Annotated in this window: 77 protein-coding genes and 10 tRNA genes (1 of these 87 running past the window's edge); 58 read left to right on the forward strand and 29 right to left on the reverse strand. The window is 40.7% G+C overall.

What is annotated here, in order from left to right; translation table 11 throughout:
- The 3 genes from GZH31_RS06210 to GZH31_RS06220 form a co-directional block, all read left to right on the forward strand.
- Nucleotides 1–926: the final stretch of a DNA polymerase II gene (locus GZH31_RS06210; protein WP_075594134.1), read on the forward strand. Its footprint begins 1,423 nt before the window's first position; only the last 926 of its 2,349 coding nucleotides appear in the window; its start codon lies beyond the left edge, outside the window; the stop codon is at nt 924–926.
- 231 nt (nt 927–1,157) lie between these two features.
- Nucleotides 1,158–3,755 carry a TonB-dependent siderophore receptor gene (locus GZH31_RS06215; protein ID WP_036969455.1) on the forward strand — a complete coding sequence of 866 codons (2,598 nt, stop codon included), beginning with the start codon at nt 1,158–1,160 and terminating at the stop codon, nt 3,753–3,755.
- Between the two features lie 180 nt (nt 3,756–3,935).
- The gene (locus GZH31_RS06220; protein WP_075594133.1) at nt 3,936–4,853 is read left to right on the forward strand and encodes a class I SAM-dependent methyltransferase; all 918 of its coding nucleotides are present in this window, start codon (nt 3,936–3,938) and stop codon (nt 4,851–4,853) included.
- A 332-nt stretch (nt 4,854–5,185) separates the two neighbouring features.
- Here GZH31_RS06220 and GZH31_RS06225 read toward each other — a convergent pair whose 3' ends face one another.
- Nucleotides 5,186–7,099: a S9 family peptidase gene (locus GZH31_RS06225; RefSeq protein WP_065978828.1), complete on the reverse strand. Its 1,914-nt coding sequence runs from the start codon at nt 7,097–7,099 to the stop codon at nt 5,186–5,188.
- A gap of 1,100 nt (nt 7,100–8,199) precedes the next feature.
- Between GZH31_RS06225 and GZH31_RS06230 the strand changes: the two genes are divergently transcribed.
- From GZH31_RS06230 to GZH31_RS06245, 4 genes are all read left to right on the forward strand, one after another.
- A complete protein-coding gene (locus GZH31_RS06230) occupies nt 8,200–10,776 on the forward strand; it encodes a TonB-dependent receptor domain-containing protein (protein ID WP_180311480.1) in 2,577 nt (858 codons plus the stop codon).
- A gap of 787 nt (nt 10,777–11,563) precedes the next feature.
- Nucleotides 11,564–15,604 (forward strand): ATP-binding protein, encoded by a 4,041-nt coding sequence (locus tag GZH31_RS06235; RefSeq protein WP_374027197.1) that lies wholly within the window; start codon nt 11,564–11,566, stop codon nt 15,602–15,604.
- Between the two features lie 91 nt (nt 15,605–15,695).
- Nucleotides 15,696–16,001 carry an H-NS family nucleoid-associated regulatory protein gene (locus GZH31_RS06240; RefSeq protein ID WP_036969446.1) on the forward strand — a complete coding sequence of 102 codons (306 nt, stop codon included), beginning with the start codon at nt 15,696–15,698 and terminating at the stop codon, nt 15,999–16,001.
- Between the two features lie 67 nt (nt 16,002–16,068).
- A complete protein-coding gene (locus tag GZH31_RS06245) occupies nt 16,069–17,817 on the forward strand; it encodes a DEAD/DEAH box helicase (protein ID WP_036969443.1) in 1,749 nt (582 codons plus the stop codon).
- A gap of 36 nt (nt 17,818–17,853) precedes the next feature.
- Here GZH31_RS06245 and GZH31_RS06250 read toward each other — a convergent pair whose 3' ends face one another.
- Nucleotides 17,854–18,183: a ribonuclease E inhibitor RraB gene (locus tag GZH31_RS06250; RefSeq protein ID WP_036969441.1), complete on the reverse strand. Its 330-nt coding sequence runs from the start codon at nt 18,181–18,183 to the stop codon at nt 17,854–17,856.
- Nucleotides 18,184–18,353: 170 nt separating this feature from the next.
- Here GZH31_RS06250 and GZH31_RS06255 point away from each other — a divergent pair, with 170 nt between their 5' ends.
- From GZH31_RS06255 to GZH31_RS06280, 6 genes are all read left to right on the forward strand, one after another.
- Nucleotides 18,354–20,081: an autotransporter assembly complex family protein gene (locus GZH31_RS06255; protein ID WP_374027192.1), complete on the forward strand. Its 1,728-nt coding sequence runs from the start codon at nt 18,354–18,356 to the stop codon at nt 20,079–20,081.
- The gene (locus GZH31_RS06260) at nt 20,081–23,782 is read left to right on the forward strand and encodes a translocation/assembly module TamB domain-containing protein (RefSeq protein WP_180311482.1); all 3,702 of its coding nucleotides are present in this window, start codon (nt 20,081–20,083) and stop codon (nt 23,780–23,782) included. Before GZH31_RS06255 ends, GZH31_RS06260 begins: the two co-directional genes overlap by 1 nt.
- Nucleotides 23,783–24,078: 296 nt before the next feature.
- Nucleotides 24,079–24,969: a peptidylprolyl isomerase gene (locus tag GZH31_RS06265; RefSeq protein ID WP_180311483.1), complete on the forward strand. Its 891-nt coding sequence runs from the start codon at nt 24,079–24,081 to the stop codon at nt 24,967–24,969.
- 260 nt (nt 24,970–25,229) lie between these two features.
- Entirely contained in the window at nt 25,230–29,120 is a 3,891-nt protein-coding gene (gene hrpA / locus GZH31_RS06270) for an ATP-dependent RNA helicase HrpA (protein WP_074989736.1), read from the forward strand.
- Between the two features lie 179 nt (nt 29,121–29,299).
- Nucleotides 29,300–29,611, forward strand: coding sequence for a response regulator transcription factor (locus tag GZH31_RS06275; RefSeq protein WP_230236506.1), 312 nt, complete (start codon nt 29,300–29,302; stop codon nt 29,609–29,611).
- Nucleotides 29,612–29,620: 9 nt separating this feature from the next.
- Nucleotides 29,621–29,920, forward strand: a complete 300-nt coding sequence (locus tag GZH31_RS06280) for a PilZ domain-containing protein (protein ID WP_036969429.1) — start codon at nt 29,621–29,623, stop codon at nt 29,918–29,920.
- A gap of 12 nt (nt 29,921–29,932) precedes the next feature.
- On the opposite strand, the gene GZH31_RS06285 is transcribed toward GZH31_RS06280, so the two are convergent.
- Nucleotides 29,933–31,123, reverse strand: a complete 1,191-nt coding sequence (locus tag GZH31_RS06285; RefSeq protein WP_036969427.1) for a class I SAM-dependent methyltransferase — start codon at nt 31,121–31,123, stop codon at nt 29,933–29,935.
- 135 nt (nt 31,124–31,258) lie between these two features.
- Here GZH31_RS06285 and GZH31_RS06290 point away from each other — a divergent pair, with 135 nt between their 5' ends.
- Both GZH31_RS06290 and GZH31_RS06295 read left to right on the forward strand, forming a co-directional pair.
- A complete protein-coding gene (locus GZH31_RS06290) occupies nt 31,259–31,906 on the forward strand; it encodes an HD domain-containing protein (protein ID WP_180311484.1) in 648 nt (215 codons plus the stop codon).
- Between the two features lie 2 nt (nt 31,907–31,908).
- A complete protein-coding gene (locus GZH31_RS06295) occupies nt 31,909–32,301 on the forward strand; it encodes a VOC family protein (protein WP_036969421.1) in 393 nt (130 codons plus the stop codon).
- A gap of 22 nt (nt 32,302–32,323) precedes the next feature.
- Here the strand turns inward: GZH31_RS06295 and GZH31_RS06300 are convergent, their stop codons facing one another.
- Together GZH31_RS06300 and GZH31_RS06305 are read right to left on the reverse strand one after the other, a co-directional pair.
- Nucleotides 32,324–33,313 (reverse strand): two-component system response regulator, encoded by a 990-nt coding sequence (locus tag GZH31_RS06300; RefSeq protein ID WP_036969419.1) that lies wholly within the window; start codon nt 33,311–33,313, stop codon nt 32,324–32,326.
- A 9-nt stretch (nt 33,314–33,322) separates the two neighbouring features.
- Complete coding sequence (locus GZH31_RS06305; RefSeq protein WP_180311485.1) at nt 33,323–36,640, reverse strand: PAS domain S-box protein; 3,318 nt, start codon at nt 36,638–36,640, stop codon at nt 33,323–33,325.
- Nucleotides 36,641–36,778: 138 nt separating this feature from the next.
- Between GZH31_RS06305 and GZH31_RS06310 the strand changes: the two genes are divergently transcribed.
- On the forward strand, nt 36,779–37,849 hold the full coding sequence (locus GZH31_RS06310; RefSeq protein WP_036969415.1) for a GGDEF domain-containing protein: 1,071 nt from the start codon (nt 36,779–36,781) through the stop codon (nt 37,847–37,849).
- Here GZH31_RS06310 and GZH31_RS06315 read toward each other — a convergent pair.
- On the reverse strand, nt 37,846–38,826 hold the full coding sequence (locus tag GZH31_RS06315; RefSeq protein WP_180311486.1) for an ion channel: 981 nt from the start codon (nt 38,824–38,826) through the stop codon (nt 37,846–37,848). The two genes, GZH31_RS06310 and GZH31_RS06315, sit on opposite strands and share 4 nt — an antisense overlap.
- Nucleotides 38,827–38,924: 98 nt before the next feature.
- Between GZH31_RS06315 and GZH31_RS06320 the strand changes: the two genes are divergently transcribed.
- Nucleotides 38,925–39,614 (forward strand): M48 family metallopeptidase, encoded by a 690-nt coding sequence (locus GZH31_RS06320; RefSeq protein WP_036969409.1) that lies wholly within the window; start codon nt 38,925–38,927, stop codon nt 39,612–39,614.
- Between the two features lie 328 nt (nt 39,615–39,942).
- Here the strand turns inward: GZH31_RS06320 and GZH31_RS06325 are convergent.
- A tRNA-Tyr gene (locus tag GZH31_RS06325) sits at nt 39,943–40,027 on the reverse strand.
- 48 nt (nt 40,028–40,075) lie between these two features.
- Nucleotides 40,076–40,160, reverse strand: a tRNA-Tyr gene (locus GZH31_RS06330).
- Nucleotides 40,161–40,272: 112 nt separating this feature from the next.
- Between GZH31_RS06330 and GZH31_RS06335 the strand changes: the two genes are divergently transcribed.
- Nucleotides 40,273–40,788: a VC2046/SO_2500 family protein gene (locus GZH31_RS06335; RefSeq protein WP_180311487.1), complete on the forward strand. Its 516-nt coding sequence runs from the start codon at nt 40,273–40,275 to the stop codon at nt 40,786–40,788.
- 158 nt (nt 40,789–40,946) lie between these two features.
- On the forward strand, nt 40,947–41,246 hold the full coding sequence (locus GZH31_RS06340) for a DUF6172 family protein (RefSeq protein ID WP_036969405.1): 300 nt from the start codon (nt 40,947–40,949) through the stop codon (nt 41,244–41,246).
- A 171-nt stretch (nt 41,247–41,417) separates the two neighbouring features.
- Here the strand turns inward: GZH31_RS06340 and GZH31_RS06345 are convergent, their stop codons facing one another.
- The 3 genes from GZH31_RS06345 to GZH31_RS06355 all read right to left on the reverse strand — a co-directional run bounded on the left by GZH31_RS06345 (nt 41,418) and on the right by GZH31_RS06355 (nt 44,602).
- Nucleotides 41,418–41,897, reverse strand: a complete 480-nt coding sequence (locus GZH31_RS06345) for a YchJ family protein (protein WP_065979362.1) — start codon at nt 41,895–41,897, stop codon at nt 41,418–41,420.
- A 40-nt stretch (nt 41,898–41,937) separates the two neighbouring features.
- Nucleotides 41,938–42,375 carry a SulA-like leucine-rich domain-containing protein gene (locus GZH31_RS06350; protein ID WP_036969400.1) on the reverse strand — a complete coding sequence of 146 codons (438 nt, stop codon included), beginning with the start codon at nt 42,373–42,375 and terminating at the stop codon, nt 41,938–41,940.
- A gap of 301 nt (nt 42,376–42,676) precedes the next feature.
- Nucleotides 42,677–44,602 carry a S9 family peptidase gene (locus GZH31_RS06355; RefSeq protein ID WP_180311488.1) on the reverse strand — a complete coding sequence of 642 codons (1,926 nt, stop codon included), beginning with the start codon at nt 44,600–44,602 and terminating at the stop codon, nt 42,677–42,679.
- 147 nt (nt 44,603–44,749) lie between these two features.
- Here GZH31_RS06355 and GZH31_RS06360 point away from each other — a divergent pair, with 147 nt between their 5' ends.
- The 3 genes from GZH31_RS06360 to GZH31_RS06365 are packed head-to-tail and all read left to right on the forward strand — an operon-like array spanning nt 44,750 to nt 46,433.
- Nucleotides 44,750–45,148, forward strand: a complete 399-nt coding sequence (locus tag GZH31_RS06360; protein ID WP_257473683.1) for an ATP-binding cassette domain-containing protein — start codon at nt 44,750–44,752, stop codon at nt 45,146–45,148.
- A gap of 8 nt (nt 45,149–45,156) precedes the next feature.
- The gene (locus tag GZH31_RS19990) at nt 45,157–45,339 is read left to right on the forward strand and encodes an AAA family ATPase (RefSeq protein ID WP_257473684.1); all 183 of its coding nucleotides are present in this window, start codon (nt 45,157–45,159) and stop codon (nt 45,337–45,339) included.
- An 8-nt stretch (nt 45,340–45,347) separates the two neighbouring features.
- On the forward strand, nt 45,348–46,433 hold the full coding sequence (locus GZH31_RS06365) for a DUF6136 family protein (RefSeq protein WP_257473685.1): 1,086 nt from the start codon (nt 45,348–45,350) through the stop codon (nt 46,431–46,433).
- Here GZH31_RS06365 and fadE read toward each other — a convergent pair.
- Nucleotides 46,430–48,886, reverse strand: a complete 2,457-nt coding sequence (gene fadE, locus GZH31_RS06370) for an acyl-CoA dehydrogenase FadE (protein WP_036969391.1) — start codon at nt 48,884–48,886, stop codon at nt 46,430–46,432. The genes GZH31_RS06365 and fadE overlap by 4 nt on opposite strands.
- Before the next feature lie 336 nt (nt 48,887–49,222).
- On the opposite strand from fadE, the gene GZH31_RS06375 reads away from it, so the two are divergent.
- Nucleotides 49,223–49,987 (forward strand): class II glutamine amidotransferase, encoded by a 765-nt coding sequence (locus GZH31_RS06375; RefSeq protein ID WP_036969389.1) that lies wholly within the window; start codon nt 49,223–49,225, stop codon nt 49,985–49,987.
- Nucleotides 49,988–50,006: 19 nt separating this feature from the next.
- Here the strand turns inward: GZH31_RS06375 and GZH31_RS06380 are convergent, their stop codons facing one another.
- From GZH31_RS06380 to cmoA, 5 genes are all read right to left on the reverse strand, one after another.
- A complete protein-coding gene (locus GZH31_RS06380) occupies nt 50,007–50,819 on the reverse strand; it encodes a DUF3108 domain-containing protein (RefSeq protein WP_180311490.1) in 813 nt (270 codons plus the stop codon).
- Nucleotides 50,764–51,411, reverse strand: coding sequence for a phosphoribosylglycinamide formyltransferase (gene purN / locus GZH31_RS06385; RefSeq protein ID WP_180311491.1), 648 nt, complete (start codon nt 51,409–51,411; stop codon nt 50,764–50,766). The genes GZH31_RS06380 and purN overlap by 56 nt, the downstream gene beginning before the upstream one ends.
- Nucleotides 51,411–52,463 (reverse strand): phosphoribosylformylglycinamidine cyclo-ligase, encoded by a 1,053-nt coding sequence (purM, locus tag GZH31_RS06390; RefSeq protein WP_036969381.1) that lies wholly within the window; start codon nt 52,461–52,463, stop codon nt 51,411–51,413. Before purM ends, purN begins: the two co-directional genes overlap by 1 nt.
- 193 nt (nt 52,464–52,656) lie before the next feature.
- Nucleotides 52,657–53,625, reverse strand: a complete 969-nt coding sequence (gene cmoB, locus GZH31_RS06395) for a tRNA 5-methoxyuridine(34)/uridine 5-oxyacetic acid(34) synthase CmoB (RefSeq protein ID WP_036969378.1) — start codon at nt 53,623–53,625, stop codon at nt 52,657–52,659.
- Between the two features lie 26 nt (nt 53,626–53,651).
- Nucleotides 53,652–54,377 carry a carboxy-S-adenosyl-L-methionine synthase CmoA gene (gene cmoA / locus GZH31_RS06400; protein WP_036971611.1) on the reverse strand — a complete coding sequence of 242 codons (726 nt, stop codon included), beginning with the start codon at nt 54,375–54,377 and terminating at the stop codon, nt 53,652–53,654.
- Between the two features lie 118 nt (nt 54,378–54,495).
- On the opposite strand from cmoA, the gene GZH31_RS06405 reads away from it, so the two are divergent.
- Nucleotides 54,496–55,176, forward strand: coding sequence for a DUF3334 family protein (locus tag GZH31_RS06405; protein WP_036969376.1), 681 nt, complete (start codon nt 54,496–54,498; stop codon nt 55,174–55,176).
- A gap of 229 nt (nt 55,177–55,405) precedes the next feature.
- Here the strand turns inward: GZH31_RS06405 and GZH31_RS06410 are convergent, their stop codons facing one another.
- The 4 genes from GZH31_RS06410 to GZH31_RS06425 form a co-directional block, all read right to left on the reverse strand.
- Nucleotides 55,406–55,948, reverse strand: coding sequence for a hypothetical protein (locus tag GZH31_RS06410; protein ID WP_180311492.1), 543 nt, complete (start codon nt 55,946–55,948; stop codon nt 55,406–55,408).
- 1 nt (nt 55,949) lies between these two features.
- Nucleotides 55,950–56,267, reverse strand: coding sequence for a hypothetical protein (locus tag GZH31_RS06415; RefSeq protein WP_180311493.1), 318 nt, complete (start codon nt 56,265–56,267; stop codon nt 55,950–55,952).
- A gap of 407 nt (nt 56,268–56,674) precedes the next feature.
- Complete coding sequence (locus GZH31_RS06420; RefSeq protein WP_074989719.1) at nt 56,675–57,169, reverse strand: M48 family metallopeptidase; 495 nt, start codon at nt 57,167–57,169, stop codon at nt 56,675–56,677.
- 13 nt (nt 57,170–57,182) lie between these two features.
- Nucleotides 57,183–58,031: a DUF72 domain-containing protein gene (locus GZH31_RS06425; protein WP_118844191.1), complete on the reverse strand. Its 849-nt coding sequence runs from the start codon at nt 58,029–58,031 to the stop codon at nt 57,183–57,185.
- A 227-nt stretch (nt 58,032–58,258) separates the two neighbouring features.
- Here GZH31_RS06425 and aspS point away from each other — a divergent pair, with 227 nt between their 5' ends.
- From aspS to GZH31_RS06450, 5 genes are all read left to right on the forward strand, one after another.
- Nucleotides 58,259–60,028: an aspartate--tRNA ligase gene (gene aspS, locus GZH31_RS06430; protein ID WP_180311494.1), complete on the forward strand. Its 1,770-nt coding sequence runs from the start codon at nt 58,259–58,261 to the stop codon at nt 60,026–60,028.
- A gap of 107 nt (nt 60,029–60,135) precedes the next feature.
- On the forward strand, nt 60,136–60,342 hold the full coding sequence (locus GZH31_RS06435) for a hypothetical protein (RefSeq protein WP_036969362.1): 207 nt from the start codon (nt 60,136–60,138) through the stop codon (nt 60,340–60,342).
- Nucleotides 60,339–60,929, forward strand: coding sequence for a pentapeptide repeat-containing protein (locus GZH31_RS06440; RefSeq protein WP_231387321.1), 591 nt, complete (start codon nt 60,339–60,341; stop codon nt 60,927–60,929). The genes GZH31_RS06435 and GZH31_RS06440 overlap by 4 nt, the downstream gene beginning before the upstream one ends.
- Before the next feature lie 30 nt (nt 60,930–60,959).
- Nucleotides 60,960–61,544 (forward strand): GNAT family N-acetyltransferase, encoded by a 585-nt coding sequence (locus tag GZH31_RS06445; RefSeq protein ID WP_036969359.1) that lies wholly within the window; start codon nt 60,960–60,962, stop codon nt 61,542–61,544.
- 3 nt (nt 61,545–61,547) lie between these two features.
- Nucleotides 61,548–62,279, forward strand: coding sequence for an alpha/beta hydrolase (locus GZH31_RS06450; RefSeq protein ID WP_036969357.1), 732 nt, complete (start codon nt 61,548–61,550; stop codon nt 62,277–62,279).
- Nucleotides 62,280–62,296: 17 nt separating this feature from the next.
- On the opposite strand, the gene GZH31_RS06455 is transcribed toward GZH31_RS06450, so the two are convergent.
- Entirely contained in the window at nt 62,297–63,184 is an 888-nt protein-coding gene (locus GZH31_RS06455; protein ID WP_196857692.1) for an MBL fold metallo-hydrolase, read from the reverse strand.
- A gap of 236 nt (nt 63,185–63,420) precedes the next feature.
- Here GZH31_RS06455 and GZH31_RS06460 point away from each other — a divergent pair, with 236 nt between their 5' ends.
- Together GZH31_RS06460 and GZH31_RS06465 are read left to right on the forward strand one after the other, a co-directional pair.
- Entirely contained in the window at nt 63,421–64,263 is an 843-nt protein-coding gene (locus tag GZH31_RS06460; RefSeq protein ID WP_036969353.1) for an isopenicillin N synthase family oxygenase, read from the forward strand.
- Between the two features lie 161 nt (nt 64,264–64,424).
- Complete coding sequence (locus tag GZH31_RS06465; protein WP_036969351.1) at nt 64,425–65,831, forward strand: DEAD/DEAH box helicase; 1,407 nt, start codon at nt 64,425–64,427, stop codon at nt 65,829–65,831.
- 62 nt (nt 65,832–65,893) lie between these two features.
- Here the strand turns inward: GZH31_RS06465 and GZH31_RS06470 are convergent, their stop codons facing one another.
- Together GZH31_RS06470 and GZH31_RS06475 are read right to left on the reverse strand one after the other, a co-directional pair.
- On the reverse strand, nt 65,894–66,640 hold the full coding sequence (locus tag GZH31_RS06470) for a DUF3307 domain-containing protein (protein WP_180311495.1): 747 nt from the start codon (nt 66,638–66,640) through the stop codon (nt 65,894–65,896).
- Nucleotides 66,637–67,254, reverse strand: coding sequence for a hypothetical protein (locus GZH31_RS06475; protein ID WP_180311496.1), 618 nt, complete (start codon nt 67,252–67,254; stop codon nt 66,637–66,639). Before GZH31_RS06475 ends, GZH31_RS06470 begins: the two co-directional genes overlap by 4 nt.
- A gap of 156 nt (nt 67,255–67,410) precedes the next feature.
- On the opposite strand from GZH31_RS06475, the gene GZH31_RS06480 reads away from it, so the two are divergent.
- The 11 genes from GZH31_RS06480 to GZH31_RS06530 all read left to right on the forward strand — a co-directional run bounded on the left by GZH31_RS06480 (nt 67,411) and on the right by GZH31_RS06530 (nt 78,013).
- Entirely contained in the window at nt 67,411–67,905 is a 495-nt protein-coding gene (locus GZH31_RS06480; RefSeq protein WP_081759726.1) for an NYN domain-containing protein, read from the forward strand.
- 373 nt (nt 67,906–68,278) lie between these two features.
- The gene (gene nagK / locus GZH31_RS06485; protein ID WP_036969344.1) at nt 68,279–69,193 is read left to right on the forward strand and encodes an N-acetylglucosamine kinase; all 915 of its coding nucleotides are present in this window, start codon (nt 68,279–68,281) and stop codon (nt 69,191–69,193) included.
- A complete protein-coding gene (gene nagA / locus GZH31_RS06490; RefSeq protein ID WP_036969341.1) occupies nt 69,193–70,305 on the forward strand; it encodes an N-acetylglucosamine-6-phosphate deacetylase in 1,113 nt (370 codons plus the stop codon). Before nagK ends, nagA begins: the two co-directional genes overlap by 1 nt.
- Nucleotides 70,306–70,369: 64 nt before the next feature.
- On the forward strand, nt 70,370–71,500 hold the full coding sequence (nagX, locus tag GZH31_RS06495; RefSeq protein ID WP_180311497.1) for a transmembrane glucosamine N-acetyltransferase NagX: 1,131 nt from the start codon (nt 70,370–70,372) through the stop codon (nt 71,498–71,500).
- Nucleotides 71,501–71,714: 214 nt separating this feature from the next.
- The gene (nagB, locus tag GZH31_RS06500; protein ID WP_180311498.1) at nt 71,715–72,509 is read left to right on the forward strand and encodes a glucosamine-6-phosphate deaminase; all 795 of its coding nucleotides are present in this window, start codon (nt 71,715–71,717) and stop codon (nt 72,507–72,509) included.
- A 168-nt stretch (nt 72,510–72,677) separates the two neighbouring features.
- Entirely contained in the window at nt 72,678–73,595 is a 918-nt protein-coding gene (nudC, locus tag GZH31_RS06505; protein ID WP_036969334.1) for an NAD(+) diphosphatase, read from the forward strand.
- A gap of 17 nt (nt 73,596–73,612) precedes the next feature.
- A complete protein-coding gene (locus tag GZH31_RS06510) occupies nt 73,613–74,791 on the forward strand; it encodes a cystathionine beta-lyase (RefSeq protein ID WP_180311499.1) in 1,179 nt (392 codons plus the stop codon).
- A gap of 112 nt (nt 74,792–74,903) precedes the next feature.
- Nucleotides 74,904–75,722 (forward strand): ABC transporter permease, encoded by an 819-nt coding sequence (locus GZH31_RS06515; protein WP_036969330.1) that lies wholly within the window; start codon nt 74,904–74,906, stop codon nt 75,720–75,722.
- Nucleotides 75,719–76,627: an ABC transporter ATP-binding protein gene (locus tag GZH31_RS06520; protein WP_065979344.1), complete on the forward strand. Its 909-nt coding sequence runs from the start codon at nt 75,719–75,721 to the stop codon at nt 76,625–76,627. The genes GZH31_RS06515 and GZH31_RS06520 overlap by 4 nt, the downstream gene beginning before the upstream one ends.
- A gap of 2 nt (nt 76,628–76,629) precedes the next feature.
- Nucleotides 76,630–77,004: a PH domain-containing protein gene (locus GZH31_RS06525; protein WP_036969326.1), complete on the forward strand. Its 375-nt coding sequence runs from the start codon at nt 76,630–76,632 to the stop codon at nt 77,002–77,004.
- Nucleotides 77,005–77,224: 220 nt separating this feature from the next.
- Nucleotides 77,225–78,013, forward strand: a complete 789-nt coding sequence (locus tag GZH31_RS06530) for a putative porin (RefSeq protein WP_036969325.1) — start codon at nt 77,225–77,227, stop codon at nt 78,011–78,013.
- Between the two features lie 57 nt (nt 78,014–78,070).
- Here GZH31_RS06530 and GZH31_RS06535 read toward each other — a convergent pair whose 3' ends face one another.
- Nucleotides 78,071–79,915, reverse strand: coding sequence for a M2 family metallopeptidase (locus GZH31_RS06535; RefSeq protein WP_180311500.1), 1,845 nt, complete (start codon nt 79,913–79,915; stop codon nt 78,071–78,073).
- A 208-nt stretch (nt 79,916–80,123) separates the two neighbouring features.
- Here GZH31_RS06535 and GZH31_RS06540 point away from each other — a divergent pair, with 208 nt between their 5' ends.
- Together GZH31_RS06540 and GZH31_RS06545 are read left to right on the forward strand one after the other, a co-directional pair.
- A complete protein-coding gene (locus tag GZH31_RS06540; protein WP_180311501.1) occupies nt 80,124–82,403 on the forward strand; it encodes an acyl-CoA dehydrogenase in 2,280 nt (759 codons plus the stop codon).
- 91 nt (nt 82,404–82,494) lie between these two features.
- Nucleotides 82,495–83,735 (forward strand): IS3 family transposase gene (locus tag GZH31_RS06545; RefSeq protein WP_374027183.1). Its coding sequence is split into 2 segments (ribosomal slippage): nt 82,495–82,852 and nt 82,852–83,735, totalling 1,242 coding nucleotides; the frame shifts between segments, so codons are not numbered across the junction.
- A 29-nt stretch (nt 83,736–83,764) separates the two neighbouring features.
- Here GZH31_RS06545 and GZH31_RS06550 read toward each other — a convergent pair.
- The 3 genes from GZH31_RS06550 to GZH31_RS06560 form a co-directional block, all read right to left on the reverse strand.
- Nucleotides 83,765–84,205: a hypothetical protein gene (locus GZH31_RS06550; protein WP_036969320.1), complete on the reverse strand. Its 441-nt coding sequence runs from the start codon at nt 84,203–84,205 to the stop codon at nt 83,765–83,767.
- A 150-nt stretch (nt 84,206–84,355) separates the two neighbouring features.
- Nucleotides 84,356–85,324, reverse strand: coding sequence for a cysteine synthase A (gene cysK, locus GZH31_RS06555; RefSeq protein WP_036969317.1), 969 nt, complete (start codon nt 85,322–85,324; stop codon nt 84,356–84,358).
- A 201-nt stretch (nt 85,325–85,525) separates the two neighbouring features.
- The gene (locus GZH31_RS06560) at nt 85,526–87,859 is read right to left on the reverse strand and encodes a carbohydrate binding family 9 domain-containing protein (RefSeq protein WP_180311502.1); all 2,334 of its coding nucleotides are present in this window, start codon (nt 87,857–87,859) and stop codon (nt 85,526–85,528) included.
- A gap of 216 nt (nt 87,860–88,075) precedes the next feature.
- On the opposite strand from GZH31_RS06560, the gene GZH31_RS06565 reads away from it, so the two are divergent.
- The 14 genes from GZH31_RS06565 (at nt 88,076) to GZH31_RS06630 (ending at nt 95,185) form a co-directional block, all read left to right on the forward strand.
- Nucleotides 88,076–89,227, forward strand: a complete 1,152-nt coding sequence (locus GZH31_RS06565; RefSeq protein ID WP_036971603.1) for a dicarboxylate/amino acid:cation symporter — start codon at nt 88,076–88,078, stop codon at nt 89,225–89,227.
- Nucleotides 89,228–89,335: 108 nt separating this feature from the next.
- The gene (gene uvrY, locus GZH31_RS06570) at nt 89,336–89,986 is read left to right on the forward strand and encodes a UvrY/SirA/GacA family response regulator transcription factor (protein ID WP_036971600.1); all 651 of its coding nucleotides are present in this window, start codon (nt 89,336–89,338) and stop codon (nt 89,984–89,986) included.
- Between the two features lie 8 nt (nt 89,987–89,994).
- Nucleotides 89,995–91,818, forward strand: coding sequence for an excinuclease ABC subunit UvrC (uvrC, locus tag GZH31_RS06575; RefSeq protein WP_074989866.1), 1,824 nt, complete (start codon nt 89,995–89,997; stop codon nt 91,816–91,818).
- 41 nt (nt 91,819–91,859) lie between these two features.
- A complete protein-coding gene (gene pgsA / locus GZH31_RS06580) occupies nt 91,860–92,405 on the forward strand; it encodes a CDP-diacylglycerol--glycerol-3-phosphate 3-phosphatidyltransferase (protein ID WP_036969313.1) in 546 nt (181 codons plus the stop codon).
- 140 nt (nt 92,406–92,545) lie between these two features.
- A tRNA-Gly gene (locus GZH31_RS06585) sits at nt 92,546–92,621 on the forward strand.
- Between the two features lie 12 nt (nt 92,622–92,633).
- Nucleotides 92,634–92,707 (forward strand) — tRNA-Cys (locus GZH31_RS06590).
- Nucleotides 92,708–92,741: 34 nt separating this feature from the next.
- A tRNA-Leu gene (locus GZH31_RS06595) sits at nt 92,742–92,828 on the forward strand.
- 63 nt (nt 92,829–92,891) lie between these two features.
- A tRNA-Gly gene (locus tag GZH31_RS06600) sits at nt 92,892–92,967 on the forward strand.
- Between the two features lie 39 nt (nt 92,968–93,006).
- A tRNA-Leu gene (locus tag GZH31_RS06605) sits at nt 93,007–93,093 on the forward strand.
- A gap of 46 nt (nt 93,094–93,139) precedes the next feature.
- Nucleotides 93,140–93,215, forward strand: a tRNA-Gly gene (locus tag GZH31_RS06610).
- An 18-nt stretch (nt 93,216–93,233) separates the two neighbouring features.
- Nucleotides 93,234–93,307, forward strand: a tRNA-Cys gene (locus GZH31_RS06615).
- 34 nt (nt 93,308–93,341) lie between these two features.
- A tRNA-Leu gene (locus GZH31_RS06620) sits at nt 93,342–93,428 on the forward strand.
- 229 nt (nt 93,429–93,657) lie between these two features.
- A protein-coding gene (locus tag GZH31_RS06625; RefSeq protein WP_374027195.1) for an IS630 family transposase occupies nt 93,658–94,678 on the forward strand; the annotation gives its coding sequence in 2 pieces (ribosomal slippage) (nt 93,658–94,110 and nt 94,112–94,678; 1,020 coding nt in all).
- Nucleotides 94,679–94,723: 45 nt separating this feature from the next.
- The gene (locus tag GZH31_RS06630) at nt 94,724–95,185 is read left to right on the forward strand and encodes a hypothetical protein (RefSeq protein ID WP_180311503.1); all 462 of its coding nucleotides are present in this window, start codon (nt 94,724–94,726) and stop codon (nt 95,183–95,185) included.
- A gap of 17 nt (nt 95,186–95,202) precedes the next feature.
- Here the strand turns inward: GZH31_RS06630 and GZH31_RS06635 are convergent, their stop codons facing one another.
- Nucleotides 95,203–96,621 (reverse strand): sodium:alanine symporter family protein, encoded by a 1,419-nt coding sequence (locus GZH31_RS06635; protein ID WP_180311504.1) that lies wholly within the window; start codon nt 96,619–96,621, stop codon nt 95,203–95,205.
- Nucleotides 96,622–96,914: the final 293 nt, after the last annotated feature.

A 96,914-nucleotide genomic window follows, 5' to 3' on the forward strand; every position in this document is an offset into this window, starting at 1 on the left:
CGAGGCAACTTGCTAAAGACAATGAACAGCCGATGCTTTCTCAGGCTATAAAGATCATCATGAATAGTTTATATGGCGTTTTAGGCTCGAAAGGCTGTCGTTTTTACGATCCTCGTCTTTCAAGTTCAATTACATTACGTGGTCATGAAATTATGCAAACTACTAAAAAGTGGCTAGAAGAGTGGGGGTATAAGGTAATTTATGGTGATACTGACTCCACGTTTGTGAAACTTGATGATGAATTAAATTCTCAGAGCTGTAACGAAATTGGTACAAAGCTGGCAAGAAATATAAACAAACGCTGGGAAAGTGTATTACAGGAAACATACAAATTAGAAAATTTCTTAGAAATTGAGTTTGAAACTCACTACAGCCCATTTTTTATGCCGACAATTAGGGGCAAAACCACCGGTTCAAAGAAACGCTATGTAGGTAGAGTAGAAAAACATGGCAAAACAGCACTTGTGTTTAAAGGAATGGAAACAGTGCGAAGTGATTGGACAGAGCTTGCTCAGAGGTTTCAGGTCGCACTCTTTGAAATTTTATTTAGCGAACAATACAACCAAGAGCTGATCAGGCAGCTATTTGATAACTATGTGGAAAAGCTTTACGCAGGCGAGTATGACTCGCTACTGGTTTATCGAAAACGTCTAGGTCAACACCTAACAGACTATCAAAAAAATATCCCTCCTCATGTCAAAGCTGCGAAGCAATATTTAGCACATAACCCCAATGCTCAAATACAACGAGGTCAAGTAATTGAATACGTATATACGCTGAAAGGCGCTGAGTATTATACCGGAAATCACAAGTTCGATTATGGTGTTTATGTTAATAAACAGCTGTTGCCACTGGTTAACATGATTATTGAGGTTTCAGGGACTAATTCAAAGGGGCTATATTCTAGTCAAATTCAGCTGTTCTGATTGTTTTTTGCCCAAGTGTTGTAAATTTCACAGCTTTATTAATGTTAAAATAGTGCTTTTTTTGAGCGTTTAATTAATTTTTGTATCAATTTATTAATTTTTTATAAACAAAACTCTGGATATTTTGTTTAATTTGTTTATTATTTGTTGGTCGCGACGCATGTCCGATAACAAATAATAAACAAGCTTATGCAAAATATAGCCACAGTATAGTGGTCCAGGGAGAATCAAATGTTAAATAATAAAGTTTCAAAAGCTGTTCGCTTAGCGATCGCTTTTGGTGCAGCTTCAGCTGCTTCTTTTTCTGTTAGCACTATGGCAGCAGAAGATGAAGAAAGTGCTGAAAAGGTTGAGCGAATTGAAGTAACTGGTTCACGCATTAAGCGTGTTGATATGGCTACTGATTTACCAATCACAGTAATTGACCGTGAAGCAATTGAGCTTAGTGGTGAATCTTCAGTTGCTGATCTACTTCGTAACACAACTTTCAACAGTCTGGGTTCGTTTCGTCCACAGTCTGGTAGCTCTGCGCAAGGTGCTACTACTGTAAGTTTACGTGGTCTAGGCTCTGACCGTACATTAGTTCTAGTTGACGGTCGTCGTTTACCTAAGTCAACACTTACTGGTTCTAGCCAAGATTTAAACTTCATCCCAATGGCAGCTGTTGAGCGTGTTGAAATTCTTTCAGATGGTGCATCAGCATTGTACGGTTCAGATGCAATTGGTGGTGTAATCAACGTAATCACTCGTAAAGATTACAACGGCGCAGAAGTTACATTAGGTTCTGGTCGTATTGAGCATGAAGGTGGCGATCGTGAAAATGGTTCTGTAGTTTTCGGTGCTTCTTCTGATAATGCATCAGTGCTTGCAGGTGCTTCATGGAATGGTCGTGATATTGTTTACGCTCGTGACTTCCCTTGGTATTCACCAGGTGGTTCAGTGTACTCAAACAACTTCACAACAATGGCACAAGATGATGAGGGTAATTACATCCCAGGTGCAAGTAACTTTGATTTCTTCTCGCCAGAAGCTACTTGTGAAGGTGTTGGTAACGAAAACTTCTACCGAATTGGTGCGCGTTGTGGTTTTAACTTCGCAGCTGTATCTGCTGATGAAGCGTCAATTAAAAACCGTTCAGCTTTCGTAAAAGCACGTTTTGACATCAATGATGACTGGAGCATTTTCTCTAACATCAATATCGCACAAACTAAGTCATTTGGTCGTTACGCACCAGGTCTAGATGAGACTGCATATGGCCCAGACCAAATTGATGCGGATAGCCCAAATAACCCAACTAACCCTGATAGCCCTATTTACGATCCTTCGTTAGAGCTTGAGCAACAGCCACTCGATTTTTGGCACCGTTTTGCTGCTCTAGGTAATCGTGATAACAACCTTTCTACAGAGTTGAAAGATATCACATTCGGTACTAATGGTATGATTGGTAGTGTTTCAGTTGAAGCTGGCGCACGTAAAACAATCAACGAAAGCCACAACGTAGGTAGTGGTTACATTCTTCGTAGTATCGCTCGTCAGTATATCAATGACGGTACTTACATGTTAAACGACCCGTTTGGTGCTTCAGCAGAAGTACGTAACGCGATGACTGTAACGACGTCTCGTACTGGTAAATTTAACCAAGAAGAAGTCTTTGCGAATGCGGCATTTGACATCATGGAAACTGATGCTGGTGCTATCCAAGGTTTCGTAGGTTTTGAATACCGTACAGAAGATTATGCTGATAACTACGATTCACTTTCTGAAGCGGGTCAAGTAGGTGGTTCATCAGGTAGCTCTGCAGGTGGTTCACGTTCTGTTCGAGGTCTATTCTTCGAAGCGCTAGTACCAGTAACTGAGCAATTTGAACTAAACTTCGCTGGTCGTTACGATGATTATTCTGACTATGGTTCAGATTTCTCACCAAAAGTATCTGCTCGTTATAACCCAATTGATGCGTTAGTACTTCGTGCTTCTTGGGGTAAAGGTTTCCGTGCACCGTCATTACCAGACCTTACACAACAGCCAGCAGAGTCTGCTGACTCAGTAAGCGATGATTTAACATGTGCGGCAATCGGTGAGGCAGCTGGTTGTTCATCACAAATTAATGCAACTGTTATCTCTAACCCTGATCTACAATCTGAGCAATCAGAGCAAATGTCATTAGGTATCGTATATCAAGCGACTGATAACATCGATTTTGAGCTAGACTACTATGATATCGAGATTACTAACCGTATCCGTGCGTTTGGTTCTCAATACATTATTGATGCAACATTACGTGGTGACTCACTTCCGCCAGCATTTACAGTAACTCGTGCACCAAATGGCGGTATTACTAATGTAGTTCGTGGTTTCGGTAACGATGGTACACTTGAAACTTCTGGTTTAGACTTTAAAGCACGTTCAAGCTTTGATTTCGGTGATGCAGGTCGTTTAACAACTAACTTAAACATCTCTCACATCCTTGATTACAGCACGGACGGTGGTCGTAACTTCGTTAAAGACCCTGGTGTACCACAACAACGTCTAACATTATCAAATGTTTATTCAGTTGCTGATTTTGATGTAACTTGGAACTTAAACCTTATTGATAGCCAATGTGAAGACATCGATGCAGATGGTAAGTGTATTGGTCATATTCCTACGTGGGTAACTCATGACCTTCAAGTAGCGTATAACACGCCTTGGAACTCTAAGATCAGCTTCGGTGCTCAAAATGCATTTGGTAAAGAGCCACCTCTATTTGCTTATGATGGTCGTGACTACAACTTCAACCTATACTCAGGTTTCGGTCGTATCATGTACTTCAACTTTAAACAATCATTCTAATATTGTTTAAGTTTAACTAGAAAAGAGCGACATTATTATATGTCGCTCTTTTATTTTATAACCTCTTTCGCCCCTCTTTATTAATACGAATACACAGTAGAGACTTTAATTATAGAATCTAGTTTTTTGATTCTTTATAATATGAGCTGGAGTGTGTGCGTATCAAATTCGGACTTTATTATGCATTGGGAACAATATTGGAATTCAACAGATGGTTTTTCAAGTTTTGCAGAACTTAAAAATGAGTTTGGTTACCCTAAAGAAATACTGCATTTTTGGCAGAAAACTCTTAGTGAAATAAGCAGTGAAAATCTAAAGGTACTTGATTTAGCAACCGGTAAGGGGGCACTTGCTATTTGGCTAAAAGCTGCGGCAAATTCACAGAATAAGTTGGTTGATATTTATGCTTGTGATGCGGCTGACATAGACGTAAGTTCGATAAAGTCAAATGATGTGAAATTAGAAAAAATCATTAAAGATATAAATTTTTCATTTGCGACTAACCTTGAACAGTTGCCTTATGAAGATGATTGTTTTGATCTGTTAGTTAGTCAATTTGGCTTCGAATATTCGTCGTGGGAATCATCCCTCAAAGAAGTGACCCGGGTTTTAAAACCAGGTGGCCAAGCGGTGTTTATGATGCACAGTGCATCATCACAAATTGCACTAAACTCGGCAGCAGGACTGTCAGTGTTTAAATCTTTGGTTGAGTTGGAACTGTTTGAAAAACTAAAAACATTGGTTGATCTCAAGCTTACAAATCAGCAGCTTGAGTTTACTAACAAAAATAAACAACTCATTAAATCACTAAATGAGTTTTCACTGGACAATAATTCATTACAGTGGTTTCAAGATGTTGTAAGTAATGTTGCAAAAATAATGCAAAACATTAATTCAGAGTCGCATACTGCAATTGATAAATTACAGACTAATGTTGAATTTCAAATTAAACGGCTTGAAGAGCAAACACGTGTGTCAATGACTGAAAACTCTATTCGCAGCGCATTCGATGAAGCGAGTCTAGAATTAAAGATTAAAAGTATTAACTCAATGTCAGTTGATGAAGAACACTTTGCATGGACCGTTGTTATCGAGTAAAGAGGCAAGGGCCCCTTGTTTCGTTAAAACGAATCTCCCGCTGAATATTTCTATTGTGTTTCTGTGTATTTATCACTAATAAAAGGACTTTAAATTTAAGTTAGCGTTACAAAAAAGCATGAACATTATAAAAACTTCCTAGTAAATATAAGCTGCTCAGATTAATTACTGCACGCTATTTATAAGAGCAGTGAACTTTTTTATTTTCTCAAAGCGTATCACAACTAGGTTAATAAACTTAATTATCTACACTCTGTTTAACATTAAGCCGTTAGAGGTTATTTAACTAACGGCTTAAAATTTTGCTAATTTTATTTCTGGTTCTTTAAACTCTATTTAAGATTTTCATCTAAAAACTTTGTCATAGCATTGTAAAAATCAGTGCGATTTTTAGGCTTATGATAACCATGCCCCTCATTTCTTACCATTGATTTATAAGGGTAATTAATTCTATCAAGGGCTGAAGTTAGCGCTTCATATTGCTCCATAGGAACCCTAATATCATCCGAGCCATGAGCTATAAAAAGTTTAGCCTTAATTTTATCAACATTATATGCAGGTGAACGAGATTTCTGATCTTCTACGTCCATACCATGCACAGTATTTAAAAATTTCACCCCAGAATCTCTCGTTGGGATATCTCCACTGGAAAACATTTCAGGGATAGAGTATACGCCTACATATCCAATAGCACATTTGTACAAGTCAGGCTCTCTTACTGCGCCCATTAGTGCTGCGTAACCACCATAACTCCCACCATATATACAGATATTATTTTTATCGATAATTTTTTGCTTTATAGCCCAGTGGGTGGCATCAGTTACATCATCTTGCATTTTTGTACCCCAATTTTTGTAACCACTCTTTAAAAATGAGCTACCATAGCCACCAGAGCCTCTGAAGTTTACTTGCAACACTGCATATCCAATACTTGCGAGATACTGAGCTTCAGCATTAAACCCCCAGAAATCTCTGACACCATGAGGTCCTCCATGCAGCATTACTACTGCAGAGTAAGGTTCTTTTTTATTATTTGGTATCGTTATATAACCGTGTAATACGACACCATCTCGTGCTGATATTTTGAATGGCTCTACAGTTGCTAGTTCCTTTTTGTTTATTTTCTCGTTCATCGAAGCGACAAAACTCGCTTTCTTCGAGGTAATGTCGTAAAGGTAAAATTCTGTGGGTGATTTATCTGATGAAACTTCAAAGACAGAAAGCTTTTGTTCTTTGGCATGACTTGTAAATCTTAGCCTATATGCGTGGAATGAGTCACTTAGCCTTTTTAAAACATCGTTATCCCCTGCATCCGAGAAATAATGATATGCAGGATAATTGGGATCATACGTAACACCCACAACCTCACCTGAAAAGCCATATATAGGTGTTGAAATATCAACATCTGCGTCTTCTATCAGTTTCTTAAGTTCATTTGTTTCCAAATTAAAAGAAAATACAGCTATGTTCTTAGTGGTAGAGTCATTAGTAAAGTACGCTAAATTTCCTGACTTGTTCATGCCAATAATTGAAAGGTTATCACCAGGATTATAATTTAAGATTCCTAGGTTAAATGTCTCCCAGTCTGAATTAGGTGTCTTTTTATAGAACATGTTGAGTTCACCTTTCCCCATTTCATGCTCTTCTTTTTCAACATAACTAAAAGCAATTCTTGGTTGGCCTGACACATCTGCAACCATGCCAAAGACATCTTCTTTAGGTTGATCTGCTTGATAACTAGAACGACCATTATAAACATTTACCTTATGAACTTTTACTGCAAAATCATCAGCATAATGTTGTTTTGTAACTAATATGTTTTCTTTGTCGTCAGGTAAAATACTTAAAATGTTGTAAAACGATGTTTGTGACGCTAACAATTCCCGTCGGTTAGAGCCGTCAAAGTTTGAAGCTATGAAGTAAGGTGAACCACCTTTAGTATCTAAATAACCAACGGTTTTTTTGACTGACATGATGAAGCGTTCATCATTTACCCAGATGACGTTAGCTATTTTTTGATATTCACCAAATCCATAACTGGATAGCACTTTTTTTGTCTTTCTATCGAGAATCACAAGCTTAACTTGTGTCTCATCTTGAAATGTAATCGAAAAGTATTTTCCATTAGGCGAGATTTTTACTTGTTGATAATCTTTGCTGTTAAAGAAGTCTTCAAGGGTGTTTTTAGCAAAAGTCATTTGGCTAAATAGTAAAAGTAAGAGGCCTAAACTTTTTATATATCTCATATCAATCCAATTGTTTTTGGTTTTTTAATTGTAGGTATTAAGAATATCAGAGTTGAAAGTGTTGTAAATACATTGTTGTAACATTGCCTTATCATATGTAATTAAATGTAAATACAAGTGGCATTTCCAGCTCTTTCGTATTGGCTTTGAGTGCAATGGTTTCATGTCTTTATTTATTTTTAATGCTTGTTTTTACGTTTGTTAAATTTTTGTGTTTTTATGAGGGGTTTTTATAATAAGTTTTGGAAGATTATATTTAATATTTTGTACTATTAATTTTCACGTGAATGAAAATAAACTTTATATTTGTAATGGTGTTTTTTAGAAATGTCACTTCTTTACTTTTTATATTAGATCTTTTGTCATTCAACAATATTGAATTAAGAATAGGGTAGTGCTTCCAGTTATGAAGTAGCCGTCCATTTCATTTCGCATAGCAGCTGCATATTTTGACACTTATATGCCATTAATCTCGAACATTTAAAATCTTTCCTGCGTCTCAAATTTAGCTTTCTGGCTATTTAAACTAAAAATAGATTAAAATCAAGTGCTTATGCTTAAATGATGAGTTTAACATGTAAATGTACATAGCTGATCCGTCTATCGGGTGGTAATTATGCCGAAGGCTATCAAAGTTACTTTTATTTATGAAAAGTTGTGTCTTTAGTATTTTATGTTCGCAAATCATCAGTGTTTATAACCTTTTTGACTTATGAGGACGTTATAGGTGATGAGCTTAGTGGTTGTTAATTGTTCTGTTTTTTGGATTTATGTGTTTTAAGGTTGATGCTCTCTTCTTTCCTGCGTTTTTAGACTGTCTCCCTTTAAAATAGTGGGGTTTTAATGTTTTTTTTAAATATGCATTATTAATATATTGTTGCAATTTTGTTTTTACATTGTTTGGTTTATTTTAAATTTTTTATTTTTTGTTGCGTTTGTATTTATATTGATTTTATTTTAAAAAGCGCAAGTTAAAAACATGTTGACCAGAAGTTATCTAGGATATTAGTATTTAATCACCGCATTAAGGTATTAGTGCCTATGGCGGGGTTAAATAAAAATTAATAAGTCATAATATGGATATGACCAGGGAGAATACAATGTTAAATAATCAGGTTTCGAAGGCCGTTCGCTTAGCACTTGCTTTCAGTGCAGCGTCAACTTCACTATTCTCTGCAAGCTCTATTGCGGCAGATGAAAATGATGAAGGCGTAGAAAAAGTTGAGCGTATTGAGGTTATCACCGGTGGTGCGTCAGCTGTATATGGTGCTGATGCTGTAACGGGGGTTGTTAACTTCATTTTAAAAGAAGAAATAACAGGCCTTAATGTATCTGCAACGAAAGGGTTTGCGGATAACAATAATTATGAAAATGAGAAGTTTACTTTTTCATACGGTCAAGATTTTTCAGAAGGGCGCGGTAATGCGGCTATCTCTTTCGAATACAATTCACAGGATTCTCTAAATGCATTAGATAACCCGTGGACTTCGACATCTTATGCTTCGATGCCATATGAAGTCGTGACAGGTATGCAAAGACCTGAAGATATGCTAGACAGTGAAGATTTTCCAGACAAAATAGTAGTACCAAATGCGGGCTATTATTTAATCTCTAACGCGGGTACAGTTTGGAACCCTAACACTGGTGCGATTATGGGTCGATTTAACCCAGACAGCACGTTAGGACCTGTAAATACAGGCAGTTTTGAGGACGGCTCATATTGTGGTGGCCCAGATTGTGATTATATTAATTTACGCCAATATTCGGAAATTCAGCCAAAGTTTGACCGCATTAACTTAAATTTCAAAGTTAATTATGATGTTACAGATGACTTGAATGCATATTTCCAAGCAAAGTACTCTAAAACCGAAGGGGAAAATATTGGTCAGCCTTTCTTCCGCTTCTTCAGTGGTGCAAACTTAATAAAGCGTGATAATGCTTTCTTATCTGAAGATACAGCAGCCCTAATGGATCAAGAAGGTCTATCGATCATTGGTGTCAATAAAATGTACAATGATATCGGTCGCCGCTTAGAAGAAAATACGCGTGAGACAACACGATTCGTAGCAGGGTTCAAAGGTAACTTGACTGAAGACTGGAGCATGGATATATCTTTGGTACATGGTAAGTCAGAGATAGAACGTATTAATGGTGCAAACGTCATCATGGCTAATTATGCCAATGCAATAGATGCGGTTTTTGATGACGCAGGAAATATTGTTTGTCGAAGTGAAGAAGCCCGTGCTGATGGCTGTGTAGCTGCTAATATTATGGGCGATGGTGCTATTAGCCAGCAAGCGATTGACTATGTTACTACGACGTCTGTAGGAACTTCAGAGATTGAGCAAACTGTGTTTAATGCGACATTCTCTAATTCTGCACTTTTTGAATTACCTGCGGGTATGGTTGGTTTCGCTGGTGGTATCGAATATAGAGACGAATCAAGCGTCACTATTGAAGACCCATTTGCTAAAACCGGGGCTACTTTCTTTAATGCCCTAGGTGAAACCGATGGTGGATATGATGTATCTGAAGCATTCTTTGAATTATCGATTCCATTACTAGAAGAAGTCTTTTTAATCGATTCACTCGTTTTAGATACGGCTGTTCGTTATGCGGATTATTCTACAATTGGTGATGCAACAAGCTGGAAGTTAGGTTTAGATTGGACCATTAACCCAGAGTTGAGAGCACGTTTCACTGTTTCAGAAGCAATGAGAGCACCAAACATCGACGAGTTATTCTCTGGTCAGAGCCAGTCATTTACTAATGTAGATGATAGTTGTAAGGTTTCTGAGTTGGATCAGTTAAGCGCTGAGGGCAGAGCAATACGTGCTGCAAACTGTGCTGCATTAGGTGTTCCAGCAGACTTCGATTCTAACTACGATAGCGCAACTCTTGAAACTTTAGTCGGTGGTAATCCTGATTTGCAACCTGAAGAATCAAAATCAATTACGGCTGGTATCGTTTATCAACCAAGTTGGTTAGAAGGCTTCAGCGTAACTGCGGATTACTGGGAAATTGACATTGACGATACAATTAGTGGTATCGGTTTCCAAACTATTATTGACCGTTGTGTTGATTCGCCTACAGGTGTTGATAATCAATTCTGTAATTTAATTACTCGCGATCCTGAAACGAGCGAAATTACCCTACTAAAAGGGTTTGCGCTTAACATTGCTCGTAGTTTAAATTCTGGTGTTGACTTTGAGTTTGCATATGACTTTGACGCACTAGGTGGTCGATTCAATACTAGCTTCATTGGTACATACCTAATTGAAGCAAAAGATTATCCATTCTCAGCAGAGCCAGAAAACTACACTGATTATGAAGGTGTTTTAGGTGAAGAGACATGGCAAGGTAATCTAACCGTTGATTATACTTACAATAACTATAAAGTTGGTTTTAGCACACGCTTTATAGATGGTGTTGAACTATATGATCACACGTCGTTAGATACTAACCCAAATCCATCAAGTGAAATGCGTTATGGCTCATACTTTATAACTGATGCTTCATTCGCATATAACTTTGAAAATGGCGTTGGCCTTAAACTGGGTGTTGACAACTTATTTAACCGTAGGTTACCAGGAAGCACAACGGGTACAGGTGCAGGCTCAGCCATCTATGACAATATCGGTCGATTTGGTTACCTTCAAGCATCTTATAAATTTTAATACAGTATAATTAGTTTGTATTATCAATAAAATACACCATAAAGAACGTTCCTGTTCTTTATGGTGTATCATTCATCATTACGCTCCAATAGCCTTTCCTTCGTACAAGAATATTCTTAATATTAATACCAATCCGCAAAAATACTTAATCATTTTGAGTGATCAAACCAGTCGCTACCTGCGTTAAAAATTTCTGATTTACGACTGCATGGATGCAGGAGGTAGAGCAATGCAGGAGCAATTGCCGAGAACAACTAAATAACTAAATTTTTGCCTTGTTATCAACGCGGTTTTATTGCCTCAAAATAGACCACTTAATTAAGCGGAATGGTATAAATTTGGGTAGTCAAATATCCATCGTCATTTAGGTGAAGTATTTTTGCTGTTTACAGCTTGCTTATGTCTGGCATAAACCATGATTTTTTATCACCTTATAAACTGTATTTGAACTAAGGTGAATTAGAGTGGTGTTGTTCACACGTTAAAACGAGTTAGCTTAAGTGATACACGTAAAGTTGTTGTTAGGGCTTTTAAATAGTCTTTGCCGTAAAGAAATCTAAGCAGTGGGGATTTCTGAATTGTTGTATTTAATTTACACTGCTAAAATGTAACAAATTTTAACCTTCTTATTGGCATCATTCTGAATAAGCTATTCTTATTTTTCATTGCGTTAACATTTGCTTTCCTTACAAGTTGTGCATATGCAAAGCAGCTCAAAGCAGGTATCGTTAATTATAACTTCTTTCCTTATCATACACGTGATGAAAATGGCCGGTTTTCGGGGGTCATCGTTGGTTACAGTAATGAGATTGCGCGATTAGCAGATGCTGAATTAGAGTATCATGTATACGACAGTCTCGATTTACTGTTAGATGCGCTTCAGGCGGGCGAAATTAATTTTACTGTGGGTCTTAATAAAACCCAGCAACGTAAAAAGCATTTTTTATTCTCTTCCGCATTTATGGAAGCCCCACGGGGCATTGTTGCAAACCAGTCTATTGCTAATGATGCATTAAAGAATTTAGCGAGTCTGCGTTGGGTATGTATAACGGGGAGCTCACACTGTGAGTATTTAGCCGAAAATGGTGCTTTATTCATAAACCGATTTATTCAACCTGAAGATGCGATAGACAAGGTTGCTGATGGTACGTTTGACGGGTTTTTGGGGGACTATTCAGTGTTGTCTCACCAATTAAAAAATCACTCTAAAAATAACTTAAAGGTTGTTAGTCCTATTTGGCTCGAGAGTGAAACCCTTCACGTCATGTTTAATAAAGAGGAAACCGCATTACGAAATCAAGTTAACTCGGTACTCGCCTCTATTTCACCTGCAACTAAACAGCTGTGGGAAAGTTCTGCCAGTGAAGAATACATCGCTGCAAAGGCATACAGTAAATTCAAGCGTGATTTTAACCGTATTGATGCACAGCAGAGTACTAACTATTTACTCACATTCTCGTTTATTGATGGTTTATACCCCGTTAATTCAACCAGTAAAACAGGTGAAGCTACTGGGTATTTAAATGATACTCTTGCATTGCTTTCACAGAGAAGTGGTATCCAGTTTAAATATATACCCGCTGCAAATAGTAAAGAGTTAGAAAAGCTATTTCTTGCAAATAAAATCGATATCATTCCATCGATGACACCTGACAAAATAGATGAAGGAATATTAATTGCGTTACCCTCACATTATAGCTTCGAAATGGTATTGGTTTCTAAGCGTGCGAGTAAAATTCGCCGTATTGGTTATATTGAGGCGTTTGCAGACCCTAAAGAAAAACTAGTTGGTAGCGAGCCTATCGAAACCGTGTCATTTGACTCAATTCAAACGCTTTTCTATGCACTACGAAATGATGCTGTTGATGCGGCTATGCTACCGCAGAGCATTGCAGCGTATCAGCTAAACCAGTTTTATATTGGTGAGTTTTATATCAACCCTAAATATCGATATACACAGCCAATTTATTTTTTAATTAATAGGCACTTTTCTGAATTAACAACGTTGCTAGACAGTTTATTTAAAACCTTAACCAGTAATGATTTTAGCCATGTAGTAAATCGTCATGGTATTTTTAATATAGAGCGTGGTTATGATAAAAAAACGGTCAATATCACTGCAATTTTGGTGTTGATTTTAGTTGTTTTATCAATGACTTACTTTATCAATCGGCGTCTCAATATAAATCGGGAAATAGCGAGTCGTAAGCAATCAGAACAGGCTGCACTGAGTAAGCTTAATTTTACGCAAAAGTTAATTGATGATTTACCCACGATGGTTGTTATTCAGGATCAAGACCAAAAACGCATCATGTGGAATAAAGCGTATAAAGATAATTTCGCGCATCTTTGGGATGACGAGCAGCAATTTTTGCGCAGTGATCTTGCAGTCGTTAAAGAATTAGTAGATCAAAATAAGCAAAGCCTTACTTCGGGTAAAATAATTAATCAACATATCCGCTTCACCAATCGTCTGGGTAAACCACTCGAGTTGCTTTATACAAAGAAGCCTTTTTTGGGGATTGACGGCCATATCGCAGGGATCATGACTGTGATAACTGATGTCACAGAGCATAATAATCTGCAGCGAGAAAATGAATCTGTTCAAAAATTATTAAAGACGATCACGGATACGATACCCGGCGGGGTATTTCAATATGAATACTATGACAATGGTGAGGGGTTTTATACTTACATAAGTAAAGGAGCGCAAAGCCTTTTAGGGATTACATCTCGAACCATTAACCAACGCGGTATGACAGGGTGTATTTCACCGCTTATTGTTGATGAAGACAGAGTAAAAATTGCGAAGAGTTTTAAGCGAGCGGCAAAGCGTAACTCAATGATTGATATTGAGTTTAGGGTTAATAACTTAGGGCAGAAAATTTGGTGTCGTTACATTGCGACAGGCGAAAAAAATTCTGATGATCAACTTCAAGGCGTTCGCTGGAATGGTATATTGCTTGATATTAGTTTACTCAAGCGCCAGCAAGCAGATTTAAGTAAAGCAAATCAACTGGCTCATCAGGCCGATTTAGCTAAAAGCCGATTCATCGCGACCATGAGTCACGAGTTAAGAACCCCCATATCTGGCATTAATGGTTTTATTGAATTACTGCGGGCTTCTTATTTAGATGAAGAGCAGTTCTACCTCGTAGAACATATTGACAGTGCGATTTCGAAATTACGTAACTTGGTTGATGACATTTTATATTTTGCAAATACAAGCTCAGGTAAAATTGAAATCGATTGCCAAGATGTAGATCTCGAGTCCCACCTGTGCCGTGTTTTAAGGGCGCATGAATATTTAGCAAAACAAAAAGGTCTCGAATTCCGTTTAACGTGGCGAACAGCTGCTTTTACTCAAGCGCGTATAGATGTAAGTCATTTACTGCAAGTTTTGTCTAATATTTTAAATAATGCCGTTAAGTTTACTGAGAAAGGCGCGATTAGTTGCGACGTTTTATTTGAAAAACAGACCTTGAAGATTGAGATATCCGACACCGGCGCAGGAATGACTGCCCAGCAACTTGCGCATACTTTTACACCCTTTGAGCAAGCTGATAACTCGACAGAGCGACGTTATGGCGGCACAGGGCTTGGTTTAACACTTGCTAAGCAATTAATAGAAGCGATGAAAGGTGAAATTAATATTTCCAGTACATTTGGAAAAGGTACGAATGTATTTATTTCGGTTCCTTTGACTAAAGTCGCTAAACCTGATTTAGCAGCGAGTTCTGTTTATTGGTCTGTGTGTACTCAGAATCATTTATTACTGAATAATTTAGCAAGCATGGGAGTTAAACATAATCAGCTCAGTCATCCTTTAGATGCTAACGTATTTCAGCAAGTTGATAATATGATTATTGATGAAAAGTATGCCATTGAGCGATGGGGTAAAAATTGGCAAAAGAATATTTGTAATATTGAAAATAAATACATCATCGTGGCCAGCACTAATGATACTCAAACTCCCGCAAAATGTAGTTGCCATATTTTACTTGTTGATCCTCTTTATCCCGATTTACTCAGAGAGCTGGTTAACAATGTTCATTGTGGTGTTGACGTATTACCACACAGCCTCACAACTGCGTTGCATGGGCAGATTCTAATTGCAGAAGATAATAAAACTAATCAGCTTCTTTTAGAAAAACAGTGTCAAAAATTAGGCATAAAAGCCGTGATGGTTGAAGACGGTTTAGCCGCATTAAAAGCCCTAGAAAATGATAATTTTGATGTATTACTAACTGACTGTCATATGCCTCATTTAGATGGCTTTAAATTAGCTAAACAGTTACGTAATAAAGAAAAGTTTAAGTATTTACCGATCATTGGTTTTACTGCTGACGATTCACAAGAGTGCCTAAATAAAGCGTTAGATGCGGGCATGAACAGTGTGTTATTTAAGCCATATAAACTTAACGAGTTATATAATCGTTTAGCCGAGTTTATTGAGGTAAATAAAGATGAAATACAGGTACAAGATGAGGCGCCAGTATCAAACCTGCAAGGTATAAAAGATAAACAACATTGGTTAAATGTTTTTGGTAATGAAAATGATGCTAAAACACTAGCAGAGGTGTTTATTACGAGCTTGAAACAAGATCTAAACACGCTAACTGCACATGTGGATAACCAAGATATAGAAAAAATTCCCCCTGCTATTCATAAACTTAAGGGGGCTATTGTGATGTTGCAATACCCGCCATTATCAAAACTTATAGTGAGTACTGAAAATCGCTTTAATCAAGAAAAAGAGACATTAATAGTCAGGGAATTAATTGTAGAGTTAAGCGACGTGATCGAAAAAATAAAGTTATGGTTATAATAAACTTAAATTAGATTATTTTATTTTTTCACCATATACTAAGCTGTGTATTGATATGTATCTTTAACTTTTATAATTAAGAGAGCTTTAAATGAAAGAAATCCGATCTTTTGTCAAATCTGCGTCTTTAACTGAACTTGAAAAAGCAAAACAGTTAATTGATTCAGCTATCGAGAAATATACTCAACAGCAAGAAGCTAAAAAAGAAGTACTCGATCTGCTAAAAGAAAAAGGACTTACATTAGAAGATTTACAAGATGTAGTAGGCACAGATAAGCGTACGAAAGTAAAACCTAAATACCGCATCGAATACAATGGTGAAATTATTGAATGGACAGGCCGTGGTAAACGCCCTAAAGCATTCCAAGGTGTTGACTTAACTAAGCACCTCGCTTAATTTCACCCATATGAACTTTTAGGGAAGCACATGCTTCCCTTTTTTGTCTTTATTACTGCACAAAATAATGAAATACGTACTTAGACCTTATCAGCAAGAGGCCGTACAGCGAACGGTTAGCCACTTTAAGCAATCGGACGAGGCGGCACTGATTGTATTACCAACAGGCGCGGGCAAAAGTTTAGTGATTGCTGAATTAGCACGTATTGCTAAACAGAAAATTTTAGTCTTAGCGCATGTTAAAGAGCTCGTAGAGCAAAACGCGCAAAAGTACATCAGCTTTGGTTTTGAAGCGAGTATCTTCTCTGCAGGGCTTAAACAAAAATCGCTTAAAGAACAGGTTACGTTTGCAAGTGTGCAGTCACTAGCGCGCAATACGGCGCAACTTAGTGATACGTATTCATTGCTCATTATTGATGAGTGTCATCGCGTCAGTGGGGATGATCAAAGTCAGTATGGTCAAGTGATATCCAGCCTTAAAAAACAGAACCCCCGGCTAAAAGTATTGGGGTTAACCGCGACTCCTTTTCGTATGGGAATGGGGTGGGTTTATCATCATCATTATCATGGCTTTGTAAGGGGAGATAAAGACGCACCCTTTAAAAAGTGTATTTTTGAGTTACCGCTTCGTTACATGATTAAACATGGCTATTTAACGCCGCCTCATGAAGTAGACGCAGCCATAAGCCATTATGATTTTTCATCTTTACCCAGCGATTCATTTGGACGCTATAGTGCTGAAAATATGAATGCGCTCCTCAAAGATAATACCCGCGCAACGAAGGCGATTATTGAGCAGGTTATTGACTACAGTGAGCATCGGCACGGCGTCATGATTTTTGCGGCAACAGTCATGCATGCCAAAGAAATCGTCGGCTACTTGCCAACTGACAATACCGCATTAATTACTGGTGATACAGATAACAACGAGCGCGACACTATCATCAATCAATTTAAAGCGAAAAAGTTGAAATTTTTGGTCAATGTGTCTGTACTCACCACCGGATTTGATGCGCCGCATGTCGATTTTATTGCCATTTTGCGTCCAACCGAGTCAGTCAGTTTATATCAGCAAATTGTTGGCAGGGGGCTTAGATTAAGTGAGGGGAAAAAAGAGTGCTTAGTGATTGATTACGCAGGCAATGGCTTTGACCTATTTTACCCAGAGGTGGGCAGTAAAAAAGCCCAGAGTGACAACGAACCTGTGCAAGTACTGTGTCCTGGTTGTGGCTTTGCGAATATTTTTTGGGGAAAAACAGATGCCGCAGGCAATGTCATTGAGCACTTTGGGCGTCGCTGCCAAGGTCTTCTAGACGATGATGATGGCACGCAAATACAGTGCGACTACCGTTTTAGATTTAAAGAATGTGAGCAGTGCGGTGAGCAAAATGATATAGCAGCGAGGCAATGCCAAGCTTGCTCAGCCATGATGACAGACCCCGATGATAAGTTGCGTGAGGCGCTTAATTTAAAAGATGCGTTGGTGCTTCGCTGTAGTGGTTTATCGGCACAACTTATCGCAAATGGGCTGTTGAAAATTAGCTATTTTGATGAGGATGGTGCCAGTTGCGACGAAGTTTTTAATCTTAGTAACGACACAGGCCGTTTTATCTTTAACAAGCAATTTGGTCGGCGAGCTCAAGGGAATAGTGCCCCGATTACCTGGAAAACGGCAGAACAGGTTATTGAACAACAACATGTATTGGTCGCGCCAGATTTTGTTATTGCCCGGAAGAACAAAAAGTATGGTTGGAAAGTTGCCCAGAAACTATTTGATTATCAGGGTAATTATAGAAAAGCCAATCAATTAAAGTAACCAACGCCTGCCATAAGCAGGCGTTATGTCGCGTGTTTATTCGTCAGCCATTAAACCCCAACCATCACCATAGCCGTTGTGGCTATTTGCGATGCTCTCGAGGTATTGTTCAGTTTGGCTTAATAGCGTGTGGTCGGGGACCATTTCAACACGTGTAACGACTTCCCACACCCCGGTGTCGGGACACTTTACTAACTCTGTTGCAGGCGCTAGTTCATCACTTGCAATTGCCGTTGCGAACTTTTCTGCTTCAGGTTTTTGTTCAAAAAGAATATAGAAATCTATTACTTGCATGCTGGTTAAATCAACACCAGCCGCTGCAATTTCTGCTAATAATTGACCATTTTCGTCGTCAGGGAAATGCATTTAATCGCTCATTCATTATAAATCTAGGAATTGTTAGCTATTGTAGCGAAAATAATTGGTTAACGCGCACTAATTTTAACACTTCAATTATGTCAGTGGCTATTTCACTGTGCTAGTATCATTTTGTATTTATCTGATTTATGACACTTTCAAAAAAGTAAGGATATTTTTTGTACATTCGGCATTTCTTTTTTGTCTTTTTAATTTTATTTTTTTCACTGAGTAATAATGCATTTAGTGCTGAAACGATCATCAAAGATTATAAAATTCAAGGGGTCAATGGCGACCTAGAAAAAAACGTCGCGCTTTACATTAAACCGTTAGTAGATGAAAAAACGTCTAAAGCCTTGCAGCGTCATGCTAAAAGCCAAGTAAAAGCGAGCTTAAAAGCACTGGGGTATTATAAGCCTGTCGTTAAAATAAAATTTGATAACGCCGAGCAGTTGATCATCGTTGATATAGAGCGTGGGCCAGTGACACGTATATCCGACGTCGATATTACCATTAGCGGGGCCGGTAAAGCGGATCCTGAGTTTATGGTTGCTGTAGATGGTATTAGTTTAAAACCGGGTGATTTTTTAAATCACGCTAAATATGAAGCGGCAAGGAAGCGTATTGAAAGTCAACTTTTAGAGCTGGGGTATTTTGATGCTAAATGGCATGCACATACCTTGGCTGTATCTCTTAAGAAAAACAGTGCGAAAATTACCTTCAATGTTGATACCGGTCCTCGTTATCAATTTGGTGAAATAACGATAGGTAATCAAACGCCAGCTGAAAAATACATTCGATCTTTAGCTGAATTTAAGGCAGGTCAACCTTACAAATCAACAGAAGTATCCGACTACAATCTAGCGCTCTCGAGTACCCCTTATTTTACGAGTGTACGAGTCTATGCCGACATAGCAAATCGAAAAGATGGCAAGGTGCCAGTGAATGTCGATGTTTTGCACAAGCCTGCAAATAGTTACGAAGTGGGGGGAGGATTTAGTACCGACCTAGGCCCAAAAGTGCGTTTTAAATGGTCTAAACCGTGGATTACACAAGACGGACACTATCTCGAAAGCAACCTGAATGTCTCTGAAAAGCAACAAGACATATCGTTAGGTTATACTGTGCCGGTAAATGATCCAAATGATGATTTATGGCGTTTTTCAGTCGGTTATAAGCTCGAAGATAAGCTGACAAATGATGTATACAGTAAAATTTTAACAGCCCAACTGCAGCGCCAGTGGTTAACTGATGATGAGTGGGTGCGTACTGCCTTTTTAAGACGCGATAGAGAAACCTACCAAATTGGCGATGAAGAGCAAAGCTCTAAAATGCTGATGCCAGGCATTAGTTATGCGAAAAAAAACACCGAAGGTGGCACAACACCTTACGAGGGTTATCAATGGCTTATATCTGCTGAATTTGGTTTAAAAGACATGTTTTCAACGACAAATATTTTGCGACTTCAATTGCAGAACGCTTGGCTTACAACCGTTGCTGATCGTCACATGATATTTTTACGTGCCAATTTGGGGGCCATGTTAGTGGATGATATTGACAATGTGCCTTTTTCACTGCGTTTCTATGCGGGGGGGGACCAAAGTGTCCGTGGTTTTGCATATCAATCAATTTCTCCTGAAGATGAAAAAGGTCGCCTTATTGGGGGGAAATACCTAGCCACTGGAACTGTTGAGTATAACTATCAATTTGCAGAACATTGGCGAGCTGCCGTCTTTGTAGACAGTGGTACAGCGACTAATGATTTTACTGATCGTGTTGAAGTTGGTGCTGGTTTTGGTTTTCGTTACTTAACGCCCGTTGGACCCGTTCGCATTGATCATGCATGGGGGCTGACAAAAGAGAGTAAAAGTACCCGTTTAAGTATTACCATAGGGCCTGAAATTTAATGAACAAGTTTAAAAAAACGACGACGATTTTATCAGCCATATTAGTCAGCGTAGGCGTCATACTTTTTTGTTTATTATTCACCGCGCCAGGAAATCACTTTATTGCATATTCAGCTAATAAATTAGTAGATGGCTTGAAGATAAATTTACCGAGCGGGCGTTTTTTGTACAATGATGCATTCGATATCTCGTACGATAAGCAAGGACTCAAGTTTTCAGCAAAACAACTAAAAATTGATTTGTACTGGTGGGGGTGTGATGGTGTTTGTGTAGACAACTTAAGTGCGCAAACAATAGATTTAAAACTTGATACCCCCCCCTCTTTGGCAGAAAACCCACAACCAACCGATACAGAAATGACTGACGGTGAGCCCACCACGGCTGAGCAAATAACGTTACCGATAAATGTCACGGTTAAACGCATTGCTGTTAATCGTTTTACCTTGGAGCATGCAAGTGCTGATGTGACGGTGAGCAAATTAAACCTGACAGCCTATGCATCACAATCTGATATCAACGTACACGCATTTACTATCGCCGATATTGCAGTTGCATTGCATGAAGTAAAAGAAGCCCCAAAAAGTGCGCCGCTGAATGAGCTGCCAGCTCTACCATCACTTGATTTTACCTTACCAATTAATATGCAATTGCACGCATTTAAGGTCGATAAAGTTGCAATAACTCCTTTTGCAGCTGAAAGTGCGCACGTTATTAACAACATTGAACTTGAAGCGATAGCGAAAGAGAGTGAAATCAGCGTCGAGAAATTGGCTGCACGTTACATTGACTGGCAGTTGAATACCCAGTTTCATGCGCTTTTAAGGGGTGATAATAAAGTTGATGCCTCGTTGTCTGTGGTTAATTCTCAGCACCAAGCAACTCTTGGCTTAAATGGGCGTTTAGGGGATTTAAACTTAAACCTCACTACGCAGGGTCAATACCCAGCTACACTGAGTGGTCAAGTCAATCTACAACAAACGAATTACCCGTTTAGCCTAAAAGGTGGCATTGATACGTGGCTGTTAGACACAGAAGCTGCGCAATTACGTTTATCTGACCTTGCTATCAGTATGCAAGGCGATGCGGATGATTACGCCATTAATGTGAATTTAACAAGTCGGCTAGGTGCATACCCTGCGATGTTAACTGAAATGCAGGCAAATGGAGGCCTTACACGAGTCAAAATTGATCAACTAAAGCTCAGTGCTAACGACAGCCAAGCTACGGTTAACGCATCAGCAGATTGGTCTGAGGGCGTGACAAGTCAGTTTTCAGGCACGTTAAGCGATTTAAAAGCTCAGTACTTAACGGATGCCGTAAGCAGTAATTTATCTGGCAAGTTTAATGGCTCCTTCACTCTAAAAGACGAGGATTGGCAGCTAATCTTAGCAAACACAGTGATTGATGGCACAGTAAATGATATCCCTGTGAACGTCGCCTCTGACTTTAAACTCGACAGCAGCCTTCACGCGAGTTTTGATAAGCTTGAGCTTAAAAGTGGAAATAACGAAATTACACTATCGGGTCAAGTCGATGATACATGGCTTGTTGACGGTAAAATCCGCCTTGATGCAAGTGAACAAAGTGTGCTTCCTTTGCAGGGGAAAGGAAGTGCAGACCTTAAATTGCGCGGAGCACGCCTTGAACCGACAGCCAATGTGAACTTGCTCCTCAATACTTTAAGTTATCAGGATATCCAAGTTGAGGGTTTAGCGTTAAACGGGCAGTTTGATTATGCTGCGGACTGGCAAACAGAGATATCGCTTATTTTGGATTCAGCTAGTTTTGCTGAGCACAAAATTAATCAGATTGAACTTAATGCCTCAGGTGACAAAACGGATCACCATGTCGTATTTTTACTGGATGCTGATCAAGGTAAAGTGTCGTTTGATTTAGATGGAAAGTTCACAAAGAACACGTGGCAAGGGGCGTTAAGTCAAATACTTGTTACCGATAATAAAGTTCGTTTTGGAACAGATAAAGCCATTAATGTTAGTGTAAATACGCAGACGCAAGACTTTAATGTCTCGGCACACTGTTGGCAAAGTGAAAAGTCTCAGTTGTGTGTAAACACCTTGCAGCAAACAAAGCAATTGGGTCAACTTAATGCGCAACTTGGGGCGTTATCGATACCAGAGTTTAAACATTTCTTACCTGATAATCTCGATTTAACCGGCTTAGCGCAAGGTGAGTTTGTTGCCAACTGGCATAACGCAGAGCTAAAAACTCTGCGAGCTAACATTAATACGCAAGAACTAGCTGCATCACTAATCGATGGTGCGACAGTTTATAAGCTACCGATTGAGGTCTTCAGCCTGTCTGCGATAAGTGATGCAGAAAAGGCGAAGCTTGAAGCGACACTCGACTCATCAGTACTTGGAAAAGTAACCTCACAAATTAATGTAGAGGATATTCAAAACCAGCAATTACTCTCGGGTGATCTGGTTATTGAAAAAATTCTACTCACGAATATACAGCCTTTTATTGGCACGTTAGAGCAGCTAAATGGTGATATTAAGGGTCAGCTGGCCTTGGCTGGTTCATTAAAAGAGCCACTCATTAATGGCGAGCTTAATGTTGACAGCATCAACTTAGAAGGAGCAACGCTTCCTGTTTCATTGCAAAACTCACAGGTGAATATCGCTTTTAATAACCAAAGTGCGACAGTGACTGGTGAGCTAAAAGACAGTGAAGGGGGAGCGCTAAAGTTATCTGGGGGTGTTGATTGGCATGCAGATTTACCCGATGTAAATTTACAATTGCAAGGCAATGAGTTCTTTGTACGTGCGCAACAAGATGTCACCTTTAAAGTGTCGCCTGAGCTCACTATGTCATTAAAAAATAATGCCTTTAACCTTGAAGGGCAGGTTGTTGTTCCGTGGGGGCGGATTGCCATTGAAGAGCTACCCGAGGGAGCTGTGCAAGTCAGTGATGATGAAGTCATTGTGGATATTGAACAACAACAAGCTGAAAAAGTTCCTTTCGATTACGCTATCAACTTAAAGGTACTGGTTGAAAGAGACGTGCGTATTGATTCATTTGGATTACAGTCAAAAGTCGAAGGGGATATTAATATCAACATGGACCAAACGACACCGATGATTGCCACCGGAGAATTAAACCTTGTTGAAGGAACCTACCGCGCTTTTGGCCAAGATTTACAAATAAGGACAGGTCAAGTCGGCTTTAGTGGCTCTATAGATAAACCGTATTTAAATATTAAAGCTATTCGCAACCCTGATAACACCGCAAATGGTGTGGTTGCGGGTATTACTTTAACCGGGAATGTGGAACAGCCATCGTTAAAAGTGTTCTCAGAGCCGGCAATGGATCAAGCACAAGCATTGGCTTACTTATTGAATGGTCAGCCACTTGACGAAGGGGACAGCTCAACCGATGCAATGTTGACGCAACTATTATTAGCGCAAGGTGTTAACCGCAGTGAAGGTGTGGTATCTAAAATTGGCGAAAGCTTTGGTTTATCGGATGTTAGCTTGAGTTCTACAGGCAGTGGCGATGATACTAAAGTTGAAATATCAGGCTATGTTACGCCCGGTATTCAAGTGAAATACAGCGTGGGGATTTTTGATTCATTGAGTGAGGTGGCAGTGCGCTATCAACTCTTATCACAACTGTATATTGAAGTGACCAGCGGTCTTAATCGCACTGTTGATATTCTGTATAAGTTTGATTGGGATTAATAACCATATCAATCCGCAATAAGACTTAATCATGTTGAGGGACTAAACCTGTCGCTGCCTGTGTTAAAAATGTCTGATTTACGACTGCATGGATGCAGGAGGTAGAGCAATGCAGGAGCAATTGCAGTGAACACCTCAATAACGACATTTTTGTATTGTTATCAACGAGGTTATATTGCCTCAACATAGAGCACTTAATTAAGCGAATGGTATCACAGTGCGTTGGGGTATTTTTACTTGCTTAATTGTTAAGAAGTTAATAGGCTGAGTTGTCAATTACTTAAAAGATAATAATAATGAAATTTAGTCTATTAACGGTATGCGTTGCTGCATTTTTAACAGGGCCTATTCACGCTGCTGATAACGTTGAAAAACGCTCAGCAGCTGAAATTATTGAAACCGCAGATGAGTCTCAATGGCGCATTGTGCAACCAAACAACGTTCTTAAACTTACTCTCCCGACGGGTGCCGCGTATATTGAGCTCAATGATGGCTTGGCGCCTTTGCACGCCAATAATATGCGACTACTCGCCCAAGAAGGTTTTTATCAAGGGCTGAGTGTTTATCGCTTTGTTGAAGGTTTTGTCGCGCAAGGTGGTGACGCGAATGAAACAAAGTCGGTTAAAAAGGCGAAAAAAGCGCTGCCTGCTGAATTTTACTTAAAAACGGATACACCACTGGCGATCACTGAATTAAAAGGCCCAGATGGTTACGCAGTAAAAACGGGCTTTCTAAATGGGTTCGCGGTTGCGCAAAATGAAAGTCAAACACAAACATGGCAAGTGCATTGCCCCGGTATCTTTGCAATGGCTCGTGATAACGATATTAACAGTGGTGGCACAGAATTTTATGTCACTATAGGTAATGCACAGCGCTACCTAGACCGAAATATTACAGTGTTTGGGCGTGTATTAGAGGGGATGGAGCACTTTAACCAATTAATGCGAAAGCCCATTGAAGGTGCGGTATTTAATCCTATTACAGATATGCAAGTTCTGGCTGATATTACAGACACTGATACAAGCCAGTTTAAAGTAATGAAAACAGATTCAACAGCTTTTAAACAGTTAATCGATGCGCGCAAAAATCGAGTAGAAGATTGGTTCGTTGAAAGCCCACATTACATCGACGTATGTGCCATGCCTATTCCAACCGAGCGAATAATGCCAAGTCGCAGTAATACTTAATCATTTTGAGGGATTAAACCTGTCGCTACCTGTGTTAAAAGTGTCGGATTTACGACTGCCTGGATGCAGGAGGTAGAGCAATGCAGGAGCAAATGCCGAGAACACCCCAATAACGACATTTTTGCCTTGTTATCAACTCGGTTTGATTGCCTCAAAACTGTTCATTTAATTGAGCGAATTGGCATAAATAAGCCATGACCACCCAATAGATTATTTGATACAATGGTTGCCCTATTGGCAAATAACTATAAGGGTATCGGGTGGTTAACCTAGGTCCGCTGTTCGGCGAATTAAAAACATGCTTACGCAAAGATCAATTCATCCTCAAAAAACGCCTGCATGGCATCAAAAAAATAAACGATGAAACAAAGCAAGCGAACATAGCGCAAAAAATCGCGGATGATATTGCTCGCTCACAGCAATTGCGTGTTCAACGTATAGCGGCATTACCAACAGTAACCTATCCAGAGCAACTTCCTGTTAGCCAAAAGAAAGAGGATATTAAGCAGGCGATTGCCAACAACCAAGTGGTGATCATTGCAGGTGAAACTGGCTCGGGTAAAACAACACAAATTCCAAAAATGTGCTTAGAGCTTGGTCGTGGGGTAGAGGGCTACATAGGGCATACTCAACCAAGGCGTTTGGCAGCTCGCAGCGTTGCTAACCGTATTGCTGAAGAGATGCAATGTGAGCTTGGTCAGCAAGTCGGTTTTAAAATTCGTTTTAGTGATCAGGTCTCAGATAACAGTTATATAAAATTGATGACCGATGGTATTTTGCTGGCTGAAATTCAGCAAGACCGCTTTTTAAATCAATATGATACGATTATTATCGATGAAGCCCATGAGCGTAGCCTAAATATCGATTTTATTTTGGGCTATTTAAAGAACTTATTGCCAAAACGCCCCGATCTAAAAGTCATTATTACCTCAGCAACCATCGATCCAGAGCGATTTTCTCAGCATTTTGATGACGCCCCGATTATTGAAGTGTCAGGACGCACTTTCCCTGTAGAAGTACGTTATCGCCCAACTACAGAGATTAATAAAGAAGAGATGGAAGCCGATGGTGACCAACTGCAAGGTATTTTTGATGCCGTTGACGAGCTGTGTGACGAAGGACCCGGTGACATTCTTATCTTTATGAATGGTGAGCGTGAAATACGCGACACTGCCGATGCGCTTTCTAAACGCAACTTAAAAGGCGCAGATATCCTGCCACTCTATTCGCGTTTATCGAATGCAGAACAAAATCGTATTTTTGCACCGCATTCACGTCGCCACATCATTTTAGCCACAAATGTGGCAGAAACCTCGTTAACCGTGCCCGGCATTCGGTATGTTATTGACCCAGGCACCGCGCGAATTAGCCGTTACAGCTACCGTACTAAAGTACAACGCTTACCAATAGAGCCAATTTCACAAGCCAGTGCCAATCAGCGTAAAGGCCGTTGTGGTCGTATCGAAGCGGGTATTTGTATTCGTTTATACAGCGAAGATGATTTTAATTCGCGTCCAGAATTTACTGACCCTGAAATTCTACGTACTAACTTAGCGTCGGTTATCTTGCAGATGCTAGGCCTTGGACTGGGCGATATGCAACAATTTCCGTTTGTACAAGCGCCAGACAGTCGTAACATCAATGATGGTTTAACGTTACTCGAAGAGCTTGAGGCGGTTAAACCTGCTAAGCGCCATAAGCAAACTGAGCTGACTAAATCAGGACGTAGTTTAAGTCGTTTACCCGTCGACCCGCGTTTAGCCAAAATGGTGCTAACCGCAGACAGCCTTGGGGCATTGCGTGAAGTCATTATTATTGTTGCTGCGCTTTCGATTCAAGACCCCCGTGAGCGACCCCAAGAAAAGCGGGGGGCAGCTGATGAAAAACATGGCCGATTTGATGATCCAGATTCAGACTTTATCGCATTTTTAAATCTGTGGAATTATCTTGAAGAGCAACAAAGTGAGTTAAGCAATAGTCAGTTTAGAAAGCTGTGTCAAAAAGACTTTTTAGCTTATATGCGTATTCGAGAATGGCAAGATATCGTTTATCAACTGTCGACTGTGTGTAATGAAATGGGCATGAAAGCAACAACTAACGTTGCCGACAGCGACCGAATTCATCAGTCACTCTTAAGCGGTATGTTGAGCCACATTGGTTTTAAAGACGAAAAACAAATTTACAAAGGCGCACGTAATAGTCAGTTCCATATTTTTCCGGGCTCAGGATTATTTAAAAAGAGCCCTAAGTGGATTATGGCTGCGGAGCTGGTGGAGACAAGTAAACTCTACGCTCGTATAAATGCCCGTATCGACCTTAAATGGGTTGAAGGTTTTGCTCAACATTTAGTGAAACGCAGCTACAGCGAGCCTCATTGGGAGAAGAAACCGGGTGCTGTTATCGCCTTCGAGCAGCAAACTTTATACGGCCTGCTTATTGTTAATAAGCGTCGTTGTGTATACAGCAAAATTGATCCTAAAGTGAGCCGAGAGTTGTTTATTCGTGGCGCTTTGGTAGAACAAGAGCTTGGTCAGAATGAAGGCTTTTTACAGTATAACCAAGAGCTTATTGATGATATTCAAGTGCTTGAGAATAAGTCTCGTCGTCGCGATATCTTAGTGGATGAGCAAACACTGTATGAGTTTTACGACAAAAAAATTCCTGCTGATATCAACAATCGTGCGGCATTTAACGCCTGGTGGAAGCAACAAAAACAAAAAGATAAACGCTTTTTGCACATGTCACGTGAAGCGTTAATGCAGCATGGTGCTGATCATGTCACCGAATTTGATTACCCAGATACATGGCAACAAGAAAACTTACTCTTGCCGCTGACGTACCATTTTGATCCAGGGCAAGCTGTTGATGGTGTTGCGGTTCAAATTCCGGTTGCATTACTTAATCAAGTACAAGAAACCGGCTTTGATTGGCATATTCCTGCGTTTAGGCATGAGTTGATTTGCGCATTAATTAAGTCATTACCAAAAACACTACGCCGTAATTTTGTTCCAGCTCCGAACTACGCCGATGCTGTATTAGCGGCAATTGAGCCTATGCAAGGCAATTTAATTGACGCCATAAGCACTCGTTTGCTGCGTATGACAGGGGTACGTGTTGAGCCAGACGCTTGGGATTACTCAACGTTGGCCCCTCATTTGCGTTTGCAGTTTGAAGTTCGCGATGAGCACGATAAGTTACTTGCTCGAGGTCTAAATTTGGCTAAGCTGAAAGCTCAGCTTCAGGGCAAAGTCACCGATACCTTATCAAAAGTGGCTGATAAAGGCATAGAAAAAGCCGACTTAACACAGTGGAGCTTTGGTGAGTTACCAGCTTCCTATGTTAAAAAGCAAGGTCAGTATGAAATAAAAGCGTTTCCAGCTTTAGTCGATAAAAAAGACTCCGCTGCGGTTGAGTTATTTGATAACGAACAAAAAGCACAGCAGGCGCACCAACAGGGCTTACGTCGTTTAGTGCTTTTAAATGTACCGTCACCGATTAAGTATTTGCAGCAAAATTTACCTAATAAATCTAAGCTTGGGTTGTATTTTAACCCCTTTGGTAAAGTGAATGATTTGATTGATGATTGTATTGCTGCAGGTGTTGATAGTTTATTGATAAAGTACGGCAACATTCGTACTCAGCAAGCATTTGAGCAGGCTAAAGAGCAAATTCGTGGTGAGTTGGGCGATACGGTGGTCGACATAGCAACGCAAGTTGAGCAAGTGCTCAGCATTGCTCACAGTCTTAATAAGCGTATGAAAGGGCGCGTAGATTTAACCATGATCACTGCTCATGGTGATATTAAATCACAATTACAAAGCCTCGTTTTTAAAGGGTTTGTAAGTCAGCACGGCGCGGCAAAAATGGCGGATTTAATTCGTTATTTAAAAGCGATTGAACGTCGTCTAGAAAAACTCCCTGTTGATCCTAATCGAGATCGTTTATGTGTACTTGAACTAGAAAAAGTGGCTGAACAGTATCAAAAACTGGCGAATAAAATTCCCAAAGGAATGCCCGTACCTGATGAAATCAGGTCTATTTTTTGGATGCAGCAGGAATTACGTGTTTCTTTATTTGCACAAACACTAGGGACACCTTATCCTGTATCTGCAAAGCGTGTTTTAAACGCAATCAAAGAATGTGAGTTATAATTCAGTAAAGGTATGCGCAATGAAACAGAGAATTCATTGCGCTTGAATTAGTAACACAAATGCTAAAAGGAGATTATGTGGGCATAGAAAAGGATAAACCGATTGCAGTTCCAGCAGACACTTCACGTCGAGTAAGACCAGAAATTTTGGTTGTTGATGATGAATATTTTAACTTCGAAATGCTCAAAGCAACCTTAAGCAATGAGTTTTCGTTAAGCTATGCGGATTCAGGAACATCGTGTTTGGCATCGGCTATTGCAAACCCTCCCAATGCCATTTTATTAGATGTGTGTATGCCTGGTCTTGATGGTTATGACACGTGTCGGTTATTAAAAAACACCCCAGAAACAGAAAATATCCCCGTTGTTATGGTATCTGGCTTAGAATCTGAACTTGAGCAAAAAGCAGGATTTGATGCTGGATGTGACGCCTATGTAGTGAAACCATTTTCTGTTAAAACACTCATAGAAAAAATAAAAGCACTTGTGTAAGGAGGCGTCATGTTTCATGAGGAAAAGCGCGATTTTCGCCGCATGCAAATTCATACCCCTGCAAAGTTAATACCTTTAGAGGGCGAAAATAGTCACACCGAAATAGTCGTTACATGCACTGATTTAAGTGCAACAGGCTTAGCAATATGTTGTGATGAAGTATTAGAAATTGGCAGTGTTTACCGAGTGGTGATTGCCTCTACGAGCACAGCAATCACCTCGTTTGATGCAACAGTTAAAGTTATTAGAGCAACCAAGGAGCAAGATGGCTCCTTGAGTGCAGGACTTGAAATTGTTCACTTTAACTAGGTTTTAGCTGTTTTAGTACACTTTACAGATAAGGCCTTTTAGGTAAAAACCTTCGGGGTAGCTGCCAGCAATAGGGTGGTCGGCAGCTTGGTTTAATCGTTCCATAATCAGTAAATCTTTACCTGCATCTAGCGCTGCATCGGCAACCACTTTTTGAAATAAGTTTTGTTCCATTAAGCCAGAGCACGAGAACGTTAATAAGGTGCCACCGGGCTTTAGTATTTGCATCGCAATCATATTAATATCTTTATAGCCGCGACATGCGCCGGTCAGCTGTGCTTTATTGTCTGCAAATTTAGGCGGGTCCATCACGATGGTATCAAACAGCTTGCCTTCATCACGGTATTGACGCAGTAACTTAAAGACGTCTTGCTTAACAAAATCGACTTTATTCAAATCTAGGTTGTTGTGCTCCACATTGCGTCTGGCGGTATCGAGCGCAGGTTGCGAAACATCCACATTGGTTACATGCTGACAGCCGCCACGTAATGCGTACAGCGAAAATGTGCCAGTATAACTAAAGCAGTTAAGCACTGTTTTATCTTTAGAGAAGCGTTCTAGAGCCGCACGACTATCACGTTGGTCTAAATAAAAGCCTGTTTTATGACCTTCTATAATATCGACTTCTAGCTTTAGGCCGTTTTCTTCAATTAATACGGGCTCTGTCGGTGCATTACCCCACAGAACACCTTTGATTGGATCTAACCCTTCCTTTGTTCGCACGTCGACATCAGAGCGCTCGTAGATATCGCAGCCAGGAAAAATAGCCATTAATGCCGCGACTATTTCGCCCTTGTGGCGCTCTGCACCTGCACTGAGTAACTGACATACTAATACGTTATCAAACTTGTCGATTGTGATACCCGGTAAGTAATCAGACTCCGCAGCACTTAAACGAAAGCCTGTTAAGCCTCCCTCGCTGATCACTTGCTGGCGTGCATCGTACGCACGGCGAAGACGCTTTTCGAAGAATGCTTGATCAATCACTTCGTTTTGGTCAAAGCTCCATACACGTGCGCGTATTTGTGACTCTGGGCTGTAAGCTGCAATGGCGAGAAACTTACCGTCATTATCATAAATAGTAACCGTATCACCTAGTCCTGGTTTACCTTTTACTTTTTTAATGGCTTTAGAGAACACCCAAGGGTGTTTTCTTTTTAATGATTTTTCTCGTCCAGCTTGTAGGTAAATAGCAGATGACATAGGGATTCTCGCGTCAAACAAAAGGGGGCATAGTTTAATGAAGCACTGGCAAACATACAATGAATGTTTTGAACAAATCCAGTAACCACGTTAAAGTAAGCATAATTTCAATCAGTTAATGGTAACAGCCGCTTTATGCAGTCAAAAATAGACTTTGCAGAACTTGAAACCCAGTGTCGAGATTTTATTTTATCTTTACTTCATGCCGATGTGGCACACGACATTAGCCACATTGAGCGAGTGGTGAGGGTTGCAAAACAGCTGTGCACTGCAGAAGAGGCTAATATGGCAGTCGTGTTACCCGCAGCCTGGTTACATGATTGCGTTGCGGTTGCTAAAAACCACCCTAATAGAGCGAAAGCGTCAACAATGGCTGCAGACAAAGCGTTGAGTTTTTTATCATCCATTAATTACCCTGAGCAATACTTTGCCGCAATTCATCACGCCATTGTTGCACATAGTTTTAGCGCTAACATCGCAGTACAAAGTGTTGAAGCACAAATAGTCCAAGACGCTGATCGAATGGATGCATTAGGGGCTATTGGGGTAAGTCGCTGCATGAAAGTGGGTGGCTCGATAGGGCGTTATCTTTACCATAAAGACGATCCATTCTGTTTACATCGTGAGCCTGATGACACTAAATACACGCTTGATCACTTTTTTATTAAACTATTACATATCGCCCAAAGTATGAATACACCTTCGGCGAAAGATGAAGCAAAAAGACGAACAGAGTATATGTTGGCCTTTCTAGAGCAACTTAAATCTGAGGTTGGTGAGTAACCATGGGTGTACCTTTATTAAACGGGGTTGATCACTGCCATTTAAATGTTGATGATTTGGCGCGGGCAGTGACATGGTACCGTGATGTGTTAGGTTTTTCTGTGGTTCCTGAGCTTGCTTTTTGGGATGAAGGTAAAGGTCCATTAACCCTTGAAGATCAGGCAAAAACAATCCGTCTCGCATTATTTGAAGCGCCCGGCAATAGTAAAGGGATCGCTTTTAGTGTAAACGCAGCGCAATTTTTAGCGTGGCTTGAGCATTTAGCTCAATTTAATATAAAAACGGTGATTGCCGACCATGGCGTGACTTATTCTATGTATTTTAAAGACTGTGCTGGCAACAGTCATGAAATTACCTCTCATGATTATGAGCAAATTAAAAAGGGGCTTAAGTAAGGCCCCTTTAAATGGGTATAAACTAGCGAGAGTAAGTATTTTTAATCTCGATAATTGCGTCGATTTGGCCAATGAATAAATCGACGAGTTGGGGATCAAAGTGTTTGCCTGATTCGGCTTGTAGCAGCTCTACTGCTTTTTCAACTGGCCACGCATCTTTGTATGGGCGCACAGAGGTGAGTGCATCAAATACATCAGCAATACTGACGATACGACCTTCAATGCTGATCTCTTCTCCTTTTAAACCAAGAGGGTAACCCGTACCATCCCACTTTTCATGATGCTCCAGTGCAAGCTTATGAGCGAGCTGTAATAGGGGAGAGCTTGAATTTTCGAGTATTTTTGCACCAATGACAGCATGTTGCTTCATATGCTCAAACTCGTTGGCATCTAAACGGCCGGGTTTTAAAAGTACTGAATCGGGTATGCCTATTTTGCCAACATCATGCATAGGGGCGGCTTGTTTCAACTGTTCAGCTTGGTATTCAGTCATGCCATAAGCTAACGCGAGTACTTTACTGTAGCGACTCATACGGGCGATATGCTCACCTGTATCTGTGTCTTTATATTCTGCCGCTCGGCCTAAGCGATTAATTAAATCAATATGGGCTAATTGTAATTGCTCGGCCTGCACTAGCGATAAATGTGTTTTCACTCGGGCTCGCACAATAGCAGGGCTGATGGGTTTGGTTATATAATCAACAGCACCAAGTGAAAAGCCTTCGGACTCATCTTGTTCATGGGACAGTGCCGTGACAAATATCACGGGAATATGAGCTGTTTCAGGGTTCGCTTTTAAAATTTTACATACCTCGAAGCCATTCATATCTGGCATCATGACATCCAGTAAAATTAGTTTTGGAGGTTCATTTTCAATGAGCTGCAGAGCTAAATCACCCGATTTAGCAAATGATAACCGATAGTCATTTGCAAGAACTTCACGCATGACCTTAAGATTTGCGGGCTCATCATCAACGACAAGAATTCTTGCTCGATCAGTAATTTGACTCATGACTGCTCCTTAATCAGCTGCAATGCGGTGCTTTAAATTGGCTAATGCAGTACTTGCTGCATCAAAGTCAAAGTTATCAAAATGTCCAACTATCTCTGCGACTGCGTCTTTATACTCGACAGGGGCATTGTTTTGAACATCACTCAGTAGTTCATCATCTATTTCAGCATGCTCGGCTTGATTTTGTAGTGCCTCGATGTGATTTAAAAATACGCTTATCGATACCGCTTGCGAAGGTGTTTTATCAGTATTAACCTGCTCTTGCTCATCGAGTAAAGTAGCCAGTGCTTGCCACTCTTGATAGCACGCAGTTATTAATTTAGAAAAGTCTTCTTTACCCTGTTCTTTTTCGGCCTGCGACAATAAATACAGTAATTTCGTTAGTGTCAAATTGCCCGCCACACCTTTTAGCGTGTGTAACAGTGTCGTTTGTTCAGATGCATTAAGTGTTGACTCTTTTAAACGTAGAATACTCTGCTGATGATTAGCAAGAAATAAGCGTATTTCAGTATTAAGCTTTTCTTTGCTACCCCACATTTGGATACCTTTAACATAATTGATATGTTGCTTTGCTTTGTTATCAGGCTTAGCTGTGATGTGCTTAATTTCTAAACCGAGCACTTTCGCTATCTCATGATTAACTTGTTGTATATCGACGGGTTTGTTTGCAAAGCCATTCATACCTGCTTGCTTAGCTGTGAGCTTATCTTGTTGAAGCACGCTGGCGGTCAACGCGATGATAGGTGTTTTCTTTAATTGTTGTTGCTGCTCTAATTCACGAATTTTTTTACAAGCAGTTATACCATCGCATTCAGGCATGTGGATATCCATTAAAATGATATCAAAGCTGTGTTGTTTAAATTCAGCAATAGCCTCTAGCCCATTTTTTGCTTTATACACTGTGTGGCCAGCTTGTGAGAGTAATATGTTTAATAGCTCGACATTTTGTTCAATATCATCAACCACTAAGACACGAAGAGGTGGTAATGTAAGTAGGTTATTACTGAGTTTATCTACTTTATTAATGTCGCCTTCTTGCAAAGGAAGAGAAAAGAAAAAACAACTGCCTTCGCCTTCATTACTCACGGCACTTATTGTGCCTCCCATAAGCTCGACCAATTGCTTGCTTATGGTGGTGCCTAAGCCTGTGCCGCCAAAGCGACGCGTCATCGTTCCATCGGCTTGTTCAAAAGGTTGGAAAATTGCTTTCAAGCGGTGTTTTGCAATGCCAATCCCAGTGTCTTGCACCTCAAAAAAGAGCTGATTGTTTTGTGTCTTACTTACACTAATCGTGACAGAACCTGATTCTGTAAACTTAACCGCATTACCAATTAAGTTATTGAGTACTTGACGAATACGCGCGTCATCACCGATATAAATTGGTGCGACATCATCAGCAATTTTTAAATCTAATAACAGGTTTTTGCGCTTTGCTTCAAGCCAAAAGGTAGAAACGATGTTATCGAGAAGGGCTTGTAAGTTAAAGTGCTCGTGATGAATATCGAGTTTGCCTTTTTCTAATTTTGCCGAGTCTAAAACATCGTTAAGAAGATGCAATAATGAGCGTGCTGCATTATTTACGGTAACGATGTGCTTTTGTTGTTCTTTATTAAGTGGGCTGTCCATTAAAATATCGCTGAACCCGATAATTGCATTCATGGGCGTGCGAATTTCATGGCTCATATTTGCCATAAATGCCTGTTTAGCTTGTGCAGCGGCTTCAGCTTCTTGTTTTGCGTGTTTTAATGATTCTTCATAGATATGGCGTGCGGTAATATCAACTAATACACCATCAACCCACTGAACTTCAGAATCATCCGTTTTGTTAATAGAACCTTGATCTAATACCCAAACGACCTTACCGCTGCGATGGCGTACGCGATACTCAAGTGCATATTGATTTTTTTCAGAGATTGCTTTTGTCATGATCTCATTAATATGCGCTTCGTCTTCTTTATTTATAATGTCAGCAAAACTGATGGCTTTTGACGTAAATTCTTCGGCAGTATAGCCCGTTAGATCAAATACATTGGGACTAATGAACAGCATGCTCCAATGGTCATCGAGCAAACAACGAAATACAGCGCCAGGCGTGTTATTCATTAACGTGCGATATTGCTGTTCTTTTTCTTCTAGGCTGCGTTGTAATGCGCGTTGTTCGGTTAAATCGGTTATAAAGCCCACAAACAACGTTTCTGCATCGGGTTGTTTCACTTCACCAAGACCTAAGCGAATAGGGAATAAATGACCTTCCTTGTGTTTTGCACACACGTCGCGGTTAACGCCAATCACTTTTTTAAGAGCGTGGTTGCCACTGTTTAGCAAATAACCATCGTGCTGAGCCGCAATGTCGTCATCCATCAACACTTTCACGTTCTGACCGAGCACTTCTTCTTGTTTCCAGCCAAAGATACTTTCTGCAGATTTATTAAAGCTTAAAATAATACCGCGACAATTAATTGTCACAATACCATCGATTGCCGTACTTAAAATGGCATCGAGTCGTGATTCTTCTGCCGATTTATCAGCAAGCAGCATACGATAGCGCACCATACCATTGATAATCGCAACGACAGCGGTTAATAACACGGTAGCAAATGACACCATGGCAGCAATAAAAACAAGATTGGTATTGTCTGTGTTATCGGATAAAAAAGGGGAGGTCGCGACAAATCGCGTTGCAGCCATGCCCATGTAATGCATACCGGCGACAGCAAAACCTAAAATAATGGCGCAAATAATCCGGTTTTGTAATGCGGTTAAATTTTGAAAGTGGTCGTTCAAATGAAAGCGAGTATACAGCCCAATAAAGGATAAAAACACGGCAACAAAAATGGATGCAGCAAACCACATAGGGTCATAACGAAGTAATGGGCTCATTTCCATTGCCGCCATACCCGTGTAATGCATGGTACCAATACCTGCGCCCACTAACACAGAACTCATGAGTAACTTTAACCCTGCGGGAATATGTGCAATGTCTTTACTGCGTATTAGTGACATACCTGTGTAGCAGGCTAAAAAAGCAGGAATAAACGAAAAAAATGTCAGAGCAGGATCATAGTTAATGGTTGTGCATAAAGAAAATGCAAGCATACCAATAAAGTGCATACTCCAAATTCCGCCAGACAAGACTAGAGAGCCGGTTGCATTGCCTAGTTTTCTGTATGATTCAAAGCGGGTTTTATTGGCTAAATCAATAATATGCAATGAGAAATATGCAGCAAAAATAGCGGTAGCAATCGAAAGGACAACTAAACTAGGATTGTACACCCCACTTATGATTAAGCTTGGATTTTGATCGGTAATAAAAAATTTCGCGAGCATAATAATTCGTTCAGACTGCAAGTAATGTCAGTCTAATACAATTTGCGCCAGATTTAGAGAAAAAAGATATGACAGACTAAGTAGGATTTGTTTCATTAGCTATATTTAATTAGAAAATACTTAAGTGTGAGACTACCCATGCGCAGGACTGAGCAGACACTCGTCGAGCAAATGCAAATAAATGATGTTGAAATTCAGCATAGAATGAATTTATTAGGGCTCTCTTCACAATGCTTAGCATCACTCATTAACTATAAACCACTTATCGAGTCGGCGATTGAGAAAATGGTTGATGAGTTCTATAAAAAGCAAACAGAAGTCGATGAAATTTCATTACTTATTGGAGATGCTGACACACTGACACGTTTAAGAGATGCACAAAGACAATACATTATAGATTTATTTTGTGGCTGTTATGAAAATGATTACGTTAATAATCGGCTACGTATTGGCATGGTACATAAGCGAATTGGGGTAGAGCCCAAACTGTATTTATCGGCGGTATGTACCCTTAAAGAGCTCATTTTTGATGTGTTAAGAAACACCATAAAAGACCATGCAGAGCTAAATCAAACATTAACCATTATTGATAAGCTTATTTATTTTGATACAACATTAGTGTTTGATACGTACATTGCGAGTCTTGTTGGCGAAATAGAAAATGCGAAACGAAGAACAGAAGTGTATGCGAAAGGGCTTGAAGAGAAAGTAGCGCAGCGTACACATGAACTTGAAAAACTTGCCAAACTAGACCCCCTCACAAATTTGTATAATCGCCGAGAAATGCAAGAGTTGTTTCAGCGAGAATTAGCAAGAGCGCGCCGTCAGAAGCTACCTTTGACTATTGTATATTTTGATTTAGACAACTTTAAATCAGTGAATGACACACAAGGGCATTTGAAAGGTGACGAGGTATTAAAATTCATCGGGAAATATCTTAAAAAGAATACAAGAGAAATAGACATTGCCTGTCGTTATGGGGGAGATGAATTTTGCCTGATCATGCCAGATTGCGACGTAGAAAACACCATTGCGATATGTAATAAGCTGATCGTTGCTTTTGAAGCAAAATACCCCGCATTACATTTGAGCTTTGGCATTATTTCAGCGCCTTTAGACAGCACCGTCGGTGCTGAGGAGCTTATAAATCGTGCTGATCGGAAAATGTACGAGGCTAAAAAGCATCAAGGTTCTCACATAATCCATTAACGTGTCATACGCTTTACAAACACCACCACAAACAGCGCTAGCGAAAAGCTGCCACAAAATGCTTCAATCGCTGCTATGAGCCTTGATAATCCAATGGGGGTTATATCGCCATAGCCTAGCGTTGTAAAAGTAACAACGCTAAAGTAAATGCTGTTTAAAAGTGCTGATACGTTATCATCGAACGAATTATCAAAACTAAATCTAAGCAATGAATCTTGATAGCTGACACCAAATAAAAAGTAACATATTGCGCAACAAACGATAAGAGACAGACTAAAGCGAATGACATTTTCAGGTTTTTCACCATAACCACATAACATGTCAATAAAGCTGGAAGTAATTTGTTTCGTTGATCCTTTCGGGTACTGTGCGTGGCGCATTCTTAATTCTTTATAGGTAAAGTTACCCGCGAGCTCGAAAAGCCCTTGGTCTTCAGACGCTTTACGTAAATTTCTGTATATTTCTTCGGATTGTTCAAATAAGTCGCGTGCAGTCGAGTATTGCCTATTTCGACGAGCTTTAAACGCCTCGGCTTCTTGCAGTAATTGTTCGCCTAAATCGATATTATCAATGCGGCTATCACTGAGTTTAACCCCAAGTAGGTTGGTATTTCGTAAATCGCAGTAGTGTAAGCTGGCGCTATGAAGGTTCGCTTTCATTAAGGATGCATTGGCAATTTTATTGTTGAAAAGATGTGCCCCCGACAAATTGGCTCGATAAAAATTGCAGTAAGAAAGATCATAACCTTCTTCATCATCTTTCTTTATTAAATTTAGACCCACTAAATTTGCACGTTGTAATTGCAGACCCTGAAGTAACCCGCCCTTTTTCGCATATCGTTCAAGTTTTTGAGTCAGCTCTAAGCCTGATTTATCAAATTTATTGTCATGCCAAAAGCAATACCCAGAACCCATATCGGTTTCTTGACACGTGTTACCTGTTGGTGAAATGTAGCTACAACACGGTTTATCAGGCATAAGAATAAAAACTTATTTATGAGTCATCTTTATAGATTAGCAGGTATTTTACGGGGTAAAATATAATACAAAGATTTTATTAATTACATTGGCTTATTTTGTTTGAGTACACGTTAAAACGCAGTAAACGTAGAAAAACTGTCGCGATTAAAGTCGCCGAGCAGCAGTTGACTGTGTATGCACCTCACTTTGTCCCGCGTAAAGATATTGAAGCGTGGTTAAAAACAAAGCAGCATTGGGTTGCAGAGCAAGTTACTAAACAATCATTACACGCTGAGCAGTGTCAATTTCCCATTAAAAATTCGCAAATCAAGCTATTTGATCAGGTAATTCCCCTTGTATTTAAGCAAGAAAATTGCAGCCAATGGTATCAAGACACTGATACTCATGAATTAACCCTTGCTATTTCACCGCGCGTTAAACTCACAGACGCAAAGTATCTTGCATTGATGGAAGAGTTTTTACATGACAAGTTAGAAACCTACCTTGAGATGCGTATACAAAACTACTGTATTCAAATGAGAGAAGCGTTACCAACACGTCTTAAAATTCAACATTACAAGCGTCGATGGGGCAGTTGTAATCGCCAAAGAGAGTTAACCTTTAATTTGCACTTAGCCAGTGCGCCCCTATGGGTTATTGATTATGTTGTTGTTCATGAACTTGCGCATTTAAAGCATATGGATCACAGTGCGGCATTTTGGCAACGGGTGAGTGAGTTTTATCCCGAACATAAAAAAGCAAGCAATTGGCTGAAAGTGAATGGTCCATTTTTACGCTGGCTCTAATACTAATCCGCAAAAATACTTAATCATTTTGAGTGATTAAACCAGTCGCTACCTGCGTTAAAAATGTCTGATTTACGACTGCATGGATGCAGGAGGTAGAGCAATGCAGGAGCAATTGCCGAGAACAACTAAATAACTAAATAACTAAATTTTTGCCTTGTTATCAACGCGGTTTTATTGCCTCAAAATAGACCACATAATTAAGCGTAATGGTATAACAAAAGGATAATTCAATTGAAAATAGCTGTATTTTTAGTTTAACGATTTAGGAAAAGAGAAGTAAATAATAATATGAAAAATAGAATAGTGAATTAGCAGAGAAGGAAAGTGGTGGAGGGAGCTGGATTCGAACCAGCGAAGGCTGAGCCGTCAGATTTACAGTCTGATCCCTTTGGCCGCTCGGGAACCCCTCCACACTAATTTTTATTGCATTTGGCCCCACTTAACTGAGCGTAGAAAAGTGGTGGAGGGAGCTGGATTCGAACCAGCGAAGGCTGAGCCGTCAGATTTACAGTCTGATCCCTTTGGCCGCTCGGGAACCCCTCCAATGCAACGGCGCTGATAATAGCAAACTGGCTCTTTAAGTAAAGAAAAAAACTAAAGAAAAATAGATTAATGCCGATAACTGGTTAATCTTGAAACTATTCGGCCAAAGTCTATGCAAATTGATGGTTTGTTGCTCAACGAGAGTCAACTTGATAATCGTCTTAACAAAAGTGTTCATGAACACCGCCAAGGTGAGTTTGCCTTATTATTGGCGATGCTGTCTCATGATGCGCTTGATTTTAGCCAGTTTCATTTACCGAAAACAGAATTAACCGATACTCAGAGTTCAGAACACGTACTCAGAAATGAGTTAGGGGCAGGCCCAAAACAACCATTAGCGCCTGAACAATATGATATGTTAATCGGGCAGAATAATGGGCTGCGACTTTTAGAAGGTGGCTTGTCAGATATTCGCCTACGTAATTGTCTCAGTCCTGAGCCGCTTGCTATCCGCGATGATAAAAATCATGTGCCGTTAGAAGTCATCGATAACTGTGAGCCAGCAGTCAGAAAACGCTATTACGATAAAAACGCACCCACAGAGCGTATGCAAATGGATGCAGCTGCGTTTTATGACAGCTTAACGGACGAGGCGATTCATCAGCCTTTGCAATTGGCAACTGCTTAATTAATTGAAATTGTCATACTCGCCTTGTACGCTACACTTACAAAGATAGGTAAATTGGTGCAAATCAGTAAAAAGTACAGCTAATTTTTTATGTGCTTGTTATAATGCGCCCAAATGGCTTTATGCCATTATCATTGAACCAAGTTATTAGGACTATAATGAAGAAAACATTCACGCTTAACCATGAGAAAATTAAATACCCTCGCATGGTTGATGCAGCTAAGCACGAAGTGAAGAAGTATTTAAAACGTGAGCGTAATAAAACTCTCCCAGAAGATGCCGATTACTGGGCATTTGATTGTAAATTTGGAGAGTCAGCTGACGACGCGAAAGTCGTTCATGTGGCGGAAATTAATAAATGCATTAGCGATATTGAAGCAAAAGGGCTTACATCGTTTTATGTCGAGATTCTAGCGCGTCCAGCACAACGCCAGTTACAAGAATTTGACGAAGAATAGTCGTTATAATTCATAGAATTTAAGAATGGGCCTTGAGGCCCATTTTTATTGTCTGAAATACAATGACATTATTTTGTGTTGATTTATATCACATGCCCACCACGCAACGGCTTTCCCTACAATGGCTAGTCAAGGTTTAGATTGGCTATATAAAAAGTGAATAGCTGTGATTTAAATTGCGTGACACTTTTTATATTTTTTGCCGCTACCGCAAGGGCATTCATCATTACGGCCAATTTTAATATCAGCAACAGGCGTTATTTCACCATCAAGGTAACGCCATAGTCCATCTTCTTTAATAAAACGCGATTTCTCGTGTAACTCACAATACAAGTTTTGGTAAAAGTAATTTGCTTTAAATTCTACAAAACCTTCTTGCTCGTTATATTCAGTATCTAAAACGCTTAGCTTGGTAAAACGACAGCTATTAGCAAAATCTTTGATTTCGCTAACAGGGTTAGCGGTTTGTTGGCTTTGTGCGTATGTTGTAAAGACATATTTTGCATCTTTTAAGGCATAAGCACTAAAGCGAGAACGCATAAGTTGTTCCGGCGTTTGCGCTTGGCTATCGCCTGCGTGCAAAGGTTGGCAGCAAAGCGAGTAATCTTGTTTGCTGCCACAAGGACAAAGGGAGTGTGTGAGTGATGTCATAACAACTTACCTAAAACAATAAATTGCTATTTTAGCAAGCCTATTGTGGCTGCGGTACTAAATTGTTTAATGGGTTGCTTTTGGTGAAGCAGTAAAACTTTGCAGATGCATGTTCTAAATTAAGAGTCATAGAATCTAGTTGATTGTTGCTGACAATATCTGTCCAGGTGATCACTGCGGCAAAGTTACCGTTGTGCAGCGCCGAACTTAGCACATATTCAAGATTCACAAGGTGCTTTTGTCTGATCACTAACAGTTTACTGGTGTCGATTGAACATGAATCGAGTAATGCTTTACTTGGCACATGATCAGGTGCAATTAACAATGTCCACGCACTTTGGCTGTTATAGTGATGTAATACCTTTAATAGCTCAAATGTTGCTGAAATTTCGTCTTCAATTTGAATTAAATTAACCGACGCTTTGTCGTTATCTTGTTGATAGCTTTTAACGGTTCTTAAGGTAATTGGCTGTAACATAACTTTCACTCACTGGTTGTTTATACAGTATGTGTATACAGTAGTTTATACAGTGTTTTTGCGCAAGTGTTTTTTTGCTATTTTTTTAACCAATTATTCAGCTTTTAATAATTTTAAAAAATTAAATCTTTAAAAACAATTGGTTATTTTATTTCTTTGCAGTGTGATATTTTGTGAAAAATGGATGAAGTAATATATATAGTGTTTTATACCGAAGTTTATACAGTAGTTTGTATGCAGGATATTTGAGGTTTATACAGGTGTTTTGATAAAGAAGCCGGTGTACACCGGCTTCTAAAATTTAGTTTTTCAAGTACGTATTTAAAAACTCAAGGTACGCGTTTGATGCTTTGATACGGTTTTCTTTTTTAGTAAAACCATGACCTTCGTCATCGAACAACACGTATTCTACGGGGACACCATTCGCTTTTACTGCGGCAACAAGCTCATCACTCTCAACTTGCAATACACGAGGGTCGTTTGCACCTTGAATAACCATCAGTGGTTTCGTAATGTTTTTAGCATGGAAGAGGGGAGATATCGCTCGATGGCGTTCGCCATCAGTTGCAGGGTCACCCATTTCATCGTACAGTGCCTTTTTAAAGCTTTCCCACCAAGGTGGTATAGAGTTTAATGTTCTTACCCAGTTAGTTACGCCAAAAATATTAATACCTACTTTAAATTCTTCAGGTTCGAAAGCCAGCGCCGCTGCCGTCATAAAGCCACCGTAACTGCCACCCATAATGCCAATTTTATCAGCATCAACCCAGTCTAAGCTCTGTAAGTGCTTTTTCCCGTAGACAATATCTTGCAAATCGTCTGTGCCATGCTTTTTATCATCTAAATGGAAAAAAGTTTTACCATAGCCAGAGCTACCGCGATTGTTTACAGCAAATATAGCATAGCCATGATTAACTAAATGTTGCTGCATTGCGCTGTAACCTGTGCGGCTCTGGCCGCCCGGACCACCATGCACCCACACTAGAGCAGGCACTTTATTATTACTATTAGCCTGTTTGGGCTTATATAAAACGCCAGGGATTTCTAAACCGTCAAAGCTTTTAAAACGCACAATCGTGCTTTCAACGAGATCATTTTGATCAATTGCATCGCTTAAAGTATGGGTCAGTTTTTTTGCTTTCGTTTCGCCTAATTGCCAAACAAATAAGTTACTTGGCGAGGTATCTGAATTTAGGTAAAACGCCATGCTCTTTTCATCAGCTGAAAAGCTTACACCACGTAAATTGCCCGGGGGCAAGGCAGGCATATCGATTTGTTTATTGGTTTTTGTGTCAATGATTGTCACTTTAGTACTGGCATCAGCATTAACCCCACTTACTTGGTAACGCCCCGATTTTGAGAAGTAAATAAAGCTGACATCCCAGTCATCTTTTAGGGCGGGGCTGTGCTCACCTGTCGTTAAGTCATAGCGCCAAACCTGTGAAAATTCACCTTTTGCATCGGTCGAGTAATACAGAGACTTGCTGTCTTTTGAGAATGTTTCAGGGCCATATTGCGCTTCATTATCATGACGAGTGATTAGCTCAGGTTTGAGCGTTTTTTTCATTGTATCGAGAATGAACACATCACTGTCTTTATTAGAGTTATTTTTTGATAAAGCAATAAAGCGGCCATCAGGGCTAATCGCCCCGACATCTAGACCAAGAGTATTTTGATAAACAGGTGTTATTTCATAGCGTGAACTGTCTACGCGATATAAATCCATAAACTTAGGATCGCGTTGATTACTCGTTATAAAAAAGTGTTTGCCATCGTCTGTAAAGCCCGCAAAGCTGGCACGAGTTTCATCGCCAGGAGTCAGGTCTTTGACAGTGCCGTCTGTCTCACGTACATAAATATGATAGCGCTCGTTCCCGCCTGAGTCCTTGGTAAATAATACGCGCTCATCGTTTGGAAAATAGCGAACAGCATAGGTGCTGTCTTCAAAGTTTGTTAAACGTGTTTTGTTCGCTGTTTTAATATCAATTTCATAGAGGCTATAGATGCCGCTTTCATCACTGCTAACAAGGATTTTGTCACCTTTAGGTGAAAAGCTGCTGCCCATAATTGAAGTGGTATCAAAAAATGTTTCAGCGTCATACTGTTTAATAGTGTGTTCTTGTTGCTGACTAATTGCGCTGGTGGTCGTTTGGTTTGATTGTGAACATCCTGCTAATGCAAGGCTTAATGCACACGCAATGGCTGCTAGTTGAAAACTCGGTTTCATTTTAATTATTCCTTATTATTTTTCCGTTATTGAGTCTTACTTGTTCAATATATAAACGCAAGTTTTGCAGCTAAATAATTGTTACAAAGCATGTAACTTTTTAGGGACATTGCTGTGTTACAATTTAAATTTCGCAAAGGAATGGCAATGATAGAAATAAAAAATCTCAATAAGCGTTTTGCTACAGCAACCGTGTTCGAAAATTATAATAAGCAATTTAACAGTAAGAAAATGTGCTTACAGGCGAGCAATGGGAGTGGCAAAACCACGTTACTGATGATAATTGCTGGCCTTGAAAAACCACAGTCGGGGCAAATAATGTATGCTAATAAACAGCATAGTTCACCACAAAAGTATGTGGCTATTGCCAGCGATCGCATTTGTTTACCTGATTTTTTAACGGCTCAGCAAATTATTCAACTGACCTGTAAAGCCTTAAATGTGCCTGCGCCAATTGACCTTATTAACGGATTTAAGTTCAGCGAACACTTACACACCCGTTTTAGTGCATTATCGACAGGCAATCAAAAAAATGCCAGCTTATAATCACGTTTATGAAGCGGGCGCCTTATTTGCTTTTAGATGAGCCGAGTGCAGCACTTGACCAAGCAAGTATCCATTATTTACTCAATTTGCTTGATAACTATTTAAGTGATAAACCCGATGGGCAAATCATTTTAACCAGCCACGAGCCAGATGTGTTTTTACACCAAGGCTTTGAGTGTACGTCATTATGATAGAGAGCTTGTCACGTTATAATGCAGTAATGAGCTACCGCTATTTAGCATATACAACTGCACTTAAGAACTTACTGGCGCAGCTTAAAAACTTTGGTTTGTTGTTTGCGTTAGTGCTTGGGCCTGCGGTTTTAGGCATCGCGCTATTGTTATTTTTGGGGCTGGGTAAAATTGTAGACAGCCATGAACATGCCCGTTTTAGCGCCCAGTTAGCTTTGCTCTATCTGGCACTGCAAGCCGTTATGTTATGGGCTGTTGCTCCTGCTATAACAAACTCAGAAAATAGAGCCTTTCAAGCACATATCTTTAAGCCTGCTTGGCTAATTTTAATCGACTGTAAGCTTTTACTACTCAGTAATGTGTGGTTAATGGCAAGCTTATTGATAGCCGTTGACCTTCGTCTTCAGCAATGGTTGCAGGTTCCTCATTTTATTCTATTTATGCTGTTGCAGTGGCTGTGCGGTTTAATGGTAATTTATAGACCTTATTCGCTATTTTATGGTTTTTTAGCGTGTAGTATTCTGGTTCTTTTACCGTTTAGTTTAGATTCCTTACACTACCATAGCGGCTTTTTAATTGGTTTTATGGGGAGTTTATTTTTTCCTAACATGAACCTCAGTCACAAACGTGTGGTTAGTTCACTCACTTCATTTTGGATTAGTTACTTTTTGGAGCACAGCTGGAGTGTAATTTGGCGAAGTGCTTTGTTTACTGCAAGCCTATTAGCCGCAGTGCAACTAGTTGAAATTCGTAGCGACTTTAATCATGCGATACAGGTTATGGTGTTGGCAAACTGTGTATTACTAAGTAGTTCATTACAGTTTGATTGCTTTGCAGTGCTTCAAAAATACCGAATGTTTTTTCAAACAAATGGTCAGTACAGACGGTTTTATTTAAGTCATTTTATACCCAGTTTACTGTTTTATGGTGCAGCGACATTGGCGGCAATGCTTTTGTTAAATGTTTTACAATGGCCGCTGGTCGCTTTGGCTGCTGTGTGGTGCTTTTTACAGCAGCTTTTAGCGCAAAAAAAACCAGCGCATTTTGCGCTGGTTTGGTGTGTTATAACAATTGGAATAGCGTTAATTGCTTAAGCTGCATCAGCTTTGCTGTTATTTCCGCTACGTGCAGCTTTACCTGCAACGAGGTCAGCTGGGTCAAAATCGTCTACGTTAATTACATCGAGACGAGCTTTTTCAACAGCAGCTAATTTATCAGCTTCGGCTTGGCTTAAAATGCCTGCTTCAAGGCCCATTTGTGCCACTTTATCAAGTTGGAAGAAAGGCAGTTTTACACCTTTTTCGCGGCATACTTTATCAAATAATGGTTCAACTTCTAGTACGTCTTTAAGCGTTTGCTCTTGACGGCCCACTAAGTTAAGTGGCTCATTTTTAAGGTATACATAACTTGCTAAACGGTTACGTGTTTCGCTAGGTACTTGTAATAAGTGTGCGAGTTTGTGCTCAAGCTTATCTGTTGGCTTGCGTACTGGGCGACCAAATGGGAATAACATGATTTTAAGCATCGCACGAAGCGCAGCAGACGGCATGTTATTAATTAAGTCAGCCAGTGCACGTTGGCAGTGATAAAGGTGATCTTGGCAGCTCCATTGAACAAGCGCAAAATCTTCTTTTTTACGGCCTTCGTCGTTGTAACGTTTAAGTGTTGCAGACACTAGGTATAAGTAGCTTAGTAAGTCACCTAAACGTGCTGAGATACGCTCTTTACGTTTTAATGAACCACCAAATACAGCCATGCTGATGTCAGACATTAATGCAAGTGAAGCACTAAAACGTGACGCTACGCGGTAAAACTCTGCGGTTTCATCTTTGTACGGCGTACTTGTAAAGCGCGCACCGGTGAATGCTAACCACTTAGTACGTACTAGGTTCGAAATGGTAAAACCAATATGACCCATAAGTGCTTTGTCGAATACTGCAAGTGCTTCTTCGCGGTCTTCAATCGAGCATGCACCTAGTTCAGTAAGTACGAACGGATGACAACGAATTGCACCTTGACCATAAATGATCATGTTACGCGTAAGAATGTTTGCACCTTCAACTGTTATTGCAATTGGCGCACCTTGGTAACCACGGCCTAAATAATTGTTTGGACCAAGCATAATGCCTTTACCACCGTGAACATCCATGCCGTGAATGGTTGCTTCACGCATTTGTTCTGTTAAGTGGTATTTAATGATAGCTGATACCACTGACGGCTTTTCACCAAGGTCAACGGCACCGGTCGACATGCTGACTGCGGCATCAGAGCTGTAGGCATAACCTGCAAGTTTTGCGAGTGACTCTTCAACCCCTTCCATTTGACCGATAGGTAAACGGAATTGACGACGAATGCGGCTGTATGAACCAGTAGCAAGTGCGATGGTTTTAATTCCACCCGTTGAATTAGACGGCAAGGTGATTGCGCGGCCTACCGATAAGCATTCAACCAACATACGCCAGCCTTGGCCAGCCATTTTAGGGCCACCAATGATGTAATCTAGTGGAACGAAAATATCTTTACCGCGAGTAGGACCATTTTGGAATGGAACATTTAGCGGGAAGTGACGACGACCAATTTCAACCCCAGGGGTGTCTGTTGGGATGAGCGCACAAGTAATACCTGGCTCTTTGTCATCACCTAATAAACCGTCTGGATCTTGTAATTTAAAAGCAAGACCAAGCACTGTCGCAACAGGTGCAAGGGTAATGTAACGTTTATTCCATGTTAGGCTAATACCTACCACTTCTTCACCATTCCACTGACCTTTACATACGACACCGTAATCAGGAATAGCACTCGCGTCTGAACCGGCTTCAGGTGAGGTTAGGGCGAAACATGGAATTTCTTGACCACTTGCTAAGCGTGGTAAGTAATGATCTTTTTGCTCTTTAGTACCATAGTGCTGAAGCAGCTCACCTGGACCTAACGAGTTAGGCACACCAACAATTGAAGAAAGTAGTGTTGATTTACTCGTAAGCTTTTGCAGTACGCATGATTGTGCAAACGCAGAAAACTCTAAACCGCCGTATTCTTTTTTGATGATCATGGCAAAGAATTTATTATCTTTTAGATATTGCCAAACATCTTGTGGTAAATCGGTTAATTCATGAGTTGCGTGCCAATCATCAAGCATGCCACATACTTCTTCAACAGGACCATCAATAAAGGCTTGCTCTTCAATGGTTAGTTTGGGTACTGGGTATTGATGTAATTTATTCCAGTCAGGACGGCCGCAGAATAGATCTGCTTCCCACCATGTTGTACCGGCATCGATTGCTGATTTTTCTGTATCCGACATTGTCGGAGTGACTTTTTTAAATGCAGCAAAAATAGGCTTGATAATGTATTGTTGACGAATGCTAGTCACAGAAAGTGGCACAGCAATTAATAAGAATAGTAGCCAACTAATTGCGCCAAACGCGCCAGCAAAAGTGCCAACAAGTAATGTCGCAATGGCAATACCTAAGCAGGTATTCCAGCTTGCTCTGTGGTAACTCGCAATACTAAGCAGCACGAGTAAACCAAGTAAAAATAAGAGAGTCATTGATTATTCCTTAATAGAGGTCAGACCACCTCTCTTAGAGTAGCGCTAGATACGCTAATTATCAAGAGGTGGACACGGATAAAACTAATTTTACCTGTTCATTTTTTTACAGTGTAAACCATGATGAGCAGACAACCAGATTGGCATTCGGGTTTATTATTGCGATTTAATAAATAATAATGTTGATAAAAGTAAAAATTTAGCGTGTTCAACCAGATAGTTAATAAAATACAAATAGGGTAGTTGCTAATAGTGTCGCTATGTTTAACAATAACTGCTGGCACAGCTTCGCTATTAATGCCATTCCTTCATTTAGTTTTATAGGTAAAGAGTTCTATGTGTGAGTTGCTTGGCATGTCTGCCAATGTACCAACGGATATTTGTTTTAGTTTTTCAGGCTTATTAGAACGTGGCGGTAACACCGGACCACATAAAGATGGCTGGGGCATTACTTTTTATGAAGGAAAAGGCTGCCGTACGTTTAAAGATCCTGAGCCAAGCTGCCAATCTGAGATTGCGAAGCTTGTTAAAGCGTATCCTATAAAGAGTATTTCGGTTATTAGTCATATTCGTCAGGGCAATCGTGGCCGCGTGTGTCTTGAAAATACACACCCATTCACGCGTGAATTATGGGGCCGCGAAATTACTTACGCACATAATGGTCAGTTGTCTAATTATCATGACTTAAAGCCTGATTACTATCGGCCAGTTGGCAACACCGACAGTGAACTGGCTTTTTGCTGGCTACTCGATAAAATTCGTGAAAAGTACCCTAAGCGCCCATCCAACATGGCGTCGGTTTTCCGTTATGCCGCAAAACTCGCCCATACTCTGCGAGAAAAGGGGGTGTTTAATATGCTATTAACGGATGGCGTGTATGTGTTGGCTTATTGTACTAATAATCTGCATTGGATCACCCGTCGTGCGCCGTTTGGCAAAGCCACATTAATTGATGCTGATATGGTGGTTGATTTTCAAAAAGAAACCACACCGAATGATGTGGTTACTGTCATTGCAACCCGACCACTTACCCACGATGAGCGCTGGCAAAAAATGGAACCAGGTGAGTTCGTGCTATTTAAAATGGGTGAGAAAATATAACGATAAAATCGAAGCGCTTTTACGGCGCTTCGTTACTCATTTCTAGCTTAGCCGCAGTCGGCGTACTCACAGGTGCTGTTACTGTGAATGAGTTAAGTTGTACTTCAAACTGTTCCACGCCTTTTTCGCCTTTCCACATACGCACTAACATGTAATCCATTTCGGGAGCAAACCAAGCAAGGGCTTGACGTTTATCGTTATCGTATAAGCGTTTTACTTTAATGGCTTCAATATTGCCGATTGGTAAAGAAATCATTTCGGTGCCAATGACTTCAAAGTCGTAGCTACGCAGATTTCCTTTTTTATCTACTAATGGGTATGAAAGCTGGGTTTTACCTTGCTTTAACTCTTCGCGCACTTGAACTTGGTACGACAGAGAGTCTTGAAAATCATCTGACCAATCAAATTTTAGCGGGTATTTACTTTGATTACTGTTCACTTGCTTTTGTGCAGCATCAAATTTTAATGTGTACTCTTTATCAGGTCCTGTACCAGAGCGCTCCATTGTGTAGCTTAAAGGCGATACTTTTTGATCTTGATAGGTAAATTTAGATGTTTCTTTTCGTGAGTCAGAAAATATCATCCATTCGATTTCGCTGTGATAAGTGATCACGTAGTTACCGTCGGCGGCTTTTTTAAGCTCGCGGATTGCTTTACCATGGGTTTCGCCTTTACGAAGTACATCGTATTTGGCTTCATATTGAGTGAGATCGCCAGCTAAAACACTGGTAGGAAGTAATAAAGTGCCCACACACGCGAGTAGGGCACTTAAATTTTTATTCTGGGTAGTGCGCGCCGTGTGCAGGAAGTTTCTTTTCGTCAAAAACTGCATAATCTGCTTCCATCTTGAGTCGTTGTTCACTGAACCACTTGACCACCAATGGATAGATTATATGTTCTTGCTGATGAACACGTTGTGCGAGTGTCTCTGCGGTATCGTTTTCGAGTACCGGCACTTTGGCTTGAAGAACAACGGGACCGCCGTCTAGCTCTTCTGTGACAAAGTGAACACTGACACCATGAACGTCATCTTTTGCATCTATCGCTCGTTGGTGGGTATTCAGCCCTTGGTACTTAGGCAACAAAGAAGGGTGAATGTTCAACATTTTTCCCTTAAATTTTTGCACTAAGCTAGGAGTAAGAATACGCATAAAACCAGCTAATACAACTAGATTTGGTTCAAAATTGTCAATAATGTCCATTAACTCAGCATCATAGGCCTCGCGCGAGTCAAAATCTTTATGGCTAAGTACACGAGTTTGTATACCTGCATTTTTTGCTCGTTCAAGGCCATAGGCGTCGGCTTTATTACTAATTACAGCGGCGATATTGGCGTTAATTTCACCACGTCCACAGGCATCAATGATGGCCTGAAGATTCGAACCACTACCAGAAATTAATACAACAAGACGACAAGGGGCCATTAATCACGGCCACCTAGAATTTCAACTTGCTCTTCGCCAGCTTTTGCATCTTGGATTTCACCGATATGCCATGCATTTTCGCCAAGATCTTTTAGAATCGCTAAGCTTTGCTCAAGTTTATCGGCTGGAACAACTAATACCATTCCAACACCACAGTTAAATGTACGGTACATTTCGTGAGTTGTGATGTTGCCATTTTCTTGTAACCAGTTGAAAATTACAGGCCATTCCCAGCTGTCACCTTTGATCACTGCTTTTGCAGATTCAGGTAAAACACGTGGGATATTTTCCCAGAAACCACCGCCTGTGATGTGCGATAACGCGTGAACGTCAACCTGCTTAAATAACTCAAGAAGTTGTTTAACGTAGATGCGAGTTGGCTCTAAAAGGTGATCGCCCAGTGTTTTGCCGTCTAGGTCAGCGCTTGTGTCAGCACCTGATACTTCAAGTACTTTACGAATTAATGAGAAGCCGTTTGAATGAGGACCACTTGATGCTAGAGCGATTAATTGGTCGCCAGCAGCCACTTTAGTGCCATCGATAATTTTTGACTTTTCTACAACACCGGTGCAGAAACCAGCCATATCGTAGTCTTCACCTTCATACATACCTGGCATTTCAGCAGTCTCACCACCGATTAACGCACAGCCAGAAAGCTCACAGCCTTTACCGATACCTGTTACAACATCAGCTGCAGTGTCGACGTCTAATTTACCCGTTGCATAGTAATCAAGGAAAAATAGTGGCTCAGCACCTTGTACAATAAGGTCGTTTACACACATAGCAACAAGGTCGATACCCACTGTATCGTGCTTTTTAAGATCGATTGCTAAACGTAGTTTTGTACCAACACCGTCTGTGCCAGCAACCAGGACAGGCTCTTTATAGCCAGTTGGTAGTTCGCAAAGTGCGCCAAAACCACCGATACCGCCCATTACTTCAGGACGTTTGGTTTTTTTAACGACGCCTTTAATACGCTCAACAAGTGCATTACCGGCATCGATATCTACGCCCGCGTCTTTATAGCTAAGAGACTGTTTTTGTTCGCTCACAGGTTTTCCTCAAAAAAGTTGCATGTGGGTTGCTTAGAAACGCGCGTATTTTACAACAATTGCACTGGCGCGGCTAGTTGAAAAATCACTTTAACCGACTTGACAAGGACAGTTGTCCGCAAAATGAGAATGAAGGTGTAAAGATAGAGGCGCCAGTGTGTTCTGGCGCCTAAATAAAGAGGGGTAAAATAGGTTAGGCTTTCGCCGTTAAAATAGCCCGCAGAGGAGCAGGGTAGCCCTCAATCGTTTTGCTGGTGTCGGTGGGGTCTAAAAAGTCAACCAGTGACTCGTTTTCCATCCACTGGGTTTTGCGTTGTTCTTCAAGTGTGGTGATTGCACAATCTTTAACTTGGACATCTTTAAAACCAACGCGCTCCATCCACAGCTTTAATGCTGCCGTACTTGGAATAAACCACACGTTGCGCATTTTTGCGTAACGATCGGTGGGCACAAGTACCGTGTGTTCGTCACCTTCGACAACCAGCGTTTCTAACACTAATTCACCCCCAGGACGAAGCTGTGCTTTTAATTGGGCTAAAAAGTCGATAGGCGAGCGACGATGATATAACACCCCCATCGAAAACACGGTATCAAACGCTTTAAGCTCTGGCAGTGCTTCAACACCGAGTGGTAATAAGTGAACATTGTCATCTTGGTGGTAATGTTTAATCGCTTGAAACTGGCATAAAAATAGATCAGAGGGGTCAATGCCCACCACAAAGTTGGCACCTTCACCACGCATACGCCATAAGTGGTAACCAGAACCACAGCCAATATCAAGTACTGTACGGCCTTTTAATGGCTCAATATGCGGCAACAAACGATCCCATTTCCAATCGCTGCGCCATTCAGTATCAATGTCGATACCGTGTAAGCTAAATGGGCCTTTACGCCAAGGCATCATGCGTTTTAATAAATGGGTGAGCTGCTTTTGTTGACCTTCTGATAACTCATCGCCTGTGCCTATCTGTACTTTATCTTGCAGGTTTACATGATCCGTACTGATTTCTGGTAAGTTTTTTAATACCTTTTGCCATTTGGGTAAATCACCATGACTTGCTTCTTGCTCCCAATGCTTAAGTTGAGCAGGCAAGGTTTCGAGCCAATGACTGAGCGGGCTTTGTGCTATTGCAGCGTAAAATTGGTTAAACCATTGAGACATGAAATACTCTTTATATCGTTGTGCTGTTACTTGATGGCAATCATCGAGCAGAAATTAAAACATTGGTACCATACTTGGGTTTGGCTAAAGCCAATCTCAGTGAGGCGTGCTAAATGAGTACTCAAATGATCAGGGCGCATAACATTTTCAATCGCTGTGCGTTTTTGGCTGATCTCAAGTTCTGAGTAACCGTTGTGACGTTTAAAATCATGGTGTAAATCAATCAGCAAATTATTGCATTGCTCATTTTCACCTTTAATTTTTTCGCTAAGCAGCAACACGCCACCGGGCTTTAAATTAGCATAGATTTTCTCAAGCACTGCGTGGCGCTTTTCAGGCGGAATAAACTGCAGGGTAAAGTTCATTGCTACAACAGAAGCATTTTCGATGGCTAAATCGTTAATATCACCAAGGGTAACTGTAACGGGAACTTCAGAACGAAAGCCTTGTAAATGCAGTTTACACCGCTCAACCATGGCTTGTGAGTTATCTACCGCAATGATATTACAGTTATCTGTACGAATATTACGGCGCATGCTTAATGTTACAGCACCTAACGAGCAGCCTAAATCATATAGGTTTGAGTTACTTTGTGCGTACTCACCAGCTAGTTTTCCCATGGTACTAACAATAGTGGCATAACCCGGCACCGAACGCTGGATCATATCTGGGAATACTTCAACTACATGTTGGTCAAAACTAAAGTCTTTAACCGCTTGCTCAGTGGCATAAATACTGTCTTTTTGCGTCACGTGAACAGTCTCTTTAAAAAATAATACCGCTATTTTAGCATTTTTAGCTGGATAGTCAGTGATAAATTCAGTAGCTTGGCTAGAATTATCAATAACAAGTACAAGAAAGAGAAGTTTAATGACTAAAAGCAAAGTGATCAGTACAGAAGATATCTTATCAACTCTGTGTCATTCAGTTACCGGCGTATTATCGTCAGCAAGTGGCAATAAAATTAGCTATTCGGCTATGGTACAAAAAATTACCCGTACCTGCATGCGCCCAGATATAGGTTGTTTTGTATTGTTCGATGGTGGTTTTACAGGCCTGGTGGTAACAAACTTCACGGCACAAGCGGCGATGGAAATTTACCATGATTATATGCGCAGTATGGGTATGCCAGAAGAAGAAATAGCCAATAGCCATTTATCAGACGACGTTGCCAACGTACTTGGTGAGCTGATGAACCAAATCGTGGGTGACTTTACTTCTAAAGTACGCGACCAATTGCATACGTCTATCACCCAAAACCAACCTAAAATGATGGCAATCAACAAGCAAGTACAGATTTCGGTTGATACCACTATGGATAGACCACAAGCACGCCGCGTGACATTCACTACATCGAAGCAAAATATCTTCTATCTTGAGCTTGCGATGGATAAAACTGAGTTTATCAAGCTTCATGACTTTGATATTTCAGAAGCGGTTGACCCTGATGACATCATTGAAAACGAAGCAAAACAAAAAGCTGAAAAGCAAAAAGCAGCATCACAAGCAGACGATGCCGATGATGATTTTATGGCTGAACTTGGTTTGTAACCGGATTCGTATATACTATCTCTCAGTATTAATTGGTAGCTAATCATTTAATACTGAGAAATATAAGATTGGATCATCACAAGTCCTCAACTATCGCTTTATGTACCTTTATTTCTAACTCCGAACTTTCTTATTGCCAACGTCAAGCTAAGCGGGAAATTATAGTTTGTCTAAATTATGCGAAGCACAAGCCAACTGCAATTTATCGTTTAAGTGCCTAGCTATATTTTTAATACTCTAGCCTTGAAAGTATTTCTAATAGTTCTAGCTCATCAAACTCACCAGTTATTTGGTAAATCACCTCACTCTCTACTTTATTAAGATATACCCTATCATAATCGACATTGCTTCCAGTAATAGTAAAGGCAAACAAATCACCTTTACGATAAACCTTCATCTTATTTGAGCTATCTATATCAAATGCTTTTTTTATGGCATCTAACTTGTTAGTTTTTAATGAATTTGTATATAACCTCAGGAAAAACTCATGCACAGTTAGATTAAATTTTTTGTGAAGGTTTGATATAGCAATATCTGGCGGGTTAAGTCCTATTGTTAATTCTTTATCATTATTCAGAATTGTCACTGTGTGGTTAGATAATCCAAGGAAGTTTATTCTCTTTAAATCATCTCTCGTAGGACAGAAAGATATATCTACAATATTTAACTGAAAGGTATCTGTTGAGCACTTTGATTTAGGGAATTGTATCACATTAGTTGCAAAGACATTACTAGATGTTATTAATAGCAAAAAAGGGATTACTCTTTTCATTTTATATTCCCAACGCAGATAGTTGTAATTTAGTTCTATAGTTACGTACAACTTCTTTAGCACAAGTTAATGATTGCTTTGATTCTATCTGTCTTAAAACACTTTGAGTAAAGTTTCTTACGATCCAAGATATGGTTGCCTTTCCTCCAATTGGCCGTGGAACCCAACTTAATGCAGTTGAGCATTTCTGAGTTGCAAAGATCATTTCACCAAAGGTTTCTGCTACGCGAGCATTAACATCCCCTTCGAAAGTAAGATTTAGACCTGCTGCCTTATAAAAAGCATTGATAGCATTTTTTACTGCTGTATGATCAGTCATATTAAATTCCATTTTAATTTTTATATAAAATATCCACTCTAACTCTAGAGGATACATTTATTTGAATTTATAGCAATGTTAATTCACCGATAACATTGGCCTGTGATTACCTAGAGTTCCCTTTAACAGTGAATGAGCTATTTTTAGGGTTGCCAGTATGTAAGTTTAAATGATTTCATTATTAATAGGTTTAACTTGGGTGTAGGGGGGAGGTTTGATGGCATTATAACTGGAGGTCTATTTAATCAAGAGTATAAAGTTGTATAATGAGTATTTTTATAATAAATAATTTAAAAGTTATGACTTGAATATGTTAGAAAGCTTTAACGAGAATGGGTTTTTATAAAAAATTATAAATTTCAGCAGTTATTTCATCCTTATAAATTTATAATTAACTTTTGATAGCATTAATAAGGGTTTTTCCCTTCACCTACCAGCACACTGAATATTCTTAAATCAAGCTCGAGTTGATGGTATTGCGGCTCCATGTGGCAACAGAGTTGATAAAACGCTTTGTTGTGGTCCTTTTCTTTAAAATGTGCAAGTTCGTGAACAACCAATGCTTTTAATAACGGCTCTGGTGCGCATAGTAAGTCGCTGTTAATGGCTAGGTCGTGCTTACGCGTTTTGCCTTGCATACGAAAAGTATGCGTACCTAACGCATTGGTGACCATATCGCCTTGTTTTTTAAACGCGGCACGACCAAAAGGCAGGGCGTTTTTAAGGTAACGTTTTTTAAGCTCGGTTGCATAATTGTATAAGGCTTTATCATTGGTGATGTTATGCGCGTCAGGGTATTTACCTTTTAAATACTGTGCGGCTTTGTCATTACTAAAAAGCTGTAATACTTGGTCAACGATATGGGGCGGGTAACCTTGAAAATAACGGCTGTAGTCTTTCATATGCACTCTGAAATTAAAATAAACTGCTTTGGCTGGCTTCTCGCTCACCTGTAAAAGGCGCGAGCACCGGGTGATTATAACCTAAATCTTGGCAAAATTGCCTCGCCAATAGTGGCGATTCGCGGTTATCGGCGGTATGAAAAAACACATACGGTGATTTACCTTCTTCAAGCCATTGTTTTATTTTTTTAAGCCAAGGTTGGTAATACGATTTGTATTCATGGTTAAGGCTTGCAATAACAAAGCGCAGCATCGGATTACTGCCCGTTGCTATAGCATGGACAGGTAAATAAGGCTTTTTCTTTTGCGCATCAATCAATGCATCTGTTTCTGCGGGCACTGCAAATAAAGCCCGTGTATCCATACTTATGCGATTAATGTTGTTTTCAATTAGTAGCTGATTAAGGCGAATTTCAGCATCACCTTTTTGAAAAAACGCGGGATGGCGTACTTCAACACCATAATTGAGGTGTTTGGGTAACTGGGCAATAAAATTAGTCAGCAGGGGCAGAGCATTAGGGCCAAAGGCACTTGGTAACTGCAACATAATTTGCCCAGTTTTGGCAAAAATAGGTTCAAACAGGGTCAGCCATGCATTTAGCTCATTGTTTATATTGGTGAGTTGTAATTCATGGCTAAAGCGTCTGTGAAATTTAAAGGTGAATTTAAAGTCGTTGGGTACAGCATCGCACCAGCGTAATAATGATTCGTGACTTGGGTCAGCATAAAAGCTGGTATTGCCCTCAACCGAATTGAAGGTGTGCGCGTACTCGTTGAGCATGTCGGCACTTTTACAGTGACTAGAGAGTAAATTTCCTTTCCATGCGGTGCTAGACCACTGCGGACAACCTAAGTACAGCATTAAATCAACCAATAAATTTAAACTGCGCGTAGTGTAACAAAAGAAATGAATGCTCAGAAGTCAGTGCGTATATTTAGGCTTCTTGGCGCACTGCTGGCACTCGCATTTTGAGATGTTTTGGGTATAATGCTCAGCCTTAAATGATTACTTTGTATAGTGGCTTTTGCTCTCAAAATAGCGAACTCTTAAGAGCAGGCGGCTATAAGTCTTTAACTGACAGGAATACTATGCGCTCTATATATTGCGGACAGCTAAATAAATCTCACGTAGATCAAGAAGTTGAACTATGTGGTTGGATCAATAAACGCCGTGACCTTGGTGGACTTATTTTCGTCGATTTGCGTGACAGAGAAGGGCTCGTTCAAGTGGTTTTTGATCCTGAAGTAGAAGGATTAATGGACACTGCGAATAAACTACGCCAAGAGTTTTGTGTGCAGTTAAAAGGTGTTGTTCGCGCACGCCCTGAAAGCCAAGTAAATAAAGACATGGCAACAGGTGAAGTTGAAATTTTAGGCACAAGCTTAACTATCATCAACCGTTCAGAGCCATTACCTCTTGATTTTAATCAGCAAAACTCTGAAGAGCGCCGTTTAAAATACCGCTACTTAGATTTACGTCGTCTTGAAATGAGTGACCGTATTAAACTACGTGCAAAAGCGAGCAGCTTTGTGCGTCGTTTCTTAGATGACAATGGTTTCTTAGATATCGAAACACCCGTACTTACAAAAGCAACACCAGAAGGTGCGCGTGACTACTTAGTACCAAGCCGTGTGCACAAAGGCAGCTTTTATGCATTGCCTCAGTCGCCACAGTTATTTAAACAATTACTAATGATGTCGGGTTTTGACCGTTACTATCAAATTGTTAAATGTTTCCGTGACGAAGATTTACGTGCTGACCGTCAGCCAGAATTCACACAAATCGATTTAGAAACGTCATTCATGAGCTCTAATGAAGTTCGTGCGATGACAGAGAAAATGATCCGTGAAATGTGGCAATCACTGCTTAACGTTGATTTAGGTGACTTCCCTGTCATGCCTTACAGCGAAGCAATGCGTTTATACGGTTCAGATAAGCCAGATTTACGTAACCCAATGCAACTTGTTGATGTTGCTGACTTAGTCAAAGACGTTGAATTTAAAGTTTTCTCAGGCCCTGCAAACGACGAAAAAGGCCGTGTTGCCGTGTTAACTGTACCAGGCGGTGCAGAGCTTTCTCGCAAGCAGATTGACGACTACACGAAATTCATCGGTATTTATGGGGCGAAAGGCCTTGCATGGATGAAGGTTAACGACCGTGCTGCGGGTGTTGAAGGTGTACAATCACCAATCGCTAAATTCTTAAATGAAGACGTGATTAACCAATTACTTGAGCGTACTAATGCGCAATCGGGCGATATCATTCTATTTGGTGCAGACAAACGCAACGTGGTTAACGAAGCAATGGGTGCGCTTCGTCTTAAGATTGGTGTTGATTTAGGTATTACAAACCTTGATAGCTGGAAACCGCTATGGGTTGTTGACTTCCCAATGTTCGAAGAAGACGACGAAGGTACATTACATGCGGTTCACCACCCATTCACGGCTCCAAAAGAAATTTCGCCAGCAGAGCTAGAGGCAAACCCTGCCGCAGCAATCTCTGATGCATACGACATGGTATTGAATGGCTATGAAGTAGGTGGTGGCTCAGTACGTATTCACAACGCCGACATGCAAGAAACAGCGTTTAGAATTTTAGGTATTGATGCGCAAGAGCAACAAGACAAGTTCGGTTTCTTACTTGACGCCCTAAAATACGGTACACCACCGCATGCAGGTCTTGCGTTTGGTCTTGACCGCTTAGTTATGCTGTTATGCGGTACTGATAACATTCGTGACGTAATTGCATTCCCTAAAACAACGCAAGCATCATGTTTATTAACAGATGCACCAAGCAAAGCCAATGCGGATTCGTTAACAGAGCTTGCGATTAATGTGGTTGCAAAAGACGCTGAGTAATTCTTAATAAACTGAATTATAAGCTTTAATGAAAGCCCTAAGGTGTACCCCTTAGGGCTTTTTTGTGTTTAAATTAATTTTTATATGGTGTATTTCAAGGAGTGGGTATGAATATAAACGCCAGCTTTATTAATTACTTAATGCTTATTTTAGTTCCGTTTTTTGCTGTAATGAGTTATTACCTCGGTAAACGTAAAACGACAACCCCTATCATTGTCGCTATTATCGGTGGTTTGTTAGGTTTAATGCCTTTATTTGGTCTGGTATTTATTGCTGTACTGGCGCTTAAAAAAGATATTGAGACGAGCGCGTGATCACAAGCCATTCGCTTTATTTTGAACACACCTTTGAAGTAAACCTAGCAGGGCAAACATTTTCGCATTGCGAATTTGAGCAATGCGAATTTATCGACTGTGACTTTAGCCACAGCCAGTTTGAAAACTGTCGGTTTATAGAATGCGAGTTTAAAAACTGTAATTTAGCGGCGCTTGGGCTCAAGTATACCTCACTTGAAGAGGTGAGCTTTAAAGCGTGTAAATTAAACAGTGTACGCTTTACAGATGTTGATTGGCCGCTGCTTGCCACCCGTGCCCCTGTGAGTTTTATTGGCTGTGAACTTAGCCATAGCAGCTTTTTTGAACTCAGTTTAAAGGCCTTAAAAATGCGCAGCTGTTTTGCTAAAGATGTTGATTTTAGGCATGCGGATTTATCATCTGCTGATTTTACTGATACTGATTTTCGTGACAGCGTGTTTCAACAAACCAACCTCAGTAAAGCTAATTTTATTGGTGCCAGCCATTTTGCTATTGATATAACCGCTAATAATATAAGTAAAGCTAAATTCGAGCGTTATGCAGCTTTGGACTTACTCGCCGGGCTCGATATAGAGCTGGTGGATTAAGTACCATTACTAATAGGATTAAGGAAAGTCATGAATTTAAGTCCCACCTCCTTGGAAGGAAAATTTATTAAATTAGTGCCATTAACACCAGCGCATCGTGATGCACTTGTAAATGCAGCCGCAGATGGCGAGTTGTGGAAATTATGGTTTACCTCTGTGCCCAATGAAGAGCGTGTTGATGATTATTTAACCATGGCATTTGAGCAACAAGCTCAGGGCCGAGCATTACCATTTGCAGTTATAGACCAGCAAAGTGGCGAGGTTATCGGCTCAAGCCGTTTTTGTAATATTGATACTAAAAACCGCCGTTTAGAAATTGGTTATACTTGGTATGCCAAGCGCTTTCAGCGCACAGCCGTCAATACCGAATGCAAAAAGTTACTGCTTAGTTATGCTTTTGAAACCCTGCATGTGATTGCTGTAGAGTTTCGTACTCATTGGCACAATTTGGCATCACGCAATGCTATTGCACGCTTAGGGGCTAAACAAGACGGTGTACTTCGAAACCACCAAGTAATGGCCGATGGGCATGTGCGTGACACGGTGGTGTTTTCAATTATTGATGGCGAGTGGCCGATGGTTAAACGCAGTTTAGAATATAAATTAGAGCAGTAGAAAGTGTTGACTCTAAGAAAAATAACTTTGTTATTAGCGTTTACGCTTTTTGGACAGCGAGCCATTGCTACTGAAACTGAGGTTTTGTTTGATACCCAACGATCGCGCCATATTTCAGTGACGATAACGCCTACCGATAGTAAATGCACCGCGCAGAAAAAGTGCCCCGTTGTTTTTATTGGCGCAGGTTACGGTATGGCGCATACAGATTATCAATTTGCGCAGCAGGTTTTTCATCAGCATGGCTATTTAACGGTTGAAGTTGCGCATGAATTAAACGGTGACCCAAGTTTAAATCCTGAGCCGCCTTACATGACGACGCGGATGGAAAATTGGCATCGCGGTGTAGAAACGCTGGTGTTTTTAGTGAATGAACTTAAAGGGCGTTATCCTGCGTATGATTTTAACCAGTTAACCTTGTTTGGGCATTCAAATGGCGGCGATATTGCAGCCTTGTATGCCGCTATTTACCCAGCGAAAGTGAGTAAAGTGATCACCCTTGATCATCGTCGTATGCTGATACCACGTAATAAAAACATTGCTGTGCTTACGCTACGCGGCAGTGACTACCCTGCAGATGACAACGTATTGCTCACACAGCAAGAGTTGGCTTTATACCCTGTTACACAAGTAACAATGGCAGGTTCTCGCCATAATGATATGTATGATGGTGGTCCAAAAGTACTGGTCGAGCGTATGCGCAAAGAGCTCGATGCGTTTTTATCACGCTATTAATTTTTTTTGATATTCAGTTAAAACTGGGCATCAATATCGCTGCGGAAATTAAAATAGCCCATCTCAACGAGGTTGTTATACACACCTTCTATATTTAGTGGCAGCCATTGTTGATACATTTTTAAATGGCTGTATTTCTCTAAAGTAATTTCTTTTTGTAAGGTTGTGAGTTTTTTGCCCGCTAACATGCCATCGCGAACGGCTGCATGTAAGTCTTCAATATAGTGTAAGTAAGACACCACATCATCGCGGTTGCCAGTATCAGCGTGCCCACCTATAAACACAGCAAAAGGTGGCTCATTAAGAATGGCCTTTGTGGAAGAGAGCATTCCGTTAATATCGTACCCTATGAGGTTTTTATAAGGCATGCGGCCAAGTACAATCCAATCAACAACGTAAAGTACATTAGCTGGCATAAAACGCATACTGACATTACCTCGGCCATTATTTGGCCCGTAGTAATTAAGAAGCACGTAACTATCACCTAATTCGATTTTGAGTGTATCGGTAAATGTAAGATCAGGTAGGGCTGTAGGCACTTTATTTAATTTAAGGTCATCAGCTGCAAACTGGTGAGCAACGACCGTGGTGTTTTTATCAATGAGTTCATTACCGCCCATGGCATGGTCAACATGGCTATGGCTGTACACCATGTATTTAATGTCGGCGTTAAACGTTTTCCTTATATAACTTTTTAAATATTGTGCGGCATCACTATTGAGTGGGTCAGTCACTAATGCAACCTTATCAACGATCATAAAGGCGCTGTGGTAATGGCCGGCACTAAAGCGGTATATATTGTCTTTAATATTTTCAACCTTATAGCTTGTCTGTTCTACTGCAAAGGTATATTGACCGAGTAGCATTAGTAAGCTGAAAAGTACAAGGTGAAGCCTGGCGAACATAAACAATCCTTTTACGTTGAAACGTATCTAAATAAGCACATTAAAGTGCGTTCTAGCGTGTGTATTATAGTCGATAAAGTTTAGTTGATCTGTGTCAAATTTCAGGAACTCAGCCTGTAGGGGAGGACATAAGTCCTTATATTTTTAACTGCGTTTCTCTATCCTCGCGAAGCGCTATAATGAAGAAATGCTATGCTTAGCACAGACTTCTAGAACCTTATTCACTGGAAAAGACAATGCAACATTTACCTACCGTTGATTATAAAGCGAGCGATGCGGCCGCTCAATTTGTTGAGTCACTAAGAAACACAGGTTTCGGTGTATTAAAAAATCACCCAATTCCTCAGTCATTAGTTGAATCAATCTATAAAAATTGGCAAGAATTCTTTAATTCTGAGCAAAAGCATGCGTTTTTATTCTCAAAAGAAACACAAGATGGTTATTTCCCGCCGTCTGTGTCTGAAGTTGCAAAAGGCTTTACCGTAAAAGATATTAAAGAGTACTACCACGTTTATCCTAAAGGCCGAGTGCCCGCACAATTAGAAGAAGAAATTCGTGAGTACTATCGCTTAGCCAATGAGTTTGCAGCCACACTTTTAAGCTGGGTTCAAGCTGAAGCACCAGAAGACGTGCGTGCTAAGTTTTCTATCGATCTTAAAGATATGATTGCAGACTCTGAGCAAACACTTCTACGTATTTTACATTACCCCCCCATGACGGGTGATGAAGAGCCGGGTGCGATTCGCGCCGCAGCACATGGCGATATTAACTTATTAACGGTTTTACCAGCAGCGAACGAACCAGGTTTGCAAGTACAAACAACAGATGGCGGTTGGTTAGATGTTCCGTGTGATTTTGGTAACCTGATCATCAATATTGGTGACATGTTACAAGAAGCGTCAGGTGGTTACTTCCCATCGACTATTCACCGTGTGATCAACCCAACGGGTAAAGCGTCAACGAAATCACGCATTTCGTTACCGTTATTCCTTCACCCGCGTCCAGATGTTGTATTGTCTGAGCGCTATACTGCCGATAGTTATTTACAAGAACGTTTACGTGAGCTAGGCGTTAAGTAAAAGCAAACGACTAGAAAGAAGCGGCTCAGGCCGCTTTTTTCGTCTTTAATACACATACCAATAAATCGCCGTTATAAAATAATTCCATGCATTATTGGCTATCATAGGTATAATGCGCGCACTTCGGCAATTCAGCTGACTTTTTGAATTTGAGAGACACTATGAGTTTTGATGGCTTAGGATTATCACAGTCTTTAGTTAATGCAGTTTTAGAAAAAGGCTATGAAACACCTACGCCTATTCAAACACAAGCGATCCCTGCGATTATAGCGGGTAGAGACGTGATGGCCGCGGCGCAAACCGGTACAGGCAAAACAGCAGGTTTTACTTTACCGTTAATCGAGCGTTTAGCCAAAGGCAAAAAGGCAAGTGGAAATCGCGTGCGCGCGCTTGTGCTTGCACCTACACGTGAGCTTGCATTACAAGTGAGCGAAAACGTAGAAGAATATGCTAAGCATTCTAATATTAGTTCGTTTGTGGTGTATGGTGGCGTTAAAATTAACCCGCAAATGATGCGCCTTCGTAAAGGTGTTGATATTTTAGTTGCAACACCGGGACGCTTACTGGATTTACATAATCAGAATGCGCTCCAGTTTGATACCTTAGAAGTGTTAGTGCTTGATGAAGCCGACCGTATGCTTGATATGGGCTTTATTCACGATATTAAACGTATCATTGCGAAGTTACCTACGCAGCGTCAAAATTTGATGTTTTCAGCGACGTTCTCTGATGAAATACGTGCCTTAGCAAAGGGACTTATTAACGACCCAGTCGAGATTTCTGTAGCAGCTAAAAACACCACCGCAAAATCTGTGTCACAATCGGTTTACGCGGTTGATAAGTCAAGAAAAACAGCCCTATTGAGCCATTTGATTCGTACCAACAATTGGCAACAGGTATTAGTTTTTAGCCGTACCAAACACGGTGCTAACCGTTTGGTTAAACAGTTAGAGCGTGATGACATTGTGGGCGCGGCTATTCATGGTAATAAATCGCAAGGTGCGCGTGTTAAAGCGCTTGAAGGTTTTAAAAATGGCGAAGTACGCGTATTAGTTGCCACAGATATCGTAGCCCGAGGGCTTGATATTGTTGAGCTGCCGCACGTTATCAATTACGACTTGCCGAATGTGTACGAAGATTATGTACACCGAATTGGTCGAACTGGTCGTGCAGGTGCTTCTGGGCATGCTATTTCGTTTGTGACAGCCGAGGATGCCATTGATCTATACGGTATTGAACGTTTTATTGGTGAATTGATCCCGCGCGCGACTGAAGCAGGGTTTGAACCAAGCAATCCCGTGCCTGAAAGAGAGCTTGATGCACGCCCAATTAAACCTAAAAAGCCGAAAAAAGCCAAACAGCCGTTTTCTAAGCCGAAGTCGGATAGTAAAAAACCAAATAGCAATGGCAGTGGCATAGGTCCACGCCGTGGTGGTTCGGGAAAAAAATCTAATGCCACTAAAGGAAGTGACGAGCAAACACAAAGCCCATGGGCTAAGCGTCAGTCTGTAGGGGGGAATGCTCAACGCAAACGTCGCCCTAAAAACGGTGGCTCAAATAACAGCTAATTTATCGGTTGATTAATAAAAAGCGCGCCTATTTTGGCGCGTTTTTTTATGGGTCTGCAAAGTCACACTGCTTTGAGGTAATTAACCGCTAAGCCAATGAATAAAGTCATGCTGACACTGAGTAAGGTACCGAGCATAACGTATTCAGTCAGTTTTTTATCTTTACTGGCACTTAAATCACCAAAGCGGAATACGGATTTTGCTGCAAGTAAAAAGCCAACGCCTGCAAATTGGTCCAGTAAGATAAATGTTAGCATTAATACGCGCTCAAGCATGCCAATACTTTGTCCTGCGGCTGGTAAACTGCCAGTGGCGCTAAAGCCAGATGTGATGCGCTCTAACATCATGCGAATAAACACCGCTGTTGGATTTAAAACCAATAAATAGCCACACAGCACCCATAATGTTGCCGGTTGCATCAACCATTCCCAGCTATGTGTAAAAAACTCATCGTTGTCGCTTAACCATATAGCCAGTAATAACAAGATAACTAAATGTGCAAGTTGGTCGACAATAAAAGGAACCACGCCTTTACTTGAGTAAGATTTAGCAAGGTCGATTACATAGTGTGTAACCATAATTACTGCCGTGGCGATAACGACGCTTGAAAGTGCTTGCCAACCATAATTAAACTCCCAAAGTAATAGCACCAAAAATGAGCTAACACCGTGGGTGAGCACGTGTAAGTAAAGTTTGCTGGCACGAAAGTGGCGTGTATTTCTGTCATGCACCCAGCTCATGGGTTGCCAGTAAAAGTCGGCAATTAAATGCGCTAAAACTAAGCTTACGATAAGTAATGAAAAACTCATGTTGTCATTCCTTTGAGTGTGGTTTGGCTGTACTGCATAAAACGTTCAATTAATTGGTAGTGAGCTAAATTTAAAAGTTTTGTGACATTGGCTCGGCTTGTTGCGAGTTCTTTAGCAAGTTCGGCATGATTGTTGTGTTCTGCTGTTAAATAATAAAACAACGCATTTGCTTGTTTTTGACTCATTTTTTCAAGTAATACTTCAATTAGTTCAATATTGAGTAAAAAACCCTCGTCAAGGGGCTGATTGTCGATTTGTAAAGTGAGTCGTTGATGGCCCATATTATCTAACCCCCGCCCAGATAGAGTATAGGCACTGCCTGTGGCTGTTTTTATATCAGCCCGTGGATTATCAACCTTTCCAATGGCCAGGCTTTGTCTGAGCTCATAATTAGCGGCTTTCATTTGCAAATATAAAAGTATCGCCGCACAAAATACTGTATCAGGCGTCGCTAGATGCAGTTGCATAGCATCGCCGCGGTAAATGGTATAGTCAGCGTCGAACCGATTAGCAATAAAGCGTAGACTCTGATCAAGCTGATACAGCATCGCGTCGTATTCTTGCTGGGGGATTTTTTGTGATTTAATTAAATCACCACTGATCACCGCTATCATTATGGATTTCCTTTTTAAAGTAACTTAATTCGGTTACATCGCGATAAGTAACCAAATTCGGTTACTTTGTTTTATGTAACCAATTTAGGTTACTCTTTCGTAAATTTCAACCAAGATATGCTACAGTGTGATCAAACCACTAAGAATAGAATCAGTATGCAAGCAGTTGATAAGCCAAAAGTCGGCATTTTTGTTGATGTGCAGAATATTTATTATACCTGCAGAGAGAGCTATAAAAAGAATTTTGATTACAATGCCTTCTGGGCGAAAATGAGCGAACGGTATCAGATTGATTGCGCGATTGCGTATGCAATTTATCGCGGTGATGAGAAACAGTCTCAGTTTCAAAATATTCTCCGTGCGATTGGCTTTGAGGTAAAACTTAAACCTTTTATTCAACGCCGCGATGGGAGCGCAAAAGGGGATTGGGATGTTGGTATCACCATTGATATGCTTGAGCATGCAAAACAACTCGATAAAATGATTTTGCTCTCCGGCGATGGTGACTTTGCCTTATTACTTGGCCACCTAGCACACAACTATCACATTCCTTGCGATGTGTATGGCGCTGAATACCTTACTGCCGATGTGCTTAAACACGCTGCTGCTGAGTTTCATTGTATTGATGATTCTTTGTTGCTCGGTAAGTGAAGAAAAATTATTCCATAATAAATAAAATATTTAAATAAAGTATTATTTCAGCTAAGCTAACATGAGTTACACTGATTACAAATAAAGGAAACGTGGTTTGTCAAAACCAGATTTATGCCAAAAAAGGTGTGAATGAAAGCGTTATCAGCCATCCTTGGTGGAGAATTAAAATTTCTTACCTTTAAATAAAGCTATTTAATTCAGTGGATTATGAATAAATATGAAACTAATGCTAATTTTTATAAAAAATATAATGACAACGCTGTCATTTGTTGTGTAACATTAAATCAACATGGGTCGAGATGATTTCGCATTCAGATAAGAAAAAAAGTGCGATTGAGACAAAAACTAAACGAAGGTTAGGGGTCGTTAAATGATGGCGAAGAGTGTGAGTGAGGACCAGTTGTTTATTGGTATTGATGGTGGCGGAACGAAATGTCGAGCAACTATCTACTCTGTTAAACAGGGTGTATTAGGAACCGGCCTGGGTGGTCCAGCGAATCCATTACATGGTTTGGAACGCACACTTGAATCAATCATGGTTTCCACACAGCTTGCGCTTCGAGACGCGGGATTACCCCTTGAAACGGTTCATCAACTTTATGCTGGCTTAGGATTAGCGGGTGTAAATCTTCCGAGCCTTTACGATAAAATTATGGAATGGGATCATCCATTCAAACAAATGTTCTTAACGACCGACTTACACACCGCGTGTATAGGGGCACATGAGGGCAGTGATGGCGCTGTTATTATCACAGGCACTGGCTCATGTGGTTTTTCATGCGTAAATGGTCGCACGACTAACTTTGGTGGCCACGGTTTTGCGTTAGGTGACAAAGGAAGTGGCGCATGGATGGGCTTAGAAGCAATTAAAGCCGCATTACTTAATTTAGATGGCTTAGGGCCTTCAACGAGCTTAACAAGAGTGATTACTGAACATTTTTCTGCTGAAAATGCGATGGGTATTGTTGAGCAAATGTCGGGACAGCCTTCAAGTAGTTATGCAAAACTAGCGCGCTATGTGTTTGACGCTGCTAATAATGGCGATGCGGTTGCCACTGCTATCGTTCAAGATGGTGCTGATTATGTGAGTAAATTAGCGCACCGTTTACTTGAAAATAAGCCTCCTCGGTTATCGATGATTGGTGGCCTAGCAGAGCCCCTTAATAAATGGCTTGATACTGAGATAGCAAAACGCGTAGAAGCGCCTATTCAGCCACCAGAAATGGGCGCTGTGTATTTCGCACAACAATCAGTGCTCGAACAAAATCAAGAGGTTGCTCTGTAATGGCTACTTATCATGCTACGTCATTGTTTACCGGTGACGAGTTTTTAGAAAATGTTTTTTTTAGTGTTGCAAATGGGGTGATGACATTTGTTGATGCTGTTGATAATGCGATTGAATTAGATGGCTTAGTCGCTCCGGGTTTCATTGATGTACAAGTGAATGGAGGAGGCGGTGCCTTCTTTAATGCTGAGCAAACAACAGAATGCTTAGACCGAATAGCGAAAGCACATGGTCAATTTGGCACTACGGCACTGATGCCCACCTTGATCACCGATAAAGTCGAAGTAATGGCGATGGCGGCTGATGCAACAGCCAAAGCACTTGCTGAGGGGGTACCTGGGGTACTAGGAATACACTTTGAAGGCCCACATTTATCATTCCCTAAAAAAGGCACGCACAGTGAGCAATTCATTCGACCAATAACAGAACAAGAATTTGCGATTTATGCACGTCAAGACTTGGGTATAAAAATGGTGACCTTGGCACCTGAAAGTGTCAGTACCGACGACATTGCTCGTTTAATCGAGTGTGGTGTAAAAGTATCTATTGGTCACACGAATGCTGATTTTGCGACAACGAATGCAGCACTTGCAGCGGGAGCCGATGGGTTTACACACTTATTTAATGCTATGTCAGCGTTTACTTCTCGAGAGCCTGGTGTTGTTGGTGCCGCGCTTTGGGATGATAACAGCTGGTGCGGATTGATTGTTGATGGTCACCATGTACACCCATCATCAGCCAAGTTGGCAATTCGTACCAAGCAACGTGGGAAAATCATGTTAGTCACAGACGCGATGCCACCTGTGGGTACAAATGATATGGAATTTGATTTTTTTGATGGTCGAAAAGTAATTCGAACAGGTGATCGTTTAAATTCAACGACGGGCGAGTTGGCGGGCAGTGTATTAGACATGGCAAGCGCGGTGCGAAACACCGTGAATACCTTAGATGTTAGTTTAGCGGAAACATTACGCATGGCGTCACTGTATCCTGCACAGTACCTCGGTTTAAAGAAAAAAGGCCGCTTACTAGAAGGCTATGATGCCGATTTTGTCGTACTTGATGAGCATCAATGTGTGACAGCTACTTTTATTGCTGGTAAAGCGCTGTAATTAACTTCCCTGGTAAAAACCCCCGCCGTTGTATCGCGGGGCTTTTTGTATTCGAGGTAATAACATGACAACAACACACCCTACAAAAAAACGTTTAGCCTCATTAGATGCGCTTCGTGGCATGGACATGTTTTGGATATTAGGTGGTCAGTCGATATTCGCAGCGCTATTTGTGTTAACAGGCTGGACTGGCTGGAAAGTATTTGAAGCACATACTGTGCACAGTGCCTGGCATGGCTTTACTTTTTATGACTTAATTTTCCCGTTATTTATTTTCTTATCAGGCGTTGCTATGGGGCTTGCACCGAAGCGCATTGACCACTTAAGTTGGGATGAGCGTAAAGTGTATTACCGTAAGGCAGCTAAGCGTTTGTTATTATTGTGCCTATTAGGGATTTTGTATAATCATGGTTGGGGCACAGGCATGCCTGTGGCGCTTGATGAAATCCGTTATGCCAGTGTACTTGGTCGCATTGCGATCGCGTGGTTTTTTTGTGCCATGCTAGTGTGGCACACGAGTCTGCGTACTCAAGTTATCACGGCATTGTCTATTTTAGTCGGTTATTGGGTCCTTTTGTGCTTTGTGCCAGTACCCGGTGGCAGTGCAGGGGACTTATCTGCAGCGAGGAGTTGGAATGCATGGTTTGATGCACATTTATTACCAGGCATTAGCTATCAAAACCGTGTCGTTGACCCAGAAGGCGTGCTGTCGAATGTTCCAGCGATTGTTAATGCTTTAATCGGTGTGTTTGCAGGCCAACTTATTGCCCGAGCTCAGCAAATGGGTGAATGGAAAATGTCGGTGATACTGTTTGCCTCAGGGGTTATCTGTGTGTGTTTAGGCTGGTTATGGGACTTACATTTTCCGGTAAATAAAGAATTATGGACGAGTTCGTTTGTATTGGTCACTGTTGGCTGGAGTGCGATGTTACTTGCTGTGTTTTACGCGCTGGTGGATATTCTGCCAGGCCAGCGAGCAGCGTATCCATTTGTGATCATTGGTGCTAATTCAATTATTATTTATTTGGCATCAAGTTTGGTGAATTGGGGCTATGTAAGCCAAAGTGTGTTTGGTGGAGTGATCCGCTCAACACCAGAAATATGGCAGCCTTTAATGAGTGTTATTGCATTACTGGCCGTTCAAATGCTGGTGTTACATTGGATGTACCGCCGCAAAATTTTCGTGAGTGTATGACAAAATAGCCCCATTTTTTGTCGAAAACAGTTATTTTTTATTCACTTTTACTTTACAAACTTAAATCTAAAAGTGATAATGACAGCGTTGTCATAATGGTTGTAGTCACTGTACCGTATCCTGGCAGTGGCTTGATCTAAAACCCAATTAGATTGCACGTGTGGTTGGGTTTTAGATCCCATTTTTTTCCAACTTAAAATTAGAGCTAATCGATATGCAAATAGTGATTCTTGATGATGCCGCACAAGTCGCAGCCTATGGTGCTGACATCTTTGCAAAACAATTATTAAAAAAGCCAGCGTCAGTACTTGGTCTCGCAACAGGTTCAACACCTGTTGCGCTATATCAAGAACTCATTACTAAAAATAAAGCGGGTGATATTTCCTTTAGCCAAGCGACAACATTTAATTTAGATGAATACTTAGGTTTAACAGGTGAGCATCCACAAAGTTACCGATACTTTATGAATGAGCAGCTGTTTAATCATATTGATATCGATAAAGCCAATACGCATGTGCCGCCAGGGGATGCAGAGAATCCTTTGGTTGCGTGTAAAGACTACGAGCAAAAAATTGTCGATGCGGGCGGCATCGATGTGCAATTACTGGGCATTGGTCGTAACGGTCACATTGGCTTTAATGAGCCGTCGTCAGGGCTTGCATCACGCACACGTGTTAAAACACTGACTAAAGCAACGATAGATGATAACGCGCGTTTTTTTGCTGAGGGCGAATACCAGCCTCATTTATCAATTACGATGGGGATTGGCACCATTCTCGACGCTAAAAAAGTGGTGCTGCTAGCAACAGGTGAAAGTAAAGCCGATGCTGTACATGCGATGGTTGAAGGCCCATTAATGGCGAAATGCCCAGCATCAGCATTGCAGCTACACAAAGATGCAGTGATTATTATCGATAAAGCTGCTGCAAGTAAATTAGAAGATTTAGCGTTTTATCAGCACATAGAGGCTGAAAACCAAAAATTACAGGCACACCTAGCGAGCTTGTAAAATTGTGAGAGAGCATAAAAAAGCCCATTTGGGCTTTTTTTATGCCCGTTATAAATTGGGTTTATCATCAGCTTATGGTAATTTCGTAGACGAACCTTTTTAGGATACTAAAACGTAGTTTCTTTAAATGGTTAGAGTAGAAGATGTAAATTATTTCAAAGGAACGTCATGCTGAATTACTCTCAAATGCCATTGGACCGTGCATCAAATCGTCGCAAAGATCCTAAGTGGCTAAAGGCACAAATAAATTCGCAAAGCCGCTGGTTATTGGTTAATAAAAATCAAAGTTTATTCGTAAAAGATACGCCGCAAGTATGTTATTTACGGTTATCGCAAGTGGATCATTTAGACTTATCAAAAGGCATTTTGCTTGGCCTTGATGAGCAGGACATTGCTCATTTTGCATTGGATGTAAGTGACGTTCCAGAATCGGTAATAGCTCCCGTACTTGATGGTGCTGAATTTGTTGATATTCGCAAGTTAGGCCCTCAAGTTGAACTTAAACAAGGCTCTATTGCAGCCCTTGCCAGAGGTTTATGCTTTTGGCATGCAACGCATCGTTTTTGTGGTCGATGTGGTCATGAAAATAACATGGTTGAAGCGGGTCATTCACGCTTATGTGAAAATCAAACCTGTCAACATCAAACATTCCCGCGCACTGATCCTGCCGTTATTATGATTGTAACAAAAACCTTTGCTGATGGCGTTGAGCGCTGTTTACTAGGTCGCCAAGCCAGTTGGCCCGAAGGGGTTTATTCAACGCTTGCTGGATTTGTTGATCCTGGCGAAACGTTAGAACAAGCCGTTGCACGCGAAGTAATGGAAGAAGCGGGGATTGAGGTGACAGAGATTCAATACATTGCCTCTCAACCGTGGCCATTTCCTTCCTCTATAATGTTTGGTTTTATGGCAACCGCCGTGTCAGAAGATATCTTAGTTGATAAAGACGAATTAGACGATGCGAGATGGTTTAGTCGTGCTGAACTTAATGAATTTGGGCAATGGCATGAACAAGGCAATCACCTTAAGCTAACACGACAAGATTCTATTTCACGATTTTTGGTTGAGCACTGGCGCAACCTGTAAAGCAGATTGGAAAACAAATGAAAAAGATAAATAGAAATACCCAACTCGTCTCTGCAGGGCGTAAGAAAGCCTATACGCAAGGCGTTGTTAACCCGGTAGTGCAACGTGCGTCAACGGTGGTATTCGACTCAGTTGCAGAGTTAAAAGAAGCAGCAAAAAAACGGGGTGATAAAACACTGTTTTATGGCAGACGAGGAACAACAACACACTTTGCATTACAAGAAGCCATCGCTGAACTTGAAGGTGGCGAAGGCTGTGCGCTTTATCCATCAGGCGCTGCGGCTATTAGTAACGCTTTATTGTCGTTTGTAAAAACGGGTGATCATATTTTAATGGTCGACACGGCTTATGAGCCGACACGCGACTTTTGCGATAAAATACTGGCGGGCTTGGGCATAGAAACCACTTACTACCCACCAGGCATTGGCGCGGGCATTAGTGCGCTTATAAAAGACAACACCCGCGTGCTATTTTTAGAATCGCCGGGCTCAATCACCATGGAAATTCAAGATGTGCCAGCGATGGTTGCTAAAGCAAACGAATGTGGTGTGATGACCATGCTTGATAATACGTGGGGGAACGGTTTGCATTATCGCCCACTTGAGCACGGTGTTGATATCAGTATTCAAGCTGCAACAAAGTACATTGTTGGTCACTCCGATGTAATGATGGGTGTGGCGGTTTCAAATAAAAAATATTGGCCAACATTAAGAGAAAACTCATATTTATTGGGTCAATGTACCTCAGCAGATGATGCGTATTTAGCATTGCGCGGCCTTCGTACGATGGCTGTGAGATTAAAACAACATGAGCAAGCTGCAATTGACGTTGCAACATGGCTTGAAACCCACCCATTGGTTGATCATGTACGCCATCCTGCATTCGAAACATGCCCAGGGCATGAATTCTTTAAGCGTGACTTTGATGGCAGTAATGGCTTGTTTTCATTTGTAATGAAAGTAGGTAATCAGCAAGCCATTGATGCATTTCTAGATAGCTTACAGCATTTTAAAATGGGCTTTTCATGGGGAGGATATGAAAGCCTCGTCACGGCAAACTTAACCATGAAAGGACTGCGTTCTGAAACAGGTTGGACGCAAGGCCCTGTGATACGTTTACATATAGGCCTAGAAGATGTGGCTGATTTGCTAGCCGATTTAGATCAAGCACTCGCCATTTATGAGCAGCACCTCTAACTTGAAAATATACTTTGTTACATAAGAGCCGTTTATCGGCTCTTTTTTTCTGGTAATTCAAGCTGTTTCACCTTAGTGTAAATTAAATATTAAAATTCATTAAGGATTATGAGTGACGCAGTTACATCCTAAACGCCTTGCGCAAATTGCACAATTTGAGCTTGTAAGACTCTTTTTAACCAAAAGAGGGTTACTAGCCGTTGCCGCATTTGCCATTTGTTGGTTATTAATTTTACGCTACCCCATAGCGCAATCTGTTAGTTTAATAAGTTCGCCAGATTTTGCCGATTTTGCGAGGCAAATGTTTGGTGCTATCGGAATTAGTAAACTTCTCGATTGGCCAGAATCAGAGCTTGCGGTGTATTGGCTTATTGCTTTGTTTAGTTTTCCTGGTTTTTGTTTATTTTTATGCAGTGACCAAACCGTGGGAGATAAACAACGCGGCACACTGCGCTTTTTATCCTTGAGAGCGACGCGTAGCGAAATAATTATAGGTCGCTTTTTAGGGCAGTTATTAATACTCACCGTACTTTTATTTGTGACCTTAATGGCCACTGTTTCGATGTTAGCGTACCGAGAGCCGAGCTTATTTGTATCTGGGCTTAGCCGCAGTGTTGTTTTATTACTGCATTTAGTGATCACCGTTATGCCATTTATCGCGTTAATGAGTTTTTTAAATACGTTTGCACGTTCTGCGCGATTATCCTTTGTTTTGGCTATTTTATTTTTTGCAGCAGGGAACATTATTATTGGTCTTTTAAGCTGGCAATGGCCTATTTTTGAGGTGTTAAATTATCTGTTTCCAGGTTATCAAATTGACCTTATGGCAGGGCAAAGGGCAGGGCTGATGTTAGGTGTCGGTTTACCTTTGCTGCAGACAGCTGTTTTGTTAGTTGTGGCTGAGCGTATTTTTGCAAGGAGTTCATTATGACCGTATTAATTCGTGGCGAAGGTCTATCGAAAAATTATGGCAGCAAACGCGCGCTCGATAATGTCAGTTTCGAAATTAGTAAAGGGGCACCAGTGGCATTGGTTGGGCCAAATGGAGCCGGTAAAACAACGCTATTTAGTTTGCTCTGTGGTTACATTTTACCTAGCGCAGGAAGTTTATCGGTAATGGGCCATAAACCGGGCAGTGCGGCCTTGTTTGGTAAGCTCACTGCATTACCACAAGATGCTCAACTGGACCCGCGCTTTAGCATTGCCCATCAACTTAATTTTTATGGTCAATTACAAGGCTTAAGCAATGCGGTACGCAACAAAGAAACCGCACGCGTACTTGAGCTGGTTGGTTTGGCTGAGGTAGCTAAACAGCGCCCTGATGATTTATCGCATGGCATGCGCAAGCGCGTCACAATTGCGCAAGCATTAATAGGCACACCTGAAATCGTGATGCTAGATGAAGCAACCGCTGGCCTTGATCCGATTCATGCGCGTGAAGTGCGCGAGCTTGTCAGTACACTTAGCAATGAAGCGACTTTTATTTTGAGCTCGCATGATTTAACTGAACTCGAGCGTTTATGCTCTCAAGTGCTGCATTTAGACCAAGGTGTGTTAAGCGAGCATCAAGCTCGTTCAACAAGTCAGGACAACAAACATTATATCACTTTGCAACTGAGTCAATTATACGACGGGGTAGAGACCAAACTATCAAGTTTGCCAGAGGTCAACCATGTCTATATGAGTCAATCAAAAGAATATGTTATAGAGTTTGAAAAAGGCGCTGACCCATTTGATATCAATCTTCTTCATTTTTGTTATCAACAAGGTTGGCACTATCGCCAATTGGTTAATGGTCATACACTTGAAAATCAAATATTTAATAAGGAGAGCTAATCATGGGTCTATTAAGTGGGTTAATGGGGAATGCAAGCGAAGTCGATAACAGTGACTTAGAGCATTTAATTGCCAATACATTAATTGAAGGAGAAAGCGTACAAAAAGCCTACAAGGTTGTACGCGATATGTTTATCTTTACCAATAAAAGACTAATCCTTATTGATAAACAAGGTGTTACTGGTTCTAAAATGGAAATTTTGAGTATTGCTTATTCAAAAATCACCAAGTTTAGTAAGGAAAGTGCCGGTCATTTTGATTTAGATGCGGAGTTGAAAATTTGGGTTGGGTCAGATCCAACACCAATCACTAAAGACTTTAAAGCCGGAGATAACATTAATGAAGTTTATAAAATTATAAGCCAATTCTCTATATAAGGTACTGAACTGCTTGTTCTTTTCTAGAAAAAGGGGGCTTTGAACATCCGTTTAAGCCAACTTTTTCTTTACATTTACCGACACTTTATTACAATTAGTATAGTAAAAACAAATGCTTAGTTAAGTTGTTGTTCAGTTTTCTCACGTTAGCATGTGCCCACATTAGCCAACAGGCTAGTTTTTAATAGCAATAAAACAATGTTAATAGGGAAATCTGTTTATGAAAAAGTTAGCAGTTATTATTTCAAGTATGCTTCTGTCAACTGCCGCGACTGCTGCGGATAGTTATCAATCAATTAGCCATTTAGGGTACATGGACACCGATGGCAACGACACTGTGAGTGTTGATTCAACTTACTACTTTGCTCCAAAGACGACATTAGGTCCGTATGATCAATTTGAATACATCAACAAAACAACCAACGTGTATGGTTCGTATGCTGATGATGACTTTGGTGATGTGACGGGTCTTGGCGGTGAGTACTTTGTAAAAGATTTCGTATTTGGTGCGGGCTATAACAATTATGACTATGGTTCGAGCACAGATGTATTTAACGTATCTGCGGGTTATTTCTTTAATCCGAACCTACTGTTAAAAGCGACATTCATCGACGTTGAAGACGGTGAAAATTCGGTGATGTTTGATCTTAAGTACAATCACCAGCTAAACAGCACAGATTACGTGGGCTTCACATTAACAGCGGATGATGACTTTGATTATCGCGCAGTGAATGCGAAGTACTTCATGGACCTTAAACAAGGTAATTACTTAACGGTTGAAGGGACTATCTCTGATACTGATAATGCAGGTAGTTCATGGGAGTTAGGTTCTAACTACTATTTCTCAAAAGCAACATCGGCATTTGTTACATTTAACAAAGAAGATGATTACAGCTTTGGTGCTCAACATTATTTCAACAAAAATGTGGGCTTAAAAGTGGGTTATGCAAACAACTGGGATGACTCAGATTACGATGCATACTTCGCAAACGTTAGCCTGCAGTTCTAATCATTTATTTGATGATATGAAAAAGCCCGCATATGCGGGCTTTTTGCTTTAGGTTGTTTACCAACCGCACTTACGGTCTTTATTTTGTTCATCAAGGTATTTTTGTAATGGTGCAAAGTAATCTAAGATTGCAGTGGCATCCATTTGTTCTTTACCGGTAATGGTTGCAAGTGCTTCTTGCCATGGACGACTCGAGCCCATTTCAAGCATTGCATTTAGTTTCTCTCCAGCCTCTTTAGAGTTATACACAGAACAGCGATGGATGGCTTCTTCGTTGCCCGCAATTTCACAAAGGCTTCTGTGGAAATCAAACTGTAAAATATGGGCTAAGAAATAACGTGTATAAGGCACATTACCTGGAACATGGTATTTTGCACCGGGATCAAAGTCTGATTCACTTCGAGCGATTGGCGCTTGCACACCTTGATATTTCTCACGTAACTCCCACCATGCTTTATTATAGTTTTCAGGTGTTACTTCGCCAGAGAATACCTTCCAGCGCCATTGGTCGACAAGCAGGCCGAATGGAATGAAGGCGACTTTCTCAAGAGCCATTTTCATTAATAGCCCAATATCTTTAGACTCATCAGGCACTTCATTTAACAGGCCTATTTCTTTTAAGTAACCCGGCGTTACCGAGAGGGCAATGGTGTCGCCAATTGCTTCATGGAAACCATCGTTCGCACTTTCTTGATAATAAACCGGTTGAGTGTTGTAGGCACGTTGATAAAAGTTATGCCCTAACTCGTGGTGAATAGTTGAGAATTCTTCGCCTGTGCGTTGAATACACATTTTAATTCGTAAATCGTCTTTACTATCGATGTTCCATGCAGAGGCATGACACAACACATCACGATCACGAGGCTTTATAAATAATGAACGTTCATAGAACGTGTCAGGAAGTGGTGCGAATCCCATTGATGTAAAGAATTTTTCTGCACCGCGAACCATTTTCAGTTCATCGTAATCGTGTTCAGCAAGCAATGCTGTCACATCGTAACCAGGATCTGCGTTTTCAGGCGCAACAACATCATAGATATTGCCCCACGTTTGTGCCCACATGTTACCTAATAGGTGTGCTGGGATTGGTTGGTCTTGGGGTACTTTATCTTCACCATATTGTTCACCCAGTTTTGCACGAACGTGACAATGAAGCGATTCGTAAAGTGGTTTAACTTGACCCCAAATACGGTCGAGTTCTTTGGCAAAATCATCAGCAGGCATATCGTACTTGCTTCGCCACATTGCACCTGTATCTGCGTAACCTAGTTCTTTAGCGCCTTCATTGGTTAGCACAACCTGTTGTTCATACAACGGGCGCATAGGTTTTGATACTTGTCGCCAACCTTGCCATAAATCGAGTAGTTCGTTGTAGTCTCGGCTGGTGGCCATTTTGGCGGTCATTTCACCTAGGCTTAAGCAATTTCCCTCTTCTTTACAATATTTCCCTTTACCATAAATACCGCCAAGTTCAGCCACAAGCTGTGATAACTTAGCAGTTTTTGCTGCATCTTGAGGTGCAGGCAATGTGAGAGCTAGCTTTAGTTTATCGAGTTTTCGGCGCGCATCGTAATCAAGCTCTATACTGTCAAACTTGGCTGCTTCGTTAGCGAGTCGCACAACCGATTCAGTCATTTTTCGATTAACTTCTGCTGATAACTCAGCACTGTCATGAGTAATGAAGTTTGCGTAAATCCATTCAGCACGGCTCGATTCTAAAAACAGTGCACTTAATTCTTTTTCTGTTTCTGCGATAAATTTATCTGCATCTTGTGCTGTTGCTTGGGGTGGTGTTTGCGTGGTCGTTGTTTTCGCAGTAGGCGCTTCGTCGTTACAGCCAGAAAGTGCCAACGCACTTGCGACCATTACAGCACTCACACTGAGCTTAAATGGAGTCTTCATAGTTTTTCCCTAAAGAATGTTATTGTTATCGAACTACTGGCTGAGCTCTGATGTGTCAGTAGTTTTAGTATGGTAGTGGCATAATAGCAGTGTCGAAAAAAAGAACAAGCGAAGAGCCGAATTGAGTCACCGTTACGATTTGACACGTTGTATTTATGGCACGATCAGTCATACTTGAGGCAGTTGATTAAAATAAAAGGATTGCACAATGACTACTGTAATTATTCTGTTACTGGTTGCTGTGATTGTGATTTTTGCTGTGAAAGATATTCGCATAAACCTGATCACGCGACCTACATTTAGTATGTTTAAAAGGGTATTACCGCCTTTATCTCAAACAGAACGCGAAGCAATGGAAGCGGGTGATGTTTGGTGGGATGGTGAGTTATTTAGTGGTAACCCTGATTGGCAAAAGCTACATCGCTTTCCCAAGCCTGAGTTGAGCGAAAAAGAACGTACATTTTTAGCTGAGCAAGTAGAAACCTTGCTGGCAATGCTCGACGATTATCAAATTGTTCAAAAAGATAAAGACCTGCCTAAAGAAGTATGGGATTACCTGAAAAAAGAAGGTTTCTTTGCACTGATCATTCCAGAGAAGTTTGGTGGTCGTGAATTTTCGGCAATTGCTAACTCGACCATTGTGTCTAAAATTGCCACTAAGAGTCTAACAGCCGCTGTGACGGTTATGGTTCCTAATAGCTTAGGACCGGGAGAATTACTGCTTCATTACGGTACAAAAGAGCAGCAAGAGCGTTGGTTACCAAGCCTTGCAAAAGGTGATGATGTGCCATGCTTTGCATTAACAGGACCTGAGGCCGGCTCAGATGCAGGGAGTATTCCTGATACGGGTGTCGTGTGTAAAGGTGAGTTTAATGGCGAAGAAGTCATCGGTTTAAAACTTAACTGGTCGAAACGCTACATTACGCTTGCACCGATTGCGACCGTGTTGGGGCTCGCGTTTAAAATGTATGACCCCGATGGTTTACTAGGTGATAAAAAAGAGCTGGGCATTACGTGTGCGTTAATTCCAACCGACCACGAAGGCGTGCAAACAGGTGAGCGCCACTATCCATTGAATATGGCGTTTATGAATGGCACCACGTACGGTAAAGATGTATTTATTCCGCTTGATTGGATTATTGGTGGAAAGCAGGGTGCAGGACGAGGTTGGCGTATGTTGGTTGAATGCTTAAGCGCAGGCCGCGGTATTTCGTTACCCGCCTTAAGCACAGCAACCGGGCATTTAGCTTCACGGATGACATCTGCCTATGCCACTGTTCGTCAACAGTTTGGTGTCTCTATTGGTCAATTTGAAGGAGTGCAAGAGGCTTTGGCACGCATCGGCGGGTTAACTTACACGCTTGAGTCTGCTCGACTCATGACCGCAGGAGCCATTGATTTAAAATTGAGCCCTTCGGTAGTCACTGCGATTGCCAAATACCATATGACAGAAATGGGTCGTACAGTAATGAACGACGCAATGGATATTCATTCAGGCAAGGGAATTCAAGTCGGGCCTAATAACTATCTAGCTCATGGTTATATGGGGATCCCAGTGTCTATTACGGTAGAAGGCGCTAATATTCTTACCCGTAATTTAATGATTTTTGGTCAGGGCGCAACCCGCTGCCATCCATTTGTACTTAAAGAAATGGAAGCTGCTGCAATGGAAGATCACGACTTAGCGTTAAAAGAGTTCGACGCGCTACTACTACAGCATATTTTGTTTGCTGGGAGTAATGCGGGGATGGCTTTTGTACACGGTTTAACGCGTAGTTATTTTGCCAAAGCGCCTGTGAGTGGTGCCACTTCTGTGTATTATAAGCAATTAGGGCGCATGAGCCGAGGCTTAGCGTTTTGCACCGATGTAGCGATGTTAGTTTTAGGCGGCGAGTTAAAGCGCAAAGAAATGATTTCAGCACGCTTAGGCGATGTTCTCAGCCACCTGTATTTAGCTTCTTGTGTACTTAAACGTTACGAAGATGAAGGGCGTCAACAGGCCGATTTACCGTTTGTTCAATACGCAGTAGAACATTCACTGTTTAGTATTGGCCAAGCATTTGATGGCTTTTTCAAAAACTTCTCAAACCCTGTAGTGAACTTTTTACTTAAACGTATTGTGTTTCCATTAGGCAACCATTATCACCGCCCAAGTGATGAGCTGGCGCAAACTATGTGTGAGCACATGAGTAAGCCTGGTGTGTTCAGAGATAGGTTAACACACTTGTGCTATGTAGATGAGAATGCTGGGACGGGTGTGATGGAAAATGCCTTTATGGCGATGATTGATACTCATGAAGACTTCAAGCAGCTGCGCAAGTGGCAAAAAGAGGGCACCATTGGCCGTAATTTAGAGCTAGAAGATGCGATAGCGGTGGCGGCAGAGAAAAACTTGATTAACGACACGGTTGTTGAGCGAATGAATGAAGCAAATGCGCTGCGAAAACGAGCCATTGCTGTTGATAACTTTGCCACCGGTGAGCTGTAGCTCATAGCATAAAAAAGCCTTGCAAGAGCAAGGCTTTTTTAAACGTTATTTTGTCTCGTCCTGAAATGTGTTTACACATTTAGGACTTATTATGACCAAGTCAAATAATACACCGATCAAACGAACACAACGAGATTATTCATTAGGCTTTAAATTACAAGTTGTCGACGCTGTAGAAAAAGGCGATATGACTTATAAACAAGCCCAAAAAATTTATGGCATACAAGGTCGCTCAACTGTGCTTACTTGGTTGAGAAAACACGGTAAGATGGATTGGACTCAATCACCTAAGATGACTATGCCTAAATCACCTAAAGCCAAAGAAAGCCCCGCACAAAAAATCAAGCGTCTCGAACGAGAGCTCGAAGATGAGCACTTACGTAACCTGTTACTCAATGAAGTGGTTAATATTCTTGACGCTGAGCATGGGACAAACCTTAGAAAAAAGTATATTGCCAAGGAGCAAGAAGCCTTCAAAAGCAAAAAATAGTTAGCTTAGAACGTGCTTGCAAGCTGCTTGGGATAACGAGACAAGCAATATATCAACGAGAGAGCAGAGCTAAATTGCGTGCTATTGAACTTGCACCAGTTAAAGCGATGGTATTGGAAATACGACGCTTTATGCCGCGTTTAGGTGGAAGGAAATTATATTTTCTACTGAAACCCAAACTCATAGAGCAAGGTATAAGTTTAGGTCGAGATGCTTTTTTTAGTTACTTAAAAAGTGAACATTTATTGGTTAAACCTAAGCGTAGTTATACAAAAACGACGTTTAGTAAACATTGGATGAAAAAGCATCCTAACTTGCTTAAAGATAGACAACCATCGAGGCCAGAAGAGGTATTTGTAAGTGATATAACCTACGTTCAATCAACGCAAGGTGTTCACTATCTATCGCTGGTAACTGATGCGTATAGTCGCAAAATTATGGGATATGAACTCAGTGATGAAATGAAGGCGACAGATGTGGTTAAGGCATTAGATATGACCATCGCTAATCGTCAGTATCAATGCAGTACGATTCACCATTCAGATAGAGGGTTACAGTATTGCTCACGGGTATATCAAGTAAAGCTTAATGAAAATGGCATTACTCCATCGATGACCGATGGCTATGATTGCTATCAAAATGCATTGGCGGAGCGCATTAATGGCATATTGAAGCAAGAATTCTTACTCTATAAATGCCAAAATCTGAAAGAGCTACGTGAACTCGTCGAAGAATCAATAGTAATATACAATGAAATGAGGCCGCATTTGAGTTTAGGCATGGAAACCCCAAACCAAGTGCATAAAAAAGACCAGGAGCAAAAGCTACTGGCCTTCAATTAAAACCGTCAACGTATTTTAGGACGAGACATTTATCGTGCAAATGGGTCTGGATTAATTTTTTCGATATACCAATTGCTCTTTTTACGTATCATTTGAACACTGCGCATATCATCTATTTTCTTACCATTAAAGTAGCCGGTAAATATTAGGTTTATATTCGCTTTATCACCGTACTGTTCGCGTAGACTCATATTTGTCATATCGACTTCAATCACGACTTCATCGTATTGCATATTAATAAGGTTACGCGCAAATTGGCTTGCTGTGCCGTAAGATTTCATAATGCGCGCCATTTTAGGGGTGGCATATTGCATTGCAAGATCGAAATCTTTTTGATTATAAAGGGCATCGAAATATAAGGTTGCTGTGTTTCCTGGTGTGTTCTTTTCACCTTTTGGAGAATCTTCAGAGCCGCAACCGAACAGCAGCACGCCACTTAATAGAGCACAAATAAAGAGTATTTTTTTCATTGTTATTGTTTGGCAGTTCAAGATAACTTTAAGTGTGTGACGAAATGGCAGTGATGTAAAGTTAACTCAGTAAATTTATTGGATAATATTGAATTTTATGTAATAAAAAAGGATGCACATGCATCCTTTTTTTTGATTTTGAGTGTGTGATTACTGTACTAATTCTTTGTCGCTAAACTCTTCTGCAAACAATGGGCTAGATAAGTAACGCTCTGTTGCACTTGGTAAAATAACGACAACATTTTTGCCTGCATTTTCTGGTTTTTCAGCTAAACGTTTAGCTGCAACAACCGCTGCACCAGAAGAAATCCCGACTAAAATCCCTTCGTTTTTCATCAATTCATGTGCCATTGCAATCGCATCTTCATTTGATACTTGTTCCGCTGAATCGACAACTTCTAAATCTAAGTTGCCCGGGATGAAGCCGGCTCCGATACCTTGAATTTTATGAGGACCTGGTTTGATTTCTTCACCAGCAAGCGTTTGGCTGATAACAGGTGAGTTTGTTGGCTCAACAGCAACAGATTGCACATTTAGGCCTTTTTCAAGCTTAAGGTAACGACTCACGCCAGTGATTGTACCGCCCGTGCCTACACCAGCTACGAAAATATCGATTTTTCCATCCATTGCATCATAGATTTCAGGGCCCGTGGTTTCAAAGTGGATTTTAGGGTTGGCTGGATTTTCAAATTGTTGTAAAAGAATGTACTTTTCAGGCTCGCTCGCTTGAATTTCTTTCGCTTTTTCAATTGCGCCATTCATCCCCTTAGCACCATCGGTTAACACAAGGTTTGCACCCAATGCTTTTAATAGCTTACGACGTTCTAAGCTCATTGTATTTGGCATAGTCAGAGTTAATTTGTAACCACGAGAAGCGGCTACGAATGCTAATGCAATACCCGTATTACCAGATGTAGGTTCAATTAACTCTTTGTCTTTTGTTAAAACGCCAGACTTTTCAGCTTCCCAGATCATTGAAGCGCCGATACGGCATTTAACACTGAAGCTCGGGTTACGTGATTCTACTTTAGCAAACACATTACCTGTGGTAACGCGGTTAAGCTTTACAATTGGTGTGTTACCAATCGTTAATGAATTATCTTCAAAAATGTTAGACATAATGTTCCCTTGGAAGCAATTTATTCAATCGGGATCAAATAGCTTAGGCTATCGATCTGTAATAGTCACACTTTACTTCGCCTAATAAAAAACGAAAGTAAAGTTTGGCTATAACATATAGCGAATAGGCTTATAGCATTTAGGAATAAGCTTTAAAACTAAAGGAAAAAAGGGCACTTCGTTTGAGTGCCCTTAATGAGTCTACAATAACCAAGCGTAGCTGAACTTAGCAAATAAGGTTCGTTGTTCTTGGGTGATTGATGACAGTTCATCATCTTGGTAGCCATTATCAGAATAGCCAGCAAAAAAGACTGTTTGTGGGTTCAATTTGTATGAATACAGTAATTGTGTGGCGAGCTTTTTGTATTGGCTGTCTACGTCGTCTTGATAGTTAGCTTGATTGCGCTCTAGGTCTGTGTAAATTACAGCGAGACGTAAAAAGCTATTGACGTTAAATTGGTAAGTCAAACGTACATCGCTTAAATTAGCAGTGAAAACATCGCTACCATCAGCTTCTAGTTGTTCGTATGTATGACGTAATCGTACTTCAAAGTGCTTACCTAAGTTCATATTTAGAACAGGACGAATATGCAGCTTTTCACCAACACGGTTATTCGCTAAATCGACAGCATTTCCGGTATACATATATAGAGAGGCAAACAAACCTGCCTGTGGCTTAAAGTCACTGTAAAAGCCAATGCCGTTTTCGCTAAATAGATCCGTGTTGTCATCTATGTCTAGTCGTGACTTGTCATGACGAAGCCCTCTGCGGTTTCGATGTTCAACTGATAACTCAAAGAAGCTTTGTAATGGGCCACTGACTGAAAAACTTGACTGCGCTTCCTTCTCAAGTAGTTCGTTATTCTCGTTATGTGTAATATCCCAATCGGCATAAAGGTTAGCTCGATTCCACCAATTACCTTTATCGCCATACCAGCGGTATTCACCACCGGTGGTAAATTTTTTAAAATCAACTTGTGAAATAAAACCTAAATCAGCGCGTAAGTCGGCATCGCGGTAATTATAGTCTGCAAACGCACGCCAATATTTTTCGTCGTGTTGGTATTTTACAAAGTAACCGTTCCCTGATTGCTCCTGTTGGTTGAGTACCCGTAAAACTCCTTCGTTATAATCACAGTCGCGATTGATTTCACATGTCACTTGTTCTGGCTGTGTGCAGTTATTGCCATCGCAAAGCTCATCGATAAATGTTTGACTGTACTGAGTTTCCGACTTCAGGACTTGTACGAGAAACGTGTCGTTCACCGTTGGTTTATATTTGCTGTCGATGCTGTACACCGTGTTTTTGTAGTCATCACTTTGACGGTGTGTGGCTGTTGAGCCTAATGACAAACCTGATTCAAAATCGTATCGATAGCGCAAAGCACCGTTCTCACTTTTACTGTCAAGAGAGACAAGCGACGAGCCCAAGTTGCCAGGGATCAGCACATTGGTTTGATTGTCGTTGGCTATAAAGCCTGCGAAAGTATGACCATTTTTGCTACCCGTTATTTTTGTGCCGTAATCAGGTTGAGCAATATTACGGGTGTGGATTAAATTGAGTGTTGAAGCAAAGTAGTCTGCATTATCAAGAAAAAATGCCCGCTTTTCAGGAAAGAACAAGCTAAAGTTGTTGTTAACACTTAACTGCGCTACATCGGCCTCAACTTGTGAAAAGTCAGGATTAATAGTGGCATTTAATGTGATATCGGGTGTTATACCCCATTTCAAATCTAAGCTTGCTTCGGTGGTGTTTTCACTTTCCCATTCATCAATATGAGCATTCTCTATCTCTCGGGTTTCATTTTTGCCTAATACAATAGAGGGGATCACGGCCACGTTATTCCCTTGTTTGGCTTCTTCAAAACCTTGATAGCTTGGCATTTGGCAAATCCAGCAGTTATTGCCGTGGTCAATTTTCATATTAGAAATACGCAAACGTTCGCTGCGTGGTAAGAATCTGACAAACTCCATAGCCATGGTTTTGGTTTTAATGCTGTCATCGAAGTTAAGTACGCGAAGTGGAATAGCCACTTCAACGGTATAACCACGGTCATGAATAACGCCTTCGCTATCCCAAATACCATCCCATGAAGAGCTTTCATGTTTTGTAAGCTCGTTTTCAATGGAGTCTTGTTGCACACCTAATGGATTAATAAAAAATTGATAAGCAAGCTGCGAATTATTATATGAATCTATTTTTAGGCCGACTAGGTCATCATTCCATGCAGCATCACGGTCACGGTAAAAAGCGCGAATAAGTTCAGGGTTCGGATCGTTTGCTTCAAAACCTATGTATAAGGTTTCGCCATCTTCATAGACATAGGCAAAGGTAGTAACTGGGCTCTTAGCATTCTCGTAAGGCCAAGTGACATTATCGATTACTATTTTTCTGGCTTGCTGCCAACTAGGTTCATCCAGTTGACCATCAACTGTTGCAGATTCAGCAATAAATGGAAGTTGAATGGGTAGGCTAGTCGCCAAGCTTGTAAAAGGCGTACACAAAAGGGCCACACTTAAAATTGATTTATACATAAGTACTATTTTTGGTATTCAAAACTGCGCGCATGTTATTAATTTACGAGTTTGTTAACAAATGCAACGCGATAGGGTGCATATATTTACGTTCAAATTAGATTCAGGATAATCGTGGTGGTAAATTAGGCAATCAAACACAAATTTGGCTGTTTTATAACAAAAGTAAATCAAAACGTGGTAAAAGGTTACCACCAAAAAAAAGAAGTGATCGTTATGAAGTTAATTCTTAAATTAATTGCCGGTATTGTTGCCGGTATTTTAGTGGGCTTGTATGTGCCACTAACGGGTGTTGAACTCCTTTATACAGCAAAAGAAATTATTGGTCAGTTGATCACCTTTACGATTCCGCTGATTATTTTATTTTTTATTGCATCAGGTATTGCTGGTTTGCCAAAAGGCTCGGGCCACTTACTTGGCAAAACAGTTGGCTTTGCCTATGGCTCTACCATCATTGCTGGCACATTGGCATTTTTACTCGTGAGTGCCATGATCCCATTATTTGATGGTGGCTTAACATTTGAAGCTGAAGTTGCCACAGAAGTGGGTAGCTTTATTGATCTAGAAATTCCGCCGTTAATGGGTGTGATGACCGCGCTTGCAACCGCATTTGTGTTTGGTATTGGTATGAGCCAGTTGCAGCTGGATACTTTAAAGAAAGTGTCAGATCAAGGTCGCGATGTTATTGATGGCTTGTTGGCGAAAGTAATTATTCCAGCATTACCATTTTATATTGCTGGTGTGTTTGCTGAAATGACAGTGGCTGGTACCGTTGTTGATACCCTTCAAACCTTCGGTATTGTGTTACTTGCCGCACTTATAATGCATTGGTTATGGCTAACCGTTTTATATGTAACAACTGGTTTATTATTAAAGCGTAACCCATTAGAGCTTGTAAAAAATATGCTGCCAGCTTATTTTACTGCTTTAGGTACAATGTCGAGCGCGGCGACGATTCCAGTTTCGTTACGCTCTAGTAAAGCCAACAATGTAAAAGAAGATGTTGCAAACTTTACTGTGCCTCTATGTGCAACCATTCATTTATCAGGTTCGACGATTACAATCGTTACCTGTGCGATGGCTGTCATGTTTTTATCACCTAATATGGATGTGCCGTCATTGTTTGGTATGTTGCCATTTATTATGATGTTAGGCGTTGTAATGATTGCAGCACCGGGTGCACCAGGTGGTGCAGTGATGTCTGCGTTAGGCTTGTTAACAAGTATGCTTGGTTTTAATGAAGGTGCAGTGGCATTAATGATTGCCCTTTATTTAGCGCAAGACAGTTTTGGTACTGCCTGTAATGTAACAGGCGATGGTATCATTGCGTTGTGGGTTGATCGCTTTAGCGAGAAAGCCGCAGCGTAAAATTAACGAGTGAAACGATATTTTGATTTATCGTTTCACTTCTTCTGTGCTAATGTGGCACATTAAATAGTGCAAAAGCATATATTTGGGTTATTTGAGGGTGTTCCATTGATTAATGTACTTTTAGTTGATGACCATGAGCTTGTACGGACAGGGATCAGACGTATACTTGATGATGTTCGTGGTTTTAAAGTGGTGGGTGAAGCTAAAACAGGTGAAGAAGCGGTGCAATTTTGCCGTCAAAACTCACCTGATATCGTGTTAATGGACATGAATATGCCAGGTATTGGCGGCTTAGAAGCGACGAAGAAAATTTGTCGTTACTGCCCTGATGTGAAAATTATTGTGCTTACTGTACATTGTGAAGATCCATTCCCAAGTAAAGTAATGCAAATTGGTGCCCATGGTTATCTAACCAAAGGGGCTGGGTCTGATGAAATGGTTAATGCCATTCGTGCTGTTAATGCGGGTCAGCGTTATATTGCGCCTGAAATTGCCCAGCAGATTGCTCTTGCGCAAGTTAGCGGTCGTACTGATGAAAACCCTTTCCAAAGTTTATCTGAGCGTGAACTGCAAATTATGCTTATGATCACCAAAGGTGAAAAAGCACAAGATATCGCAGAGCGTTTAAACCTCAGCTCTAAAACAGTCAATAGCTATCGCTATCGTATGTTTGAAAAGCTAAATGTGGGTGGCGATGTTGAGTTAACCCATTTGGCGATACGTCATAAAATGATCGACATTGATAGCTCGCATTAATTTGCTCAATGTCTGATTTCGATTCCGCCCGTTTTCTTAAAACACTATCAAGCGAACCCGGTGTATACCGAATGCTTGATAGTGAAGGGCAAGTTATTTATGTCGGTAAGGCAAAGAACCTCAAAAAGCGTGTTACAAGTTATTTTCGCAGCAATGTAACAGACAGTAAAACGCGTGTATTAGTTAGCAATATCTGTGGCATTGAAGTTACCCTGACGAATACAGAAACTGAGGCTCTTCTTCTCGAAAACAACCTTATAAAAAAATATCAGCCTCGCTATAATATTTTACTGCGAGATGACAAATCGTATCCGTATATTTTACTGACAAATCATAAACATCCCCGTTTGGCGTTTCATCGTGGTAGTCGCAAAATTAAAGGTGAGTACTTCGGTCCTTTTCCAAGTGCGGGTGCGGTATCAGAAAGCTTACGGCTAATGCAAAAAATCTTTCCTGTTCGTCAATGTGAAGATGCCTATTATCGTGCACGAAGTCGCCCATGCCTTCAGTATCAGTTAAAACGCTGTTCTGCACCTTGTGTCAACAAAGTATCTGATGAAGAGTACAGTCAAGAAGTCGACTTTGTTCGTAAGTTTCTACTTGGCAAGTCACATGAAGTTATTGCCGATTTAATTACAAAAATGGAACAGGCCAGTAAAGCACTAAAGTTTGAACTGGCTGCTAAAGTACGTGACCAAATTTTGTTGCTTAGAAAAATGCAAGAGCAACAATCTATTTCAGGTAATCATGCTGAAATGGATGTGGTGGGCTTTGCACATTTAAACGGTTTAAATGCCGTACATTTATTAATGATCCGCGATCATAAAGTATTAGGCAGTAAGACTTATTTTCCTAAAGTCCCTAAGGATTCAGGGCAAGAAGAAATTCTCACCTCCTTCTTAGGGCAATACTATTTAGCACCGGGTGCAACAGGGCGAATTGCAAAAGAAATCATTTTGCCGTTTGCTATTGAAGAAAGTGAGCCATTGAGTAATGCGCTTACCACAATTTCAGAGCGTAAAGTCACCTTGAAAGTAGCGAATCGAGGTGAGAGAGCGCAATACTTAAAGCTTGCAAATAAGAATGCGCTTAACAGCATAAGTGTAAAACAAAGCACGCAAGACTCAATTAACAAGCGTTATGCGCAATTAAAAGAAACACTTCGGCTTGACGACATTAATCGCATGGAGTGTTTTGATATCAGCCATACAATGGGTGAAAACACAGTAGCAAGTTGTGTCGTGTTTGACTCACAAGGGCCAAATAATAAAGAGTATCGTCGCTTTAATGTGACGGGTATTACTGGCGGTGATGACTATGCCGCCATGGAGTTTGCGTTAAACAAGCGTTATAACAAAGTTGTTGATGAAGACAAGATCCCAGATGTTATCTTTATTGATGGTGGTAAGGGGCAATTATCGCGTGCTGAGCAATATTTTGAAAATTGGCCCCATAGCAAAATGCCACTGTTAGTTGGCGTAGCAAAAGGCACGAGCCGTAAGCCCGGTTTAGAAACCTTATTGATTGACGGCGGTAGGAAGACTATTCCGCTTGATTCAGATGCGCCGGCACTTCATTTGATCCAACATATTCGCGATGAATCACACCGTTTCGCAATTGCAGGACATCGTAATAAGCGTCAGAAACAACGGACTCAATCATTACTTGAAGAAATAAATGGTGTGGGGCAAAAGCGCCGACAATCATTATTAAAATATTTAGGGGGCATGCAAGGGGTAAAAGCTGCTAATATAGAACAACTAAAACAAGTTCCTGGGATCAGCCCTGAAATGGCTGAAAAGATATTTAATCATTTGCATGACAAGGCGTAGCCTTCATGCGAATATAGAAAAAAAGACATCTCCAAGTAGTTATGTGGAATATTCCAAACACACTCACAACCTTTAGACTTTTTCTTATCCCCATTTTTTTGGTGATATTTTATTTACCTTATTCATGGGCGTTTTTCGCGGCCGCGTTTGTTTTTTGGCTTGCATCAATTACTGATATTCTTGATGGCTATTTAGCACGCCGTTTAAATCAGTCTACACCTTTTGGTGCATTCTTAGACCCTGTTGCCGATAAAGTAATGGTCTGTGCTGCATTAGTGGCATTATCTAGTCATTATCAGAATTTATATATGACGATTCCCGCACTTGTTATCATTAGCCGTGAAATAGTTATTTCTGCCTTACGCGAATGGATGGCAGAGCAGGGCAAACGAGATAACGTTGCTGTATCTAATATGGGCAAGTTCAAAACAGCTGCACAAATGTTGGCGATAATCGGACTTATTTGGCAGTTTGATACCTGGATGATTTATTTAAGTTATGGACTTTTATATATTGCCACGTTCTTAACATTGAGTTCGATGCTGCAATATTTGTTTGCTGCTTGGTCAGAATTGACCAAAAATTGATCCTAAACGTATAATTACACACCATTTTAGATAAAAAATAAGCAAACAGTTTAAAACTCGCATTTTTTATATTGACGCGTTTAATAATCTCTGTAGAATGCGTCCGTGTTGAGAGGGCATAGCCCACAAGATAAAGAAAAGCGGCACTAGCTCAGTTGGTAGAGCGCAACCTTGCCAAGGTTGAGGTCACGAGTTCGAGCCTCGTGTGCCGCTCCAATTATCTAATTTGGCGGAATGGCAGAGTGGCCATGCAGCGGATTGCAAATCCGTCCACCTCGGTTCGACTCCGGGTTCCGCCTCCATTCAACACTCCACACGCTCTTTGAGCAACCCGATGCCCGGGTGGTGGAATTGGTAGACACAAGGGATTTAAAATCCCTCGTTCGTAAGGACGTGCCGGTTCAAGTCCGGCCCCGGGCACCATTTGTGGTTAACTACAATACCAAATGTAGTTTTAAAATAGTTTAACTTTAGAGTTAATATGATGCGGCACTAGCTCAGTTGGTAGAGCGCAACCTTGCCAAGGTTGAGGTCACGAGTTCGAGCCTCGTGTGCCGCTCCATATTAGCTTTATCCACTTGCTTTAAATAGCAAACCCGATGCCCGGGTGGTGGAATTGGTAGACACAAGGGATTTAAAATCCCTCGTTCGTAAGGACGTGCCGGTTCAAGTCCGGCCCCGGGCACCATTTAAACTTTATTTAGTTTAAACTGTATGGATAAAACACTAAATTTGCGGCACTAGCTCAGTTGGTAGAGCGCAACCTTGCCAAGGTTGAGGTCACGAGTTCGAGCCTCGTGTGCCGCTCCAATTATTTGGAAGCGATAAGGCGGAATGGCAGAGTGGCCATGCAGCGGATTGCAAATCCGTCTACCTCGGTTCGACTCCGGGTTCCGCCTCCATTTAATACTCCACATGCTCTTAGAGCGACCCGATGCCCGGGTGGTGGAATTGGTAGACACAAGGGATTTAAAATCCCTCGTTCGTAAGGACGTGCCGGTTCAAGTCCGGCCCCGGGCACCATTTATACTTCAAAGTTTATATCTACTCTATTTCATATTTATTTCTATTTCCTTATTTACTCTAATTAGTTTTGTTATTTCCAAAATAGCTTTATAGTTTGTGTATGGCTACTTGTTTAATGTATGCGTTAAATTTCCTTACATTATCAGTGGTATTATACCATTCCGCTTAAATATCTGATCTAATATAGGCTATATAAAATCACCGGTTAATAACATTGAACCAAAACATAGCTGAACAGCTTTTAGCGCTTTCACGAAAAGAACCAAATGCACGAAAACGCATACGATTACTCGCAGTGTCATTATTTTATGAGGGGAATAGCAGAACTGATATTGCAAAACGTCTTAACATAGCACGAAGTAGTGTTAATAAATGGGTTTCTAGTTACCTAGAACAGGGGCTGTATGGCTTAGACAATAAGCCTATACAAGGGCGTCCATCTAGATTACAACAGTCACAACTTGAGCAACTGTCTGAATTTATAAAACGCACGAACACAGAACTTCAAGGTGGCCGGCTTACCGGTGAAGACATTGTGCATTACATTAGCACTGAATTTGGTGTTCATTATCACTTAAATCATACTTATAAAATACTCAAGCAGCTTGGCTTTAGTTGGATCACAAGCCGTTCGAAACACCCTAAACACTCATTAAAAAGCCAAGAAGCTTTTAAAAAACTTCCAACTGGAAACGATCCTTCACACACCCGGACACCTTCCACTTGACCGTATCGACGTATGGTTTCAGGACGAAGCACGATTTGGCCAGCAAAATCCGACTACGCGCATTTGGGCTGAAACAGGCACTCGGCCACGGATAGTAAAACAACAGCAGTTTGACTATGGATATTTATTTGGTGCGGTATGTCCTGCCACAGGCCAAACAGAAGCGCTAGTAAGCCCATTCGTCAATAAAGAAGCAATGACGCAGCACCTGAGTCAGATATCACAAGCTACACCAGTTGGCAGACATGCTGTCGTGATAATAGATGGCGCAGGCTGGCACACATACGATACAGCCGCAGAATTTAACAACCTCACGCTAATAAAGCTCCCTCCTTATTCACCAGAGTTAAACCCAATAGAGCAAGTATGGAGCTGGATACGACAACACTGTTTATCCAATAGAGTGTTTTCGGGTTATGACGAAATTGTTGATGAAGTTTCAAAAGCATGGAATCACTTTATTTCAATACCGGAGCGAGTGATGAAGATGTGTAATCGGGAATGGATAAAGTTGATTTAACCTTTATGCGGAATGGTATTATTCATAAAGTATCAAGGAAAGATAATGGAACAATTTAAACGTGGTTTAAATCAGTTTTGGGTAGGCGCAGTGTTTGGTGTATGTTTCGCCATTGCGCTTGTTCTTATTCCGGTTGCGATTATTATGTCTAACATCAATGACGTACTGAAGATTCATGAAGTCAGTGTGTTAGTCAAAAAAGTCTCAACGGCATTTGATAAAACAGAACAAGCTCTCGAAAAAGCGAAAACAGCACTTGTTGATTTTGACAATGAAGTGGTGGTGGAAGTGCTCACGGCAGTGCAATCTTACCAACAACAAACTCAGCCGCTATTTTCGGCAGAACAAAAGCAAGCCCTTAAAACAAAAGTCAAAGCTCAGTTAACAGAAAAGCTAAAAGTAACGTTAACCGAACAGCAAGTTACATTCTTACTCACGGTTTTTGAAAAGCTTGCAGAATCAAAAAAGGGAGCTGAACAGCTCCCTGAAAATACGACACTAAATTAAGCAAAGACCTATCAAGCTTACTTACGCCAAGCACCTTTTGGTATTGTTTGATTTAATTTTTCGTTTTGTGACGGATCAAACGTGGGTAGCTTGCCCGCTTTACGTTGGGTGTTGTAGTCTTTAGCAAGCCAAATTACGACACCTGACAACATAAATAACGCAATAACGTTGACGATAGCCATAAGGCCCATGGATATATCAGCGAGAGTCCAGACAATAGGTAACTCACCAAGTGCGCCAAACATTACCATACCCAGCACTAATAATCTGAAGATCACCATACCTGCAGCGTGGTTATGTTCTAGAAATAATAGATTTGTTTCAGCGTATGAGTAATTGGCAACTATCGATGTGAATGCAAAGAATAAAATCGCAATTGCAACAAAGGTTGCGCCCCAACTTCCAACATGCTCCTCAAGTGCTGCTTGTGTCAGTGCAATACCCGTAACCCCTGATTCTGGGATTAATTGTTGAGATAATAAAATAAGAGCCGCTGTGGCTGTACATATAATAATGGTATCAACAAAGACGCCAAGCATTTGTACATAACCTTGTGAAGCTGGGTGTGGCGGATTAGGTGTTGCTGTTGCAGCAGCATTCGCGGCGCTACCCATACCTGCTTCATTTGAGAACAAACCACGTTTTATACCTTGGATCATTGCTTGCATCACGCCATAACCAATAGCACCTGCACCTGCTTGTTCAAGTCCAAATGCACTATTAATTACATGCATAAACACATTAGGTAATAATTCATAGTTGATTGCACAGACATAAAGTGCAACGAGTAAGTAGGCAAGCGCCATAAAGGGAACAACCATCTCTGCGAATCGAGAAATTGTCTTTAAACCACCAAAAATAATAATGCCCGAACCAAGCACAAGCGTAATACCGACAATATACTTTGGAATACCAAACGCGACATCAAACGCTGCAGCGATAGAGTTAGATTGTACAGCATTAAATACAAGGCCGAAGGCAAGGATCAAACACAGCGAAAAGATCACGCCCATCCAACGTTTACCTAAACCGTATTCCATATAATAAGCAGGACCACCTCGAAAGTTACCGTCTTCATCGACCGTTTTATAAGCTTGCGCAAGTGTACTTTCAGCAAAACTGGTTGCCATACCAATTAAAGCAATCAACCACATCCAAAAAATAGCACCTGCGCCCCCTAAATAAAGTGCAACTGCTACACCCGCCATATTACCTGTACCAACGCGAGCTGCTAAAGAAGTACAAAAAGCTTGAAAAGAGGAGATGCCTTCTCCTGAACCTTGGCGGCTATGAAACATAACCTTGATCATATGGGGAAATTGGGTGAATTGAATGAAACCGAGTCGAAGAGTAAAAAATAGCCCCGCAGCTATTAATAGGTAAACCAGAATGTGACCCCAAAGTAGGTCACTTATACTATTTATAATATCTGTCATTTTACATGCCTTGTGAGCGAGTGGAAAATCTGCGGCGCAACTTACCACAACATAGAGGGATAGTTTAGTAATTCTGTTAAAAAACCAGGGTTATCCACAGGGTTTTGTGGGTAAGATGTTGGTACTTAGTGGGTATCTAACGTATTTAAAAATAATTAAAAAATAGTAAGAAAAGTGCTTGCGTAAAAAATCCATCCCCCTATAATGCGACCCCACTGAGACGGGAGACAGCAACGAAAGACGCTGAACAACGTAGCAGAGAGTTAAGTAAAACTTCGGTTTTAAGTCTTCGA

Source organism: Pseudoalteromonas sp. JSTW (genome assembly GCF_013423925.1).
In the GTDB taxonomy this organism is placed as follows: domain Bacteria; phylum Pseudomonadota; class Gammaproteobacteria; order Enterobacterales; family Alteromonadaceae; genus Pseudoalteromonas; species Pseudoalteromonas lipolytica.

Excerpts from the sequence above, each read along its gene's own strand:
- GZH31_RS06215 (WP_036969455.1), top strand. The coding sequence starts at position 1,158 with ATGTTAAATAATAAAGTTTCAAAAGCTGTTCGCTTAGCGATCGCTTTT.
- GZH31_RS06220 (WP_075594133.1), top strand. The coding sequence starts at position 3,936 with ATGCATTGGGAACAATATTGGAATTCAACAGATGGTTTTTCAAGTTTT.
- GZH31_RS06225 (WP_065978828.1), bottom strand. The coding sequence starts at position 7,099 with ATGAGATATATAAAAAGTTTAGGCCTCTTACTTTTACTATTTAGCCAA.
- GZH31_RS06230 (WP_180311480.1), top strand. The coding sequence starts at position 8,200 with ATGTTAAATAATCAGGTTTCGAAGGCCGTTCGCTTAGCACTTGCTTTC.
- GZH31_RS06240 (WP_036969446.1), top strand. The coding sequence starts at position 15,696 with ATGAAAGAAATCCGATCTTTTGTCAAATCTGCGTCTTTAACTGAACTT.
- GZH31_RS06245 (WP_036969443.1), top strand. The coding sequence starts at position 16,069 with ATGAAATACGTACTTAGACCTTATCAGCAAGAGGCCGTACAGCGAACG.
- GZH31_RS06250 (WP_036969441.1), bottom strand. The coding sequence starts at position 18,183 with ATGCATTTCCCTGACGACGAAAATGGTCAATTATTAGCAGAAATTGCA.
- GZH31_RS06260 (WP_180311482.1), top strand. The coding sequence starts at position 20,081 with ATGAACAAGTTTAAAAAAACGACGACGATTTTATCAGCCATATTAGTC.
- GZH31_RS06265 (WP_180311483.1), top strand. The coding sequence starts at position 24,079 with ATGAAATTTAGTCTATTAACGGTATGCGTTGCTGCATTTTTAACAGGG.
- GZH31_RS06275 (WP_230236506.1), top strand. The coding sequence starts at position 29,300 with ATGCTCAAAGCAACCTTAAGCAATGAGTTTTCGTTAAGCTATGCGGAT.
- GZH31_RS06280 (WP_036969429.1), top strand. The coding sequence starts at position 29,621 with ATGTTTCATGAGGAAAAGCGCGATTTTCGCCGCATGCAAATTCATACC.
- GZH31_RS06285 (WP_036969427.1), bottom strand. The coding sequence starts at position 31,123 with ATGTCATCTGCTATTTACCTACAAGCTGGACGAGAAAAATCATTAAAA.
- GZH31_RS06290 (WP_180311484.1), top strand. The coding sequence starts at position 31,259 with ATGCAGTCAAAAATAGACTTTGCAGAACTTGAAACCCAGTGTCGAGAT.
- GZH31_RS06295 (WP_036969421.1), top strand. The coding sequence starts at position 31,909 with ATGGGTGTACCTTTATTAAACGGGGTTGATCACTGCCATTTAAATGTT.
- GZH31_RS06300 (WP_036969419.1), bottom strand. The coding sequence starts at position 33,313 with ATGAGTCAAATTACTGATCGAGCAAGAATTCTTGTCGTTGATGATGAG.
- GZH31_RS06305 (WP_180311485.1), bottom strand. The coding sequence starts at position 36,640 with ATGCTCGCGAAATTTTTTATTACCGATCAAAATCCAAGCTTAATCATA.
- GZH31_RS06310 (WP_036969415.1), top strand. The coding sequence starts at position 36,779 with ATGCGCAGGACTGAGCAGACACTCGTCGAGCAAATGCAAATAAATGAT.
- GZH31_RS06315 (WP_180311486.1), bottom strand. The coding sequence starts at position 38,826 with ATGCCTGATAAACCGTGTTGTAGCTACATTTCACCAACAGGTAACACG.
- GZH31_RS06335 (WP_180311487.1), top strand. The coding sequence starts at position 40,273 with ATGCAAATTGATGGTTTGTTGCTCAACGAGAGTCAACTTGATAATCGT.
- GZH31_RS06340 (WP_036969405.1), top strand. The coding sequence starts at position 40,947 with ATGAAGAAAACATTCACGCTTAACCATGAGAAAATTAAATACCCTCGC.
- GZH31_RS06345 (WP_065979362.1), bottom strand. The coding sequence starts at position 41,897 with ATGACATCACTCACACACTCCCTTTGTCCTTGTGGCAGCAAACAAGAT.
- GZH31_RS06350 (WP_036969400.1), bottom strand. The coding sequence starts at position 42,375 with ATGTTACAGCCAATTACCTTAAGAACCGTTAAAAGCTATCAACAAGAT.
- GZH31_RS06355 (WP_180311488.1), bottom strand. The coding sequence starts at position 44,602 with ATGAAACCGAGTTTTCAACTAGCAGCCATTGCGTGTGCATTAAGCCTT.
- GZH31_RS06360 (WP_257473683.1), top strand. The coding sequence starts at position 44,750 with ATGATAGAAATAAAAAATCTCAATAAGCGTTTTGCTACAGCAACCGTG.
- GZH31_RS19990 (WP_257473684.1), top strand. The coding sequence starts at position 45,157 with ATGAAGCGGGCGCCTTATTTGCTTTTAGATGAGCCGAGTGCAGCACTT.
- fadE (WP_036969391.1), bottom strand. The coding sequence starts at position 48,886 with ATGACTCTCTTATTTTTACTTGGTTTACTCGTGCTGCTTAGTATTGCG.
- GZH31_RS06375 (WP_036969389.1), top strand. The coding sequence starts at position 49,223 with ATGTGTGAGTTGCTTGGCATGTCTGCCAATGTACCAACGGATATTTGT.
- GZH31_RS06380 (WP_180311490.1), bottom strand. The coding sequence starts at position 50,819 with ATGCAGTTTTTGACGAAAAGAAACTTCCTGCACACGGCGCGCACTACC.
- purN (WP_180311491.1), bottom strand. The coding sequence starts at position 51,411 with ATGGCCCCTTGTCGTCTTGTTGTATTAATTTCTGGTAGTGGTTCGAAT.
- cmoB (WP_036969378.1), bottom strand. The coding sequence starts at position 53,625 with ATGTCTCAATGGTTTAACCAATTTTACGCTGCAATAGCACAAAGCCCG.
- GZH31_RS06405 (WP_036969376.1), top strand. The coding sequence starts at position 54,496 with ATGACTAAAAGCAAAGTGATCAGTACAGAAGATATCTTATCAACTCTG.
- GZH31_RS06410 (WP_180311492.1), bottom strand. The coding sequence starts at position 55,948 with ATGAAAAGAGTAATCCCTTTTTTGCTATTAATAACATCTAGTAATGTC.
- GZH31_RS06415 (WP_180311493.1), bottom strand. The coding sequence starts at position 56,267 with ATGACTGATCATACAGCAGTAAAAAATGCTATCAATGCTTTTTATAAG.
- GZH31_RS06420 (WP_074989719.1), bottom strand. The coding sequence starts at position 57,169 with ATGAAAGACTACAGCCGTTATTTTCAAGGTTACCCGCCCCATATCGTT.
- GZH31_RS06425 (WP_118844191.1), bottom strand. The coding sequence starts at position 58,031 with ATGCTGTACTTAGGTTGTCCGCAGTGGTCTAGCACCGCATGGAAAGGA.
- aspS (WP_180311494.1), top strand. The coding sequence starts at position 58,259 with ATGCGCTCTATATATTGCGGACAGCTAAATAAATCTCACGTAGATCAA.
- GZH31_RS06435 (WP_036969362.1), top strand. The coding sequence starts at position 60,136 with ATGAATATAAACGCCAGCTTTATTAATTACTTAATGCTTATTTTAGTT.
- GZH31_RS06445 (WP_036969359.1), top strand. The coding sequence starts at position 60,960 with ATGAATTTAAGTCCCACCTCCTTGGAAGGAAAATTTATTAAATTAGTG.
- GZH31_RS06455 (WP_196857692.1), bottom strand. The coding sequence starts at position 63,184 with ATGTTCGCCAGGCTTCACCTTGTACTTTTCAGCTTACTAATGCTACTC.
- GZH31_RS06460 (WP_036969353.1), top strand. The coding sequence starts at position 63,421 with ATGCAACATTTACCTACCGTTGATTATAAAGCGAGCGATGCGGCCGCT.
- GZH31_RS06465 (WP_036969351.1), top strand. The coding sequence starts at position 64,425 with ATGAGTTTTGATGGCTTAGGATTATCACAGTCTTTAGTTAATGCAGTT.
- GZH31_RS06470 (WP_180311495.1), bottom strand. The coding sequence starts at position 66,640 with ATGAGTTTTTCATTACTTATCGTAAGCTTAGTTTTAGCGCATTTAATT.
- GZH31_RS06475 (WP_180311496.1), bottom strand. The coding sequence starts at position 67,254 with ATGATAGCGGTGATCAGTGGTGATTTAATTAAATCACAAAAAATCCCC.
- GZH31_RS06480 (WP_081759726.1), top strand. The coding sequence starts at position 67,411 with ATGCAAGCAGTTGATAAGCCAAAAGTCGGCATTTTTGTTGATGTGCAG.
- nagK (WP_036969344.1), top strand. The coding sequence starts at position 68,279 with ATGATGGCGAAGAGTGTGAGTGAGGACCAGTTGTTTATTGGTATTGAT.
- nagA (WP_036969341.1), top strand. The coding sequence starts at position 69,193 with ATGGCTACTTATCATGCTACGTCATTGTTTACCGGTGACGAGTTTTTA.
- nagX (WP_180311497.1), top strand. The coding sequence starts at position 70,370 with ATGACAACAACACACCCTACAAAAAAACGTTTAGCCTCATTAGATGCG.
- nagB (WP_180311498.1), top strand. The coding sequence starts at position 71,715 with ATGCAAATAGTGATTCTTGATGATGCCGCACAAGTCGCAGCCTATGGT.
- nudC (WP_036969334.1), top strand. The coding sequence starts at position 72,678 with ATGCTGAATTACTCTCAAATGCCATTGGACCGTGCATCAAATCGTCGC.
- GZH31_RS06510 (WP_180311499.1), top strand. The coding sequence starts at position 73,613 with ATGAAAAAGATAAATAGAAATACCCAACTCGTCTCTGCAGGGCGTAAG.
- GZH31_RS06520 (WP_065979344.1), top strand. The coding sequence starts at position 75,719 with ATGACCGTATTAATTCGTGGCGAAGGTCTATCGAAAAATTATGGCAGC.
- GZH31_RS06525 (WP_036969326.1), top strand. The coding sequence starts at position 76,630 with ATGGGTCTATTAAGTGGGTTAATGGGGAATGCAAGCGAAGTCGATAAC.
- GZH31_RS06530 (WP_036969325.1), top strand. The coding sequence starts at position 77,225 with ATGAAAAAGTTAGCAGTTATTATTTCAAGTATGCTTCTGTCAACTGCC.
- GZH31_RS06535 (WP_180311500.1), bottom strand. The coding sequence starts at position 79,915 with ATGAAGACTCCATTTAAGCTCAGTGTGAGTGCTGTAATGGTCGCAAGT.
- GZH31_RS06540 (WP_180311501.1), top strand. The coding sequence starts at position 80,124 with ATGACTACTGTAATTATTCTGTTACTGGTTGCTGTGATTGTGATTTTT.
- GZH31_RS06550 (WP_036969320.1), bottom strand. The coding sequence starts at position 84,205 with ATGAAAAAAATACTCTTTATTTGTGCTCTATTAAGTGGCGTGCTGCTG.
- cysK (WP_036969317.1), bottom strand. The coding sequence starts at position 85,324 with ATGTCTAACATTTTTGAAGATAATTCATTAACGATTGGTAACACACCA.
- GZH31_RS06560 (WP_180311502.1), bottom strand. The coding sequence starts at position 87,859 with ATGTATAAATCAATTTTAAGTGTGGCCCTTTTGTGTACGCCTTTTACA.
- GZH31_RS06565 (WP_036971603.1), top strand. The coding sequence starts at position 88,076 with ATGAAGTTAATTCTTAAATTAATTGCCGGTATTGTTGCCGGTATTTTA.
- uvrC (WP_074989866.1), top strand. The coding sequence starts at position 89,995 with ATGTCTGATTTCGATTCCGCCCGTTTTCTTAAAACACTATCAAGCGAA.
- pgsA (WP_036969313.1), top strand. The coding sequence starts at position 91,860 with ATGTGGAATATTCCAAACACACTCACAACCTTTAGACTTTTTCTTATC.
- GZH31_RS06630 (WP_180311503.1), top strand. The coding sequence starts at position 94,724 with ATGGAACAATTTAAACGTGGTTTAAATCAGTTTTGGGTAGGCGCAGTG.
- GZH31_RS06635 (WP_180311504.1), bottom strand. The coding sequence starts at position 96,621 with ATGACAGATATTATAAATAGTATAAGTGACCTACTTTGGGGTCACATT.